This is a genomic window from Pandoraea pneumonica (assembly GCF_902459645.1).
In the GTDB taxonomy this organism is placed as follows: Bacteria; Pseudomonadota; Gammaproteobacteria; order Burkholderiales; family Burkholderiaceae; genus Pandoraea; species Pandoraea pneumonica.
Genome location: NZ_CABPSK010000001.1, coordinates 977,602 through 1,092,944, shown reverse-complemented (window position 1 = coordinate 1,092,944; position 115,343 = coordinate 977,602). Strand labels below are relative to the sequence as shown.

Annotated in this window: 87 protein-coding genes and 1 pseudogene (2 of these 88 only partly in view); 30 read left to right on the top strand and 58 right to left on the bottom strand. The window is 62.7% G+C overall.

The genetic code is table 11. The features are described from left to right. Positions 1–152, top strand: the 3' portion of a protein-coding gene (locus PPN31114_RS04760) for a DUF3309 family protein (RefSeq protein ID WP_150678306.1). 4 nt of this gene lie to the left of the window's left edge; the window shows 152 of its 156 coding nt (coding positions 5–156); its start codon lies beyond the left edge, outside the window; it ends in the stop codon at positions 150–152. A gap of 323 nt (positions 153–475) precedes the next feature. After that, positions 476–1,690 carry an MFS transporter gene (locus PPN31114_RS04755; RefSeq protein WP_150678305.1) on the top strand — a complete coding sequence of 405 codons (1,215 nt, stop codon included), beginning with the start codon at positions 476–478 and terminating at the stop codon, positions 1,688–1,690. On the opposite strand, the gene PPN31114_RS04750 is transcribed toward PPN31114_RS04755, so the two are convergent. The 7 genes from PPN31114_RS04750 to PPN31114_RS04725 form a co-directional block, all read right to left on the bottom strand. Next, positions 1,588–2,943 carry an MATE family efflux transporter gene (locus tag PPN31114_RS04750; RefSeq protein ID WP_150678304.1) on the bottom strand — a complete coding sequence of 452 codons (1,356 nt, stop codon included), beginning with the start codon at positions 2,941–2,943 and terminating at the stop codon, positions 1,588–1,590. The genes PPN31114_RS04755 and PPN31114_RS04750 overlap by 103 nt on opposite strands. A 195-nt stretch (positions 2,944–3,138) precedes the next feature. Continuing rightward, positions 3,139–3,789, bottom strand: coding sequence for a DUF2239 family protein (locus tag PPN31114_RS04745; RefSeq protein ID WP_281350938.1), 651 nt, complete (start codon positions 3,787–3,789; stop codon positions 3,139–3,141). Between the two features lie 98 nt (positions 3,790–3,887). Then, entirely contained in the window at positions 3,888–5,183 is a 1,296-nt protein-coding gene (locus tag PPN31114_RS04740; protein WP_150678303.1) for a type II toxin-antitoxin system HipA family toxin, read from the bottom strand. After that, positions 5,180–5,512, bottom strand: a complete 333-nt coding sequence (locus PPN31114_RS04735) for a helix-turn-helix domain-containing protein (RefSeq protein WP_150678302.1) — start codon at positions 5,510–5,512, stop codon at positions 5,180–5,182. The genes PPN31114_RS04740 and PPN31114_RS04735 overlap by 4 nt, the downstream gene beginning before the upstream one ends. A 128-nt stretch (positions 5,513–5,640) precedes the next feature. After that, a complete protein-coding gene (gene arfB, locus PPN31114_RS04730; protein WP_150678301.1) occupies positions 5,641–6,048 on the bottom strand; it encodes an alternative ribosome rescue aminoacyl-tRNA hydrolase ArfB in 408 nt (135 codons plus the stop codon). Between the two features lie 148 nt (positions 6,049–6,196). After that, on the bottom strand, positions 6,197–6,358 hold the full coding sequence (locus tag PPN31114_RS26140) for a hypothetical protein (protein ID WP_174987675.1): 162 nt from the start codon (positions 6,356–6,358) through the stop codon (positions 6,197–6,199). 560 nt (positions 6,359–6,918) lie between these two features. Then, positions 6,919–7,743, bottom strand: a complete 825-nt coding sequence (locus tag PPN31114_RS04725) for a DUF2092 domain-containing protein (RefSeq protein WP_174987672.1) — start codon at positions 7,741–7,743, stop codon at positions 6,919–6,921. A gap of 589 nt (positions 7,744–8,332) precedes the next feature. Here PPN31114_RS04725 and PPN31114_RS04720 point away from each other — a divergent pair. Further along, positions 8,333–8,950, top strand: coding sequence for a hypothetical protein (locus PPN31114_RS04720; RefSeq protein ID WP_150678299.1), 618 nt, complete (start codon positions 8,333–8,335; stop codon positions 8,948–8,950). 108 nt (positions 8,951–9,058) lie between these two features. Continuing rightward, positions 9,059–9,643: a coiled-coil domain-containing protein gene (locus PPN31114_RS04715; RefSeq protein WP_150678298.1), complete on the top strand. Its 585-nt coding sequence runs from the start codon at positions 9,059–9,061 to the stop codon at positions 9,641–9,643. Here PPN31114_RS04715 and PPN31114_RS04710 read toward each other — a convergent pair. The 5 genes from PPN31114_RS04710 to PPN31114_RS04690 form a co-directional block, all read right to left on the bottom strand. Beyond that, entirely contained in the window at positions 9,605–11,080 is a 1,476-nt protein-coding gene (locus tag PPN31114_RS04710) for a heavy metal sensor histidine kinase (RefSeq protein ID WP_150679156.1), read from the bottom strand. The genes PPN31114_RS04715 and PPN31114_RS04710 overlap by 39 nt on opposite strands. A 30-nt stretch (positions 11,081–11,110) precedes the next feature. Next, positions 11,111–11,785: a heavy metal response regulator transcription factor gene (locus PPN31114_RS04705; RefSeq protein WP_039375692.1), complete on the bottom strand. Its 675-nt coding sequence runs from the start codon at positions 11,783–11,785 to the stop codon at positions 11,111–11,113. Positions 11,786–11,794: 9 nt separating this feature from the next. Then, on the bottom strand, positions 11,795–13,234 hold the full coding sequence (locus PPN31114_RS04700; protein WP_150679155.1) for an efflux transporter outer membrane subunit: 1,440 nt from the start codon (positions 13,232–13,234) through the stop codon (positions 11,795–11,797). 101 nt (positions 13,235–13,335) lie between these two features. Continuing rightward, positions 13,336–14,628: an efflux RND transporter periplasmic adaptor subunit gene (locus PPN31114_RS04695; RefSeq protein WP_150678297.1), complete on the bottom strand. Its 1,293-nt coding sequence runs from the start codon at positions 14,626–14,628 to the stop codon at positions 13,336–13,338. A 13-nt stretch (positions 14,629–14,641) separates the two neighbouring features. After that, positions 14,642–17,797 carry an efflux RND transporter permease subunit gene (locus PPN31114_RS04690; protein ID WP_150678296.1) on the bottom strand — a complete coding sequence of 1,052 codons (3,156 nt, stop codon included), beginning with the start codon at positions 17,795–17,797 and terminating at the stop codon, positions 14,642–14,644. Between the two features lie 386 nt (positions 17,798–18,183). On the opposite strand from PPN31114_RS04690, the gene PPN31114_RS04685 reads away from it, so the two are divergent. Both PPN31114_RS04685 and PPN31114_RS04680 read left to right on the top strand, forming a co-directional pair. Continuing rightward, a complete protein-coding gene (locus PPN31114_RS04685; RefSeq protein WP_150678295.1) occupies positions 18,184–19,305 on the top strand; it encodes a Dyp-type peroxidase in 1,122 nt (373 codons plus the stop codon). Next, the gene (locus PPN31114_RS04680; protein ID WP_150678294.1) at positions 19,302–20,129 is read left to right on the top strand and encodes a family 1 encapsulin nanocompartment shell protein; all 828 of its coding nucleotides are present in this window, start codon (positions 19,302–19,304) and stop codon (positions 20,127–20,129) included. Before PPN31114_RS04685 ends, PPN31114_RS04680 begins: the two co-directional genes overlap by 4 nt. A gap of 72 nt (positions 20,130–20,201) precedes the next feature. On the opposite strand, the gene PPN31114_RS04675 is transcribed toward PPN31114_RS04680, so the two are convergent. The 4 genes from PPN31114_RS04675 to PPN31114_RS04660 all read right to left on the bottom strand — a co-directional run bounded on the left by PPN31114_RS04675 (position 20,202) and on the right by PPN31114_RS04660 (position 24,654). Continuing rightward, complete coding sequence (locus tag PPN31114_RS04675; protein ID WP_150678293.1) at positions 20,202–20,648, bottom strand: hypothetical protein; 447 nt, start codon at positions 20,646–20,648, stop codon at positions 20,202–20,204. A 220-nt stretch (positions 20,649–20,868) separates the two neighbouring features. Next, entirely contained in the window at positions 20,869–22,608 is a 1,740-nt protein-coding gene (locus PPN31114_RS04670) for a glycosyltransferase family 39 protein (protein ID WP_150678292.1), read from the bottom strand. A 28-nt stretch (positions 22,609–22,636) separates the two neighbouring features. Next, positions 22,637–23,998, bottom strand: a complete 1,362-nt coding sequence (locus PPN31114_RS04665; RefSeq protein WP_150678291.1) for a sensor histidine kinase — start codon at positions 23,996–23,998, stop codon at positions 22,637–22,639. After that, on the bottom strand, positions 23,995–24,654 hold the full coding sequence (locus tag PPN31114_RS04660; protein WP_150678290.1) for a response regulator transcription factor: 660 nt from the start codon (positions 24,652–24,654) through the stop codon (positions 23,995–23,997). Before PPN31114_RS04660 ends, PPN31114_RS04665 begins: the two co-directional genes overlap by 4 nt. Before the next feature lie 358 nt (positions 24,655–25,012). Here PPN31114_RS04660 and PPN31114_RS04655 point away from each other — a divergent pair, with 358 nt between their 5' ends. Beyond that, complete coding sequence (locus PPN31114_RS04655; RefSeq protein WP_150678289.1) at positions 25,013–25,870, top strand: hypothetical protein; 858 nt, start codon at positions 25,013–25,015, stop codon at positions 25,868–25,870. Between the two features lie 90 nt (positions 25,871–25,960). On the opposite strand, the gene metE is transcribed toward PPN31114_RS04655, so the two are convergent. Together metE and PPN31114_RS04645 are read right to left on the bottom strand one after the other, a co-directional pair. After that, positions 25,961–28,249, bottom strand: coding sequence for a 5-methyltetrahydropteroyltriglutamate--homocysteine S-methyltransferase (metE, locus tag PPN31114_RS04650; protein WP_150678288.1), 2,289 nt, complete (start codon positions 28,247–28,249; stop codon positions 25,961–25,963). Positions 28,250–28,346: 97 nt separating this feature from the next. After that, a complete protein-coding gene (locus PPN31114_RS04645; protein WP_174987669.1) occupies positions 28,347–29,360 on the bottom strand; it encodes a LysR family transcriptional regulator in 1,014 nt (337 codons plus the stop codon). 157 nt (positions 29,361–29,517) lie between these two features. On the opposite strand from PPN31114_RS04645, the gene PPN31114_RS04640 reads away from it, so the two are divergent. From PPN31114_RS04640 to PPN31114_RS04625, 4 genes are all read left to right on the top strand, one after another. Next, positions 29,518–31,383 carry a sulfatase family protein gene (locus PPN31114_RS04640; protein ID WP_150678286.1) on the top strand — a complete coding sequence of 622 codons (1,866 nt, stop codon included), beginning with the start codon at positions 29,518–29,520 and terminating at the stop codon, positions 31,381–31,383. Between the two features lie 351 nt (positions 31,384–31,734). After that, positions 31,735–36,252, top strand: a complete 4,518-nt coding sequence (locus PPN31114_RS04635) for a dermonecrotic toxin domain-containing protein (protein ID WP_150678285.1) — start codon at positions 31,735–31,737, stop codon at positions 36,250–36,252. Between the two features lie 206 nt (positions 36,253–36,458). Then, complete coding sequence (locus PPN31114_RS04630) at positions 36,459–41,042, top strand: dermonecrotic toxin domain-containing protein (protein ID WP_150678284.1); 4,584 nt, start codon at positions 36,459–36,461, stop codon at positions 41,040–41,042. Between the two features lie 137 nt (positions 41,043–41,179). Then, the gene (locus PPN31114_RS04625; RefSeq protein WP_150678283.1) at positions 41,180–41,695 is read left to right on the top strand and encodes a molybdopterin-dependent oxidoreductase; all 516 of its coding nucleotides are present in this window, start codon (positions 41,180–41,182) and stop codon (positions 41,693–41,695) included. Positions 41,696–41,717: 22 nt separating this feature from the next. On the opposite strand, the gene PPN31114_RS04620 is transcribed toward PPN31114_RS04625, so the two are convergent. The 4 genes from PPN31114_RS04620 to PPN31114_RS04605 all read right to left on the bottom strand — a co-directional run bounded on the left by PPN31114_RS04620 (position 41,718) and on the right by PPN31114_RS04605 (position 48,695). Beyond that, positions 41,718–43,943, bottom strand: coding sequence for an esterase/lipase family protein (locus tag PPN31114_RS04620; RefSeq protein ID WP_246182396.1), 2,226 nt, complete (start codon positions 43,941–43,943; stop codon positions 41,718–41,720). 8 nt (positions 43,944–43,951) lie between these two features. Next, the gene (locus PPN31114_RS04615) at positions 43,952–45,043 is read right to left on the bottom strand and encodes an Lnb N-terminal periplasmic domain-containing protein (RefSeq protein ID WP_150678282.1); all 1,092 of its coding nucleotides are present in this window, start codon (positions 45,041–45,043) and stop codon (positions 43,952–43,954) included. A gap of 19 nt (positions 45,044–45,062) precedes the next feature. Beyond that, positions 45,063–47,801 carry a cation-transporting P-type ATPase gene (locus PPN31114_RS04610; protein WP_150678281.1) on the bottom strand — a complete coding sequence of 913 codons (2,739 nt, stop codon included), beginning with the start codon at positions 47,799–47,801 and terminating at the stop codon, positions 45,063–45,065. A 117-nt stretch (positions 47,802–47,918) separates the two neighbouring features. Beyond that, entirely contained in the window at positions 47,919–48,695 is a 777-nt protein-coding gene (locus tag PPN31114_RS04605) for a class I SAM-dependent methyltransferase (RefSeq protein ID WP_150678280.1), read from the bottom strand. A 122-nt stretch (positions 48,696–48,817) separates the two neighbouring features. Here PPN31114_RS04605 and PPN31114_RS04600 point away from each other — a divergent pair, with 122 nt between their 5' ends. Next, complete coding sequence (locus PPN31114_RS04600) at positions 48,818–49,681, top strand: LysR substrate-binding domain-containing protein (protein WP_150678279.1); 864 nt, start codon at positions 48,818–48,820, stop codon at positions 49,679–49,681. A gap of 1 nt (position 49,682) precedes the next feature. Here PPN31114_RS04600 and PPN31114_RS04595 read toward each other — a convergent pair whose 3' ends face one another. From PPN31114_RS04595 to PPN31114_RS04565, 7 genes are all read right to left on the bottom strand, one after another. Next, positions 49,683–51,161, bottom strand: a complete 1,479-nt coding sequence (locus PPN31114_RS04595) for an efflux transporter outer membrane subunit (protein WP_150679154.1) — start codon at positions 51,159–51,161, stop codon at positions 49,683–49,685. A 50-nt stretch (positions 51,162–51,211) separates the two neighbouring features. Continuing rightward, positions 51,212–54,499 (bottom strand): efflux RND transporter permease subunit, encoded by a 3,288-nt coding sequence (locus PPN31114_RS04590; protein WP_150678278.1) that lies wholly within the window; start codon positions 54,497–54,499, stop codon positions 51,212–51,214. Next, positions 54,496–57,666, bottom strand: a complete 3,171-nt coding sequence (locus PPN31114_RS04585) for an efflux RND transporter permease subunit (protein WP_150678277.1) — start codon at positions 57,664–57,666, stop codon at positions 54,496–54,498. The genes PPN31114_RS04590 and PPN31114_RS04585 overlap by 4 nt, the downstream gene beginning before the upstream one ends. A gap of 45 nt (positions 57,667–57,711) precedes the next feature. Next, entirely contained in the window at positions 57,712–58,989 is a 1,278-nt protein-coding gene (locus PPN31114_RS04580) for an efflux RND transporter periplasmic adaptor subunit (protein ID WP_150678276.1), read from the bottom strand. 328 nt (positions 58,990–59,317) lie between these two features. Then, positions 59,318–60,322: a sterol desaturase family protein gene (locus PPN31114_RS04575; RefSeq protein ID WP_150678275.1), complete on the bottom strand. Its 1,005-nt coding sequence runs from the start codon at positions 60,320–60,322 to the stop codon at positions 59,318–59,320. Positions 60,323–60,334: 12 nt separating this feature from the next. Then, positions 60,335–61,357 carry a YVTN family beta-propeller repeat protein gene (locus PPN31114_RS04570; protein WP_150678274.1) on the bottom strand — a complete coding sequence of 341 codons (1,023 nt, stop codon included), beginning with the start codon at positions 61,355–61,357 and terminating at the stop codon, positions 60,335–60,337. Positions 61,358–61,749: 392 nt separating this feature from the next. After that, positions 61,750–62,295 (bottom strand): PadR family transcriptional regulator, encoded by a 546-nt coding sequence (locus tag PPN31114_RS04565; RefSeq protein ID WP_150678273.1) that lies wholly within the window; start codon positions 62,293–62,295, stop codon positions 61,750–61,752. Between the two features lie 174 nt (positions 62,296–62,469). Between PPN31114_RS04565 and PPN31114_RS04560 the strand changes: the two genes are divergently transcribed. Beyond that, positions 62,470–64,491: an NADPH-dependent 2,4-dienoyl-CoA reductase gene (locus PPN31114_RS04560; protein WP_150678272.1), complete on the top strand. Its 2,022-nt coding sequence runs from the start codon at positions 62,470–62,472 to the stop codon at positions 64,489–64,491. Between the two features lie 223 nt (positions 64,492–64,714). Beyond that, the gene (locus tag PPN31114_RS04555; protein ID WP_150678271.1) at positions 64,715–66,523 is read left to right on the top strand and encodes a GGDEF domain-containing protein; all 1,809 of its coding nucleotides are present in this window, start codon (positions 64,715–64,717) and stop codon (positions 66,521–66,523) included. A gap of 87 nt (positions 66,524–66,610) precedes the next feature. Here PPN31114_RS04555 and PPN31114_RS04550 read toward each other — a convergent pair whose 3' ends face one another. Next, positions 66,611–68,098 carry a CoA transferase gene (locus PPN31114_RS04550; RefSeq protein ID WP_246182395.1) on the bottom strand — a complete coding sequence of 496 codons (1,488 nt, stop codon included), beginning with the start codon at positions 68,096–68,098 and terminating at the stop codon, positions 66,611–66,613. A gap of 174 nt (positions 68,099–68,272) precedes the next feature. Here PPN31114_RS04550 and PPN31114_RS04545 point away from each other — a divergent pair, with 174 nt between their 5' ends. Further along, on the top strand, positions 68,273–69,469 hold the full coding sequence (locus PPN31114_RS04545; protein ID WP_150678270.1) for a citrate synthase family protein: 1,197 nt from the start codon (positions 68,273–68,275) through the stop codon (positions 69,467–69,469). Positions 69,470–69,504: 35 nt separating this feature from the next. Here the strand turns inward: PPN31114_RS04545 and PPN31114_RS04540 are convergent, their stop codons facing one another. Together PPN31114_RS04540 and PPN31114_RS04535 are read right to left on the bottom strand one after the other, a co-directional pair. Beyond that, positions 69,505–71,016 (bottom strand): PepSY-associated TM helix domain-containing protein, encoded by a 1,512-nt coding sequence (locus PPN31114_RS04540; RefSeq protein WP_150678269.1) that lies wholly within the window; start codon positions 71,014–71,016, stop codon positions 69,505–69,507. 127 nt (positions 71,017–71,143) lie between these two features. Next, positions 71,144–71,599: a DUF2946 family protein gene (locus tag PPN31114_RS04535; protein ID WP_150678268.1), complete on the bottom strand. Its 456-nt coding sequence runs from the start codon at positions 71,597–71,599 to the stop codon at positions 71,144–71,146. A gap of 325 nt (positions 71,600–71,924) precedes the next feature. Here PPN31114_RS04535 and PPN31114_RS04530 point away from each other — a divergent pair, with 325 nt between their 5' ends. From PPN31114_RS04530 to PPN31114_RS04510, 5 genes are all read left to right on the top strand, one after another. Next, positions 71,925–72,974, top strand: a complete 1,050-nt coding sequence (locus tag PPN31114_RS04530) for an alpha/beta fold hydrolase (protein WP_150678267.1) — start codon at positions 71,925–71,927, stop codon at positions 72,972–72,974. A 116-nt stretch (positions 72,975–73,090) separates the two neighbouring features. Further along, positions 73,091–74,527, top strand: a complete 1,437-nt coding sequence (locus PPN31114_RS04525; RefSeq protein ID WP_150678266.1) for an MBOAT family O-acyltransferase — start codon at positions 73,091–73,093, stop codon at positions 74,525–74,527. A 171-nt stretch (positions 74,528–74,698) separates the two neighbouring features. Beyond that, positions 74,699–75,706, top strand: a complete 1,008-nt coding sequence (locus PPN31114_RS04520; protein ID WP_246182394.1) for an alginate O-acetyltransferase AlgX-related protein — start codon at positions 74,699–74,701, stop codon at positions 75,704–75,706. A 191-nt stretch (positions 75,707–75,897) separates the two neighbouring features. Continuing rightward, entirely contained in the window at positions 75,898–76,515 is a 618-nt protein-coding gene (locus tag PPN31114_RS04515; RefSeq protein ID WP_150678264.1) for a sigma-70 family RNA polymerase sigma factor, read from the top strand. Continuing rightward, a complete protein-coding gene (locus tag PPN31114_RS04510) occupies positions 76,512–77,255 on the top strand; it encodes an anti-sigma factor (protein ID WP_150678263.1) in 744 nt (247 codons plus the stop codon). The genes PPN31114_RS04515 and PPN31114_RS04510 overlap by 4 nt, the downstream gene beginning before the upstream one ends. A gap of 67 nt (positions 77,256–77,322) precedes the next feature. On the opposite strand, the gene PPN31114_RS04505 is transcribed toward PPN31114_RS04510, so the two are convergent. Genes PPN31114_RS04505 through PPN31114_RS04495 form a run of 3 tightly spaced genes read right to left on the bottom strand, consistent with a single transcriptional unit; the run spans position 77,323 to position 80,371 of the window. After that, entirely contained in the window at positions 77,323–78,360 is a 1,038-nt protein-coding gene (locus tag PPN31114_RS04505; protein WP_150678262.1) for an ABC transporter substrate-binding protein, read from the bottom strand. Next, complete coding sequence (locus PPN31114_RS04500; RefSeq protein WP_150678261.1) at positions 78,360–78,689, bottom strand: 4Fe-4S binding protein; 330 nt, start codon at positions 78,687–78,689, stop codon at positions 78,360–78,362. The genes PPN31114_RS04505 and PPN31114_RS04500 overlap by 1 nt, the downstream gene beginning before the upstream one ends. Next, positions 78,686–80,371: an FAD-dependent oxidoreductase gene (locus tag PPN31114_RS04495; RefSeq protein ID WP_150678260.1), complete on the bottom strand. Its 1,686-nt coding sequence runs from the start codon at positions 80,369–80,371 to the stop codon at positions 78,686–78,688. Before PPN31114_RS04495 ends, PPN31114_RS04500 begins: the two co-directional genes overlap by 4 nt. A 118-nt stretch (positions 80,372–80,489) precedes the next feature. Here PPN31114_RS04495 and PPN31114_RS04490 point away from each other — a divergent pair, with 118 nt between their 5' ends. Beyond that, on the top strand, positions 80,490–81,410 hold the full coding sequence (locus tag PPN31114_RS04490) for a Crp/Fnr family transcriptional regulator (protein WP_150678259.1): 921 nt from the start codon (positions 80,490–80,492) through the stop codon (positions 81,408–81,410). Between the two features lie 89 nt (positions 81,411–81,499). On the opposite strand, the gene PPN31114_RS04485 is transcribed toward PPN31114_RS04490, so the two are convergent. Beyond that, positions 81,500–82,204 (bottom strand): hypothetical protein, encoded by a 705-nt coding sequence (locus PPN31114_RS04485; RefSeq protein ID WP_150678258.1) that lies wholly within the window; start codon positions 82,202–82,204, stop codon positions 81,500–81,502. A gap of 519 nt (positions 82,205–82,723) precedes the next feature. Here PPN31114_RS04485 and epsC point away from each other — a divergent pair. Continuing rightward, positions 82,724–83,659: a serine O-acetyltransferase EpsC gene (gene epsC / locus PPN31114_RS04480; RefSeq protein ID WP_150678257.1), complete on the top strand. Its 936-nt coding sequence runs from the start codon at positions 82,724–82,726 to the stop codon at positions 83,657–83,659. A 97-nt stretch (positions 83,660–83,756) separates the two neighbouring features. Here the strand turns inward: epsC and PPN31114_RS04475 are convergent, their stop codons facing one another. The 5 genes from PPN31114_RS04475 to PPN31114_RS04455 form a co-directional block, all read right to left on the bottom strand. Further along, positions 83,757–84,122, bottom strand: coding sequence for a copper-binding protein (locus PPN31114_RS04475; RefSeq protein ID WP_150678256.1), 366 nt, complete (start codon positions 84,120–84,122; stop codon positions 83,757–83,759). Continuing rightward, positions 84,119–87,343, bottom strand: coding sequence for an efflux RND transporter permease subunit (locus PPN31114_RS04470; protein ID WP_150678255.1), 3,225 nt, complete (start codon positions 87,341–87,343; stop codon positions 84,119–84,121). Before PPN31114_RS04470 ends, PPN31114_RS04475 begins: the two co-directional genes overlap by 4 nt. Next, positions 87,340–88,872, bottom strand: a complete 1,533-nt coding sequence (locus PPN31114_RS04465; RefSeq protein ID WP_150678254.1) for an efflux RND transporter periplasmic adaptor subunit — start codon at positions 88,870–88,872, stop codon at positions 87,340–87,342. Before PPN31114_RS04465 ends, PPN31114_RS04470 begins: the two co-directional genes overlap by 4 nt. 11 nt (positions 88,873–88,883) lie before the next feature. Next, positions 88,884–90,206 (bottom strand): TolC family protein, encoded by a 1,323-nt coding sequence (locus PPN31114_RS04460; RefSeq protein ID WP_370865828.1) that lies wholly within the window; start codon positions 90,204–90,206, stop codon positions 88,884–88,886. 100 nt (positions 90,207–90,306) lie between these two features. Continuing rightward, positions 90,307–90,666, bottom strand: coding sequence for a hypothetical protein (locus PPN31114_RS04455; protein WP_150678253.1), 360 nt, complete (start codon positions 90,664–90,666; stop codon positions 90,307–90,309). Positions 90,667–90,838: 172 nt separating this feature from the next. On the opposite strand from PPN31114_RS04455, the gene PPN31114_RS04450 reads away from it, so the two are divergent. Continuing rightward, positions 90,839–91,675 carry a hypothetical protein gene (locus PPN31114_RS04450; protein ID WP_150678252.1) on the top strand — a complete coding sequence of 279 codons (837 nt, stop codon included), beginning with the start codon at positions 90,839–90,841 and terminating at the stop codon, positions 91,673–91,675. Positions 91,676–91,726: 51 nt separating this feature from the next. On the opposite strand, the gene PPN31114_RS04445 is transcribed toward PPN31114_RS04450, so the two are convergent. After that, complete coding sequence (locus PPN31114_RS04445; protein WP_217426917.1) at positions 91,727–92,950, bottom strand: MFS transporter; 1,224 nt, start codon at positions 92,948–92,950, stop codon at positions 91,727–91,729. Between the two features lie 95 nt (positions 92,951–93,045). Here PPN31114_RS04445 and PPN31114_RS04440 point away from each other — a divergent pair, with 95 nt between their 5' ends. Continuing rightward, entirely contained in the window at positions 93,046–93,978 is a 933-nt protein-coding gene (locus PPN31114_RS04440; RefSeq protein WP_150678251.1) for a LysR family transcriptional regulator, read from the top strand. On the opposite strand, the gene arsH is transcribed toward PPN31114_RS04440, so the two are convergent. The 6 genes from arsH to PPN31114_RS04410 are packed head-to-tail and all read right to left on the bottom strand — an operon-like array spanning position 93,975 to position 98,655. Further along, positions 93,975–94,697 (bottom strand): arsenical resistance protein ArsH, encoded by a 723-nt coding sequence (gene arsH, locus PPN31114_RS04435; RefSeq protein WP_150678250.1) that lies wholly within the window; start codon positions 94,695–94,697, stop codon positions 93,975–93,977. The genes PPN31114_RS04440 and arsH overlap by 4 nt on opposite strands. After that, positions 94,694–95,116, bottom strand: a complete 423-nt coding sequence (gene arsC, locus PPN31114_RS04430) for an arsenate reductase (glutaredoxin) (protein ID WP_150678249.1) — start codon at positions 95,114–95,116, stop codon at positions 94,694–94,696. Before arsC ends, arsH begins: the two co-directional genes overlap by 4 nt. Before the next feature lie 11 nt (positions 95,117–95,127). Further along, positions 95,128–96,189, bottom strand: a complete 1,062-nt coding sequence (gene arsB / locus PPN31114_RS04425) for an ACR3 family arsenite efflux transporter (RefSeq protein WP_150678248.1) — start codon at positions 96,187–96,189, stop codon at positions 95,128–95,130. Next, positions 96,186–96,530, bottom strand: a complete 345-nt coding sequence (locus PPN31114_RS04420; RefSeq protein ID WP_150678247.1) for an ArsR/SmtB family transcription factor — start codon at positions 96,528–96,530, stop codon at positions 96,186–96,188. Before PPN31114_RS04420 ends, arsB begins: the two co-directional genes overlap by 4 nt. Positions 96,531–96,588: 58 nt before the next feature. Next, positions 96,589–98,187 (bottom strand): DHA2 family efflux MFS transporter permease subunit, encoded by a 1,599-nt coding sequence (locus PPN31114_RS04415; RefSeq protein ID WP_150678246.1) that lies wholly within the window; start codon positions 98,185–98,187, stop codon positions 96,589–96,591. Positions 98,188–98,217: 30 nt separating this feature from the next. Next, positions 98,218–98,655, bottom strand: a complete 438-nt coding sequence (locus tag PPN31114_RS04410) for a MarR family winged helix-turn-helix transcriptional regulator (RefSeq protein WP_150678245.1) — start codon at positions 98,653–98,655, stop codon at positions 98,218–98,220. Positions 98,656–98,830: 175 nt separating this feature from the next. On the opposite strand from PPN31114_RS04410, the gene maiA reads away from it, so the two are divergent. After that, positions 98,831–99,484, top strand: a complete 654-nt coding sequence (gene maiA / locus PPN31114_RS04405) for a maleylacetoacetate isomerase (protein WP_174987664.1) — start codon at positions 98,831–98,833, stop codon at positions 99,482–99,484. 39 nt (positions 99,485–99,523) lie between these two features. Here maiA and PPN31114_RS04400 read toward each other — a convergent pair whose 3' ends face one another. Continuing rightward, on the bottom strand, positions 99,524–100,135 hold the full coding sequence (locus PPN31114_RS04400) for a lipocalin family protein (protein WP_150679150.1): 612 nt from the start codon (positions 100,133–100,135) through the stop codon (positions 99,524–99,526). A 211-nt stretch (positions 100,136–100,346) separates the two neighbouring features. On the opposite strand from PPN31114_RS04400, the pseudogene PPN31114_RS04395 reads away from it, so the two are divergent. After that, positions 100,347–101,207 (top strand): annotated as a pseudogene (locus PPN31114_RS04395) (alpha/beta hydrolase); the annotation flags it as partial. 7 nt (positions 101,208–101,214) lie between these two features. Here the strand turns inward: PPN31114_RS04395 and PPN31114_RS04390 are convergent. Further along, positions 101,215–102,060: a class I SAM-dependent methyltransferase gene (locus PPN31114_RS04390; protein ID WP_150678243.1), complete on the bottom strand. Its 846-nt coding sequence runs from the start codon at positions 102,058–102,060 to the stop codon at positions 101,215–101,217. A gap of 340 nt (positions 102,061–102,400) precedes the next feature. On the opposite strand from PPN31114_RS04390, the gene PPN31114_RS04385 reads away from it, so the two are divergent. Continuing rightward, entirely contained in the window at positions 102,401–103,885 is a 1,485-nt protein-coding gene (locus PPN31114_RS04385) for a DUF1254 domain-containing protein (RefSeq protein ID WP_217426916.1), read from the top strand. A 28-nt stretch (positions 103,886–103,913) separates the two neighbouring features. Next, entirely contained in the window at positions 103,914–105,467 is a 1,554-nt protein-coding gene (locus tag PPN31114_RS04380) for a DUF1254 domain-containing protein (protein WP_150678241.1), read from the top strand. A 60-nt stretch (positions 105,468–105,527) separates the two neighbouring features. Here PPN31114_RS04380 and PPN31114_RS04375 read toward each other — a convergent pair whose 3' ends face one another. The 5 genes from PPN31114_RS04375 to PPN31114_RS04355 form a co-directional block, all read right to left on the bottom strand. Next, entirely contained in the window at positions 105,528–106,712 is a 1,185-nt protein-coding gene (locus PPN31114_RS04375) for a porin (protein WP_150678240.1), read from the bottom strand. Continuing rightward, positions 106,709–108,052 (bottom strand): MFS transporter, encoded by a 1,344-nt coding sequence (locus PPN31114_RS04370; protein WP_217426915.1) that lies wholly within the window; start codon positions 108,050–108,052, stop codon positions 106,709–106,711. The genes PPN31114_RS04375 and PPN31114_RS04370 overlap by 4 nt, the downstream gene beginning before the upstream one ends. Before the next feature lie 61 nt (positions 108,053–108,113). Continuing rightward, positions 108,114–109,052, bottom strand: a complete 939-nt coding sequence (locus PPN31114_RS04365; RefSeq protein WP_150678239.1) for a dihydrodipicolinate synthase family protein — start codon at positions 109,050–109,052, stop codon at positions 108,114–108,116. Between the two features lie 9 nt (positions 109,053–109,061). Next, positions 109,062–109,427, bottom strand: coding sequence for a cupin domain-containing protein (locus tag PPN31114_RS04360; protein ID WP_246182392.1), 366 nt, complete (start codon positions 109,425–109,427; stop codon positions 109,062–109,064). Between the two features lie 20 nt (positions 109,428–109,447). Beyond that, positions 109,448–110,233 carry an SDR family oxidoreductase gene (locus tag PPN31114_RS04355; RefSeq protein ID WP_150678238.1) on the bottom strand — a complete coding sequence of 262 codons (786 nt, stop codon included), beginning with the start codon at positions 110,231–110,233 and terminating at the stop codon, positions 109,448–109,450. Between the two features lie 129 nt (positions 110,234–110,362). On the opposite strand from PPN31114_RS04355, the gene PPN31114_RS04350 reads away from it, so the two are divergent. Both PPN31114_RS04350 and PPN31114_RS04345 read left to right on the top strand, forming a co-directional pair. Further along, on the top strand, positions 110,363–111,313 hold the full coding sequence (locus tag PPN31114_RS04350; protein WP_150678237.1) for a LysR family transcriptional regulator: 951 nt from the start codon (positions 110,363–110,365) through the stop codon (positions 111,311–111,313). A 138-nt stretch (positions 111,314–111,451) separates the two neighbouring features. Continuing rightward, complete coding sequence (locus PPN31114_RS04345) at positions 111,452–112,594, top strand: mandelate racemase/muconate lactonizing enzyme family protein (protein WP_150678236.1); 1,143 nt, start codon at positions 111,452–111,454, stop codon at positions 112,592–112,594. Positions 112,595–112,720: 126 nt separating this feature from the next. On the opposite strand, the gene PPN31114_RS04340 is transcribed toward PPN31114_RS04345, so the two are convergent. From PPN31114_RS04340 to mhpT, 3 genes are all read right to left on the bottom strand, one after another. Then, positions 112,721–112,954 (bottom strand): hypothetical protein, encoded by a 234-nt coding sequence (locus PPN31114_RS04340; RefSeq protein ID WP_150678235.1) that lies wholly within the window; start codon positions 112,952–112,954, stop codon positions 112,721–112,723. Between the two features lie 301 nt (positions 112,955–113,255). Beyond that, the gene (locus PPN31114_RS04335) at positions 113,256–114,113 is read right to left on the bottom strand and encodes an alpha/beta fold hydrolase (RefSeq protein WP_150678234.1); all 858 of its coding nucleotides are present in this window, start codon (positions 114,111–114,113) and stop codon (positions 113,256–113,258) included. 99 nt (positions 114,114–114,212) lie between these two features. After that, a protein-coding gene (gene mhpT / locus PPN31114_RS04330) for a 3-(3-hydroxy-phenyl)propionate transporter MhpT (RefSeq protein WP_150678233.1) crosses the window boundary here: on the bottom strand, positions 114,213–115,343 show its 3' portion. Its footprint extends 132 nt past the window's final position; only the last 1,131 of its 1,263 coding nucleotides appear in the window; its start codon lies beyond the right edge, outside the window; it ends in the stop codon at positions 114,213–114,215.

Here is a 115,343-nt window from a genome sequence, read left to right as displayed (position 1 = left end):
TTGGCACCATCTTGTTGATTGTTTTGATTCTGATGTTGATCGGTTCCGTGCCGACCTGGCCGCACAGTCGCGGCTGGGGCTACTACCCGTCCGGCGGTATCGGTCTCGTCGTACTCATCGTGCTGATTCTTGTCCTGATGGGACACATCTGACGGAGGGTACGAGCCAGTTGAATCGTCGGGTCGGTGGCACGCGAAGCCTTCGCACCACCGACCCGGCGCTGTCCCCCAATACGATGGTTCCGGCCCCCGCAGCCAGTGATCCATCGTACTTTTCCGGCCCCATGGGCCGGTCTTTTTTTGTGCCGCCGCCGCGCACGGCACCGAGGGTGGTGCGGACCTCGATGCGTCATTTTGCATTGCAAGGCAAATCGGGGAGTTAATGTCGAAATTGCCCGGTTTGATGAAGTTTTAGGGTTGCTGCATTGCAGCGCACGACCGGCAAGATTAGGCGGATTGACGTAAAATCGGCCGCTATGAGTTCCCCCCAAGTCCTTTCTGTCGATGCGGCCGAAGCGCTGCCCCCGTCGTCCATTCCCGTCTGGCTCTCGTTCGTCGCGCTTGCGATGGGCGGCTTTGCGATCGGGACGGGCGAGTTTGTCATCATGGGCCTGCTGCCTGATGTCGCCCGTGGTCTGAATATCACCATCCCGCAAGCCGGTCATGCGATCAGCACGTATGCGCTGGGCGTAGTGATCGGTGCGCCGCTGCTCGCGGTGCTCGGTGTACGCTTGCCGCGCCGTGCCTTCCTCATTGCCTTGATGGCGATGTTCGCGATCGGCAATTTCGCGAGTGCAATGGCACCGGGCTATCTCTCGCTCATCGGTCTGCGCTTCTTGAGCGGCTTGCCGCACGGCACCTATTTCGGCGTGGCCGCGTTGGTCGGTGCGTCGCTCGTCCCGCCTCACCGGCGTGTGCACGCCGTGGGGCAAGTGATGCTCGGCCTCACGCTCGCAACGCTCTTCGGCGTGCCGCTTGCTGCCGGACTCGGCCAATGGCTGGGCTGGCGTGCCGCCTTCGTGCTCGTGGGCGCGATCGGTACGCTCACTGCGGTCTTGGTTTGGCGCTGGGTGCCCAATGTCCCGGCACCGAAGGGCGCGAGTCCGCTGCGCGAACTGGCGGCGCTGCGCAGTTCGCAGGTCTGGCTCACGCTCGGAATTGGTGCCATCGGCTTTGGCGGCATGTTTGCCGTGTTCAGCTATATCAAACCGACGCTCATGCAAGTGGCGGGTGTGCCCGAAGGCTGGGTGCCGTTCTATCTCGCGCTGTTCGGTATTGGGATGGTCGGCGGCACCATCATCGGACCGCGCCTCGTCGGTGCCACGTCGCTGATGCGCGCCATTGGCGGCACGCTCATCTGGTCGGCACTGCTGCTCGGGGCGTTCACTTTCACTGCGGCTAGCCCGTGGCTCGCCGGTATCAACGTGCTGGCCATCGGTACGATCATCATCATTGGCCCGGCGTTGCAGATTCGTTTGATGGATGTGGCCGGTGAAGCGCAAACGTTGGCGGCGGCGCTCAATCACTCTGCCTTCAATATGGCCAACGCCGCCGGCGCATGGCTCGGCGGCGTGGCGATTACTGCCGGTTACGGTTGGACTTCCACCGGCTGGGTCGGCGCTTTGCTGTCCTGCGCGGGTATGCTCATGTTCTTGTGGGCACGCCACGACGCACGCCGGAAGGCCCGATAACACAGCCCCTGCATCACGAACGTCGCGACAAAGGCGAGCGGGTACGCCCACCAGATGCCGGTCAGTCCGGCAACTCGCTCGAAGATCAGGGCGGCCGGCACTTCAATGCCGAGCAGCCCGATCACGCCTAACGCCATCGGCACCCACACCTTTCCACCCGCCCGCATGGCGCCGGTCATGATGGCAGTCAACCCCATCACCGGCACACTCCACGCGGTGACGTAAAGCAGATGCGTCGCGAGCGCCAGCACCTCGGGGTCGGTCAGAAAGCCGCGCATGATCAGCGGCGCTGCCAGACAGACCAACCCTGTCAACACGCCCGTCATTCCCAAATTACAGAGAAAGCCCGTGCGCACGATGGCACCGATGCGCTCGCCACGGCCTGCGCCAATGGCGTGGGCACAGAGGATCGACGCGGTAATGCCGAACGTCATGATGGGCAACTGCAACCAGCTCATGACCTGCGTGACGGCACCGTAAGCGGCAGTGGCATTCGCACCATGGCGATTCACGATACCGAGTAACGCGATTTCGGCGATGGCCATGGTCAGCATCTGCATCGCAGCTGGCACACCGATGCGCAAGATGCCTCGCGCAAGGTCCGGTCGGAATTGCACGTTGCGCCACAAGCCAGCACCCGGCGCCAATGCGTGCGCTTTGCGGCGCCAGTACAGCACCATCCAAATCAAGGCGATCGAGAACGCGAGCAGCGTCGAGGCGGCGGCGCTTGCCACGCCCAGCTTCGGGAGTGGCCCCCAGCCGAAGATAAAGGCGGGGGTGAGGCAAACGGCCAGCACGGTCGCAATCAGCAACGTGAACAGCGGGGAGACGGCGTCGCCTGTGCCGCGACTCATCGAGGTCGTCAACCAGAGCAAATAGACGATCGGCATGCCGATAAGCATCCATTGCGCATACCGCGTGGCGTCGTCGATCACTTCCAATGGCGTGCCCAGCGCACGCATGAGCGGCGCGGCGAGCCAGCCGCCGAGCACGCTGGTCACGAGGCCCGCAGCGAGCATCATCAAGAGCGCCGTCGCGGCGATGTTTCGCACGCGCACCAGGTCGCGCGCGCCCCAGGCTTGTCCAATCGTCACCGTGGCGCCCGCAGAGAGGCCGATGACGATCGCTAGCAAGAAGAAGAACACCGGGAAGAACGCGGATACGGCGGCGATGGCCTGCGTGCCGATCAGGTGTCCCAGATAAATGCCGTCGACGGTGCCCGCGATCGATTGCAGCGCATTCGTCAGCATCATCGGGACGGCGATTAGAAGCCATGTACGCCATAAAGGGCGTGGAGGCGGTGGAGGAGGTGCTTTGATTTCGTTAGTCATGGTTATCTCAAGGCAGATTTGCCGGGAAATTCCGGGCAAAGGGGGGCCCTCCGGTGCGGCGGTCCGACCGGTGAGCGGGAATCAAAAGGGGGTGGGCGCGCAGGCGCGCCCGGTGGGTTACTCGTTCATGAGTGCGGCGAGATCGTCGGTCGACGACAAGCGCGTCAGATACTCACGCACGTCTTCCGGCCATTCGGCGATGCGGGCATTGAGCGCGTCGAAGTCATTGGCGAACAAGGCGCGCGAGGCTTCTTCGAACTGCGGAAGATCGCCCGCGATGGTCGACATGAAGCGATATGCGCGCTCCTGCGCACGTCGCATCAGATCGCGGTCGGCGAATTTGCGGCGAGCTTCGTCGACCAGTTTGCGCAACGCGACGGACGCGCCACCGGGTTGATCGGCCAACCAGTCCCAGTGACGCGGCAGCAGCGTGACTTCGCGGGCGACCACGCCCAGCTTCGGACGGCCACGGCTCTTGGCGGGCGCTTCGGTGGCTTCAGTGGCTTCGATAGCGTCTATCGCAGCATCCGCGACGGAAGCCGATACGACGACGGGACAATAACGTTCGCGAATATCCGCAGCTGTGCCTCGGACGTCGACGTCACGCGTGTCGCCCGTGAGGTCGTCGAAGATCAGAACGGGCAGGTGGGCATCGACGAGCGACGCCTGCTGATACGCAATGGCAGCGTCGGCGAGCGAGCCGGAGGCAATGCGGCGCATGCCGCGAAAGACGGTGTAGGCGGGGGCAAAAGCGGGTGTGACGGCCACGGGAATATCTCCGGTATCGATTCAGTACCGGCGAATATTACCCGGGTGTTATTTGATTTGCAATATTACCCGGGTAATAAATTTTGAGATCGCGTGGATCAGGCCGTCAGTGCCACGCCACCTGAGAGCCGTTCGAGCACGGTGGCGCGTACCGCGCCGGGTGCATCGTCGAGCAGCTTAGGCCAGGCAGCCTGTGCTTCGGCGACGGTTTCGCGGGCAATCGTCATCATGCGGCCGACGCGCAGTAGCCCGGCACCTTTCAGCAGCGCTTCGAGAGCGGACCAATCGAACGCGCGCAGCGTTTTGTCGATGGCGCGGTTCACGCCGTAATGCGAAGCGGGCACGTCGTGGAAAAACGCGGCGACGCATACCGGGTCGTAGACCGGCGCCAATTGCGGCGTGTGGGCGTCGGGATAGATCAGCGCCCAGTTCTTGAGGTGCGCATCGGTATTGCCCAGCAGGATGAAGGCGATCAGACGGCGCATGAATTCTCTGACGTCTTGCACGGGCTGCGCCGAGAGTTGGTCGAGTACACGCAGCATCGTGCTGTAGTCGATGTCCAGCCCGCGGCCGTATTTGCTGCGCGGCGGGTACTGGAGCACTTGCGCGAACTCTTCCATATGCACGCGCCGTCCGTCGGGCAGCCGGTCGAAGCGGGGCACCGCCAGAATGTGTTCGAACGGCACTTGTTCCGGCAGATCGGCGTCGCGGCGCGAGATGATCTCGGCCTTTGCGCAATCGAGGCCCAGTGCCTCGCACAGTCGGTAGCCCGTGAATTCGTTCTCGACCAAATCGGGGTGACGCGTCGTCGGCAGCTTGAGGATGACCGAACCGGCGCGGCCCTGACGCTTGACGACATAACGCCGGCCGTCGCGCACGGCGGAGAATTTCGTCACCACGCCGGGCAGCGATGCAGCGTCTTCGACCGGCGTGTCGACAAAGCCGGGCTCGATCATTTCGAGACCGAGTGCCGTATGCCAGCGATGCACGACATCGGGCACGCCTTCGCGTGGCGGCACGGGCTCGACTTCGAAGGCGCCCATCAGATCGTGGCCTGCGGCAGCGAGTAGTTCGAACTCATCGTCCGGGCTGCACCGCCGCTCAGCGGCCAGTCGCTCGCGGTTATGGCCTTCGGGCAGCAAATTCTCGAAATACACAGGCCAGCGACCGTCGGTGCGCACCAGACGGGCATCTTGCGCCGACGTGAGAATGTCGCGGGTCGCGTTTTCATTGGCCCCGCGATAGGCGAGCGACAGGGTGGGCCGTCGCGCGTCGGCGATGTAATCGTCGTCGAACGACATGCGCAGAATGTCACCGTATTGCGAGAGATAGCCGACCGGACGGCGACTGCCGTCGGGCATATGCAGATAGGCGCGCAGGTACTTGATGTTCATGAGCGGGAGGGCGGCAGGCGCGAAGGTGCAGCGGCAGAGGCGAGTGTTTCGACGATGGACGGCGGCGCTGACACCCCACTGGGCTGCGCTAGATATTTACCGCCGGAGCGCAGAAAGGCTTCGACCTCCTGACGCAAGTTGGCGGGGACGAGCATCGGTTCGAGGCCGAGCGCGCGCGCCATTTCCAGCACCGTCGACATGCGCGGGTCGAGTGCGCCGGACTCGGCCTTCTGAACGGTCATGCGAGACAGGCCTGCGCGCTCCCCAAGCTCGGACTGCGTGAGTCCTGCGTCTTTGCGAGCGCTAATGAGAGTGTCGATAAAGCTCATCTTGATGTGCTTTTTCTAAGAAATGATGCTTTATCTTAGCAGCTCATCGCAAGTTTTGCCGAAAAAGATAACTATCGTAATCTTAATATGAAAAAAGATAGCAAATATTATCTTTTTGGGCGCATCACTTAGTCGTCGTGGAATTTGCCGCGCGACGCTTTGACGCGCGAGCGGACTTGCTTGGCGTCTCGCCGCCGGAGTTGGCTGCCGAGTGTGGGGCGAGTCGGAATTCGGCGGCGCGGCGGGACGGCAGCGGCATCGACGAGCGCCTGCAAGCGTTCCATTGCATCGGCGCGATTGAGTTCCTGCGAGCGATGTTGCTGGGCCTTGATGACGATCACCCCGTCTTGTGTGATGCGGCTATCGAGGCGGGAGAGCAGGCGCGCTTTGACCTCATCGGGGAGCGACGAGCGCATGACGTCGAAGCGAAGGTGGATGGCACTGGAGACTTTGTTGACGTTCTGGCCACCGGCGCCTTGGGCGCGCATGGCGGTGAGTTCGACGTCTTCGGGGGCGATGAGAATGCGGCGGTTCATGCGGCAAGCATAACGTCCCGGTCGTGCCGCTCACAAGCGTGCCGTTGCACGTCGGGACAGACTTTCGGGATCAGGGGGTGTTCCGACGGCACCGCTTGGCGCGATGCCGTCGGGAACGGGCGAGTGAACGTAGCCTCAATGAGCAACCTCAATGCGGCGGCGCTACGACCACGAACTGCACGGTAGTGCCCGAATACACGGGCTGATACCACGTCGAGCCGCAATGCTGATAGGCCACGTTGCCCACGATGGTGCTCACACAACTCGGCGGAATGCTGTTCACTGTCGAGCCAATGATGGCGGCCGACACACCGATCGTGACCGCCGCCGCGACCGGGTCATACCAGCCGCCGCCCCAACCCCAATAAGGCGGTGGGGGCGGTGGAGGCGGAGGCGGTGGCGGCGGGGGATGCGGTCCCGGCCCCGGCCCAGGCCCCGGCGGTGGTGGCGGAGGGTGCGGCCCAGGTCCAGGTCCAGGTCCAGGCCCGGGTCCAGGTCCAGGTCCAGGCCCAGGCCCAGGCCCAGGCCCAGGTCCGGGTCCGGGTCCAGGGTGCGGGCCGGGCCCGGGTTGTGGTGACGGGTTCGGTCCCGGGCCGGGCCCCGGCGGTTGGCCGCCGCCGTGCTGCGGTCCGCCGCCCGGGCTACCGGTATTGGCGTGCATCGGCGTGTTGCCACCAGGGCCGCCGCCATGTTGCATGCCGCCGCCTGGTGCCGCGCCGCCACCGTGGAAGGCTCCGCTGCCATGCAGGCTGGTGCGCGCACCGCCGTGGAATCCGAAGCCAAAACTTTGGGTGGAGGCGAGCGCAAACGCGGCGGCGACCGCAAGGCACGCCCATGACGTTGCCGATGAAGGCTGGGAAGTCAGTCGTGTCATTGTTTCCCCCCGGCCGCTTGTCCTGCTTGACCTGCCTGGCCCGGCTGGCCAGGGAGTGCGTCTTGCGGCGGCCCGGGCGGGCGCATCTCGATGCGTTGGGCGCCGGCGGGCGCTTGGTAGGCAAACGTGCCCGCCGAGAATTTCGGATTGAGATCCCACCGGTAATTGACCGCATGCGTCGGCCGCGACGGCTGCGACGTATCGGTAATGACAAAGCGGCAAGGCAGCGGCCGCGACCCGGTTCGAATCCACAACTCCCAATCCACGTCGGGTTGCTGATACGCGTAGTGATTGCACCACTCGCCATTCACCCGATCGAGCCCAATGAATAAGGCCGAGCGCAACCCGGAAACGTCGTCGGGATCCATGCCCCAATAAAAGAGATCGGCCAGCGGCAGCCCGATGCCATATTTCGCATCGATATCTTTTACGAGCGCATCGATGGTCGGCGGTGCGGCGACCTGACTGTAAAAGCGCTTGCCCTGCGTCTCGTCATAGAGCGTGAAGGTCTTGCCGTCATAGACAAAGCCGCGATTGCGATCTTGTCCAATGACCACCGCCCGCACTTTATTGGGGCGCTGAACCGACATATCGGTGTGATGCAGAAAGCCGACGTTCTGGCCCGTACTCAGCACCGCATCGGTGACCGTATCCCCCTCCACGCGAAAGCGCTGCAAGGTTCTCAGATAGCGGCTCATTTTCGTCAGCGCATCGACAGCGCCTTGCTGCTTCTCGGGCATGCCTTGCACCGGAAGGGTGCTGTCCGAGGCAGGGGCTTGTGCGAGTACGGCGTGTGATGACAGTGCGATGGCGGCAGCCATGCCGCATGTCAGTGAACGGATGAGGGAGTGTGTAGGCGAACGTCGGGAAGACATAGATGGCACTGTGTGACCTCATTCCAAGCAATGGTTTGAACGGGACAACGACAACGTGCACGAGCGCAGTGAGCCAGCGCGAGAGGAGGAACTAGATTAGTGATTCGGAATGCAAACTGTCAAGACGAAAAACCATCATCCAAATGGATTAAGAATTACTTAACGTGGATGAGTGTATTTGTAACAAGTTGTTTCTGATAGCGTGAATAGTTGGGGGAAATTTGCTGAATCGACGGGAATTAACTATTGATCGGCATCAAAAGAACTCAGTGGAATATGCGTACCTAAATGACCGCTAGATGTCAGCGGGCTGCGGGTTGCGGGGGCGAGAGTAATTTTAATTACTCAACCTTCTTTGGCATTTGGTATGCAAAACAAAAATATCTTGCGTGAGTGAATTATTTTGTTACTATCGCCGGGAAACATTCAGTAATAGGTGCGCACCACCTGACAACTGAAAATTGTTTCGGATACTTAACTATTTGCAGAATTCGCGTGTTGGATTCTCATTTGACGATAACAAAAAGGACACACCATGAAGCTCACGCAAGCGATGATTCTGGCCGGCCTGTTGTCGCTGGGGCAGGCTGCCTATGCGCAAACGCAGACGGCTCCCCCGCCTGCACCGATCGTGCGTGGCGGCGTCGTTGAGTTCCGTACGACGCTGCTCGGCGTCGACGCTAAAAACCGCACGATTCAAGTTGCAGACGATCACGGCAAGCCGGTGACGTTTGTCGTTGGCCCCGAAGTCAGAAACTTCGAACAAATGCGCAAGGGCGACAAGGTCGTGGTGGCCTACGAGCGCGCCATTGCTATTTCAGTTGCGCCGGGTAACGGCATTCGCAGCAGTGTCGTGACCGAGGACGCCAACCGCGCCACGCCGGGCAATCGTCCGGCGGCCGATGCGTCGCGCAACATCAAGGTGGTTGCGACGGTGCAGAAGATCGACCGCTCAGCGAACGTCATCACCCTGCGCGGGCCGAAGCGCGTAGTCGATATCGCGGTGCAAGACCCGTCGCTGCTTAACGGTGTGAAGGTAGGCGATTCGGTCAACGTGGACTACACCGAAGCGGTGGCTGTCGCCGTGACCCAAGATCCGGACGCCAAACGCAAGTGGGCCCCGCCGCCCCCGCCGCCGGCACCTAAGCCGTAAGGCAAGCGGCGGACAGTCGGTTTGAATTTCGCTCACCGGTGCACCACCTCATTCACGCACCGGTGACCGAGCCCCCCAAACGGCAAGCGTCCACGACTGGAGGTCGTCATGGCACGGTCCGCTCTGAAGTTCGACGATGCGACATACGCCGCATTGCTCGCCGCCGCCCGCGATGCGGATACGGCAAACCCCCACAACAACCCCGCGTTCCTCGATGCCTTTCTGCACGACGCCTGGTGCGCCGCGCATCGCATTTACGGTGCGCAAACCTATCTGAAGTTGATGGGGCTGGCAGGTGTCGCGCGCCGCCCGAGCGCCGGTACGGTTCAAAAGGCCATTGTTCGGGCACGCGCCGCCTATGAAATGCCAATGGCATCGCATTCGTTGCCAACGAATGCCCATGCCCTCTGGGCGCAGCAACTGGAGCAGAATCTGGCGCGGGCTATGACGTTGCTCGATGCGTTACCTGACGGGCACTTGCCTACGGGGCACGCGAGCGCCGAAGTGGCCGACGCCATGCGTCGTGTACAGCATCTCGAACGGGAAAATCTGGAGCTACGGGCGCGGCTCGCCCAGATGACCGTGGCGGCTGCCTACGCGCGCGAAGCGTTGGGTGAAACGCTGACGGGGTACACCCCCCAGCCGTTGCCTCATCTACCGCACTCGGGCAACCACGGTCGGCAGGGCATCTGACGATCCGCCCACCGACGGACTTGCCGGGCCGGAACCCAACGGCTCGGCAGGTGCCGCGGGCCCCCGCGACACCGAGAATCCAAACGTATTGAGACCGCCTGCACTGTGTGCCCACACGGTGCCGCCGTGCATTTCGGCGATGGCTTTGACGATCGCCAGCCCCAGTCCGTGATTCTCGCGGCTGTTGGTGCGCGACGGCTCGGCGCGGTAGAAGCGATCGAACAGATGCCGCAAGACGTCGGGCGGAATGGGCTGACCCGGATTGGCGACTTCGATGCGGACCTGATCGGCGTCGTGGGCGGGCTGTGCCGGTTGTGAAATCCGCACGTCGATGGTGGCACCGGGCGTGCAATGCTCGATGGCATTCATCACCAGATTGGCGACCGCGCGGCCAACGAGCGCTTTGTTCACGTGCGCGAACGCGCTGCCATGCAGTCGCGCCGTGACCTGCGCTTCTTCCAGCGGAATTTCGAGAAACTCCAGCGTGTGGGCGGCTTCGCTAGAAATCGACACGCCCATGAGCCCGGTCGCGCGCTCGCCCTGATCGGCCCGCGACAGGAACAACATGTCGTTGATGATCGTGCGCATGCGCCCCAGTTCTTCCAAATTCGATTGCAGCAGCGCGCGCAAATCTTCCACCGGCCGGTCGCGCGTGAGCGCCACTTCGGTCTGGCCGATCAGAATGGTCACCGGCGTGCGCAGTTCGTGGGCGACATCGGCGTTAAACGATTCCAGGCGCTCGTAGGCCCCGTCGAGCCGGGCGAGTGCCCCGTTGAACGAGTGGGCAAGGTCGTCGAGTTCTACCGGCAGCGAGCGCGTGTCGAGTCGCTGCGAGCGATTGTCCGGACTGATCTGCGACGCTTCGCGCGTGAGTCGCGTTAGCGGTGCCAGCCCGAGCCGTGTCACGGAATAGCTGAGCAGCAGCACGCCCAGAGCGCCGAGCGCGGACAGGGCGGCAAGCCCCAGGCCGAACGCGCGCAGCGTGCGCTCGTTGGGCGAATAGCTGGCGGCCACCTGAAGGGTGACGGCTGGGCGAGAGCCGTAGGGCGGCAGAATTTCGCGCGTGGTCAGCATGTCGTCGCCGCCGCCATCGGGCTGCAAGCGCACATAACCGTTCGATAAGCGTTTGACGAACATGCCGCCCACCGGCGTGCCGAACGTGAAGCGCGGGTCGTCGCTCGACACGGCATACGTCGTGGTGCCGTCGCGTGGCGTCATGTCGCTGAGCTTCTCGCGCACGATCTGCCACTTCTCGGGCGTGCCCCCGTGATAGACGATGATGTGGGCGATCTGTGCGCGGTCGTCGAGCGACTCTCGCAGGTGCCGCTCCAACTGCACGCGCAGCATCATATAGAGCGCCGTGCCCACCAGCGCGAACACCGATAGCGCGACCACCGCGAACATCGCGGCGAGGCGGCGGGAAATCGAGTGTTTCATCATGGCGGGGTTCGCGTGAGCGCGCTCGGCTTACGCCTCGCGCACCTCCAGCACATAGCCCATGCCGCGCACCGTGTGCAGCAGCTTGGTGTGGAATGGACCGTCGAGCTTGGCGCGCAAGCGCTTGATGGCCGTTTCCACCACGTTGGTATGACTGTCGAAATTGACGTCCCAGACCAGTTCGGTGATGGCGGTCTTCGACAAGATATCGCCCTGACGGCGCGCGAGCACCGAGAGCAGTTGGAATTCCTTGGCGGTGAGATCGAGGCGTTGGCCGTCGCGGGTGGCGCGTCGGCCGATCAGGTCAACGTAAAGGTCGCCGACCGAAATCAGTGTCGACTCCTGCACGCGGGTGCGGCGTGCGAGAGCATGCAGGCGCTCGACCAGTTCGATGAACGAGAAGGGCTTGGTCAGATAGTCGTCGGCGCCTTCGCGCAGGCCGCGCACGCGGTCGTTCACGTGATCGCGCGCGGTCAGCATGATGACCGGCGTCGACTTGCGCTCACGCAGCGAGCCGAGGACAGCGAAGCCGTCGCGCTTCGGGAGCATGACATCGAGCACGATCACGTCGTAGTCGAACTCCAGCGCCAGATGCGTGCCTTCTTCGCCATCGAGCGCCACGTCGACTACCCAGCCTTGCTCGGTTAGCCCCGAGCGCAGATAGTCCACTACCTTGTGTTCGTCTTCAACGATCAATACTTTCATGTCGTCACCTCACCTTTGCGCATTATACGAGTCAGTGGAGAGATCCGACGGCAGCCATCCGCCGCCCAACGCCTTGACCAACGCGACCGACAACACGAGTTGCTGGCCACGAATCTGTACATCCTGACGCTCGCTCGCGAGCAGGCTCTGCTGCGCGGTAATCACGCTCAGGTAGGCGGTCAGCCCGCCCGAGTAGCGGTCGTTCGCGAGGCTCAGCAGGCGTTGCGCATCGACCACGGCCGCATGCGATTCGCGCGCGGCACCATCGAGCACCGACAGGCCGGTCACGCCGTCCTGCACCTGTTGGAACGCCGTGAGCACGGTCTGACGGTAATTCGCTTCGACCGCGCGATACCCGGCGCTGGCGTAATCCACGCCGGCGCGGCGGCGCCCGCCGTCGAAGATGACTTGCGAGGCCGCCGTGCCCAGCGTCCAGAGCAGGCTGGGCGCGGAGAGCAAATTGGCGAAGTCCGTGGCTTGCCAGCCGATCGACGGGTTGAGCATCAGGCTCGGGAAGAAGGCCGCCTTAGCCACACCGATCTGTGCGTTCGCCGCTGCCATGGCCCGTTCGGCCGAGGCGATGTCGGGGCGTCGTTGCAGCACGTCGCTCGGCACGCCCAGCGGAATGGCGGGCAGGGTATCGGTCAGCGCGCCCGCCGGAATCGAAAATGCCGGGGCGGGAACGCCAACGAGGGCCGCAATCGCATGCTCGTATTGATCGCGCTGCTGATGCAGCAGCTTGGCCTGCACGCGCGTGGTGTCGAGTTCCGACTGTTGTTGCAGAACGTCCAGGCCGGACACCGCCCCCAGATCGTGCTGGGCGCTCACGTAGTCGAGCGCTTTCTGCTGCAACGTGACCGACTCGTCGAGCACCTTGATTTCGGCGTCGAGCGCGCGCAACTGGAAATATGCCGTCGCGAGTTGGGTGGTCAGCACCAGCCGGGCATTCGCGAGGTCGTCGCCTGCCTGTTCGGCTGAAGCCTGCGCGCCTTCGACTTGACGGCGAATACGCCCGAACAGGTCGGTGTCGTAGTTCACCCCAAGGCCGAGCTGCACGTTGTTCTGCACCGTCGACATCATCGACGACGAATAGCTCGTGAGCGGCCGGTTGGCGGAAATGCGCTGGCGTGCCAATCCAAACGACGCATCGACTTCGGGGATGCGCTGCGCGGACGTACCGGCCAGCGTGGCCTGTGCCTGTTCGTAATGCGCGACGGCGGCGGCCAGCGTCTGGCTCTGCGCCAGCGCCTGCTTTTCTAAATCGTCGAGGGCGGGTTCGTGGAAGGACGTCCACCAGTCGGGCTGCAACGGCGCGTGTGACGGCTGAGCCAGCCGCCAATAGCTATCCGTCTTCCAATCGGGCGGCGTCGAAACTTCAGGCCGTTGGTAGTCCGGCCCGACCGCGCAGGCACTCAGCAGCGACGCGACGCCCACGACGACGGCACCCAGCCGGAGGCCGCGGCCATTCGCGCCGTTCGATACACGGCGAAGGGCGCCAACTGCCGCAACGGCAGACGACCCAGCGGTCGAACCAGCGCGTACGCTCCCGCTCACGATTGCGCTCCTTGCGCGCGGCCGTTGTTGGCGTCGTCTTCCTGCTTTGTATCAGGCTTCGCACTGGGCTTAGCCCCCGGAGCGGCTTTGGTCACCAGCGCCTTGGCCTGCACGTGATCGCCGTCGTCGATCGAGTCGCTTGGGTTGATGATGACGTGGTCGGTCGGTGAGACGCCATCGGCCAGTTCCAGCGACTGCCCCAGATCCTGTGCGATCACGATCTTATGCAGATGCACCACGCCTTGATCGTCGACCACGGCCACACGCGGGCCTTCGGCACGGAACAGCAGCGCATTGGACGGCACGCTCAAATGCGCGCGAGCCGCACTCGGCAGCGCCAATTGCACGTAAGCACCAGGGCGCAGCTTGCCATCCGGGTTGGGCAGCGAGGCTTCGATTTGGAGCGAGCGCGTTGCGACGTCGATCGCCCCAGACACATGCGTGATCTTGCCTTGGAAGTGTTCACCGGGCAGTTCGGCCTGCGTCACCACCACGGGCTGCCCCACGGCGACGCCTTGCGCATACGCCTGCGGCACTTGCACGTAGACGCGCAGCGGGTCGGTCTGGGCGAGGGAGAACAGGGCGCGGCTGGTGCCGCTGCCGGCGTCGATCAGGTCACCCACGTCGACATTGCGCTGCGTAATCACGCCATCGAACGGCGCGACGATGCGCTTGAACGATTCGAGTTGTTGCAGGCGCTTCACGTTGGCGTCGGCGGCGGCCAAGTTGGCAATGCCTTGCGTGTAAGTGCTTTGACGCTCGTCGAGTTCCTGCTGCGAGACGGCGTCGCGTTGGCGCAGTTGCTGCCAGCGATCGAGCGACGACTTCGCCAGCCCGAGGCTTGCATTGATTTGATTGCGCTGGGCGATGGCCTGCGCGAGTTCCTGATCGATTTCCGGCGTATCGAGATCGGCCAGCAACTGGCCTTGCTTCACACGCGCGCCGATATCGACATAACGGCGCAGCAGATAACCGGTGGCGCGCGCATAGATCGGCGACTCGACGGCACCGCGCAACGTGGCGGGCAGCAGGGTTTCGCTGGCCGACGTCGTCTCGGGCGTGACGAAGCTCACATACTGTTTGGCGTTCTCCACCGTCACGTTGGCGACGTCGCGACGTTGCAGGGCGTTCGATACGGTGGTGCGGGCGGCACCGGCAATGAGCAGCACGGCCACGACGATCAGCGCGATCTTGGCGCGGCGGAATTCGCCTTTGCGCGGCGGCAACTGCCGTCCGTCGGCCGGGTCGTGCTCGGGAAGGGCCAGTTCGGCGTGATGTTTCTCGGTCATGTCAGTCAACCCATCAAGAAGCAGTTTTTTTGCGGCGCGCGAGCCGGGAGTGCACCCCAGCGAACACGAGCGGCACGAAGAAGAGTGTCGAAACCGTGGCGAACATCAGGCCACCGATCACGGCGCGGCCCAGCGGCGCGTTCTGTTCCGCGCCTTCGCCTAGGCCCAGTGCCATCGGCACCATCCCGATAATCATCGCGAGCGCCGTCATCAGCACCGGGCGGATACGGCCAGCACCGGCTTCCAGTGCCGCCTTGAGCGGGGCCATCCCCGACTCCATGCGTTGCCGCGCGAAGGCGACCACGAGAATACTGTTCGCGGTGGCCACCCCCATGGTCATGATGGCGCCGGTGAGGGCTGGCACCGACAGTCGCGTGCCGGTCAGGAACAGCATCCAGACAATGCCGGCGAGCGCGGCGGGCAGGGCGCTCACGATGATGAGCGGGTCGACCCACGACTGGAAGTTCACCACGATGAGCAGATAGACCAGCACGATCGCCATCGCCACGCCGACGCCCAGCCCCAGATACGAGCTTTGCATCGTGCTGACCTGACCGCGCACCACAATCTGGCTGCCGCGCGGCAAGTCTTTGCGGGCTTTCTCGACGAGCTTGTTGATATCGCCCGCCACGCTGCCCAGATCGCGGCCTTCCACGCTCACGTACAGGTCGATGACCGGACGGATGTTGTAGTGGCTAACGACCGCGAATTGCTCCTTGGGCACCACTTTCACGAAGTTGGCGAGCAATTGCGGCTGGCCGTTGTTGGCCGTGCCAGCGACCGGCGTGCGCAGCAGATCGTCAATCGAACTCACGCGATATTGCGGGGCCTGCACCGACAGGCTGTATTCCACGCCGTTCTGACTGTTGAACCAGAAGCCCGGCGACGTTTGCGAGCTGCCCGAGAGCGAGATCAGCACGTTTTGCGCGACGGCGTTGGCATTCAGGTTCAGTTGCTGAAGACGTGTGCGGTCCATGTCCAGATGCAGCGTCGGGGCGTTCACGCGTTGCTGGATATGGGTGTCCACCGTGCCCGGCACTTGCCGCACCTGCTTGAGCAACTTCGTCGCAATGTCGAAATTGGCGAGTTGCTGATTGCCGCTGATCTGAATATCGATGGCGGCGGGCAGGCCAAAGTTAAGAATCTGCGTGACGATGTCGGCGGGTTGAAAGAAGAACTCCACGCCGGGGAAGCGTTGCGGCAAGATCGCGCGCAGCTTGTCGATATAACCAGCCGTCGGGTGATGGTCTTGGCTCAACGCGATCTGAATCTCGCCATCGAGCGTGCCGATGGTGCCCGCATTGCTGTACGACAGGTTGATACCGCTATACGGCAGCCCGAGGTTGTCGAGAATCGTCTCCAACTCGTTGGCGGGGACGACTTCGCGCACCACCTTTTCCACTTCGTCGGCCAGCCGGGCGGTCTCTTCGATCCGGGTGCCGGTGGGCGCGCGCATGTGCATGCGGATGTCGCCTGCATCGACCGTCGGGAAAAAGTCCGCACCGAGCGCAAACACCAGCCCCATCGACAGCACGCAGAACGCCAGGAAGCTCAGCGCAAAGACGCGGCGACGCACCAGCAGGTTGGAGAGCACCACGATGTAAGCACCGCGCATGCGCTCGAAACCGGCATCGAACCGAAGGTAGATACGGCGGAACACGCCGGGCTTTGCATTCGGGTCCGGGTGATGCGCGTGGCCCATGAGCAGCATGGCGAGCGTGGGCACAAGCGTACGCGACAAGATGTACGACGCCAGCATCGCGAACACCACCGCTTCAGCCAGCGGCACGAACAGGTAGCGCGCCACGCCGGTCAGGAAGAACATCGGCACGAACACGATACAGATACACAGCGTCGAGACCAGTGCGGGCACGGCAATTTCGCCCGCGCCTTCGAGAATGGCCTCGTGTAGCGGTGTGCCCATGTGCAAGTGCCGCTCGATGTTCTCGATGGTCACTGTCGCGTCGTCCACGAGAATACCGACGGCCAGCGCCAGCCCGCCCAGCGTCATGATGTTGATCGTCTGGCCGAGCGCGTGCAGCGCCAGCAGCGACGACAAGATCGACAGCGGAATCGAGATCGCGATGATGCAGGTACTGCGCCAGTTGCCGAGAAACAGCAGAATCATCGCGGCCGTGAGGGCTGCGGCGATCAGCGCTTCATGCACCACGCCTTGCACAGCGGCCTTCACGAAGACCGACTGATCGAACAGTGCCGAGATTTTCAAATCGGCGGGCAGGGCGGCGCGGGCTTCCGGCAGGATGGCCTTGAGCGAATCGACGACCGAGAGCGTCGAGGCGTCGCCGGTCTTCATGATCGACATCAGCACGCCGCGCTGGCCGTTCTGACGCACGATATTCGTTTGCGGCGAGAAGCCCGTGCGCACGTGGGCGACTTCGCGCAGGTAGGTCGTGGCCCCACCGACGGTGCGCACCGGAATATTGTTCAGGCCCTCGACGGTCGGTGGGGACCCGTTCATATCCACGTTGTATTCACGCGGACCGATCTTGGCCGTGCCGGTCGGCAGAATCAGGTTCTGCGCGTTGACCGCGGCCACCACGTCTTGCGCCGTCAGCCCTTTGGCGAGCAGTGCGCGCGAGTCGATGTCGACGGAGATCAGGCGCGTCTTACCCCCGTACGGATAGGGCACCGCAGCGCCGGGGATCGTCACCAGTTGCGGGCGCAGGAAGTTCAGCGCCGTATCGTTGAGGGCCGGTTCCGACAGGCTCGGGCTAGAGAGGCCCAACTGCATCACGGGAATCGACGAGGCCGAGTAGCTGATGACCAGCGGCGGCGTGGCCCCGGGCGGCATCTGCTTGACCTGCGCTTGTTCCACGGCCACGACCTGCGCGATGGCGGTCTGCACGTTGGCGGTGGGTTGCAGGAAGATTTTGATGATGCCGATGCCCGGCAGCGACTGCGACTCGATGTGCTCGATATTGTTGACGGTGGTCGTCAGGCCGCGTTCGTTGCCGGAGATCATCCGGTCGGCGATGTCTTGGGCAGACAAGCCGGTGTACGTCCAGATCACGCTGATGACCGGGATGTTGATTTCCGGCAGCACGTCCACGGGCGTGCGCATGAGCGTGAGCGGCGTGGCGAGCAGAATCATGATGGCCATCACGATGAACGTGTAGGGCCGTTTGAGCGCAACGTTAACAATCCACATGGTTCAGACGCGCTCGGGCGCAGTCGCAGCTAGACGTACAGACAAGGGCCGGTCGACGGCCGTGGCCCGTAGGCCGGTGGCGTCGGTCCGGGCTAGGGTCTGCCGATGTGTCGGTGCGCATGACAACGCACCCGCGGCATGGGCCCCGGAACGCCGCCATAGTAGTGGCGCACTGCCAACGCCAAAATGACGCCAAAATGGCGGAATTGCCATATAGCGGAGCGCACCCCGCAGAAGCCCGTCGGATAAGGCTTTGCGCGGGGCGATTGCAAAGGGAGTGGCATATTACGGTGTGTTGCGTTATATATTAGGCACACCAAAAGTCGCCGCCCGATAGCGTACGGCGTGCGACGCAGTCGAGAACCCCAGCCCCACGCAGGAAAGCAATGACTGAACGTCCGACGTCTCCTCCCCCCGAACCTCAACCGGTGTCCGGCACCGTCACCCGCAGCGCGATCTTTATCGTGGCGACCGTTCGCGACGATGCCGCCGCGCATGCGACGGTACGTGGCTGGTGCGCCGATGCCGCCGCGTACGTGCGCTCAGTGGGCAAGCGCGTGCCGTCCGGCAACCTCTCGTGCGTTGTCGGCTTCAGCGACAACGCGTGGGACCGCCTCTTCGGCGACCCGGCCCCGGCAGAACTGCATCCGTTCCGTGAATTCGGCGCGGGTAAGCGGCATGCCCCGGCCACGCCCGGCGATTTGCTGCTGCACATTCGCGCCGATCAGATGGATCTTTGCTTCGATCTGGCGACGCTCATGCTGAACAAGCTGGGTGATGCCGTGACTGTGGTCGATGAAGTGCACGGTTTCCGCTATTTCGATATGCGCAGCATGGTCGGCTTTGTCGACGGCACCGAGAACCCAGTGGGTCAGGAAGCCGTCGACTTCACCGTCATGGGCGACGAAGACCCCGAGTTTGCCGGTGGCAGTTACGTGCTGGTGCAGAAGTATTTGCACGACATGACTGGCTGGAATGCGCTGCCGGTGGAAGTGCAGGAGCGCATCATCGGGCGCACCAAGCTCTCGGACGTCGAGCTCGACGAAGCCGTGAAGCCGAGCAATTCGCATAGCTCGCTGACCACGCTTGAAGAAAACGGCAAGGAAATCAAGATTCTGCGCGACAACATGCCGTTCGGCCGTCCCGGATCCGGCGAGTTCGGCACGTTTTTCATCGGCTATGCGCGTTCGCCCGCGCCGATCGAGCAGATGCTGGAAAACATGTTTGTCGGCAAGCCGCCGGGTAATTACGACCGGTTGCTCGACTTCAGTACGGCGGTGACGGGCGGGTTGTTCTTCGTGCCGTCGGCGTCGTTGCTGGAAGAATTGGCGGATCGCGAGCCGGTGGCGGCTGCGACTGAGTCGCCGGTGATCAAGACATTGATCGATGCGCAGCCGATTAATACGGCGGTGCTCGACGCTACTGCTTCCTCCCCTAGTAATGCGAGCGCTGCCCCGGTGGCAGGCTCGTTGAATATCGGATCGCTCAAAGGAGTTTCTCAGGCATGAATAACCTGCATCGCGAACTGGCCCCCATTTCGAACGCCGCATGGGAGCAGATCGAAGAAGAAGTCGCGCGTACGTTCAAGCGCACGGTGGCTGCGCGCCGCGTGGTCGACGTGAAAGGGCCGGGCGGTCTCGCGCTGGCTGGCGTGGGCACCGGTCATCAGAAGTCGATTGCGTCGCCGTTGAAGGGCGTGGATGCGCGTCAACGTCAGGTGCTGCCGCTGGTGGTGCTGCGCGTGCCGTTCGAGTTGTCGCGTGAAGCAATCGACGACGTTGAGCGCGGCGCGAACGATTCCGACTGGCAACCGGCGAAGGACGCCGCGATCAAGCTGGCTTATGCCGAAGACCGCGCGATTTTCGACGGTTATAAGGCTGCGCAGATCATCGGCGTGCGTGAAGGCACGTCGAACCCGGTGCTGCCGCTGCCGAAAGACATCGCGGATTATCCGACGGTGATTGCCAAGGCATTGGAGCAACTGCGCTTGGAGGGTGTCGACGGTCCGTACAGCGTGCTGCTGGGCGCTGACGCGTACACGGCTGTGGCCGAAGCCAACGATCAGGGCTACCCGATTCTCGAACACATCGGCCACATCGTGAGCGGCGAGATCATCTGGGCACCGGCCATCGACGGTGGCGCGATTGTGTCGACGCGCGGCGGTGACTACGAAATGCACATCGGTCAAGACCTGTCGATCGGCTATCTGGATCACAACGCTGAAACGGTGCGGCTGTATCTGGAAGAGACGTTTACGTTCCTGATGCTGACGGCTGAAGCTAGTGTGTCGGTGGCGCCGGGTGTGGCGGCTAAGACGGCTAAGGCGAAGTAAGGCGGTTTAGTCGCTGGAGTGGAAAGAGAAGGGCTGAGGACCGTTTGTGCGGTGTCCTCAGCCCTTTTCTATTCACGTCTGCACGATAAAGTGGTCCACTTCCGTCAATGTGCCGCCGTCGGTGATCACGACAGACCTAATGTCTGCCGTATCTCGCGCGTAGTCGACCCACCGATCTGGCTCGTTGTTTTTTGGCGGGCGAGCTGTGTGCAGCAGTCTTCCATCGAAATCGAAGTAGTTGATCTCGCACGACGAGTCACCGGCAGCACATCCGAAACGCACGCTACGCACCGAAAAATCAAACTGGAACTTGGCCTTCGAGTTCGGCGAAAGCGCGAGTATGTTTCCCCGGGTAGGTAGCTCCATTCTCCACCTGGACGCACGACTGAACCCGATCGTGCCCGAAAGGACCGTGATGTCCATAAATGCGAGAAACACAGGGTCTTTGATGAAGCGGTCGAGGAGGCGGTGAACGTAATCCGACGTGAAGTCCTCGGTGAATTTCTCCGGCGTGTCCATGATTCACTCCCAAAAAGTACGAGAAAGGCATGTGGTGACGTCGAGTGCGTAACGATGGCACGGCAGGGTGGGTACGTCGCTTTCAATCTCCCACGGCGAGTGAAGGCCCGACAACTGTCAACGTTGACAGGTGAGCGCGACCCTCGGCGTATCGGTAAGCGAAAAAAATGGCCCCGTATAAACAGGGCCATCTTCAACAAACCACCAACTGCGCGAAAGCTTACTTTTCGGCCGCCGGTGCAGCAGGTGCCGCAGGCGGGGCATCCCCGACCATCGGCTTCTCGATCATCACGCGACGGTTATCGCGCGCAATCACCTTCATTGGCAAGCCGAGCGTTTCCAGCACCGTGAATTTCTCCGGGTCGACAAGCGCGAGCGCTTTAGGCGCTGCCATCCAGACATCGGCAAACTTGTTGAGCGTCGGAATCCAGCTATCCGGGGCTTGCGAGATGCCGAACTCCAACTCATCCTGCACCGCGACCATGGTCATCGGTTGTTGCAGGTAATACGGCATCGTGTGGTCGAGCGTGCCCACCGAATAGAACGGCGTATCCGGGCCCAGACGCTGCATCTCAGCACGCACCGCAGGCACCAGATCGATCCCCGAACTGCCGCGACCGAACGCCTCATGCCCCGAGCCGCCGATCATCGTGAAGGCCAGCCACGTGCCTGCAAAGGCAATCAACGCCTGCTTCGTGCTGCGTTTGGCCAGCCAGTAGGTAATGCCAATCCCGATCAGCCCAGCAAAGCTCGCCGCATACAAGTAGTACGAAAACTCGCGATACGCCTCGACCGGGTTACGGCTGTCCGAGTGGTGCGACAGGAACACCAGACACGTCACGATCGTCGCGACGAACAGCACTACCGAAATCACCAGATGCTTACGCAGCGTCTCACGAGTCAGGCTAGCCAACCCGAGACCGATGAGCATGGCGAGCGCCGGTGCAATCGGCAGCACATACGAAATCAGCTTCGAGTGCGAGACCGAGAAGAAGCAGAAGATCAGGATCGCCCAGACCCACAGCATCGTCACCGGACGGAAGCCGTTCGCCTGACGCGGCGCAGCACGCGACGCCGAAATCGTACGCGGCAGCATCGACAGCCACGGCAGGAATCCCACGATGATCACCGGCACGAAGTAATACAGCGGGCCATTACGATGGTGATCCGGCTTCAGGAAGCGATTGAAGTGCTCGTTCACGAAGAAGAAATCGAAGAACGACGGGTTGCGCGCCATCACCGCAGCGAACCACGGCACCGTCACCGCCAGCAACACGATCAGCCCGCTCGCAATATACAGACGCTTCCACAGCGCCCAGTCGCGCGCGATCAGCGTGTAGACCACCAGCACCGCGCCCGGCAGCACAATCCCGATCAAGCCCTTGCTCAGAATCGACAGCCCCATGGCGGCCCAGCACAGCCACATCCAGTTGCGCGTCTGCGTGTCCGTCAGCCCCGGGCGTTGCGCCAGCAACAGCGCACACAGCACGATGGCCATCATGAACGACAGGCCCATGTCCAGCACGTTGAAGTGACCGAGCAAGGCCCACAGCGGAGCGCTCGCCAGCGCGATGGCGGCGAACAGACCCGCGCGCGCGCCAAACACCCGACGCCCGGTGTAGCCCACCAGCAGCACGCCGCCGAAGCCGGTGAGCGCCGTCCACAGGCGCGCTTGCCAGTCACCCAGACCGAACACCATGAACGTGAGTGCGTTCATCCACGTTTGCAGCGGCGGTTTCTCGAAGTAGAGATAGCCGTTGTAGCGCGGCGTGACCCAATCGCCAGTGACGAGCATTTCGCGAGCCATTTCCGCATAGCGGCCTTCGTCGCTAGGGATCAGGTGCCGCCAGTTGAGCAGGCCGAACCAGACCAGCGCGAAGACGGCCAGCAGCCAGAGGAGGGCGGCGGGAGAGATCGGCCAGGGTTCTAATCCGGCGTCACGTTGAGGGCGTGTGGACATGAATGCGAAACTTTCCGGTCTTGTTGAATTAATGGAACGGGGGTTGCGAAACATCGGGGTTCGGCAGCGTCACGCGCACATGCAACCCGCGCGGCGCCACCTGACTGGCGTCCTTCAAATGCACTTGACCGCCCAGGCGGTCGACGATGGCGCGCACGATGGCGAGGCCTAAGCCCGTGCCTTCCGTGCCCACGCCACCCACCTGCGGCTCACGAACTTCATTGGCGCGATAAAACGCGTCGAATACGCGCTCGCGCTTGTCGGCGTCGATACCCGGGCCTGAGTCGATCACATCGAGGGCCGCCTCGGCCCCCGTGGCCGATAGCCGCACGGATACCGTGCCGCCCGCTGGGGTATAACGCACGGCATTGCCGACAAGATTACTTAGCAGCGTGACAATCTCGCGTTTGGTCCCCGCCACCCGCAGGCCGGGGGCCGCATCGACCAGATCGAGCACGATGTTTTTGCGGTCGGCCAGCACGAATACGTCTTCCAACGCCTCGTGCACTGCGGGCAGCAGCGCCAGCGGCGCGGCCTCGGCGGTGCGGGCGCTCTGGGCGCGCGCCAGCGTGAGTAGCTGTTCGAGCAAGCCGCGTGTGCGTTGCAAACCGCTCTTGAGCTTGGTCAGCCGCGCACGCGTCTCGGTGTCGAGTGCGACCGGCGCGAGGGCACGGTCAAGATTTTCCGATTGAATCACCAAGGCGGTGACCGGCGAGCGCATCTCGTGGGCGGCGTCGGCGACGAAGCGGCGTTGTTCATCGAGCGCTTTCGCCAAGCGTGCCAGCAGTCGGTTGATCGAGACGAGGAACGGTTCGATTTCCTTGGGGGCACCCGCCGTATCGAGGGCACGCAGATCCGTGTCGCGCCGGGCATCTACGCCCTCGGCCAGTTGTTGTAGGGGCCGGAAGGCACGGCGCACGGTCAGCAAAATTGCGCCGATGAGCAGCGGTACGAAAACGATGAAGGGCAGTGCAGTGCGCAGGCCGCTGTTACGGGCGATCTCATTGCGGCCCTCGGTCGGCTGGGCGACCACGATGCGCAAATCCGGCGAGATGGTGCGCACGTAAGCGCGCCACGTATGGTCGCCGCGTGTGGTTGGGTCCACCGTATGAAAGCCGTCGGTCAGCGTGACGGGAAACGTACGACCCAGCGCCTGCACCGTCAGCCGGTAATCGTGGTCCTGAATCGGCAAGGCATGAAAGGCCTCGTCGGCACCGGCGAGGTTGTTGGTATCGACGAGTGCCGCCAGTTGCAGTAGCTGATCGTCCTGAAAGCGATACGCCTCGCGAAAGGCGGCCGCATAGGAAACCAGCCCCGCGACGATGCCCAGCGCCACCGCACAAGCGGAGAGCGTGACCACCAGACGCGACTGCAACGAGCGCATCGTCATGCCTTGGGCACCAGCCAACCGGCGCCGCGAATATTGCGGATGACGTCCGCGCCGAGTTTCTTGCGGATGGCATGAATCAGGAAGTCGATCATGTTGCTCTCGATTTCCTCCCCCCAGCCGTATAGACGGTGCTCCAGCGCGTCGCGCGAAAGAATGGTGCCGGGGCGCAGCATCAGCGCGTGCAGCAGAGCGTACTCACGCGCCGAGAGCACGCACTTGTTGTCGCCGTACGTGGCTTCGTGCGTGGCCGGGTCGAGCGAGAGCGCGCCATTGGTGAGCACCGGCACGGCCACACCGGCTTGTCGGCGGATGACGGCGCGCATGCGGGCGAGCAGTTCACCCACTTCGAAAGGCTTGACGACGAAATCGTCCGCGCCGAGATCCAGCCCTTGAATGATGTCTTCCGCGCCATCGCGTGCGGTCACCACGATGATCGGGGTGCGGCCGCCCGAGCCACGGTGGGCCCGCAACACGTCCCAGCCGTCGCGCCCGGGCAGGCCCAGGTCGAGCAGCATGAGGTCGTAGGTGTGGGCGGCCAGCGCCGCGAGCGCTGCCTCGCCGTCGCGACACCAATCGGCGGCATACGAGGCGTCTTTGAGCGCCTGCATCATGGCCTCACCGATCATGTCGTCGTCTTCTACGAGCAATATCCGCATGTTTTTCCGAAATTCCAGCAGCGCAACGCTGGGCGTGCGCCAGATCACGGTGGTCCCCATTGAACCACTGAGGCGCACGATAGCGCGCGAAACTTAGGAGAAACTTAGTGAAGGTCGACGCGTGCCGGCGCGACTATGCCATGAATTGACGCAATTAAACAAACACTTAGAGGGTTTATTTGAAGTTGCCTACGATCTGCCGTTGTTTTGCGGGGCGAAACCTGGAAGTCGCCTAAATGCCGCGCGGGGAAGATTGACGCGGCAAGTCACCGCAATTCAACGCAATTCAAAGATCAAGGAGGACGAAATGATTAGTGGCTCGTATGGACTAAGCCCAGCGGCATCACAGTGGCAAGTCATGGAGCAGTCGCAGGAGGCCCAACAGGGTGCTGGATCGTCGGCACGAGCAACGGGGGTTCAACCCCAAACCACACGAACGGGAATCCCGATTCGATACAAGCAAACGGTGAGCGACATTTGTTCTCACATCGTGGGGGCGATCAACCGCGTCGACACCCTAGATGCCGAGACGGCGAATGCGATGGTCGTGCCCGCCTATATGGACGACGCGGAGCGAGCAGACCTGATGCGCGTGGTCGAAGCCTCCCTAAGCCTCGAACTGCCCCACGCCAGGTTTCCGATTGGAGAGCGATTGACGGCCAGAGCGTTGCTGAGCCTCAGGCAAGAGCGGGTGCGCGCGAGATTGCATCCCGAAGTGATGTGGCTGGCGGACGCACTTGCGGAAATTGGGGAGCGCAAATTGGCAGCGCTGCGGGCTGCTACCGATGCTGCCGCGCTTGAAGACGAGGGATGGGTGAATTACGAGAGGGACTTATTCGGTCCAGAGGTTGAAGACGCCTTCAGTGCCCCGGAGTTGGATGTCTTGGATCTCCCGGACCGCAGGTCGTTAGGCGAAATATTGCCCATGTGGCTCGCCGATCTCGGCTTCGTTGTGGTCAGCGCGCTTCAGCGCTTCCGCTGGGCAGGCTCCGGTGTGGATCCGAGTCGAGGCATCCGAGGCATCGATCCCGAGCGCGCCGGACGAATCGACCAGTCTCAACACGCACCGTCAGGACCGTCGGGCGTACCGCCGATCTCGCTGCTCGCTGGCTCGTCCGTGCCGCTTCATCACGCGTTAAGCGTTGCGGGACCGACTGCCATCGCTACTGCGCCAAGCACGCTCTGGCTGAATACCTGCTACCCCAGCCCCACGTAACTCGACGCCAATAGCGTCAGCGCCCCGTCAACGTCGAATGTCCATGACGTTGACGGGGCGCCCCCGACGACCGAAAGCGCGATGACTGGCTCAAAGCGCCCGCAGCGTCTGCGCCGCCGCCACCATGTTTTGCAGCGCCGGGATGACTTCGGCCCACTGACGCGTCTTCAGTCCACAGTCCGGGTTGACCCACAGGCGCTGTGCAGGAATCCGCTCGGCGGCCTTTTGCATCAGCATCACGATGTGCTCTTGCGTCGGAATGTTCGGCGAGTGGATGTCGTACACGCCCGGGCCGATCTCGTTCGGGTACTGGAACGAATCGAACGCGTCGAGCAGTTCCATATCCGAGCGCGAGGTCTCGATGGTGATTACGTCGGCGTCCATGTCGGCAATGGCCGCAATGATGTCGTTGAACTCCGAGTAGCACATGTGCGTGTGAATCTGCGTGTCGTCCTGTACGCCGTTCGCCGTGATACGGAACGATGCCACCGCCCAATCCAGATACGTCTGCCATTGCGCCCGGCGCAGCGGCAGGCCCTCGCGCAGAGCAGCTTCGTCGATCTGAATCACGCGCACACCGGCGCGCTCCAGATCCAGCACTTCTTCACGCATGGCCAGCGCCAATTGGAAGCACGATACCGAGCGCGGTTGATCGTCGCGCACGAACGACCAGTTCAGGATCGTGACCGGGCCGGTCAGCATGCCCTTCATTGGCTTGCTGGTCAGCGATTGGGCGTACTTGATCCACTCGACCGTCATCGCCTTCGGACGGCTGATGTCGCCGAACATGATGGGCGGCTTCACGCAGCGTGAGCCGTACGACTGCACCCAGCCGAACTGGCTGAATGCGTAGCCTTCGAGTTGCTCACCAAAGTATTCGACCATGTCGTTGCGTTCGGCTTCGCCGTGTACCAGCACGTCCAGCCCCAGCGCCTCTTGCTCGCGCACACTGCGCTCGATCTCGGTGCGCATCGCCGCCACATAGCCCGCCTGATCGAGCTCCCCGGCCTTGAACTGGCTGCGGGCCGCGCGTATCTCTGCTGTTTGCGGGAACGATCCGATCGTGGTCGTCGGGAATAGCGGCAGGTGCAGCTTGGCGGCCTGCTTGGGCGCGCGCTCGATGTATGGACGCTGCCGACGGCCCAGCGACGCTTCGATCTTCGCTACGGCGGCTTTGACGGCTGGGTTGTGCACGCGGGGCGATGCGCGGCGGCTGGCGATGGCGGCAGCGTTCGCCGCCAACTCGGACGCCACGGCGTCGCGTCCTTCGTTGATGGCCCGTGCGAGGACGTCGACTTCCGCCAACTTCTGCTTGGCGAAGGCGAGCCACGACCGAATTTCACCGTCGAGCTTCTGTTCACTTTCCAAATCGACCGGCACGTGCAGCAGCGAGCACGATGGCGCGATCCACAGACGGTCGCCGAGTGATTTGGCAATTGGCTCAAGCCATTCGAGCACGGCGGCGAGATCCGACTTCCAGATGTTGCGTCCGTTGATCACGCCTAGCGAAACGACTTTGTCGGCGGGCAGCGCCGCGATGACTTTGGCGACTTCTGCCTTGGCGTTCACGGCATCCAGATGCAGTCCGTCGACTGGCAGACGGCAGGCCAGCGGTAGGTTCTCGATCAATTCGCCGAAGTACGTCGCGAGCAGGCGCTTGACTGGCGCAGTGCTGAGTGCGGCGTAGGCCGTCTCGAAGGCCTTTTGCCAGTCGGCACCGAGTTCCGTGACGAGAATCGGCTCATCGATCTGCACCCACTCCACGCCTTGTGCGGCGAGGGTTTCGAGCAGCTTCACGTAGACGGGGAGCAGGCGTGGCAACAGCGCAAGCTTGTCGCTGTCGTCTTTGGCCTTGCCGAGCCACAGGTAGGTGACCGGGCCGACGATGACCGGCTTGGCTTTCACGCCAGCGGCGCGGGCTTCAGCCAGTTGTTCAATCAGTCGAGAGGCGTCGAGCGAAAAGGTCGTGGCCGCCGAGAATTCCGGGACGATGTAGTGATAGTTCGTATCGAACCACTTCGTCATTTCACCGGCGGCGACACCGCCGCAGCAGTCGGCATGTGCTTCGGCACTTTGCGCCGAACGGCCACGCGCGACGCGGAAGTAGTTGTCGAGTGCGTTGCCATGGAAGTCCCGTACGCGGTCGGGCAGGTTACCCAACGTGAAGCTCATGTCGAGCACTTGATCGTAGAAGGCGAAGTCGCCGACCGGTACGAGGTCCAGGCCCGCCTGATCTTGCCAGTGACGCCGACGCAGCGAGGCACCCAGCGACGTTAGCGCGTCACGCGACGACTGTCCCTTCCAATACGCTTCCAGACCGAACTTCAGTTCGCGTTTCGCGCCGATGCGCGGAAATCCGAGATTGTGTGTTTTCGCCATGAGTCTCTAGTGACGTCGCCGCCCGATGAGTGGAATGGTGACAACGATCATAGGGACATCCAGTCATGAATAAAAATGGTGTTATTTCACGGTGATATTAATTTTGTTCATCTGAAGGGCGGGCGGCTGACGACGGCGGCGCCAGCGATCGCGACACGTCGCGCAACACCTCGATAAGCGCCAACGCTGCGGCGTTTGGTGCTTGCGCGTAAAGCACGCCGACGGTGGGGGCCACATGGTTGAAGCGCAAGCCGAAGTCATGCAGGCTGCCACCCAGCGGCGAGCGGGCGACACCGAGTGTCGAGGCGAGGAAGAGACACGGCATGGCCTGCGCGGTACTGGCGTTGGTCATGAGCGTGGTCGATTCCATGATGACGCGAGGCGCGGGTAGCCCTTGGTGCGCGAACTCAGTGTCGATGGCGCGCCGCATTGGCGTGCCCGGTGGCGGCACGATCCATGGATAACGAGCGGCGTCTGCCCATGTCGGCAGCGCGATCTGCGTCATCGGATGGTTGTGCGCGCCAAAGACTCGCACATCATCGTCGTACAGAGGCACCACGCCTAAGCCAGCATTCATTGCGGACGCATCGAGACGGCAAACCAGCAGATCGATTTCGTGCCAGTGAGCCCTTGGCAGCAACCGGTCCAGCGTTTCTTCGAACAAGTTGATACGTAATGCGGGACCGGTTCGTTCGAGCAGGGCAAGGGCCTGCGGCATCAGCACACTGGCCATGCCCGGCAAGATGCCGACGTTCACCGGTTGCCCGAGTCCGTCACGCAAGGCTTGCAGCGCGGGCGCGACCCCCGCCAAATCGGTCAGCATGCGCTCAGCCCGTTCGAGCAGCGCCTCGCCGTACGGCGTCGGACTCACGCGCCGCGTCGTGCGCTCGAACAGCGACACGCCCAACGCCTCCTCGATCTCCTTCAGCCATTTCGACAACGCCGGTTGCGTGATCGCTGCCGCTTCGGCGGTGCGCGCAAAACTTCGCGTGCGGCCGAGCCAGCGCAGCGTTTCCAAATCGCGGATACGCAACTTACGAAGCACGGCGGGAATTTGGCGAGACAGCCGAACCGGGTCGTCGACTTGTCCGTTATGTCCTGCGTTTTGCATGGGGGTATCAGGGGCTGTCGGCATGTCTCGAACAGATAGCGTGCGTCAACGCACTATTGATGTCTTTAGGGTTATGAATATAGCGTCACTTTTCATCGATGGGTGCTGAATCTTGTCAAATAATGGGATTCCGTTACCGCCCGATGCGTGACATCAAATGACAATCGACAAGAACGATGAATTGAATGCCGGGACTCCCGCCAGCACTGCAAAACCTTCTCGCCGCCACTTTCTGAAGCAAGCCGGCGCGGCTGTCGCGTCCGCCGGACTGGCCTCGTCGGCCGTGGCGGCGTCCGCCGCCGCACCGCGCGGCACGGCGTCGCCGGACGACGGCTACGTGATGCCCGCCGAGGCACCGCCAGCACCGCCCAAGGGTTACAACATCCTCTTTATCCTCACGGATCAGGAGCGGCACTTCGACAAGTGGCCGTTCCCCGTACCGGGGCGCGAACGCCTGCGCCGCGAAGGCGTGACGTTCGTCAATCACCAGATTGCCTCGTGTGTCTGCTCGCCGTCGCGCTCGACGGTCTACACGGGGCAGCACATTCAGCACACTCGCGTGTTCGATAACTGCGGCATTCCGTGGCAGCCCGATATGTCGCCCGACATCCGCACCATCGGCGACATGATGCGAGACGCGGGCTATTACGCGGCCTATCTGGGCAAGTGGCACTTGAGCGGCAAGCTGCACCACAATCACACGCCTTACGACACGCCGACGCAGGAGTACAACGAACTCATCAAGTCGTACGGGTTCGACGATTACTTCGGCGTGGGCGATCTGATTGGCCGGGTGCGCGGCGGCTACACGTACGATGGCCTCACGACCTCGTCGGCTGTCTCGTGGCTGCGGGGGCGGGGGGCGCAACTTGGCAGCGAGAACAAGCCTTGGTTCATGGCGGTGAATCTCGTCAATCCGCATGACGCGATGTTCCTGAACACTGACCCGGTCGGTGTGAACCAGCAAAACGCCAAGCCGCCCACCCTCGGCAACGCGCGCCCGCCGCGCGACGCGCTGTACGACGCCCATTGGGACGTGCCGCTCGCCGCCACGCGCAAACAGGCCTACGACGCGCCGGGACGCCCCGCCGCACATGGCGTGTACAACGCGGCAGAAGGCGTGCTGGTGGGCGACTATCCAATCGACGACGCCCGGCTGCGCGTCTATCAAGACTATTACTTCAACTGCATCCGCGATTGCGACACGCACGTGGTGACGTTGCTCGATACGCTGCGCGAACTGGGCATCGACAAGAACACCATCGTGGTGATGAGTGCCGATCACGGCGATCACGTCGGTGCGCACAAGCTTGTTGGCAAAGGGCCGACGACCTATCGCGAGCAAAACAATGTGCCGTTGGTGATTCGCCATCCGGCGTATCCCGGCGGCAAGCAGTGTGCCGCGTTGAGCTCGCACGTCGATATCACGCCCACGCTGCTCGGTCTGACGGGGTTGGACGCGGCTGGCATCGCACGCATCGCGGGCGAGGCGGCGCACGGTCACAACCTGACGCCGTTGCTGCGGGCACCGGAGAAGCAGGGGGTGGATGCCGTGCGCTCGGCAGCCTTGTTCAACTACGCGATGCTGCTGTTCTACGACAGCGAATGGCTCGCGCAGGAGTACGCCACGTTGCGCGAGAAGGGCGTCCCGATCGAGGAGATTCATCGGCGGGTGATGGCGCGGCAGCCGGACTTCCGACACCGCGGCATGATTCGCAGCGTGTTCGATGGGCGCTACCGGTTCTCGCGCTACTTCTCGCCGACGCAGTTCAACCGGCCGACGTCGCTCGAAGCGCTGTTCGCGAACAACGATGTCGAGCTGTACGACCTGCACGCCGACCCGACCGAGTCGCGCAATCTCGCGCTCGATGCCCGTGGCAATGGCGAGTTGCTGATGGCAATGAATGCGCGTCTCAACGAACGGCTCGACGCCGAAGTCGGCGAAGACCGGCCCGATATCCTGCCGATTCGTGACGGGCGTGTGCAGTTCACGTTCCAAAAGGCGGCATCGCCAGCGAAATAAACCGTCAGTACGTGACCGGGCCGACGATGACCGGCCCGGTCTTCACGCATGGCCACGCAAGCCGGAGTTCGGGAAATGGCGTTGTGTCTTTGGGCGCTTGTCATAGCGCGCGACTAGGCCGAGCCGGAAAAGCCGAGGGCTCTCGTGGCGAGCCACGCGTGTCGGCGAATCGTGAAAGTTGCGTAGTGGTGGGGTGCGGAGGATCGGCGTGTTGCCGGGAGTCCGACGCGGGAAAGCCCATGGTTTGAATGACCTTTCGTCACTTCGGGGGACTTCGGCGGCAACGTTGCCTATTCAAGTCTTCAGGAGGTTGGCATGTTGGGTCATGTGCAAGGTGCGGGGCACGGCGGTGTGTGGACGCAAGCCACAGCGACAGAATCCGCGAACGTAAGTGAAGCGCAGGCGGCAGCCGACGATGCGGGGCTGCCGGGCTATTACGAAGCGGCGATGGGCGAGTTGTTCTCCCAGATCATCGGGACAGCATTGCGCATGGATGAGATTTTTCTGCCCGAGAGGCGCGAGCGGCTGACGACGGCTGCACAAGCGCCGGCGAATGATTGCGCGTCGCTTGAGCGCATTGTCGAGAACGCCGTCAATACGCTTATCGAGCAGTACGGTGTTCCGGAGCAGACGATGCTCTACCTGTTGAAGACGTTGCGCGACGACGACGTGCAGTCGCGAATTTCTCCGGAAATACGGTGGGTGGCAGACGGTTTTGCGGCAGTGGGTGAGCGTCGTTGGGCGGCGGCAATAGCGCGCGAAGGGTGGCGACGGCCTGAGAGTCGCGCATGGTCGGACTATGGCGGAGATGTATTCGGCCCCAACATCGAGGAGGCATTCGCGGGTGAGGCCGACGAGGAACCGGGTTTCAGCGTGCGGCCTGCCTTGATGGGCCTGAGCGCGCTACTTACCGGCGCTTGGCTCGTGCTTTATGACAAGTTGCAGCAGTTCCGCTGGGCGGGCTCCGGCGTGGATTACCGGCGTGGCGTTGATTACGAAAAGCATGCGAGGGCGGCAAGCGAATCGAAGGCCAACCAGTTTTGTGCGAAAACGCCAGCGCAGCGGGCGTTGCTCGCACTGTGCGCTTCGTCAACGCTGACACAAGCTGGGCCACCCGCGCTGCTTGGGTTAGCTGCGCAAACCACGGCAGCACAGCCGTCCGCGCCACCAGGCCAGGAGATACCGTCAGGCGGCTATCTTTCGCAATTGACGGAATTTCTTGCAAGCTGGCAGCCGAGCGATCCGCTCCGGTTTCCGTCGGCGGGCGCTGCGTCAATCAAGTCGAGATTTCCCAATGCTTTCGATGCAAGCCGATTTGCCTACCCATCCGCCGCTCCAGATCACGCCGCACCTCTGTCGGCAAGCGCCGATGCGTCAGAGAAATTCCATCAGAAGCTAGATGCCGCTGTCGCGAAGCAACTCGCGCCGGAGCTCGACGAAAGCTTGCTGGGCCCCGACTTCGGCAATATCAAGACGTACAACCAGTCCATCCACGATTCCCTGGAACTTCAGCGTCCAACAGTACTGACGCAGCTCGGTCTGCCGCCGAGTGTGCTGCTGAGCGACATCGTCTTGCTGGCACGGTCGCCGTCCGGCGATCTGTCTGGCCCGTTGGATGACATGGTCTTGCGCCATATCAAAGGGCATCCGGTCTTCGACGACTACAAGCTCAATCTCACCTATCACCTGAAGCACGAAGCCCCCACGTCATCCAAGACGTTGGAGCACCGCCTTACCGATGACCCGGATCGCGCCGCTTTCAGCTTAGGGAATCTCGCTGCCGACACCATGGCCGGGCCGCACAACGCCATGCTGGCGGAATCTCAATGCAGACTCAGGCTCCTCGATTCCGACGTGAGTCTGATGGCGACCTATGGGCGGTTGTACGCTCAGGCTGCGCTGCAACGCGTCGACAACGAATACGCTGCCGGGCGGCTGAGCGAGGCGGGGGCGCTGACATTGAAGGCCGTGTGCCAAGTCCCGATAGGAACGGAACGTCTCAACGGCGACGATGTGATGCGCGGCTCGCACGCGTATCTCGTTCATGCCCTGGTGACCACAGCGAGAAAGGACGGCGGGCCGCCGCGCTCGCGTCAACGGACCATACCCGGCCTGATGGTGGCCTCGCGTGCCACGACTGCCGATGCACGAAAGGGCGACGCAGGCGCAGTGATCTTTGTCGTTGGCGCCCCTGAGCCATTTAGCGAGCACCGTCTCGAGGACATCGAAACCACGCTCTCCTCGTATCGGCACTCTGCCGGTGCCGAAACCGACTTCTTGCAGGGAAGCGACATTGCACGTGCGATGCGTATCCGCTTGGAGCAAACATTTGCGGGCGTGGACTTCGGCAAAGAAGGCGTGACCCTTTCGCTGACGTTGGTGAGGAACGAGGCGCACATCTTCGAGGAAATGATCCGCGCTGCGGCGAACATGCGGTCTCCCACGCACTGGCTCTCCATCAAGGCTAAAAAATTCGAGACCGAGGGCATGGCGCCATTGGCGCGCAAGACATGGCTGAGTGGACAGACGCTCGAGGAAGATGGTCAGGTCGCAAGGTACCCGCGGCCGAGCCTGTCGATGCTCGACCCCGCCGGGGCGATGGATGGTGCCGCGTCGCTTCGCTGGCCGTCGACGAGCATCGGCCATAGCGGTGCCCAGCGGTTGCGCGAGTTGACCAACATGCAGACCACGTCGGCGCTGGTGGGCCATGTGCCGAAAGGAATCGGCAAGTGGTCGATATACGAGCAACGGGAACGCCTCTTTGAGTGGGAGCGCCATCGACAGACGTTGATTAAGTCGCTCAAGGGGGGATTCGTCATCTCGGCGCATGAAGCCTCACGCACGGGAGCCCTCGGGCTGGCCGCCAAGAATATGGTGCTGTTGTCCGTGGGTGGCGAGACGGCCGCGGATTACATCGAGCTTTCCGGCTTGGACGCGGATGAATGGCCTTCAGACGGGGTCGACGTCGACTGGTTGGACGTCGGAGTCTTCCAATCGACGATCATGATCATCCACCGGCCCGATCATGCCGATTGGTTTGCCGTTACCTACGATGCGCTGGACCCTGTCACGCAGTTTCGCGAATTCAGCGATGAAGCCGCATTGAGCGCTTGGTACCAAGGGGTGTACGACGACGAGAGTAAGCGCGATGCCTTGACGCAACGGTTTTACAGCGATGAGGCGGAGCTTGATTACGGCATCCCGAATCCCTCGAAGGTCGGCAGCCGGGCGCTGGGGGAGTTCATCGGCCCCTACACTCGGGCTTCCGCTCGCGGTGCAGGCCCACGCGGTTCTGGCCCGTTTGCCGAGTTGTGGGACCGTGCGAAATTGCTCTTGCTCACCGAATTCGGCGATTGGCCCTTTGAGGCTTGGGAGAAGAACCCCGAGGCAACACTGCTGACGTTCTTCCGCGACCCTGCTGAAATGGCAAGCAATGTCGCGTCGCGTCTCGGTGAAATGGCGTCGGTGCAATCGTCGTTGTTCGACAGGCCGGAGTTGAATTCCCGACGCTACATGGAAGCCGCTTACGGCCCTCGGATGGCACACGTGTTGCTCGCACGCGCTGAGCCGAGCGTGAGCAGCCTTGATAGCGGCAATCCGGTGATGCCGCGCGCTTTCGATCGCCACAACAGTATGCGTATTCCGCTCACGTGGGATATCGCGGTGAATTATCCCGGTCCGGTGATGGGGCGGCAGACGTTGTTGGCGCAGGCAGACGGCATCGATGCAGACGCGTACGGCATGGTGCCGCAGTTCAACATCATGCCCGGCTTGCATTTTTCGGAGGGAAAACTGCTTGCCGAAGGGCATGACGAGTCTTACCTGCAAGTCGTGTACGACGATGACATGCGCGGGTGGCGCCTGTGCATGGACGGGGATGCGAGCCATGACGGTCCGCGTGTTGTACAACGCCCAAACTCGACCATCTGGGAAGTGATTCCGTTTGCCGAGGGCGAAGCAGATTGGCCTGATGTCGATGATCGGGCCAATTTTCATTTGGCGCGGGCCTGCGATAGGGCGGCGAGGCAACTGCGGTTCAATGCTGATGCAAGCGTAGCCGACGCGTTTTCGCACGGCGATCGATACGATGGCGCGCGCCCGCTGCCGCGCAATTCGACACTGACGTCCTATCGTCTCGCCTTCTTGAAACGGTCTATCGAGGGCGCCAGGCCCAAGGAGCTGGGCGATCTGTGGGAGGGCATTCAAACCTTAGAAGCCCGCGAGCCCTTCGAAAAGTTCATCCGTCTGACGCAACGTCTGCAAAGTCAGCCTGGGCTCGACCTCTTTCGTGCCGTGTCGATGAATAGCCGAAGGGAGATGGACAAGCTAGAGGGCCGAGGGCCTACCACGATGTGCTTGTGTGCCGCGCGCGCGTTGGTCGAGGGGAAGTTGCCCGATGCCTTCTTCGTGAAGCAAGGCGTCGTGCCCGGAAGTTTTGACGCCGTCGCGCAAGACAATCAAGTCGCTGGTGCGGGGTACAAAGCCGTGAGGGCGGATGTAAAGCGGCTTCACGACAACATCGACAGCATCATCGATAGCCGCCCCGAGATGATCGGCGTCGGGGAAATCATCGATCAGCTAAGGCCGTCTCGCGGGGGAAAACGCTTCATCGTGGCGCAGACGGCCAATCACGCCATCCTGTTCGGTGCGATACGGCTCGGTCCGAGGGCGCAATTTTTCGTGTTCTACGATCCCGAAGTCGGCGTGATGAGAGCACGCAACCGGCTCGCCTTCGAGCGGATTGTGACTTCGCATCTTCTCGATAGCGGGCTAGCCGTGCACGCCTACGGCGCCCATACCCGTCGGGACGCAGACGTGGTGTTCCAGGTCGCCGACGTCAATGTGGCGGCACTGATGCGTCGGGACTAGCCACGTCAGGTGGCGCTTAGCCATTTCGGGAGATGGCGCTTGGCCTTTGGGACCGTGCCATTCAATGTGAATGGGCCGGACCGGAAAAACCGGGTGTCGTTGCGGCGAAGGTCGTGAGTTGGCGAATCGTGTAAGTGGCAAGTCGGCGGCACGCGCAGGATCGGCGTGTTGTCGAGAGTCCACAGGTGGAGGAGAGCGAACACGGGTTGGACGCCATCAAGGCGATTCTCCGGGACTTTGGCGGCAACGTTAATTTTCCAAGTCTCAAGGAGATCGACATGATCGGGCAGATTCATAGTGCGGGGCCGTCGTCTGTCAACAATCTGTTGGCGGCACAACAGACCGTGAATGCACCTAACACTGAAGCGTCGACGCACGCAGACGGTGCACAAGCGGGCAACCCGGCGTCGACGGATTCCGTGCGGGCGATTCACACCGAGGAAGGCAGTAAATCCGCCGACCTGCCGCGCAGATACATCGAGACGATGCATGAGCTGATGAGGCAGATCGTCATCACGGCATCAACGATGGAACATCGATTTACGCCAGCCCATCACGACCAGGCTGTTACGCAGGCGGTGCTGTGCGAGCACGAGCTCAAGCGTTTTGAGGGCATGGTGGAGAACGCCGTGCTTGAACTCGCCCAGCGCAAAGGGGTCTCGCAGCGCACGGTGCGCTTCATGCTGGCGACATTGCGACGTGATGACGTGCAGTCGGAAATCGATCCGGAGATACAGTGGCTAGCGGCGCTATTTGCCGACATAGGCGAGCATTGCTGGGCGGAGGATTTCGATAGTCACGCCGAGGATGAGGGATGGACTAACTATCACGGTGTATTCGGCCCCAGCATCGAAGAAGCGTTCCACGACGAGGAAACGAACGGCTGGGTGCGGCCGGTGGTGACGGGGTTGGGGGCACTGCTGACCGGCGCCTGGCTCACGCTGAATGACAAATTGCAGCAGTTCCGCTGGGCGGGCTCCGGCGTGGATTACCGGCATGGCGTCGATTACGAAAAGCACGCGCGGGCGGCGGCAGAATCAAAGGCCAGCCAGTCGTGTGCGGAAACACCGATGCAACGGATGCTGCTCGCGCTCTACGCCAGCTCGGGACTGACGCAATCCGGGCCACCCGCGTCACTTGGGTTCGACGCGCAAGCCACGGCAGCGCAGTCGATCACTCCGGCAGGCGTGGAAATTCCGTCAGACGGCTATCTTTCGCAATTGACGGATTATCTTGCAAGCTGGCAGCCGAACGATCCGCTTCGGTTTCCGTCAGCGGGGGCCGCGCAAATCGCGCCAGATCACCCCGCACGTCTGTCGGCAAGCGCCGAAGCGTCAAAGACATTTCACGAGAAGCTAGATGCCGCTGTCGCGAAACAACTCGCGCCGGAAATCGATGAGAGCCTGCTTGGCACCCACTTCGCCAATATCAAAACGCACGACCAGGTTGTATTTGATTTCCTTGAGCGTACGCGCCCAACGATTCTCGAGCAGCTCGGTCTGAATACGAATGTCCGGCTGAGCGACATCATCGTATTGGCACGGTCGCCGTCGGGTGACCTGTCAGGCGCGCTGGACGAGATGATATTGCGTCGTCTCAAAGGGGATCAGGTGTTTGACGACGAGAAGCTCGATCTCACCTACCACCTGAAGCACGAACGTTCCGCGTCATCGAAGCCTTTGGAAAGCCGCCTTGAGAATGGCGCCTATTTCAGCTTCGGCAATCTCGCCGGTGACTGCGTCGCCGAACTCTATCGGCACATCGCAGAGAAGGGAGAAATAAGTTGCCAACAAGAACTCCTCAATACCGACGGCCGTCAGATGGCGACCTATGGGCGGTTGTATGCACAGGCCGCCTTGCAACGCGTCGACAGCGAATATGCCGCCGGGCGGCTGAGCGAGGCGGGGGCGCTGACATTGAAGGCGGTTTGCCGAGTTCCGACAGGCGCGGCGCGTCTCAAAGGCGACGATGTGATGCGCGGCTCGCGCGCGTATCTCGTTCGTGCTCTGGTTACCGTACCGGGGAAAGAGGGGGACGTGAGCTCGCGCGAGCGCATGATGCCCGGCCTAATGGTGGCCTCGCGTGCAACACCCGAATCTCCGCCAGAGGACGATGAAGGCGCTGTGATGTATGCCGTTGGCGCGCCTGAGCCATTTAGCGAATACCGTCTTGAAGACATCGAAGGGGCGCTCTACGCGTATCGGCACTCTGCCGGTACCGAAACCGACTTCTTGCAGGGTAACGACATTGCGCGTGCGATGCGTATCCGCTTGGCGCAAGCGTTTCCGGACATTGATCTTGGCCGGGAAGGCGTCACCATTTCGCTGGCGTTGGCGCCAAGCGAGGGGCACATCTTCCAGGACATGACCCGTGCTGCGGCGACGATCATGGTGCCCACGCACCGGTACCAAATGACGCGCAGCAAATTCGAAGCCGAGGGTATTGCGCCATCGGCGCGGCGGGCATGGCTTAGCGGACAGACGCTTGAGGAAGGCGGCCGGGTGGCAAGGTACGCGCCGCCGCCCCTCTCGACGATCAGCCCAACGGTGGGTCTGCCGCCCGGATCGTCAGAAATTCGCATCGGTCGCAGCGGTGCCCGGAAGCTGCGCGAGCTGGCCGACATGCGGACCGAGTCGGCGTTGGCGGGCCACGCGCCGCAAGGAAAAGACCAATGGTCGATAGGCGATCGACGGGAGCGCATCTTAGATTGGGGGCAACATGAACTGACTTCGATTCGCGCGCTCAAGGGCGGATTCGTTGTCTCGGCGTATGAAGCCGCAAACTCGGGGGACCTCAGCCTTCTCGCCAAAAATATGGTGCTGTTGTCCGTCGGTGGCGAGACGTCCTCAGACGGCATCGAGCTTTCCGGTATGGACGTGGATGCGTGGCCTTCCAACGGGGCCGAAGTTGGTTGGCTGGACACCGGCACTTTCCAATCGACGATCATGACCATCCGCCGTGCCGATGATGCCAACGCGCTTATCGTGACCTACGATGCGCTGGACCCCGTCACGAAGTTTCGCGAATTCAGAGACGAAGCCGCATTGAGGGCTTGGTACCAAGAGGCATCCGGCGATGTGAACAAAAGGGACGCGTTGACACAACGGTTCTACAGCGCTGAGTCAGAGCGTTTTGACGGCGTGCCGATGGCCTCCATGGCTCGTGGCCGACCGCTGGGAGAGTTCAGCATTAACACGCGAGCATTCGCGCGCGGCGCCGGACCATTTACTGAGCTATGGGACCGTGCACAAGCGCTCTTGCTCACCCGATTCGACGATTGGCCCTATAAGGAGTGGGAACAAGACCGTGATGCCACCATCATGAAGTACTTCTACTACCCCGCAGAAATGGCAAAAAATGTCGCGTCGCGTCTCGGAGAAATGGCGGCGGTGCAAACCGCGTTGTTCGACCGAGCGGCATTGAATTCCCGATCCTCTATGGATGCGGCTTATGGCCCAAGGATCGCGGAGGCGTTGTTTGCACGCGCGGAGCCGATCGTGCGCAGCCTTGACAGCGGTCTGCCGATTGCCCCGGGCGCTTTCGATCGTCACAACAGCATGCGTATACCGCTCTCATCGGATGTGGCGTTGAGTTACCCCGGCCCGGTCTTGGGACTACCGACGTTGGCGGACCAGATGGACGGCGTCGAGCCGTTTATGGGCATGGTGCCGAAGAACACCGTCATGCCCGGCCTATATCTTTCGCAAGGGCGATGGCTCGCTGAAGGGCAGGACGGGCACTACCTGCAAGTCATGTTCGACGATGAAATGCAGGGTTGGCGCCTGTGTATGGACAAAGAGGTGAGCCGTGACGGCCCGCGCGTTGCACAACGGCCGAACTCGACCGCTTGGGAGGTGATTCCCTTTGCCGACGCCGAAGCGATTTTGCCTAACGTCGACGATCGCACCAATTTCCACTTGGCGCGTGCCTGCGACAGATTGGCAAGGCAACTGCGGTTCAACGCCGACGACAGCGTGGCCGAGGCTTTTTCGTTCGGTAATCGATACGATGCTTCGCGCCCGCTGCCGCGCAATGCGACGTTGACGTCCTATCGTCTCGCCTTCTTGAAAGGGTTTAACGAGGGCGTGTCGCCCGATGAACTGGGCGATTTGTGGGAAGGCGTTCAAGCCTTAGAAGCCCGCGAGCCTTTGGAGAAATTCATCCGTCTGTCGCAACGACTGCAAAGTCAGCCCGGACTCGACTCGTTTCGTGCCGTTTCCTGGAATAGTCGTAGAGAGATGAGCAAGCTAGCGGGCAGAGGGCCAACCACGTTGTGCTTGGTTGCCGCGCGCGCGTTGGTCGATGGAAAGCTGCCCGACGCCTTCTTTGTGAAGGAGAACGTCGAGCCTGGCAGTTTCGAGGCTATCGCGCGCGACAGGCAAATCGCTGGTGAGGGGCACAAAGCGGTGAGGGCGGATTTGAAGCAGCTTCGCGACAGCATCGACGCCGTCATCTCGGTCCGGCCCGATTTGCTCAGCGTTGGGGAAATCATCGACCAGCTCAGGCCGTCTCGCAGGGAAGACGCCTTCCTCGTCGCGCAGACGGTCAATCACGCCGTCCTGTTTGGCGCGAGACAGTCCTCGCCGGGGACGACGACTTTCATGCTTTACGATCCCGAGGTCGGTGTGATGACCGCACACAACCGACTTGCCTTCGAGCGGATCGTGAGTTCGTATCTTCTCAATGGCGGGCAAGCCGTGCACGCCTACGGTGCCCAGACCCGTCGCGACGGAAAAGTGGCGTTCCAAGTGGCCGACGTCGATGTCACGGAACTGATGCGTCTGGACTAGCGTGAAGTTGCACGGGGTCGCATGACTTTGCGTGCTAACCTCGTGCGACTCCATCAAGAGGGGGAGCGGGCGGACGTCTCCGGTTTGCCTTGCGCCCCCTCGGTTTATCGCCTGCTCATCTTTCGTCACGACCTCGTATGAAGAAACGTGAATTCCTGACCAGCGCCGTTGCGCTTGGCGTCTCGGCCCCAGTGCTGGCAGCACCCCAGGTATCCGCCCCGGCATCCGGCACCACGCCGCTTATTACCGTGAGTGGTTCTATCGCGCGCTACAACCGTGGCCCGGTCGATCCGGCGCTCGATCAGCTTTTTCATAAGCAGTTGGTGCAGTTCGAGGCGGCGTACACATTTGATTTCGGCACGCTCGCGCGCATGCCTGCGCAAACCGTCATGCCGTCGAACCCCGCCACACAGATTTTGTTGCGCGCACTCGACGGCTACGTCATCGCCACGACACTCGGGCAACTGCGCGACTATCAATTCCTGCTCGCCACGCATATGGACGACAAGCCGCTCGCGCTGGGCGGCCTCGGGCCGTTGTGGGCGGTCTACGATCCGGCCGCCATTCCTGCATTGGCTGGCAAGCCGCTCAAGGAACAATTCACGCTGTGCCCGTGGGGCGTGTATCACATTCAGGTGAACGCGGTGTCCTGAGCGGCACCGTGCTGACATGCGGTCACTGCGCTGGGGCAGTGGCTGCGCCCGGCGCGACGGCCTTGGCCGGGGCACCGGGGAGCGCCGGCGCAAGCAGCGGCGGCGGGTTGATGGTTTGAAACGCCCGCACTCCCTTGAGCGATTTCACCGGATCGAGTTCGTCGACATCCTCGTGCAGGATGCGCCGAATTTCCAGAATCGCCTGCGGCGTCTCCTGCACGCTATGGCCCGAGACGATCACGCGCTCGGAGGCGGCCCCATCCAGATGCGCACTCGAATACGGCACCACGCCGTCGCTCGACTCGTTGAGCGGCCCTTTGGCGTCGCGTCGCGCAATGATCGAATGGTATTGCACTTGCGGTGAAATCTTGAGTCCAGCGGCTGCCACCACATACGGGTCGTTGTCGCGCAACTGGTCGATGCTGTTGGGCACGTAGCGCGTCTTGCCCTCGGACGGGTTGTCTTCCGAACCCGTCGCATAGTGCAGCACGTCGTCGATGCCCGAGAGCAGCGTGACGGGCAGCTTGATGAGGTTGGATATCCAGCGCCCAATCCGGTTACGCGCGAACGGCGTGCCGCGATGCGGGGCGGCAATGAAGATCGCCCGCTCGAACTGCGGCACCGGCCCGAAGTGAAACAGCGGATCGAGCCGGTTGCGGGCGCGCTCCAACTGGTCGCCATCGAGGTGGTAGTCGTCCTGAAACGCGTTCCACAGTTCATCGTTGGCGCTCGACACCATCAACCGGGCGATCACGCCGCCCATGCTGTGCCCGATCACGACGGCATCGTGCGAAGCGGCCGATAGGCCATCCGGATCGAAGTGCTTGAGCGTCGCATCGAACGCGTTGCGAATCGCCATCGCGTTCACGAGCAGCGGCGCGTTGGTGGGGTAGTACACCTGCCAGATCTGGAAGCGCTCGCGCAGCGTCGCATCGCCCTGAATTTCATTGGCCAGATTCACCCACGCTTCCGGACTGCTGGCCAGCCCGTGCAGCATCAAGATGACCCGGCGGCTCGGGTCGAACGGCTGCATCAAATAGATATGTGGCCGGTCGATGCCGCGATCGCGGCCGAACAGCGTGCGCAGCGATTGTTCGGCGAAGCCTGAGCGCGCGAGCCACAAGCCGTAGCCCGCCGTGAAATTGCCCGCCAGCGGCACGGTTTGGCCATGCAATTCGACCGATGCCTGACGGTAAGGGTCGTACACGACGAGCGTGGCGACGTGCGTGGACAGAATCTCATCGAGCGTGATGCCGTCGAAACGCAGCAACAGCGTCAGCGACGGCGAAGACATTTCGCTGAACTGCGGGCCGGTGTTCGGATCGGTCGCACGATGGAAGTCTCGCGAGGCTTGACTCTCACGGTTCGTGCGCACGCGGCTGCCGGATGTCCGGTCGTCACTGGGGTTGGGCGAATAAACACCGTCGTTGTCGGGGCCGGTCGAGGCGTCGCCACGCGGTGCCGGGGTGCGGCGAGCGGCAACGACGGCGTCTGCCGCCGACTTTTCGTCGAGCACGGCCACCAGTTCCGCGCCGAAGCCGTCGCGACGGTACGGACTGCGCAGGCCCGCGAAGCGCAGCGTCGATGCGGGCAGCACTTCGCGGGGCTGGGTGCGGTTATCGGCAAAGCGTACGCTGCTGGCGTCGACCGGCAGCGTCCAGCCCGCGATCTTGTCGCTGCCGGTGCGTTGCACACGCCGGAAAAGCGCCACCGAGAACATCTGCACCGCGTAGTTGTAGTAGTCGCGCACCTGCGTCTGACGGTCTTCGAAGGCGCGCTCGCTGGACGGCCGGTCGCCATAAAACAGGTAGGCATAGGCGTAGCGCGCCGTGCGCAGCCACAAATCGAACTGTGAGTCGTTCCAGAGCGTGTCGCCCGTGGGGGTTTGCGCGATCGCCAACTGCATCGACATCTCGGCCATGGCCGCTAGACGCCGGTCGATATCGATTTCCTTGGCCCGTCCGAGCGCATCGATGCAATCGAGCGACGGCTTGGCGCAAATCGTCTCATCCAGACCGGCCACACGAATCGTCTCGTCCGTCGACGCGCTGAGCTTGCCGGTCGACAAAATGTCACCGCGCTTCATCGCGATGTACTGATCTGGGCCGAGCGAGCGCACTTCCACCATGGCGCAGCCGCTGAGCCACACGGCACTCGCCACCAATGTGGCTAGCGGCAGCAGGCGTTGCCAAAGGGTTCGGGCGGCGGCAGCCGGTGCCGGTGTCGCGGAAATAGACGGGGAATGCACAGCAACGATCACGGTGTCACCTTAGGATCGTCGCCGGGTACGCCCTGGCGGATCAGTGTCGAGAAGTCGGGCGAATCGCCCGCGGCCAGTGCTCGTTTGACGAAATCGCCGCGCGTTTGCAACTGTTCGTAAGTAAATCCGGGCGTGAGGCCGCCCTGGTCGTAAGCGTATTCGGCGAAGTAGCCGGAGAGTAGCAAGCGATAGTCGAGCGGCAGTCCGGGCGCGATGATGCGCGCCAGTTCGAACACGATGGTCGTGCAGTTACTGGTGAGCGTGTTGTACCACTCGGGGGTGCGTTGCAGGTCGCGGGCGCGTTCCAGATAACCGATGAACACCTTGCGCAGTTGCTCGGCGGGGATGTTTAGCCGATACAGATGCACATCCTCGCCCCGCACGTTGCTGCGCACGCGAAGGATATCGCGCTCGTCGGCGGCCACCAGCGTGGCTTCGAAATCCTTGAAGAAGCCACCGACGGCCGAGAAAGACTGTCCGCGCTTTTTGCGAATCTCGATGGAAAACACGACGCGCTGGCCGTCCGAGAACCCGAACGACACCAGCGTATGGGCGATGGCGGGGCCCATCCAATACGACAGCGCGAGATCGGCGCTCACGAGTTTGTCGAGATCGTAATGGCGCGTCTCCCAGCGCGGCGTGAAGTCGGTTTCGGTGCGCCATTCGAAATCGCGCACGTTGCCAAGCGTCACCTGCGAGCCATTCCAATGCGGATCGAGCAACTGGGCGACATCGGGGGCCCAATCGCGGTCGTTGGACGGCCGTAGCGTTTGCCACCAAGCGATGAGCAGTACGGCGGCAATCAAGAACGCGAGCGGCCAACCGCGTAATGTCGCACCGGGCGCACCGAGTGCACCGGCGCGCACGCGTAACAGCGCGACGATCGCCGCGACGCCAAGCACGACCCACAGGGCGATGACGGCGTAGCGCACGACGGCCGGGCCGGGGCATTGATAGGCCAGTGCCATGGCGCCCCAGGCGCAGGCGCCCAGCACGATCAGGGCGAGGAGGGTGCGCAGCACGTAGACGTACCACGCAATGTGATGGCCGGCGAGCGCGTCGCCGGCGTGGGATTGCAGTTGCACCATGTTTTGCTGATCGGAAACCTTACTGTCTTGCTAGCCGCTCGGCCCAGCCGGCGCGGCGTACGACCCATTTCTCAAGTTCGGCCCCGAAGAATACCAGCAGTCCGGCCCCGATGACTTCCAGCCATTCGCGCCCGTTAAGCGGTGCAGAGCCGAACGTATTCTGCATGAACGGCGTGTAAGTGAAGATCATCTGCAAAGCGATGCACGCGGCGATGGTAATTAGCGCAACACGATTGCCGAACAGTCCCGTCGCGGTGAGCGCACTGCGGAAAATCGAACGGCTGTTGAGGAGGTAGAACATTTCGGCGACCACCAGGGCATTGACGGCCATGGTCCGGGCCGACTCGATGCTCGCGCCGTTGCGCCACTCTATATAGAACAGGCCGAAGGTGCCGATCATCATGAGCACCGAGACGAGCGTGACGCGCCAGATGAAGAACCACGACAGCAGCGACGTGCCGGGTGGTCGTGGCGCGCGCTCCATAATGCCCGGCTCGGCTCGCTCGAAGGCCAATGCGATACCGAGCGTGCTGGACGTCACCATATTGATCCACAAGACCTGTGCCGGGGTGAGCGGCACCACGCCAAGCGATAGCATGACCCCGGCAATGACCACGAGCGCTTCGCCGCCGTTGGTCGGCAGCATGAACAAGATGAATTTCTTGAGGTTGTCGTAGACACCACGCCCTTGCCGCACGGCCTTGGCGATGCTCGCGAAGTTGTCGTCGGTGAGCACGATGTCCGCTGCTTCCTTGGCGGCTTCGGTGCCTTTGAAGCCCATGGCCACGCCCACGTCGGCCCGCTTGAGCGCGGGCGCATCGTTCACGCCGTCGCCGGTCATGGCGACCACCTGACCGTCGTCCTGCAAGGCTTGCACCAGGCGGAGTTTGTGTTCGGGGCTGGCGCGAGCAAAAACATCGATCTCCAACGCCACGCGGCGCAGTTCTGCGTCGTCCATGAGCGCCACTTCGGCGCCGGTCACCGCGGGCTTGCCCACGCCGATGTCGAGTTGCGCGCCGATGGCCTTGGCGGTTTCGGCATGATCGCCCGTAATCATCTTCACGCGGATGCCGGCGCGATGGCATTCGGCGACAGCGGCAATGGCTTCAGGGCGCGGCGGATCGATGATGCCCACCAGCGCCAGCAAGGTGAAACCGCTCTCGGCATCGCTAAATTCGATGCGATCCCCAGCAGGCGCCGCGCGTTTGTACGCGATGCCCAGTACGCGCAAGCCTTGCGCCGCCGTGTCGGTCACCATGCGCCGCCAGTAATCGAGATCGACCGGCCCGACGGGTTCGCTGCCCGGTGTGCGGATTTGGTCGCGGCACATGTCGAAGATGCGCTCCGGCGCGCCTTTGACGAAGATCCACGGGCTGCCGTCCCGGTCGGTGTGATACGTCGCCATGAAGCGATGCTGCGACTCGAACGGAAGGGTGTCGCGGCGCGGCCATTCGGTTTGCAGCGTCTCGCGAGAGAGCCCGGCCTTACTGCCCAGCACCAACAGCGCGCCTTCGGTGGGGTCGCCTTCGACGCGCCAGTGGCCTTCATCGTCTTGCAGCAGGCGGGCATCGTTGCAAAGCTCACCGGCACGGGCCGTCAGCAGCAGTTCGGGGTGTTGCGCGAAATCGACCGCCGTCCCGTTCAGCCGGAATTCGCCCGTCGGCACGTAGCCCGCACCGCTCACGTCGTAGACGAGGCCTGCCGTCACCACGCGTTGCACGGTCATTTCGTTGCGCGTGAGCGTGCCGGTCTTGTCCGAGCAGATGACGGTGACCGAACCCAGCGTTTCGACCGCGGGCAAACGCCGCACGATCGCTTTCTCGCGGGCCATGCGTTGCACACCGCGCGCGAGGATGACCGTCATGATGGCGGGCAGCCCTTCGGGAATGGCCGAGGCCACCAGCGCCACCACCACCATGAACATTTCGCCCGCCGGTTCCCCGCGCCAAAGCCAGCCGAGCAAGAAGGTGAGCACGGCGACGACGGCAATGGCGGCGGCAAGCCCGTGGCCGAACCGGTCGATCTGGCGTAATAGCGGCGTAGTGCTGCTGTCGACATCGGTGAGCAGGTGGTTGATGCGACCAAGCTCGGTGTGCGCGCCGGTAGCGACGACGATGCCGGTCGCTTGGCCGTAGACCACAACCGTTCCCGCGAAGGCCAGACACCAGCGGTCGCCGAGGGCGGCGTCTTCCGCGACCGTGCCGAGTTCCTTCTGCACTGGCTCCGATTCACCGGTCAAGGCCGCTTCGTCGACACGCAGTTCGCGCGAGGCGATCAGTCGCAGGTCGGCGGGCACGCGGTCGCCCGAGGCCAGCACGACGATGTCGCCGGGCACGAGCGTGGTGGCGTCGATCTCGCTGCGTTGGCCGCCACGCATGACGGTGGCGTGCGGTGCGAGCATGCCGCGAATGGCGGCGAGCGCCGATTCCGCTTTGCCTTCCTGCACGAAGCCGATGAGGGCGTTGACGATCACGGCGGCCAACAGAACGGCCGTATCGAGCCAATGGCCGAGTATCGCCGTGATGACGGCGGCGCCCATCATGGCGTAGAGCAGGATGTTGTGGAACTGGTGGAGCAGCCGCATGAGCGGCCCGCGCCGGGCGGGTTCTGTCAGCCGGTTCGGGCCGTAGCGTTCAAGACGTGATTGGGCTTCGGTGTTGGCCAGCCCGTCGGGGCCGGTCTGAAGTTCGAGTTGCGTTTGTTCGACCGAAAGCGTGTGCCAGGGATGCTGCGGGGGGGCGTTGTCGTCGCGTTGCATCAGGAGACCTCGGTACGGCGGCTGCCGTGACCGGGTCACGACATACCGCAGGGATCGGCGAGACGAGGGTGACTCCCGCGAAGCATAAGCGAAGTTCGGTCTACTAGGAAAGGGTAATTACGGATGGCCGACGATCAAGCGCAGTGAGCCGTCGAAGAATGGCTGTGTGCGCAGCGCCCCGTACTTCTTGTCCCACAGGCCGTTCTCGATATCGCGCCTCAGGCGTTCGACGAACTTCGCTTCCACGCCGGGTTCGACAAAACTCCACGCTGAATTGGCGCGGCGCGCACCCGGTTCGAGCAGCCGCTCCGGGCGTCCGTAATACGCTTCGCTGAAGCCGTCCGTACACATTAGTGGAATTTCCACGGGCTGCACGTCCACGCGCCCACCCAATCCTTCCTCGATGGCGGCGATGGTGGGATAACGGCGGGCTTCGACGGCGATCATGTCCGGCGCATAGTCGGCCAGCCACGAAAGATGCAGGCGAGTGGGGGCGCAGGTCAGAATCAGCACCGGGCCGCGCGTCACGCGTCGCATTTCGCGCAATCCGGCAGCGAGATCGGGCCATTGATGCACGGTGAACGTCGCCATGCTGGCGTCGAAGGTCGCGTCGGCAAATGGCAGGCGCTGCGCCACGCCATCGATGGCGACGGGCAAGTGCGCCGGGCGTTGCGCGCGCATCGACTCGGATGGCTCCACGGCGACGACTTCACGGTCGACAGGCTCGTACGAGCCAGCCCCCGCGCCAACGTTCAGCACGGTCCGCGCGTCGCCCAAGGCCTGCCGGATAAACGCCTCGATATGCGGCTCGGGTTGCCGGTAGTTGGTGTAACCCATGCCGATCGTGCCGTAGTTGGCATCGCCAGCACTTCCATCGTTAAATCGCTTATCCATTCACGCTACCCCTTCCGGTGTTGTTAAACAGTACATGACGAGAAAGGATAGGGCGTGAGATACACTTCGAAAATCGAGTTTTTTCGTCATATCCGTTAGTTTATTTAACGAAGGAAGTTGTCATGCGGGATCTACCCCCGTTATCGCTGCTTCGCGCGTTCGAGGCCACGGCCCGGCACCAGTCGGTCACCAAGGCCGCAGAGGAGTTGTTCCGAACGCACGGGGCGATCAGCCGTCAACTCAAGCTGCTTCAGGAGCACGTCGGTGCCCCCTTGTTCGATAAGGACGGCACTGGCTTGAAGCTCAACGCCCATGGGCATGGTCTCTACGCGCTCGTCACCTCGGTTTTCGACCAGTTGGAACAGGGCTACACCCGGATTCGCACGCAGGTGCAGCGCGCCGGATTGCACGTGGCTTGCAGCGCAACGTTCGCGATGCGCTGGCTGGTGCCGAATCTGGCCGATTTTTATCGTCAGTACCCCGACATCGGCATTCGCTTGTCCATGACCTCCGCGCGCGGCATTCGCAGCGAAGGGGCCGACTTGGTGATCGCCTGGGATCTCACGTCGTACCCCGAAGCCGATCGCCAGCGCGCGATCCGGCTGGCGCCTGTGGCCTTCGGGCCGGTGTGCGCGCCCGGCTATGCGAGCCGTGCGGCGTCCGGCACCCGCATTACGCACGACTTCACGTCGAGTGCGTGGACGTATTGGGATGGTCAGTCGAAAGAGAGGATTGGCACGGGTGGGGAGATCGCGTTTCCGCATACGCATCTTTGCATCGAGGCCGCGCTCTCGGGGCTGGGTGTCGCGCTCGTCGAGCAACGTCTGGTGCGAAAAGAACTCAGCGAAGGGCAGTTGATCGCCCCATGGGGGTTCTTGGAACTGCCGTTCGGCTTGATGGCACTGCCCGGCGATGGCGTACCGCCGCCGGACTTCGACAATTTCCTGCGCTGGTTGCGTGAGCGCTTGGCGCGCGAGGCCGTATAGCCTACTTCTTCGGCGCGTCGTTGTCCGAGAGCTGGGTGTCCGACCAGCCGCCGCCAAGATCGCCGATGAGCGCCGTCGCCGCCAGCAGGCGAGATTCGTGCACGTTTAGCGCACTCTGCTGCGTGTTGAGTTGCGTAGTCGTCGCCGTCACCACGGTGGTGTAGTCGACCGTACCCGCCTGATATTCGTTGAGCGCGATACGGGCGCCATCGGCGGCGTCCTTCACCGCCGAGTCGAGCACTTGCGACTGCTGCTCCAGAATGCGCAGCGACGCCAGATCGTTCTCCACACCCTGCAATGCGCTCAATACCGTGCCGCGATAGTTGGCCACGGCAGCGTCGTAGCCCGCTTTCGCCGCATCCACCTTGGCGCTGCGCTGGCCGGCGTCGAAGATCGTCTCGCTAGCACTGGCCCCCAACGACCACACATAGTTCGCAATCTTGAACAGCCCGGCCACCGGCGCGGCGGAGAAGCCGTCGGACAGCGACAACGTGATGTTCGGGTAGTAGGCCGCCACGGCAATGCCGATGGCCGCGTTCTGGGCCGCCATCTGCCGCTCGGCGACGGCAATGTCCGGCCGGCGCTGTAACAGCGTGGACGGCAAGCCGATAGGGACGTCGGGCAGTGTCGGCAGGGCGTTGTTGGGGGCAATGGTCAGCGATTCCGGATTGCGCCCGACCAGCACGGCAATGGCATGCGCGTACTGCGCGCGCGATACGCCGAGCGCAATCAGGCTCGAGCGGGCATTCTCCAACTGCGTGCGCGCCGTGATGACGTCGGATGGCGGAACGGTTCCGGCGCGGTCTTGATCCGCCACCACGCGCAGAGACTCGGTATAGGCGTCGACCGTCTGCTTGAGCAGCGCGATGTTCGCGTCGGTGATACGCAAGTCGATGACCGCATTCGCCAGGGCAATCTGCTCCGAGAGCGTCGCGTTGGCGAGCGTGGCAGCACTGGCTTGCGCGGTGGTGCTGCTTTGTTCGATGGTGCGGCGCACTTGGCCCCAGATGTCTGGCGCCCAACTGACCGTGCCTTCGGCGGAGGCCGCATTGACGATCGTCGCGCCGCGCGAAGCCAACGCCGCGTTGGTGCTGGCACCGCTACCGCTGCCGCGCGAGCGTGTTGCCGAGCCGTCGATGCCGACCGACGGGAACAGCCCCGCACGCGCGACGCGCACTTCCGCCAGCGCTTGCTGATAGTTGGCGTAGCTCTGTCGAACGGTCTGGTTCGAGACCTCCACTTGCGGCATCAACTCGTCGAGCAGCGGATCGTGAAACCCTTTCCACCATTCGCCCTTGGGGCCTTCGGCATCCGGCTTGGCTTGCGTCCAGCCCTCCAGCTCGGTGAACTGCGTCGGCATGGCGACGGCCGGGCGTTGATAGTCCGGGCCGACCGCGCAAGCGCTGAGCAACACCAGACTGGCCAGGCAAGCGAACGTCAGGCGCGGCAAGTTGCGTGAAAAACGGCGCGGGGAGGGCATGGCTGCCCCGGGAGGCGATGCGTTAGCGGGTGGTGTCATCGGTTTCATGGTCAAGCCTCCGTGCTCTGGCGACGGTTCCAGGGCAGGTGTTTCGACCAGCGCGCGACGCGCTCGCGCAGCCGGTCGAGATACAGATAAATAACGGGCGTCGTGTACAGCGTGAAGATCTGGCTGAGCAGCAACCCGCCCATGACCGTCACCCCCAGCGGCTGACGCAACGACGCCCCTTGCCCCAGCGCAATCGCTAGCGGCACCGCGCCCAGCACGGCTGCGGCTGTGGTCATCATGATCGGGCGCAGCCGCACGACGGCCGCTTCGTGGATGGCGCGCTTGGCGTCCATGCCCTGATTGCGCTGCAACTGAATCGCCACGTCGACCATCATGATCCCGTTCTTCTTGACGATCCCGATGAGCAGAATCATCCCGATCATGGCGATCACCGAAAACGGCGTGCCGAAGATCAGCAACGCAAGCGTCGCGCCGATACCTGCGGACGGGAGCGTCGAGAGGATGGTCAGCGGGTGGATGGTGTTCTCGTACAACACGCCGAGCACGATATACACCACGCCCAGCGCCGCGAGAATCAACAACGGCACGGTGCCCATCGACTGCGAGAACGCTTGTGCGGCGCCCGCGAACGCCCCGTGGATCGACGCGGGCATGCCGATGGCACGTGCGGCGTCGTCGATCGCGACTTGCGCCTGACTCAACGAGCCGCCCGCAGGCAGGTTGAACGAGACCGTCGCCGCGACCATGCCGCCCTGGTGGTTAACCTGCGTGGCCGTGTGCCGTGGGTAGAAGGTGGCGAGCGCCGAGAGCGGCACCATGGTTTCGGCAGCCGTACTGTCGGCGCTGCCGCTGGAATTGCCACCCCGGCTGTTGGCGATGGCGTTGTTCTGCTGGTTGGCAACCGCGTTGGCGTTGAGCGGGTTGGTGCCCGAGGCCGTCGTCTTCGTCGTGACGCCGCTCACGGTTTTGCCGGACATCTGCGTTTGCGCCGTGCCGCTCGCGTTGCCTGCGGCGGTACTCAAGTAAATCTGGTTGAGCGAATTCGGGTATTGCCAATACTGCGGCGCGACTTCCATCACGACGAAATACTGATTGATGGGGTTGTAGATGGTCGAGACGGTGCGCTGCCCGAACGCGTCGTAAAGCACGTTATCGATCTGATTCGGTTGCAGATTGAAGCGGGCTGCCGTCGCCCGGTGCATCTCGACATACATCTGCAAGCCGTTTTGTTGCAGGTCGGTGTTGACGTCGAGCATCGTCGCGCGGTGCTTATTCAGTTCGGCAACGAGTTTGGGCACCCATTTGTACAGGGCGTCGGCGTCGTCGCTCGTGAGCGTGTATTGGTATTCGGCCGCTGACTGACGCCCGCCGACGCGCAAGTCCTGCTGCGCTTGCAGGAACAGGCGCGCGCCAGAGACGGCGTTGAGCTTCGGGCGCAGCCGGTTCACGACCGCATCGGCCGAGAGATGACGCTCGGCCAGCGGCTTGAGTTGCACGAACACCGTGGCGGAATTGAGCGAGCGCCCGCCGGTGAAGCCCGCCACCGATGCCACCGCCGGGTCGGTCTGCACGATGGTTTGTAGCTGTTCAAGCTTCTTGCGCATGGCCGGGAACGAGATGCTCTGGTCGGCCATGATCTGACCGATCAGAATGCCGGTGTCCTGTTCGGGGAAGAACGTCGCGGGCAATAGCCGGAACAGAAACACATTGCCGACCAGCAGCGCGATCATCACCAGCCCGACGAGCCCGGCATGATCGAGCACGGCGGAGAGCGAGCGCGCGTAAGCGTCGCGGAACCGGTCGAACTGACGGCCGACCCACACGGACCAACGCGCTTCCGATGTGGCCGATTCCCGCGTCAGCACGTAGGCGCACAACGTCGGCGTGACCGTGAGCGAGATCACCAGCGAGAGCAGGATGGCGATCGAGAGCGTGACAGCAAACTCGTGGAACAGCAGACCGACGATGCCCGGCATCAGCAAGATGGGCAGAAACACGGCGATCAGCGACAGGCTCATCGACAGCACGGTAAAGCCGACTTCCGCCGAGCCTTGCAACGCGGCTTCCTTCGGCGGCACGCCCAACTCTAGATGGCGCACGATGTTTTCCATCACGACCACCGCGTCGTCCACCACGAAGCCGGTGCCGATGGTCAGCGCCATGAGCGATAGGTTGTCGAGGCTGTACCCGAGCAGATACATCGGGCCGAAGGTGCCGATGATCGACAGCGGCAGCACTACGGCAGGAATCAGCGTCGAGCGCGGCGAGCGCAGAAACACGAACACCACGCCGATCACCAGCAGCACCGCGAGCATCAGCGTGCGCTCGGTGTCCTTGAGCGAAGCTTCCACCGAAACCGAGCGGTCGAGGGCGACGTTGACTTTGATGTCGCTCGGCAGCGTGGCTTCGACCAGCGGCAGAATCTGGCGAATTTGTCCGACCGTCTTGACCACGTTGCTGCCCGGCGACGGGTAGACGATCACGAGCACCGACGGCTTGTTGTTGAACAGCCCGGCGTTGCGAATGTTTTCGTTGCTGTCGCGCACGAGCGCCACGTCGTGCAGCATGACGGGCGCGCCGTTGCGGTAGGCCACCACGAGGTTTTGATAGCCCGCCGCTTTGCTGATCTGGTCGTTGGACGTGACTTCGAAGCGCTGATCGCCCTGATCCAGATGGCCTTTGGCGCTATTGGCATTGGCCGCCGAGATGGCTGCGCGCACGTCTTCCAGCCCGATACCGTAGCTATTGAGCTTGCCCGGTTCCAGTTCCACACGCACCGACGGCAGGGCACCCCCGCCGACCGTGATCTGGCCGACGCCATCCACCTGCGAGAGTTGTTGCAGGATGATCGAGTCGGCCGAATCGTAGAGTTGCGCCGTGGTCAGTGTGGCTGAGGTGAGCGCAATCACCATGACCGGCGTGTCGGCCGGGTTGAACTTGCGATAGCTCGGGTTGCTGCGCAGGGTGGTCGGCAGGTCGGCTCGGGCGGCCTGAATGGCCGCTTCGACGTCGCGCGCGGCCCCCTCGATGTCACGGTTCAGGCCGAACACCACCGGAATCGACACCGAGCCGACGGTACTGGTCGAGGTTAATTCGGTCACGTCGGCAATGGTGCCGAGCCGCCGTTCAAGCGGCTCGGCCACGGTCGAGGCCATGATCTCCGGGCTGGCGCCAGCCATGCTTGCCTGCACGGCGATCACCGGGAACGACACGTTAGGCAGGGGTGCCACCGGCATGCGCAGGTACGCCAAAATGCCAGACAGCAGCACCGCGATCGCCAGCAACGTGGTGGCGACCGGGCGCTTGATGAAGAGCGCCGACATGTTCACGGCGCATCTCCCGTCGGCGGCTCATCCGGCGCCTTCGGTGTTTGCGGACCCTGCGGTGGCGTACCGCCGCGTTTCAGCCGACGGGCTTCCCGGCGCTCGCGCACGCGGGCCGCCATGCGGTCGAAGTAGAGATAGATGACCGGCGTGGTGAACAGCGTGAGCAATTGGCTGAGCATCAACCCGCCAATGATCGCCAGACCCAGCGGGCGTCGCAGTTCCGAGCCGGTGCCCGTGCCGAGCAGCATGGGCAGCGCGCCCAGCATGGCCGCGAGCGTGGTCATCAGAATCGGCCGGAACCGCAGCAGCGACGCCTCGAAGATGGCCTCGCGCGGCGGCTTGTGCTGATTGCGCTCGGCGTCGAGCGCGAAGTCCACCATCATGATGGCGTTCTTCTTGACGATACCGATGAGCAGCACGATCCCGATAATGCCGATCACATCGAGATCGCTGCCGGTGATCATCAGCGCGAGCAGCGCGCCAATGCCCGCCGAAGGCAGCGTCGAGAGGATGGTGACCGGATGGATGAAGCTCTCGTACAGCACGCCCAGCACGATATACACCGCCACGAGTGCGGCGATCAGCAGATAGACCTCACTCGAGAGCGAGTCTTCGAACGCCTGCGCCGCGCCTTGGAACGACGAGGCAATGGACGGCGGCAGATTCACGGCCTGTTGTGCCGCGCGAATTTCCTTCACCGCACTGGAGAGCGAGGCGTCGCGGGCCAGATTGAACGACACCGTCACCGCTGGAAACTGCTGCAAGTGGCTGATCGCAAGCGGCGTGCTGATGACCTTCAGATTCGCAATGGCCGAGAGCGGCACCTGACCGCTGGCGCTCGTCTGGCTCGGTAGATAGATGGTGCCTAGCGAGTTGATGGTCGTCAGGCTTTCGGGCTTGGCCACCAGAATCACGCGGTACTGGGCCGACTGCTGGAAGATCGTCGAGACAATGCGCTGACCGAGTGCGTCGTAAAGCGCGTTGTCGATGGTCGCGGGCGTAATACCGTAGCGTGCGGCCAGTTGCCGGTTCACTTCGACTTGGATCGACAGGCCACTGGTGTCCAGATCGCTCGCCACATCGGTGATCGACGTGATCTTCTTCATGCGGGCGATGAGCGGCGGCACGTACTTGGCGAGCGTGGCCTGATCGGGCCCGCGCAGCACGAACTTGTACTGGTTGGGCGACACGGTCGTATCGAGCGTCAGATCCTGCGCGGGTTGCACATACAACTTGATACCCGGCACACCCGCCGTCGCTTGTTGCAGGCGGCGGCCAATCTCGGCGGCGGTCTCCGAGCGGTCGTCGCGGGCTTTCAGGTTGATGAGGAAGCGCCCGTTGTTGAGCGTGGTGTTGATGCCATCGATGCCCACGTACGACGTGATCGAGGTGACGTCCGGGTCTTTCAGCACCTCGTTGGCCAGCGCCGCCTGACGCTTGACCATCGCCGAGTACGAGACGGAGTTATCGGCGACCGTAATGCCTTGCAGCACGCCCACGTCCTGCACGGGGAATAACCCCTTCGGGATCACGACGTAGAGCACCACCGTGAGGGCGACCGTAATGAGCGCCACGATCAGCGTGAGCAACTGGTGATCGAGCACCCAGCGCAGGCCGCGCTCGTAGGCGGCGAGCGTTTTGTCGAACAGCCGCTCGCTCACGCGTTCGAAGCGGCTCGGATGGCGGTCTTCCTGCGCGCGCAGGATACGCGCGCAGAGCATCGGCACCACGGTGAGCGACACGATGGCCGATATCACGATCGTGACGGCCAGCGTGACGGCAAATTCACCGAATAACCGACCGATCACGCCCCCCATGAAGAGCAACGGGATGAGCACGGCGATGAGCGAAATCGTCAACGACATGATCGTGAAGCCGATCTGCCCGGCGCCTGCTAGCGCCGCCTCAAGTGGCGGCATGCCTTGTTCTAGATAGCGCACGACGTTCTCGATCATGACGATGGAGTCGTCCACCACGAACCCTGTGGCGATGATCAACGCCATGAGCGAGAGGTTGTCGATCGAGTAGCCGAGCTCGTACATCACGGCGAGCGTGGCGATCAGCGAGACCGGCACCGAGATGCTCGGGATGATCGTCGCGGGCACGTTGCGCAGAAACACGAAGATCACCGCGACCACGAGCACGACGGCGAGCACGAGTTCGAAGGCGGCGTCGCTCACCGACGAGCGGATCACGCCCGTGCTGTCGGACACCACGCTCACTTCCATCCCAGCAGGCAGCGTCGCTTCGAGTTGCGGTAGCGCGCGTTTGATCTGATCGACCGTCGCGATGACGTTGGCACCCGGCTGGCGTTGCACGTTGAGCACGATGGCCGGGGTTTTGTTGAACCATGCGCCGCGCTCTACGTCTTGAGCCGCCTTGGCGACGTGGGCGACGTCGCGCAGATACACCGGCGAGCCGTTCTGATAGGCGATGACGGTGTCGAGATAGTCTTGCGGATCGGAGATCTGGTCGTTGGCATCGAGCGTGTAATCGAGCTCGGGACCGTCGAAGTTGCCCTTCGGCTGACTAACGTTCACGTTGGCGAGCAGCGTGCGCAGATCGTCGAGGTTCAGGCCGTAGGCGGCAAGCTTCTGCGGATCGGCTTCCACGCGCACGGCGGGCACGTTGCCCCCGGCGAGCGTGACCACGCCAACCCCGGCCACCTGCGAAATCTTCGCGGCAAGGCGGTTGTTGGCGGCGTCTTGCAACTGCGTGAGCGAGAGCGTTTTCGACGTGACGGCCAGCGTCATGATCGGCTGGTCGGCCGGGTTCACCTTGGCGTACGTCGGCGGCGCGGGCAGGCCGCTGGGCAGCAGGCTATTCGCGGCGTTGATCGCCTGTTGGACGTTTTGCTGCGCAACGTCGAGGTTGAGCGCGAGATCGAATTGCAGCGTGATGACCGATGAGCCCTCGGCGCTGTACGAAATCATTTGCTGCAAGCCGGGAATCTGGCCGAGCTGCACTTCGAGCGGCGCGGTGACGGTCGTTGCCATCACCGAGGGGCTGGCCCCCGGGTAGAACGTCTGCACCTGAATGGTCGGATAGTCGACGCTAGGCAGCGATGAGACGGGCAGCACGCGTACGGCCACCAGACCGACGAGTACGAGCGCGATCATCAGCAGCCAGGTCGCGACCGGGCGCAGGATGAAGATGCGGGAGAAATTCATGAGCGGGCGCCGGGGATGCGGGGTCTCGTGCGGGCAGGCATGGCGTTATTGAGTACCTGCCGCAGACGCCGGGGCGGTCGCCTCGGGGGCCGAAGCCCCAGCGCCGCGATGGCCGCCACGATGTCCAGCGCTCGAAGCCGGGCTGCCGTCGGTGGCCGCTGCCGCGCCGCTGGCCGGGGTCGGCAGCGAGATATGCGCGCCGTCGCTCAGGCGGTCCATCCCGTCGGTCACGACCGTTTCTCCGGCGTTGAGACCGGCGGTGATGACTGTGTGCTTGCCGTCGCTCGGCCCGATCGTGACTTTGCGCAGCGACGCCGTGTTCTTCGCCGTGGCCACGTAGACAAATTCCCCCGGCGCGCCGCTTTGCACGGCGGGTGTGGGCACAAGCACGACATGGTCCAACGTGTTGACGAGCAGCGTCACATTGACGAATTCCTGCGGAAACAGCACCTCATCGTCGTTGGCGAACCGTGCGCGCAGCGTAACCGTGCCCGTCGAGGTGGCCATCTGGTTACTCACGGCGTACAGCGTGCCGGTGGCCAGTTGCTCTTTGTTATCGCTGGAGAAGGCCGTCACCGTGAGGGGCTTGCCGGTGCGGAACTGTTTCATCACGGCGGGCAAGGCGTTTTGCGCCACGGTGAATTCGACGGTCGTCGGTTTGATGCTGGTGATGACGGCAATGCCGGTCGTGCTGGTCGCCGTCACGTAGTTGCCCGCGTCGACGAGACGCAGACCGACGCGGCCCGCCACCGGCGCGGTGATACGGCAGTAGGTCAGGTCGAGTTCGTATTGCGCGATGCTCGCCAAGTCGGCTTTGACGGCGGCTTCGTCCTGCGCCACGAGGAACTGCTGATCGGCGAACGTTTGCTCGGCAATCGACTTTTGCTGATGAAGCTGCGTGTAGCGTGCGAGGTCGGCCTTGGCTTGGGCGAGCGCGGCTCGGTCTTTGGCGAGTTGGGCTTGCGCCTGCTCTTTGCTGATTTCGTACTGACGCGGGTCGATCTGCGCGAGGAACTGGCCTTTGGTGACTTCCTGACCTTCCTGATAGCCGACTTGCGTGAGGTAGCCGCTCAACTGCGGCAGGACCGTGACCGTCGCCTCGGGGGTGACCGTGCCCAGCGAGGTGAGTGTCACCGGCATTTCGCCGTAAGCCGCTTGCGCGACCGAAACGATTTGCGGCTGTGCGCCGCGCTTGGTGTTGGGCCGATGCGCGAGGTGCCAGCCCACCCATGCCACGAGCACGAGTACGACGAGGGCAATCCATAAGGCCGTGCGACGCCGCTTCTTGGGCGGCTGCGATTCGGTATCGGGTGCTGCTTCCATATCTGCCTCCAGCGCGACGCTCGAGCGCCGCCCATGCCCCCGGGAAGAGCCCGGGTTGCCACGTTTAGCAGTCTAGCGACGGGGGTGCCCGTTTTGGCGGGCCGAACAGGCGCTGGAAGTTACGGCATCTTACCTGTGTACACGGTCTGACGCCTGACGCGGGCATGCGTAAACGCCTGTAACGACAGGGGAATTCGTGCGGAAATCAGGGGGTGGGGAGGGGGCGGATGAGCAGGGGGCCAGTGACAGGCCCCCTGTTACATCGTGTTACTGCGCAATGCGCAATGTCATCCGGCGTAAGACGCCGGATCTGCGCCCGGATGCAGCGTTAGGCCGTCGTGCGGCCAGCGGCGCGGCGCGGTGCCAGACGGCGGGCGATGCGACCGAAGGCACGCACTTGCTGCGCGATCACGCCCATGCCGTAGCGGCGCGACCGGCCTTCCGGGGCGGGCAATTGGTCGCGAATGCCGGTCGGCTCGACGGCACGTTCCCACGACGCGGTGCGAAACACCATGTCCCACCACGGAAACAGCACGCCGAAGTTGCAGCCGTAACGCGTGCCTTCGTGACCGTAGCCAATGGCGTGATGGCGGCGGTGGAACGTCGGGCTCACGATCAGGCGTTCCAGCACCCGGCCATACGGCAGGCGGGCATTCACGTGCTGCACGCTTTGCAGGAAGTTGCTCACCGCGACCAGCACCACGTACTGCGCCGGTTGCACACCGATGAAGAGCGCGATGCCCGCGAAGAACGCGGCTTGCAGCACGTCGTCGAGGAAGTGGTTACGGTCGTCCGACCACAGTGACATCTGTTGCTGGCTGTGGTGCACGGCGTGCAGTTCCCACCAGACGCCGAAGCGGTGCTGCCAGCGGTGATACCAGTAACCCGCGAAGTCGAGCACGACCAAATAGATCAGGAACGAGGCGAGCGGCAGGTCGGTCACGCCGGGGTATAGGCCGTCGAGGTCGATACTCGGCAGACCGTGGATCACCATCTGACTCTGCAATTCGTTGAAGACCGGCTGAAGCACCACGAAGAACAGCAGATTCAGAATGCCGAGCTTGGCGATCCACGTGTAGATCACGTCGGCGCGCACTTGGCGGCGGTCTTGCCACTTCTCCACGGGGCGCAGCGCTTCGAGCGGGCGCAGCAACGCATACGACACGCCGATTTGCAGCACGCCGATGAGGACGAAATAAAGCGCGTCGTAAATATCGTCGTCATAGCCCATGAAGTTGAAGTGAAACAGCAGGGGCTGAATCACATCGACATAGATGAGCGTCTGCACGGCCGAGATGCCGCTGTCGACGAAATTGATGGCTTCCTGAATCATCGGGTGGCCTCGTCAGTCCGGATTCGGCGAGAGAACAGGGGCTCGATCGGCAAAGAAAATACCGTGCGGCGAACGGTTCACGGCAATGCGGTCGACCAGTTTGCGCGTGGTCAGATCGATCACGCCGACGTGGCGGGCAAAGCGGAACGTAACCCAAAGATAGCGTTTGTCGGCCGAAAGTTCCATGTCGTCGGGACCCGGCATCAGGCCGGTAATGTCCGCGACTTTGGTCAGCGATTCGTAATCGAGAATGCTGATCGTGCTCTCGACGCGATTACTCACGGCGATGTGGCGGCCATCGGAGAGCGAGCGGAAGTTGTGCGCGCCGCGTCCGGTCTGAATGCGCTTGACGACTTTCTGCGTGCGCCAGTCGACGACGGCCACATCGTCTTCGCCGGTCATGCCGACGAGCAGGTATTTATCGCCCGGCGTCATCCACAGGCCGGCAGGCGTCTTGCCGACCGGCATGCGCCACTTGACCGTCTGCGTGGGCAGGTCGATCGCGACGAGTTCGCCCGAGTCTTGCAGCGTGACGAAGACCGTCTTGCTGTCGGACGAGAAGGTCATGTGGCTGGGCGTCTTGGCCAGCGGAATACGCTTGGCGACGGTGACGTTTTCGCCGTCGTAGTGATAGAGGTCCACCCGGTCCAGACGCAGCGCGGCGGTGACGAACCATTTACGGTCCGGCGAGAAGCCGAGCTGGTACGGGTCGTCGATATCGGCGACCTGACGCTGGAGCTTGCCGCTCGTCGGGTCGAGGAACATGAGGCTGTTCGAGACCGAGTTGGCGACGATGAGCGAGCGTTTATCGGGTGTGATCATCAGGTGGTGCGGCTCTTTGCCCGTAGGCATGGTGCCGATGACCTTATGCGTGGCCTGATCGATCAAGGAGAGTTGGGCGGCGCCGGAGTCGAGCACGATGACCGTGCTGGCCAGGGCTGGCGAGAGGTGGAAACCACCTACAACCAGTGCCGAAATGGACGCCAGGGCGCGTACGCCGCGGAAAAACTTGGAAGGCTTGGAAGAAAACACCATGAATGCCGTAGGGTGAGGCGAATACAAAGCCGACAACGGTGACGCTCCGCCGGTAAGCGGGACGCCGACTTGAGACGTAAACGCGCCAGCGCGCCGGGCCGTTGACAAGAAAATGGGACGAAAGGGAGAGGACACGGCGTGGGGATCCTCTGAGTCTTTTCACGGCGTTGCCGGTCGGTGAGGTCTACGGTGTCGCGATCTCGTGGCGATATAAACGCCCACAACAGCGCGATTAAGCTTAATAAAGCGCCATATGTGAGCGATTAGTAATAAATGGCGGGAGATTGCCGTGTCTCCGATCGTTGGTATGGAGGCGTTGGATTTAACCGCCTTTGCACCGGCGTTCGAGAATTCGCAAATGCGTGCCGCCGTCAATCTGGTGGGGTAGGTCGTTAGACCCCATCCCACTTTTCCAGCAACCCCAACGCCTCGCGCGTCCAGTCCAGCCAGCCTTGTTCGTATTTCACCCCGAGCATCAGGATGTGCCGTTGCAACGCGCGCTCGCGCGAAAGCGCAACACCGGCAGGGAAATCGCGGGCTTCGATGGCCCGGTAAGCCGCGAGTTTGTCCGCATGGAGTTGCGCGCGGCGCCGTAACTCCGGCTGCAAGCCCAGCGGCCCCATGGCCGCGTCGGTGCGCAGGCGCACCATCAGGTCGTCGCGCAAATCCGACGGCTCGGTGGGCGTGGCCGCCCAGGCGAGCAATTCATCGCGCCCGCCATCCACCACCCGATACACCCGCTTGCGCGTGCGCCCGCCATCCGGTGCAGCACTCGACACAATCCAGCCGGCCGCCTCCATCCGGGCGAGCTCCCGGTAAATCTGCTGATGCGTGGCGTGCCAGAAGAAGCCGATCGATTTGTCGAAACGGCGGGCGAGGTCGTATCCCGAAGAAGATTTCTCCAGTAACGAGGTCATCAAGGCGTGGGCGAGCGGCATGCCCGGCAGTGTAGGTACTCTATTCCAGCTATGCAACCCGTTGCATAGTGCTCGCTGCCGCCTTAGAATCGCCGTCAAACTATGCAACTGGTTGCATAACTGAAACACGCACCGACGTGTCCTATGCTTCCCGGATGCACCCCCAAAACCTGCCGAAAAGCGAGAGAGACAGCGATGAGCGGCTATCCCCACCTGTTGCAACCCCTTGATTTGGGCTTCACCACCTTGCGCAACCGCGTGCTCATGGGTTCCATGCACGTCGGGCTGGAAGAAGCGCGCAACGGCTTCGCCCGGATGGCCGAGTTCTATGCCGAACGCGCCCGCGGCGGCGTGGCGCTCATGGTCACCGGGGGAATCGCACCGAACGACGCAGGCCGTCCGTATGCGGGCGGCGCCAAACTCAGCACGGAAGACGAGTCTGACAAGCACCGCGTGGTCACCGAAGCTGTGCACGCTGCGGGCGGCAAAATCGCTTTGCAAATCCTGCACTTCGGCCGCTACGCCTATCACCCCGATCTCGTCGCGCCGAGTGCGTTGCAGGCCCCCATCACCCCCGCCAAGCCGCGCGAACTCTCGAGTGCCGACGTCGAGGCGACCATCGACGACTTCGTCAACTGCGCCGCGCTTGCGCAACGCGCAGGCTACGACGGCGTCGAAATCATGGGCTCGGAAGGGTATCTGATCAACGAGTTCATCGCCGCACGCACCAACCATCGCACCGACGAGTGGGGCGGCAGCTACGAGAACCGTATCCGTTTCCCCGTGGAAATCGTGCGCCGCGTGCGCGAGCACGTGGGGCGTGAGTTCATCATCATCTACCGGCTCTCGATGCTCGATCTGGTCGAGGGCGGGTCCACCTTCGACGAAGTGGCGCGACTCGCCAAAGCGGTCGAAACCGCGGGCGCGACGCTCATCAACACTGGCATCGGCTGGCACGAAGCCCGCATTCCGACCATTGCCACGAGCGTGCCGCGTGCGGCGTTCGCTTGGGTGACCGGCAAGCTCAAAGGCCACGTCGGCATTCCGCTCATCACGACCAACCGCATCAACATGCCCGACGTGGCGGAGCGCATTCTTGCGGACGGCGAGGCCGACATGGTGTCGATGGCCCGACCGCTGCTCGCCGATCCGGAATTCGTCAATAAAGCCGCCGCCGGCCAGGCCGACGCCATCAACACCTGTATCGGCTGTAATCAGGCGTGTCTCGACCACACGTTCAGCGGCAAGATCACCTCGTGTCTGGTCAATCCGCGCGCCTGCCACGAAACGGAATTGCGCATCGAGCCGACTGGCCGGGTGCGTCGCGTCGCCGTGGTCGGCGCCGGTCCTGCCGGGCTCGCCGCCGCGACCGTGGCGGCTCGCCGAGGGCACGACGTCACGCTCATCGAAGCCGATAGCGAGATCGGCGGCCAATTCAATATGGCCAAACGCATTCCCGGCAAAGAAGAGTTCTACGAGACGCTGCGTTATTTCCGTCACGAACTGCAAGCTACCGGCGTCAAGGTGCAACTGAACACCCGGGCGAGCGTCGAGTCGTTGGCCGCAGGCGGTTTTGACGACATCGTGCTGGCGACGGGCGTCGTGCCGCGTACTCCCGAGATCGACGGCGTCGACCATCCGAAAGTCCTCAGCTATATCGACGTGCTGCGAGGCGGCGCCTCGGTCGGCAAGACCGTGGCCGTGCTGGGCGCAGGCGGCATCGGCTTCGACGTCGCCGAGTTCCTGACGCAAGCGGGCGAGAGCGCCACGCTGGTGCCGGAGAAGTTCTACGCGGAGTGGGGCATCGATCCGACCTACGCCCACGCGGGCGGCCTGCGCGCGCCTGAACTCGACGCGTCGCCGCGCAAGGTCTATCTCATGCAGCGCAAGACCTCGAAAGTTGGCGACGGTCTAGGCAAAACCACCGGCTGGATTCACCGCACGTCGCTCAAACACCGTGGCGTCGAAATGATTCCGGGCGTGACGTACCAGCGCATTGACGACGACGGTCTGCACGTCATGCTGGACGGCCAGCCCCATGTGCTGCCGGTCGACAACGTCGTGCTGTGTACCGGACAAGAGCCGTTGCGCGCACTCGAAGCGGGCCTGAAAGCCGCCGGCGCTCGTGTGCACGTGATTGGCGGGGCGGATGTCGCCGCCGAGCTCGACGCCAAGCGCGCCATCAAGCAGGGAACCGAGCTTGCCGTGGACCTGTAATACCCGTTGATTTGGGATGTGTCCTCGATGGCGAAACGCACTATGAGACAATGCGCCGTCTCGCTGAATGCCCCGTTCCGGGGCGTTCGCGGCGTCAACGCTTGAACGCCAAGTGCCGGGCGTGCGTTGTCGCCGTCAGCCGTTGTTTGCTGCTGTTTCAGGCTTGCCGCCGGTGACAGTTCCAAGGGGAATACGTGCCGTTTGGCCGACGGCGTGATCCTGAATGAAGCGCTATTTACTGTCTGCCTCGCCGCTTACGGGCCGTCTGCGTTTGCAGAATTTGGCCATTGTGTTTGTCGTTATCGTGCTTTGCGCCGGATTGCTGACATTGGCCTGGCGCTCGTATCAACGTGCCAGCGATGCCGATCAGGCGTTCGATGCCTTGCGAGCCACGTTGCTGGCTATGGAAAAAGCGTCCGCAGAGCGCGGACCTGCCAATGCGGTGCTCGGTGCCGATCTGCCGTTGCCGCAGGAGGCCGTCAGTTCGCTCAGAGCGGCGCGAGAAGCCACGAACGCACAACTTGATCGACTCCTTTACGTCCTTTCGTCCGACCACTGCGAGAGCTGCGGCACCAGTCTGCGTGCGGTGGAAAAGGCGCGACTGGATTTGGCCGCCGCCAGCGCCAACGTCGATTTGCTGGTGCAGCGCCCGCGCGAGCTGCGTAGCGACGCCGCAGTGCGAGACGCCGTGAGCCGCATGATCCGCGTGATTGCCGACTTCTCGCCGGTGGCCTCCACCCGGATCGACGTCGTCGCACGCGGCGCACCCGAAGCGCTGCACTACATCATTCTTGCCCGTCTGGCGGCCGACCTGCGTGAATATGCGGGGCAACTCGGCTCGCAATTCACCGCATCGCTCACCACCGGCCAAACGCTGACCGAAGCGGATCAACGCGCCATCGAACGGATTCTCGGACGCATCGAACAGTTGCGCGAGATGATCACGTCGCGCCTATCCGACCCGTCGGCATTGCGCCCCGGCATTGTGGCGGCTCTCAACACGCAGTACTTCGGCGCAGGCCTGCACTATGTAGCGACGGTGCGAACGCTGGCCAGCCAGCCCAAACCCGCTCCGTTTTCGACCGCGACGTTTGCCCGCCAATACGTGCCGACGATGCGCTCGATCACCGACTTTCGCGACGAGATGCTGAACTTGGCGCAAGCGGAAGTCGAGGCGCGGCGAACGTATGCGCTGCGGCTGCTCATTGCGACTGCGGTGATCGAGATCACCGTCGTTCTGCTGATTTATCTGGTCATGCGCAACTTCCGGCGCAACGTGGTGTATCCGCTGGAAACGGCCGCCGGCGTGATCGATGCGCTCGCTAAGGGCGACCCGCATATGGCACCGATCAGCGAAGCGCCGTCGATGCATCGCCCGGAAGTGCGCACGATGTTCAAGGCGCTGCGCATCTTGCAGTTGAGCGGCATCGAGCTGATGCAACTGCGCCGCGAGCGGGCACGGTTGGTGGGGGAACTCGAGATGCTCTCCGACACCGATCCGCTGACGCGCCTCTTGAACTGGCGCGCTTTCGAGCGTCACGCGCGGGCGTTGTGCGCGATGCCCGCCCCGGGACGCGTCGCGTTGATCAAGTTCGATATCGACAACTTCACCCAAATCAACGCCACGTGGGGCCATCACATCGGTGACGATCTCTTGCGCCGGGTGAGCGCGGTGTGCCTGAACACTTGCCAGCCGGGGGACGTCGTTGGTCGTCTGGGCGCGGACGCCTTCGTGGTACTCGCTCGCGTGCTCGATGAGTCTCGCGCACAACAATTTGCCGAACTGCTACGCGGGCGCATCGAAGCGAGCACGTTGCCGTTGGGTGACGGCGCGGTGCTTACGATCACGGCAAGTTTCGGCATCGCCATGGCCAAACCGGCGACCGTCGACAGCGCCCCGGCCCACGAGGCAGACGCGGCCGACGGGGCATCGTCGGCCGTGCCGGACATCTCAGCGCTGCTCAGTCAGGCCGAACGCGAACTGCGCGCGGCCCGGCAGGCGGGGGCGGCGGGGCATCACAGCATCGACTAACGCAAAGGGGCGTCGCCGCCCCCGGGCCGACTTTGATGTCGACGCGTCTGACAACACATCGAACACCAGCGTTTTCGGCCCTCGTAGTCAGGGCCACACCGGTGCCGCAGTACCCAGCGCCATCGCGGGCAAAGCCCAATCGACGGGAACTCCGGCAATCGTCATCGGTGTCGCCACGCGCCGTGCTGCTCCCCAAGACGTGTCTTCGATGCGCGGCGACAGGTCGTTGGCGGTTTCCGCAGCCAAGGGCGGCGGGGGTGGGGCCTGCGTGCGATGGGTGACCAGCAAACGCGCGGTTCGGGCAAGCGAAGCGCGAATCGTCGCGCCAAGCCCCTGCGTCTGACGCCGTGCCAGCGCGCGCACGGCCGCCGCCGCCATCAGATATCCCGTTGCGTAATCGATGCCTTGCCCGGGCAACGGCACTGGCCGTGCCGCGTTGGCGGCGCGCATGCCCGCATCGGCAATTCCGGCGCTCATCTGCAACAGGCTGTCGTAACCTCGCCGGGCGTGCCAAGGACCTTGCCAGCCGTAGGCATCTAACGACACATCGATCAGTGCCGGATTGAGCTCACGGCGGCGCGCGGCACCAAAGCCAAGGTGTTCCAATGCATCCGGCCGATAGCCATGAACGACGATGTCGGCGTCGCGCAGCAGTGCTTCGAGCGTGGCGAGATCGGCCTCGCGCTTCAAATCCAGACGTGCGCAGCGTTTGCCCAACACCACTTCCGGCACAGTGCCGGGCTCGTCCCAGCCGAACGGGTCGATGCGCAGCACTTGTGCGCCAAATCCCGCGAGAAAGCGCGTCGCCGTCGGCCCGGCAAGAATGCGCGTGAGATCCAGCACACGAATGCCCGAAAGCGGGCGGCCCGGCAACGGACGCCACGCTGCGGTGTCGCGCGCGGCGTCTGCGCCCGCATCGAACGTGTGCCAGTGCAGCAACGGCTCAGCGGCGACGGCCAAGCCTTGCGGATGCGCGTCCCATTGCGCGAGGGTTCGCATGGCGGCAGCGCAACCACCCTGAGACACGACGGCTGTTTCCAGCGCATCCGCTTGCCACGTTGCCACGGCGCGCGTCACCGCGTCGCGTTCGCCCGGCACGCCAAGGACGGCGAGTGCGGCAGCGCGGTGATGCGGGGCATTAGTGTGCAGACGAATCCAGCCGTCGGAAGTCTGGTAATCGCCAGCAATCGGGTCCCACAACGGCGACGACGTCCAGCCCTGCGCGCGAAACGTGGTCTGAAACCAGAACGACGCCAATCGCCGGTCCACATTCACGGCGGGGAGTTTTATGCCGCCGGTAAGGCCATAGCCACCGGCTTCCCCGGTGGCAAGCGCGGCGATCGCGAGGCTTGCCGTGGCAATCGAGGCGGTGGCGAAATCGGTGAACGGGAACGCGCAGGGCAACGCGGCGTGTCCGCTGAGCGTGACGGCGGCGGTATCCAGTGCGGGCACTCCAGCGTTGCCCGTAACGCCGTGGTCGATGGCTTGAAGCATCTCGCGCAAATAGTCGGCAGCGAAAGTGCTGTCGTCGGCGAGCGGTACCGCGTCGAGTTCGCGGGGGTCAGTAACACGCATGAGGAAGTCCTCAATGAATCGGTGGAAACATCGCAATCAGTCGCGATGCGAAACTGCCGGCGCATTGAAGCTTATGCCGATGGATTTTATTGTCAATATTGATTAACTTAGTCAATCTGTTGTCGTTTTGTTCTCGGGCAATACCTTCGAAAACACAGATAACTCATTGATAAGATGACGAACTATTTCACTGCGACACAAGCTGCCGAACGTTTGGGCGTCTCGTTGCAGACGTTATATGCCTACGTGAGCCGGGGGCTGTTGCATGCCGAACCGGGCAAGACGCATCGCGAGCGGCGCTACCGCGTGGCCGAAGTCGAGCGCTTGGCAGCGCAACGCACGCGGGGCCGTAAGCCGAAGGAAGTGGTGAAGGCCGCGCTCGATTGGGGGACGCCGGTGCTCGAATCGGCGATCACGTTGATCGATGACGGCCGGTGTTACTACCGGGGGCGCGACGCGTTGACGATGGCGCGCACCGAGTCCGTCGAAGCGATCGCCGCATGGTTATGGCAGTGCGACGAGTGCACCGCGTTTGGCGATGTCGGGTTACCGAAGGCATCGGACTGGCCGGTGCTCACGTTGGAGCGCTACCGGGGGCAGCGGGCAGAGGCCGCGCTGCTGCCGTGTTTCACCGTGGCGAGCGAGGATGCATCGACGGCCATCTGGCAACGCGACCCGGTGCGCGTCGCCCAAGGCAGCGGCGCGTTGCTGCGGGTGATGACGGCGTGTCTGCTGGGCACGCCGCCAAGCACCGCGCCCATTCACGAACAGTGCGCACGTGCATGGGGAATCGACGATGCCGATGGCGCAGATTTGATCCGCATGACGCTGGTCCTGTGTGCTGACCACGAACTGAATGCGTCGAGCTTTACAGCGCGATGTGTCGCGTCGACCGGCGCGAGCCTGCGTGCGTCGGTAATTGCCGGGCTGGCGGCCCTCACCGGCACCCGCCACGGCGGCACGACCGCGCGCAATGAGGCGATGTGGGACGAAGTTGGCGAAATCGACGTTGCGGCGCGCATGAGCGAGCGGCTGGCGCGTGGCGAGAAGCTGCCCGGTTTCGGACACCATTTGTATCCCGCAGGCGACGTGCGGGCGAGCGCAATGCTGGCGCGCGTGCTGCCGATGCATCCCGCGTGGCAAACGATGATCGACGCGGCCGACACGTTGATCGGCCGGCGCCCGTCACTCGATTTCGCCCTGGTGGCGGTACGACGTCATTTGCAACTGCCGCTGGGCGCAGCCTTCGGCCTGTTCGCGTTGGGCCGCACGATCGGGTGGATTGCTCACGCCCAAGAGCAACGCGAAAGCACCCGCCTGATCCGGCCGCGCGCGGCTTACGTGGGTGTGCCGCCATCGCAAGACACCTGAGCCTCGGCGCTCGACATCCTGCTCGACGGCAACGATTACGACGATTGCGCGCTCGGCGGCGTAGCCGCACGTCGGCGCCTGACGATCACGCGGTCGACCGCCCAGACCAGCAGCATCGTCGTACCCATCAACGGAAAGACGACGCCCAGCACGACCATGCTGACGATCCAGCCGCGCATGGGCGGGCGCGTCAGGCTGCGCGTGGGCGCGCCCAGCGTGCGAGCAGGGCGGCGAATCCACCACATCGCGGCCCCCGTTGCTGCGATCGCGAACAGCCCCATCGAAATCAGCGCGCACAGCCACTGGTTGGCCGCGCCGAAAAAGCGCCCCATGTGCAGTGATGTGCCGTACGAGATCGCTTGGGCGACGCCGCCGTAAGCGTCGTAGTCGATGTCGTTCAGCACCTTTCCGCTGTATTGATCGATGTGCAGCGTGCGCTCGACGCGCGGGTCGGCAGGGAAATACGACACCGTGTAGACGCCGTCCGGGCGCGACGGGACGACAAGGCTGTAGCCGCTGGTCACGCCATTGCTGGCGGCGATATCGATGACGCGATCGATCGGCAGTGCCCCTTCGGCACGTAACTGCGTCGGCGACATGCCCATCGCGCTCATGCCTTCGTGTCCGGCATGGCCTTCATGGCCTGAATGATTTGCGTGATCTTCGTGCGTGGAATGTCCCGCGTGAGCTGACGTCGGCACGTTCGTATCGCCTACGGCCCATGGCATTTGGGCGAGCGGCAGGTCGTCCATCTTCATCGGCTTGGCGGGCAGTTGCGAGCGCACCGGCGCTTCGCCCCATGCCCCGGGGGGCGAACCCATGCCAGCTTGCGTGGCCAACGCCTTGAACTGTTTGCCCCACGATCCCGACCACGGCAGTCCCGTGAGTACGAACGCCAGCCCGCCCGCCGCCAGCCACAAACCCGCCACGCCGTGCAAATTCCGCAGCAAAGGCCGCCCGCGCAACTGCAAACGGGGACGCAACGCATTGGCCCACGAGGTGCCCGCGCGGGGCCACCAGAGGGCGACGCCGGTCGCCAGCATCACGAGCGTCCAGCAACCCGCCAGCTCCATCAGCAACTCACCGGGTTTGCCCAGCATCAGCGAGCGATGCAGTTGGCGTACCTGTGCCATCAGCCGGTTTTGTACGCTCAGCGTGCCGAGCACGGTGCCGGTATACGGGTTGACGTAGACGCTTTCACGCTCGCCGCCCGGCAGGCGAAAGATGAACTCGGCGCTGCGCGACGGGTCGCGGTTGACCTCCACCGAACTGATTTGCGCGCCCGTCGGCAATGCCGCCGCCGCGCGTTCCATGAGTGTCTGTTCAGCCAAGCGCGGCGTGTTTTGGGCCGTGACGATCAGGCGATCGTGGTACAGCCACGACTCGATTTGCGGCTGGAAGACATACAGCGTGCCGGTAATGGCCAGCACCATGAGCCACGGCATGACGAACAGGCCAGCGTAGAAATGCCAGCGCCAGAGCGTGCGGTATTGACCGGCCGTGCCGGTGGATTGGGCTTCGCGAGCCGGGGTATAGGAGACTTGCATGAGCAGACGATTCCATGACATTGCCGAGATGACACGCTGGGCCGCCGCCAAACGCAGCGCGGCCGGGCGCACTCAAGGAACGGCGCGCCGTCACCGAAGCCGGTGAAGGGCCGTTCATGACGCGATATCAGGAAAGGACGGGGGGCGCGCGCGCAGGTGGCGCGACGGCAATGCGGGAGGTGAGGGGGGCGACACCGACCGACGGACCGGCGCGAGCAATCCACGCGAACGACACGGCGCCGGACAGCGCGGGCAGCGTGAGCGGCGGATGGTTCGCGAGCAGCGAGCAATAGCCGCAAACATCGCCCTGATCCGCGTGCGCGGCGTGGGCGGCCTGATCGTGCTGCGCGGAAGCGCCGACGGCGTCATGCGTATGTGATGACGCATTCGACGACACATTCGACGACGTCAGCACAACGGTCTGCGTCTTGCCGTCGACCGTACAGAACGCCACATCGATGGGCCGGTCGGCGGCGGCACGATGGGCCGCGAGCACCTGACTGATCGCAGGCATGCAGACGGCCAGCCACATGGCGGCGAGGCCGAGCCATGCGTATAAGCGTCTGCGTGAAGTGCTAATCATCAGGCGTGGATCAGGCGAGGTCAGGGCGTACGTGCCGGAGCGTGACGCACGTCACCAACGCGTCACTCGTTACCAAAGGGACGGTGCCCAAAGTGGGTGCCATCGAAAGCGGGCATGCTACCACGGCGGGCTTTTTTGAATTCGTGTGTGTCGCTGGCGGCGGCAGATACATTCGGACATAAATGCCCGGGCTCGGCCGGATATAACTCTGTCCAAGCGTTCCAACCGCATGACGGCACGCCTCGACGGCCCTCGTGGAAGTCGATGACAGCCGTACGCGATACGCGGAACGCTTCCAACACCCCAATCAGAGAGGACATCAGTCATGTCGAATCCGGTGAACCTTCGCCGCCGTCGCATTCTCGGCACCACCCTTGCAGGCGTCACGCTTGCCGATCTCGGTTTTAGCCAACTGGCTCGTGCGCAGACCGCGCAAACGTCGTCGTCAATCGCGGGCCTTCCGGCCGGTGGCCACACCTCGTTCGAGGCCATTCGCCAGATCGAGGCGGGCGACCTCAACGTCGGCTATGCCGAAGCGGGCCCGAAGGACGGCAAGGTAGTCATCCTGTTGCATGGCTGGCCGTACGACATCTATAGCTACGTCGATGTGGCGCCGTTGCTGGCAGCGGCTGGTTATCGCGTGATCGTGCCGTATCTGCGGGGTTACGGTTCCACGCGTCTGTTGTCGGCGGCGACCCCGCGAAACGGCCAGCAAGCCGTCGTTGCCGTCGATGTCATCGCGCTCATGGACGCCCTGAAGATCGATCAGGCGATTCTCGGCGGCTACGACTGGGGCGCGCGCACGGCGAACATCGTGGCTGCGTTGTGGCCGGAGCGGGTGACGGCGCTGGTGTCGGTCAGCGGCTACCTGATCGGCAGTCAGGAAGCCAACCGCCAACCGTTGCCGCCGCAGGCCGAACTGCAATGGTGGTACCAGTTCTACTTCGCCACCGAGCGCGGCGCGCAGGGCTATGCCGCCAACACCGACGCCTTCAATAAGCTGATCTGGCAAACGGCGTCGCCGCAGTGGCATTTCGACGACGCGACCTACGCGCGCTCGGCGGCATCGTTTCGTAATCCCGATCACGTGGCGATCGTGATTCACAACTACCGGTGGCGGCTGGGGCTGGCCAAGGGCGAGGCCCGGTTCGACGCGCTCGAACAGCGATTGGCCGGTGCGCCGGTCATTACCGTGCCGACCATCACGCTCGAAGGCGAGGCGAACGGCGCGCCGCATCCGCCGCCTGCCGCCTACGCCAAGAAATTCACCGGCAAGTATCGACACCGCGATATCGGCAATGGCGTCGGCCACAATCTTCCGCAGGAAGCGCCGAAGGCATTTGCCGAGGCCATTCTGGAGGTCGCGACGCTCTGACGGCAGGGGCCTGACAGGTCGTTTTTTGCTGAATCTACGCGGCGGTATCCGCAGGCTTTGGGGTACCATTTCGCGTTTGTCCGGCAATAGCAACTTTCTCAGGCAGAGGGTCGACGGTGGTATTTAGCAGCATTGCCTTTCTCGGGCTCTTTCTCCCACTCACATTGCTGGCGTACTTCCTCAGTCCGCGCGCGTGGCGCAACTTCACGCTCGCGCTCGCCAGCATTGTGTTTTACGCATGGGGCGAGCCTCGGTTTCTGCTGCTGATGCTGGTGTCGATCGGCATCAATTACCGCATGGCTATTGCCATCGGGCGCGCGAAAAACCGCGCCCGGGTGGTGGGCATCGGTGTCGCCATCAATCTGTTTTTGCTCGGCGTATTCAAGTACAGCGGCTTTGCTGCCGACAACCTCAATGCGCTGCTCGTGCCTGCGGGCCTTGATCCCCTCGTAATCCGGCCGCTGCCGCTGCCGATTGGCATTTCGTTCTACACGTTCCATGCCATCTCGTATCTGGTCGACATTTATCGTAAGAATGCCGAACCGAACCGCAACATCGTCGATTACACGCTCTACATCACGCTGTTCCCGCAGCTAGTTGCCGGTCCGATCATTCGCTACAAGGATATACAGGCGCAGTTGCGCGCACGCGTCGCGTCGCTCGACGATGTGACGGCAGGGGTCTTGCGCTTCACGATGGGGCTGGCGAAGAAGGTGTTGATCGCCAATCAGCTTGGGCTCGTTGCCGATGCCGGTTTCAGCGTGCCCGCCGGGCACCTTGGAGCGTCGGTCGCTTGGCTGGCGTTGCTTTGCTATACGTTGCAAATCTATTTCGACTTTTCCGGCTATTCGGACATGGCGATCGGGCTGGCGCGCATGTTCGGCTTTCGTTTTCCGGAGAACTTCAACTATCCGTATACGGCCAAGTCGATGCAGGACTTCTGGCGCCGTTGGCATATCTCGCTGTCGACCTGGTTTCGCGATTACGTCTACATTCCGCTCGGCGGCAATCGTCAGGGGCCCAGCCGCACGCTAGTGAATCTTTGGATCGTCTTTCTGCTGACCGGCTTCTGGCACGGCGCAACGTGGAACTTCGTGATCTGGGGGGCGGCGCACGGGGCGCTGCTGACGTTCGAGCGTTTGTTCGATAGCGCACGTATCCGTTCGCGCGCCGTCGTGGCCCTCGTAGCAGTCAAGCATGCCTACGTATTGCTCGCGGTCATGCTGACATGGGTGCTATTCCGCACCGACACCGTGGCGCACGCGGGCGATTTCTACGCGGCTTTGTTCGGCGTGGGCGGCACGGCACCGGCAGACGTCACGTTCTCCGCGTTGTTCACGCCCCATTTGGCTTGGCTGTTGGGGCTTGCCGTCATTCTGGCGTTGGGGGCGTTTCCGATGGCGAAATCGGCGTTTCGAAACGTCTGGGCGGCATTGCAGGCCCGAAATCTGGACGGCTTTGTGGCGGCAGCCTTCGTGGCGCCTGCGCTGACGCTCTCGGCGATGTCGATCGCGCTGGGCCAGTACAACCCGTTCATCTATTTCCGTTTCTGAGTCTCGGGGATGCTCCAGAATTCGACCTTTACGACCAGCGAGACAAAGTCGCTCGCGGCCAGACTCAACCGCTATGCGGTCGTTGCGGTATTTCTCGCCCTGATCGCCTTGCCGGCCGTATGGTTCGGCCGCACGAGTTTTGCGCCAGCGCCGTTGCACGAGAATCGGAAAATGTCCCCGGCGCCGGCGCTCTCCATTCATCTGTTTCAAGAAACGGACCGGTGGTTCAGCGACCGGTTCGGGATGCGCGATGCGCTGGTCTACTACGGCTCGCGTTTGCAAATGGCGCGTACGGGCACGCCATCGAATCAAGATGTGGTGATCGGCCCGTCGAAGTGGCTCTTCTACGATCAGTACTACGTGCCGGGGCGTCCGCACTTTGCCGACACGCTGGGGAAAGACCCGCTATCCGCCTCGCAACTGCGGCTCGCCACCGATAACGTGATTCAGGCCGATCGGGCGCTCGCCGCCTGCGGCATTCCGTTCTATTTCGTGGTCGCGCCCGATAAGCAAGCCATCTACCCGGAAAAACTCGGCATCCATATACCCGCCGATGCCAAGTCGAACGCCGATCAGCTCATCGAGTCGCTTCGCACGGCGGCACCGGCGCTGAAGATCATCGATTTGCGCGGCGTCGTGCAGAACGCCAAGGCGCAGGCACCGTACGACCTGTACATGCGTACCGACACGCACTGGAATTCGCTCGGCGCGTTTTACGGCTATCAAGCGATCATGCAGCGCCTGGCCGCCGATCGCGTGGCGTCGCCTAGCCGATGGACGCAACTGTCGAACTGGACGGTGACGCAAGCTAAGTTCGATAAGGGCGATATCGCCGTCAACTTGTTGTCGCTGCCCGGGTATTTCGAGGACTACGCCCCGCGTTTCAAGCGGCAGCCTGAGCGGCAAGCGGTATGGCAGGGCGATGAGCTTGCCGGTTCGTCGACCAACGCGGCAGGCAAGGGGCACTTGGTGATGTACCGGGATTCGTTTGCGGCAGAGTTGCTGCCGTTTCTGGGCGAGGACTTTGCGACGACCTGGTCGGCGCTGGGGCGTGAGCTCGACGGCGACGCCATCGCGCAGCAGCATCCCAACGTGGTCATGTTGGAAATCGTGGCGCGCAACATCCGCATGCTTAAGGAGCCGCCGGTGAACATGGACCGGCTTTGCAGGAAAACCTGACGCATCGATCCGGTTGCATCCGAACGGACATCTGGCACGTAGATATGGCATTGCCACGATGCCCGACGACCATGCCCGATCTTCTGCCACCCAGTCCGCTAGCGAGCCGCACCCGGCGTCGGCAGTCCGGTGCGAAGGTGCTATATTTCCGGAAACCCACACGTCACGGCGACTTGCATCGCCTTCACGACATGACTGACATACCAGATTCCACTGGACGGCCAGGCGATGTCGAGACACCCCGCCCCGGGGTGTCTGACCCAACGGAGGCGCGGCGCGAGCATCTGAACCAGACGCTATTGCGCGTCGGGCAAGGGAGTCAGGAGGCTTTTGGCGACCTTTACCGGCTGACGTCCTCGCACTTGTTCGGCGTGATCCTGCGCATGGTCCGCGATCGGGCCGAAGCCGAAGACATGCTGCAAGACGTGTTCGTGAGCGTTTGGCGCCGCGCCGACGGTTTCGACGCCGCCCGCGGCAATGCGATGACGTGGCTGATTGCGCTGGCACGCAACCGGACCATCGATCGCCTTCGTCAGCACCGCGAATCGGCGCTCGACGACGAGCAGTCTCTCGATATTCCCGACGACAACCCCACGCCCGCAGCGCTTGCCGAAGCCAGCGAAGACCGCCAGCGGCTCGAAGCGTGTATGGAAAAGCTCGAGGTCAAACAGCGCGCTGCCGTGCGCGAGGCCTTTTTCAGTGGTGCGACCTATAGCGAACTGGCGGCGCACCTAAGCGTACCGCTGGGCACGCTGAAAAGCTGGATTCGCCGCAGTCTGATGCAGTTGAAGGTGTGCCTCGAACAATGAATACGCCCCTCAACCGCGATGAGGAAGTGCGCTGCGCAGAATACGTGCTGGGCGTACTCGACCTTGAAGAGCGCCGTGCGCTGGAACAGGCGGCGAGCACCGATCCGCAGTTGCAAGCGGCCCTGGAACGTTGGCAGCAATACTTTGCCCCGTTGATCGAAGACGTGTCACCGCAGGAGGTGCCGCCGCGCGTCTGGCTGCGCATTCGCAGCGATTTGGGCTTCCGGGTCGACCGGGCCGCCGAGTCGCCCGCCAACCGTCCGACCTATGAAAGCTGGTGGAACAACTTGGCGCTGTGGCGCTGGATTGGCGTCGGGGCGAGTGTCGCCACGCTGGCATTGCTCGCGGTCAATCTCACGACGCGGTTTGCCCCGCAGCCGCCGGTGGCCACGGTCGCCAGCACCTATCTGGTCTCGACGCTCGCACGTGCCGATGGCGTGGCCCATTGGACGGCGACGGTCGATGTGCGCAATGCCCGTATGGTGGTGGTGCCGGCCGACAAGCCCGCGATTGCTGCCGACCGCGCGACCGAACTTTGGTTGATTCCGCCGAATGCGAAGCCGATTCCGCTGGGGGTATTCGCGTCCGACCAGCCCGCGTCGATGACACTGGCCCCGGCCATCCTGGCGCAGATCGATGCGCAGGCCGTGTTTGCGGTGTCGATCGAACCGCCGGGCGGGTCGCCGACGGGCCAGCCGACCGGACCGGTCGTCGCGACCGGCGCGATCCATCCGGCTTGATACGGCTTGGGGCGGCAAGTATGGCATCGTGTGGATGCCATGCCTGCCGCCCCGGTCGTTCCAACGTTTAGGCTTGCCACTGCGGCAACGCGAAGTCGTTTCGGATGAGTTTGCCGTTCAGCAGGAAGCGCTTTACGCCGTCGAGTATCTGAATACCCGACGCGGGCAGCGGGTCGGCCGGATAGTTCGAGATGGGATGCGAGATCCGGATGGCGTCTTCGGCGATACCGGTCGTTTGCTTGTGGAAGTTGAAATACGCCTGCGGGTCGCGGTCGATATCCGCGAGCGCGGCCCGACGGGCACGGTTCCACGCAGCGGGCAACTGTGGTGCGCGCGCCAGCACCTCCGACGACGCCACGATGACAGACGATCCCAACAACTCGGGGTGGTCGGTCGCCCGATCGATCACCGGATAGCCTTGCGCCGCGAGCGTCGGTCCGAGATCAGATTGCGCCGCGTAGGCCCCGAGCGAGCCGTGCTCCAATGCCGCACCCGCGTCGCGCCCCAGCATGTGCACTACCCGCGTGCGTCCGGTAAGCCCAGCACCATCGAGCACACCGAGCAAATAGCGGTGAATGTACGAGCCCAGCGGCACCCCGACCGATTTCCCCTCCAGTTCCTTGATGCTGCGTACGCCACCGCGCGGCGTCAGCAGCCAGCTTGCCAACCCAATTTCTTCGAAGCCGATCAGCCGCCCTTTGAGTCCTTGCGACCGAGCGACGACGGCGGGCGTGTCGCCGTAAATGCCCACATCGAGCGTGCCGGAGAAGAACGCTTCGTTCAGATCGGGCCCATTCTGGAACATGTCGAACCGAACGTCGGTAAAGCCCAGCGGGGCCAGTTCGCGCAGCAAGTAGCCGCGCGAGAGCGCATACCCGGTCGGTGCGGCAGGCGCCCGGGCCGGGCCGATCACGCCAAAGCGCAGCGTTTTGCCGTTATTTGTGGCCGCGCGTGCTGCGCCGCCAGCGAGCAGCAGACCACCGGCGAGGGCGCCTTTCAATAAGGTGCGGCGGGTCGTAAAGACCGTGCCGTCGGTGTCGCCGTCGTCAGTCGTCGCGTTCGCCACATTCGCCGAAGCGAGCGGAAGTAATTTGTTTTGCGTCATCAATGTGCCTTCGTCAACAGAACATAACTTGCGTCGAGCGCTGCGGTAGAGCGCCGCCCGGGCCCCCAGCCCACGGCATCGCGATAACTTCCCCACAACGATTCCTTGAGCACGCGCGCCTCGTCGGCGGTGGCGCGGCTGTCTGCATGGGCCGCGACGAACAGGGCGTCTTCCGGGCAATAGAGCTCGCACATGAAGCAGGTCTGGCAGTCGTCGGGCCGGGCAATTTTCGGAATGCCGTCTTTCACGGCATCGAAGACATTGGTCGGGCAGGCGTGCACACAGATGTTGCAGCCCGTGCAGCGCGCTTCGTTCACGATTTCGATCATGCGAGAGCTCCTTCTTTTGCCGGGGTGAGCGCGTCGTACTTTGCGTCGTGCTTCGCGCGATGCCGACGCACCCAGACGTCGTCGAGGCCGCCGCTGATCAGCCGGTGATGCTGTGCGTCGTCGGTGCCGGTAAAGTCGACGCGGCGATGCATGCCACGCGTCTCGGTGCGTTGCTCTGCCGATCGATACATCCACCGTGCCGTCGCGACCATCGCCGCCGCCTCGCGCGCACGCACGGCATACGCCGCCGTGGGTGCAGGCGCGCTGGCGCGCAGTTGCGTCCACAGGGCGTCGAGCCGCCCGAGCGAGTCTGCCAAGCCATCGGCGCTGCGCCACCAGTTGCGCTCGTACGGAAACACTTCGTCCTGCACGGCTTTGACGATTTGTTCGCTGTCGATCGGCGTGATCGGTGTATGCGACGTCGACGTACCCAGTGCCACCGTGCCCGCGCGGTACACCTTACGCGCGGCGGGTGTCGTGGCGCGGTGTGCCCGCGCGTGGGCCGCCGCGCCTGCACCGGCCCAGAAACCCGACGACATCGCCCAAGCGGCGTTGTGACTGCCGCCGCCGGTGAAGCCACCGCAGATCAACTCACGCGTGGCGGCGTCGCCCGCGGCATAGAGGCCAGCCACCGACGTGGCGCAGTCGTCGCCCGTCACGTTCAGTCCGCCCGTGCCCCGCACGGTCCCTTCTAGCCGAAGGGTCACGGGGAAGTGCTGCGTGAAAGGATCGATACCCAGCCTGTCGAACGGCAGGAAGAAGTTGGGCTGGGCGGTGCGCATCCACGCCCGAATTTGGTCGTCGGCTTGGTCGAGGCAGCCGAACACCTTGCGCGACTGAAGCTCGCGGGCGATGACGCCGCGCCCGCGTGCGGACCCCGCGCCGTCGATCTTCACGCCGTCTTCGTCATAGAACGTGGCCCACTTGTAGAACATCGACTTGGTGACCGACGCAAAGGCGGGACCCAGCCCGTAGGCGTTCGAAAATTCCATGCCCGAGAGCTCCGCCCCCACTTCGGCGGCCATCAATTGACCGTCGCCGGTGAGGACATTGCAGCCAAGCGCACGGCTCAGGAACGCGCAGCCGCCCGTGGCGATAACCACCGCACCGGCGCGCACCAGCCACGTCTCGCCCGTCTGGCGATTGACGCCGGATGCACCCGCCACCGCGCCATCGTCGTTCACGAGCAGTTCAAGCGCTGGGCTGTGATCGAGAATGCGGGCACCGGCTTCTTTGACCCGCTTGCGCATCAGGCGCATGTATTCCGGCCCCTGCACCGAGGTGCGCTGCTCGTCGCCGAACTCGTCGACGGGGAACGGATAACCCCACTGCGCGAGTTGCTGGACGTTGCTCCATGTTTGTTCGAGCACGCGGTCCATCCAGGCGTGTTCGGCCAACTGACCGCCCATGTCGAACCGGCTAGCCTTGGCCCGTTCGCGGGCATCGCCCGATGGCGGCACGTACCAAACCGCAGTGCCCGACGGGGCCGTGGCACCGGACGTGCCGCAATAGCCCTTATCGGCCAGCACGACCTTCGCGCCTTTCGCTGCGGCACTCACGGCCGCCCATGTCCCCGCCGGGCCGCCGCCGATCACCAACACATCGGCTTCGAGACGTTTGCCCACAAACGCGTCGGTGACGACGTTCGCCGGTTTTCTCACTTGTGCATTGCCTTCACTCATTTGCACGACCTCCTCATGGGTGCTGTCTGAAGTGGGCGAGGGCGACATATCGCTACCCCGTTGCCACGAATTTCCATATGCCGATTCGTCACTTGGCGCGCAGGCCAAACGCGGTAAGGTGGGCGATTCGCTCGTGCCGCTTTTGCAGCTTTCGCAGCTTTCACCGTTCTCACCGCTTTCGCCGTTCTTCACCGCCATGCCCGCTCCCAACGATCACGCCAACCCCGGCCAGCAGATCTCGCATCGGGCGGCCAGCCTGCTCCCGTTGCAGTCGAGCGGGCGCGACCTGACAGCACAGCAGCGCGACATCGTCTGGACCGCGTTTCGCAACAACGCGGGGTTGCGCGACTGGCCCGATGGCGTGCTCGCCGCCCTCGTGGGGGCGGGCCATCTGCGTACGTATCCCGACGGCACGCTGATCTATGCGGCTGGCGAGGCATGTGCGGACATTCACGTCATCCTTTCCGGCGTGCTCGAATGGGAGTGGTCGAGCCCCGAGGGCGGACGCGCCGTCGAAGACTTCATCCCGCCCGGCGAAGTCGCCAATTTCATTGCCGTGTTGACCGGCGAGACCGCCGTACACAATCAGCGCGCACGCGGTCTCACGCGGTTGTTCCATATCCCTGCCCATGCGTTGAATGCCCAACTCGTGCGTGATCCGACACTCAATGCCTCGCTGTTGCGGTTGATCGCGGGCCGTGCCCGTGGCCTTCACGACCGGCTGGGCCGTCATAGCCTCACGTCGTTTCGCGCCCGTCTGGCGTATCAACTGCTGGCGCTCGCGAAGCGCTACGGGGTACCCGAAGCTGCCGAGGCGGATGGCACGGCCGCCGGTATCACGCTCAGCCTGCGGTTGTCGCAAGAGGACCTTGCCGCGCTGCTCATGGCCTCACGCCAGTACCTCAACCGTGAATTCCGCTGGTTTCTCGATCATCAACTCGTGCGCATTCGCTACGGGCGCATCACGCTGCTCGATTTGGAGATGCTCAGAGAGATCAGTGAGGGCGTCCGGCATGCAGAGATGACGAAGCCATTGTGAAAGCGGGGGGCGGTGACGATCTGTCACCAAGGGGACAGTGCTATGCGTAGTTTCTGCTACGCATAGCACCGATATGACTTTGGACGGGGTTACGCCTGCGGGGGCGGTACGGAAGACATCGACACGGACGCCAGCGATCCGGACGCCAGCGTCATGACCGACCCGGCCCCCCACGCGATCGAGGAGCCGAGTGCATACCAAGCGGCATAGTCGGACTCGTCGTTGTCGGCGGCGCGCACGGACATGCCAGACAGCACGGAAGCGCTAAGGTTGAGGGCGCCGCTCGCCACTTGAAAGCCGCGGCTCCAAGGGTTGCGGGCGGAGTCGGCCACGGCCTGTGCCGTATTGGCGATCGCCCCCATGCCCCAGAGGGCCGACGAGGCATAGCCTGCATACGACGCCGTGTTGCCTGACGTGCGAGTCGCCGTGAAGCCAGCAGCTCCGGCACTGAACGAGAGCCAATTGGTCACGCCTGCCAGCTTGTCGTAGCCCGACGCAGCCCAGTTACCGGCTTCTGCAAGCAGCGCGCCAGTGCTCCAGAGGACAGTGCTCGAACCGGCGGTCATCGTGGCGGCAGCGGGTGACGTCAACTGCGACGACACGGCTGACAACGTGGCGGCAATACCGTCGACGACGCCGCTTGCACCGGCAAGCCCGATCACGCAGCGGGCGCGCGGGTTTTCGTCGACAACGTTGGGTGTCTCCGGAATGGCGATGCTGACTTCCTGGGGCAGCGGATGCGCGTTGCGCAGCGCGTGCGCTCGTAGACGATCGTGCAGATGGATCTCCGGCATTCCATCGCACTCGCTATCGCTCCCGCCGTCTGTCGACGACTGTGCGTCGCTTGCGTCGTCAGACGGAAAATTGGCGGCTTCTTCAAGCAGGGCCAACGCTACGTGTCGCGTCGCCGTTTCGCCTGTGAGATGCGGCTCCGCGAAGGGCCCGTCAGTCCATGTGTCGAGGGAAGCTGTCGACGTACTCGGGGAAGTGACTGGCGACGACGCCAAAGAGGCCGGGCCTGGAGAGCCAGCGCGGGAGACGAGCATAGGCGATAAGAATGAGCGCGAGAAGGTGGGGGCGAAAGCGGGGGCTTTGTGGGGCATGCCGTGCGCTTGTCAAGACGCAGACGCTGAAAAGTCGCCGGGAAAGTCATCAAAAAGATGGTTGCAGCTTAGGGGCGTCGCCCTCTACGGTCTGCCAGGAATCGATCATCTCGCGGCCGTTGCCGCGGGACGAGTGCCCAGGGGGCGGCCGACGCGTTATTCGTTTTTTCATTACTATGGACGGCAATTCCATCAGCAGGAGCTTCACTCGTGGCAGCGTTTGACATTGACGACGTCGTGACCTCATTGCACGCCGCGCGCGTTCGCTGGCGTGACCGGCAGCGGCGTTTTCTCGAGCCCGGCGGGCGCGATCTCCCCTCGCGCGAGCGACTCGCCGATGTGGTCGGGTTGCTCAAAGGCGTGCTGTTCCCCATGCGCCTCGGCCCGCTCGAACTCCATCAGCAGGGCGAGAACTATTACGTGGGCCATGCGCTCGCCACTGCGCTAAACGGTTTGGCCGAGCAGGCCCGGTTGGAATGGCGCTACAAAGACCGGCACGACGCCGACGTCAATGCAGCGCTTGTCGCCGAGCGTGTCCATGCGGCGGTTCAGCAATTCGCTGAACGCTTGCCGCAGATCCGTGAACTGCTCGACTGCGACGTGCTCGCCGCCTATCAGGGCGACCCGGCGGCAGGCAGCGTCGACGAGGTGCTGCTGTGCTATCCGGGCATTCTGGCGATGATTCACCATCGGCTGGCGCATGAGCTCTATCGGCTCGAATTGCCGCTGCTCGCGCGCATCATCGCCGAGCAAGCGCACTCGGAAACGGGGATCGATATTCACCCCGGCGCGCAAATCGGCGCAGGGTTCTTCATCGATCACGGTACGGGCGTGGTGATTGGCGAGACGGCCATTCTGGGTCAGCGCGTGCGGGTGTATCAGGCCGTAACGCTTGGGGCCAAACGCTTCCCGGCGGACGACGACGGCAACCCGCGCAAGGGTCTGGCTCGCCATCCGATCGTGGAAGACAACGTGGTCATCTATGCGGGTGCGACCATTCTCGGCCGCGTGACCATCGGTCAGGGCTCGGTCATTGGCGGGAATGTCTGGCTGACGCAGGACGTGCCGCCTAACAGCAACATCACGCAGGCCAAGTCGCGCAGCGAAGCCGGATCATCGCCGAAAGACGAGTGCGACCGGATCTGATCGCGGCTTAATCGTTCCTGAGACCGGCAGCGACGCCCCTTTGCGGGACGCCGCTGCCGATTCATTCGATCGCTATCAATCGACCGCAGTCAATCGATCACTGCTGCTTTTCCAGTCTGACGATGGTCATGGTGCCGTTCACGTTTTCCACGCGCACCTTGACCTTGTCGCCCTCGTGCACCTGCGCGGCCATCGCTGCGTCTCGGGTCTTGAAGGCCATCGTCATCGCGGGCATGCCCACGTTTTCCAGCGGCCCGTGCTTGATCGTCACCATGCCGGTGGCCGGGTCGACTTTCCTCACCACCGCGTCCGTGAGTTGTGCGCCCGCTGCGGGCTTCGCATGTTGCGCAGGGGGCGACATCGCCATGCCGGGCATGTTTGCCATGTCGCTCGCTGCGAGTGCCAACGTGGCATGGGTGCCGAGCGCGGCCAGTGCGAGTAACGTCATCGACTTCATCTTCATTGCATTTCTCCAGAGGGAATGGAAGGCACTTGCGTGCCGGAAGTAACCACAGGGGTTGGGGTTTCAGGGGTGCCGGGCTCTGCCCGTTCAAGGTGATGAAAGCGTCGGCGCTGTAGCAAGAACCACGCGGCCGGAATGACGAACATCGACAGGAGGGGCGCCGTGACCATGCCGCCGACCATCGGCGCGGCAATGCGTTGCATGACCTCCGACCCCGTGCCGTGACCGATCATGATGGGCACCAAACCGGCAAGCACGACGGCCACGGTCATCGCTTTCGGGCGCACCCGCAGGACCGCGCCTTCGCGAATGGCGTTTCTGAGCATGGCTTCACTCATGGGCTCGCCCAACGCGAGTCGCCGGTCGAGTGCGCCTTTGAGATACAGCAACATGACGACGCCGAATTCCGCCGCCACGCCCGCCAGCGCGATGAAGCCGACCGATGTGGCGACCGAGACCGCGTGACCCAGCATCCAGATAAGCCAGAACCCGCCGACCAGCGCGAACGGCACCGTCAGCATGAGCAATGCCGCGTCCGCTGCCGACTGGAAGGTTAGGAACAACAAGATAAAAATGACCGCGAGCGTCACCGGAATCACTGTGCGCAACGTGGCCGCGGCGCGCGCCAGATACTCGAACTGCCCGGACCACGTGATCGAATAGCCCGGTGGCAACACCACCTGCCCAGCGACCGCGTGCTGCATGGCCGTCACCGCCGTTTGAAGATCGGTGTCGCGAATATCCACATACACATAGCCGGACAGGCGGGCGTTCTCGCTGCGAATCATCGGCGGGCCGTCTGCGAGCGTAATGTCGGCCACGTCGGCTAGCCGGATCTGTGCCCCTCGGTCAGTCACCACTGGCAGTTGGCGCAGCGACTCGAGCGAATCGCGAATCTCCCGTGGATACCGAACGTTGATCGGAAAGCGTTCCCGGCCCGCGATCACTTCCCCAACGTTCTCCCCGCCAATCGCCGACGACACGACCGACTGGACATCGGCCACCGAGAGGTTGTAGCGGGCCGCCGCTTGCCGGTTGACGTTCACGTCGATGTATCGGCCACCGTTCAATCGCTCGGCCAGTGCCGATGTCACGCCCGGCACAGGTTTCACGGCCGCTTCCACCTGCGTGGCGATCTTGTCGATCTGCGTGAGGTCTGGCCCGGAAATCTTCACGCCGACGGGAGTCTTGATACCGGTCGAAAGCATGTCGAGCCGGTTGCGGATCGGCGGCACCCAGACGTTCGACAGCCCCGGTACTTTGACCGTACGGTCGAGTTCATCGACGAGCTTCTCCGGCGTCATGCCCGGGCGCCACTCGCTGCGAGGCTTGAACTGGATGGTGGTCTCGAACATTTCCAGCGGCGCGGGGTCGGTGGCCGTGTCGGCGCGCCCCGACTTGCCGAACACCGTGGCGACTTCCGGGACGGTTTTGATCAAACGGTCGGTTTGCTGGAGCAGTTGCGCTGCTTTGGCCGCCGAAATTCCCGGTAACGCCGTGGGCATATAGAGCAGATCGCCCTCGTCGAGCGGTGGCAGAAACTCGCCGCCCAGCCGCGAAATCGGGATCGCGGTGAGCAGCAGCGCGACGACGGCGATGCCGATGGTGACCCACGGGCGCCGTAAGGTGTGCTCCAGCAGTGGCCGGTAAAGCCGAATCAACACGCGGTTGATCGGGTTCGACGCCTCGTGGGGAATGCGCCCGCGAATCAGGTAGCCCATCAGCACCGGCACCAGCGTTACCGACAGTCCGGCCGCCGCCGCAATCGTGTACGTCTTGGTGAAGGCGAGCGGCGAGAAGAGCTTGCCCTCCTGACCTTCGAGCGAGAACACCGGAATAAACGACAGCGTGATGATGAGCAGCGAGAAGAACAACGCCGGTCCGACCTCGGCGGCAGACTCGGCAATCAACTGCCATCGTTTAGACCCCACGAGCGGTACGCCCGGATGCGCGTGCTCGAAGGCTTCGAGATGCTTGTGCGCGTTCTCGATCATGACGATGGCGGCGTCGATCATCGCGCCGATGGCGATAGCGATGCCGCCTAACGACATCAAGTTCGCATTCACCCCCTGATATCGCATGACGATGAACGCGGCCAACACGCCGAGCGGCAACGACAGAATGGCGACGAAGGCGCTGCGCAAATGGAACAGAAACACCGCGCAGACGAGCCCGACGATGATGAACTCTTCGAGCAGCTTGTCCTTGAGGTTGTCCACGGCGCGCTCGATCAACTGCGAGCGGTCGTAGGTCGTGACGACTTCGACGCCGGGCGGCAGCGACTTCTTCAAGTCCGCCAGCCTGGCTTTGACGGCTTCGATGGTGGTCAACGCGTTCTTGCCCGAGCGCATCACGATGACACCGCCCGCCACTTCGCCTTCGCCATTGAGTTCCGCAATACCGCGCCGCATTTCCGGGCCGACCTGGATGCGTGCCACGTCGCCGAGCATCACGGGCGTGCCGGTCTCGTCGCTGCGCAACGGAATGTGGCGGAAGTCGTCGAGCGTTTGCAGATAACCGGTCGAACGAACCATGTACTCCGATTCCGCCATTTCCACGACAGAGCCGCCTGACGCCTGATTGGCCTTCGATAGGGCGTCGATCACGGTGCTGTGGGGAATGCCGTAGGCGCGCAGCTTGTCCGGATCGAGCACGACCTGATATTGGCGAACCATGCCGCCAAGCGACGCCACCTCAGCGACATCGGGCACCGATTTCAGCTCGAACTTGATGAACCAGTCGTTGAGGGTGCGTAACTGACCCAAGTCGTGTTTGCCGGTGCGATCCACGAGGGCGTATTCGTAGACCCAGCCGACGCCGGTCGCGTCCGGCCCCAGCGCGACCGTCGCCCCCTGTGGCAAACGGCTCTGTACCTGATTGAGATACTCCAGCACGCGCGAGCGCGCCCAGTACTGGTCCGTTTTGTCGTCGAACAGCACATAGATAAAGGCGTCGCCGAACGACGAGTACGCCCGGATCGTCTTCGCCCCCGGTACGCCGAGCAACGTCGTCGTCAGCGGATAGGTCACCTGATCTTCGATGACCTGCGGGGCTTTGCCGGGATACGACGCCTTGATGATGACCTGCGTGTCCGACAGGTCGGGCAGGGCGTCGAGCGGCGTGCGGGCGAGCGAATACACGCCCCAAGCCGCCACGAGTACGGTCGCCAACAACACCAGAAAGCGATTCCGAATCGACCAGCGAATGATGCGGGCGATCATGGCTGGCCTCCGCTCATGCGCTCGACCTTCGTCAACTGGAACCCGTCATCGGTCTGCCGGAAGGCGAAGTGCGCGGTCTGACCGGGTTTCACGTCTGCGAAAGCCTCAGGCGATGGCTTACCGAACGACATCGTCATCCCGGGCCACCCGAGGGCGGGCACCGGTTGATGCGAGAACGTGATGCCGTCGGCAGTGACCGACTCGACTTTGCCAGTCGTCTCGTAAATCTGCGCCGCTACGGCAGGCGCGGATGCCGACGCCGCGCTGGCAGGTTTGTCCGGCGTCGTGACTGGCGTGGTGTCGGCAGCGGGCAGCACCGATTTCAAACTGGCCTCTGAATCGACAAGGAACTGCCCCGATGCCACAACGCGTTGCCCCTCGTTGAGTCCGCTGACAATTTCCGTGTCGCCGCCGAAGTCTTCCCCGATCGTGACATTGACCGGCGCCAAGCGGCCGTCGCCGTTCTGCACGATGACGACCGTGCGCTTGCCGGTCGCAATTACCGCTTCCGACGGTACTAGCAGGCGAGATACCGGGGCTTGTCCGCTGACCCGGACCCGAAGCCACATACCGGGGGTGAGTTTGCCGCTGGCGTTATCGATTTCCAGACGGGCGGATAGCGTGCGGCTGCTCGGGTTGATGCCGGGCAGCACTTCGCGAATGCGGCCGGTCAGATGCTGTGACGCGTCGCTGGCTAAGGTGGCGTCGACGGTCATGCCCGGCTGGACGCGCGCGGCCAAGGCCTCGGGAATGTCCACGACGACCCAGAGCGTCGAGAGCCCGGCGACCTTCGCGAGTGTCTGGCCCGGCGCGACCATCGCGCCGTTACGAACGTTCAATTCCGTGAGAACACCAGCGCGAGGCGATGGCAGGACGATATGTGTCTGTACCGTGCCGGTTCGATCCAACGCCGAAATCACCGCGTCGGGGATGGACAGCGCCCGCATGCGGGCACGGGCCGCCGACAACAGGGTGTCGTCCATATGGCTGCGTTTGAGTGCGAGGTATTCCTCCTGCGGCGCCAACCAGTCGGGGACATATATCGAAGCAATCGACGCGCCTTGCTTGACGCGCTGCATGGGGGCACTGGCATACAGGTGGTCGATGTATCCGGTGACGCGCGACTGGACGACGTCCGCTTGCGACTCATCGAACTGGGTGCTGCCCACTGCCTCGAAGCTTTCGCTCACCGGTTTGCGCTGGACAGTGGCGTACCGAATGCCGAGATTCTGCTGGAGATCGGCATTGATCTTGATGCCGGTTGCCGCCGCTTCATCGGCATAGACGGGCACCAACTGCATGTCCATGAAAGGCGATTTACCGGGCTTGTCGAAGTGCTGGTTCGGCTGCATCGGGTCGTGCCAATACAGGACTTTGCGCTGCACGGCACCGTTCGCCGTGGTAACCGACGGTGCGGTGTTCGCCAGCATTGGCGCGGGTTCGCGCTTGCCCGCGAGGTAGCCTGCGCCGAGTAGTGCCGATGCGGCAAAGAGACCGCCGATTGCCATGACTAGACGTTGTTTTCTCATCTTCGTTTGCCTCATTGGTCAGCCGCCATGCTGGGCGGAACCACCTGATATTCGAGTTGTGCCCATGCCAGTGAGACATCGCGTTGCACATCCAATTGCTGCAACTGCGCGTCCAGCTGCGCACGCTTGGCCGCGAAAATGTCGATCAGTGCGCCGGTGCCTGCCCGGTAGGCCGCAGTGGCCAACAGCACCCGTTGGTCGGCGGCGGGGAGCAGCGTGCCGTTGAGGTTGACCAGACGTTCGCGGCCGTTCTCGATGCGCGTAGCAAGGTCGCGGATGTCGGCTTGCACTTGCCGCTGCGTGTCCTCGAACACGAGGCGGGCGCGCGTGCCTAACTCAGCTTTTTCGGCCACGTCGCGGTCTTGCCGGCTGCCGCGATGGATCGGCAGCGGGATGCTCACGCCGACCGACACCATGTTCGAGTACTGGCCGCCGCGTTGTTGGTACGCGACTTCCCAACTCCAATTGGGCGTGCGCTCGCTGCGTGCCACCGAGGTGTCGGCGTCAGCCGCGGCGATGTCCGCTTCGGCTGAAATGAGCGCGGGTTGGACGCGATCCAGCTGATCGGTGGGGAGCGATGGCACGGCCGAGTCGGCCGCGGGCGGGTCGCCAAGCACGTCGGCGACGGGGGCTGCCGTCCATCGAGACAAGGCGAAGAGGGTGGATTGGAGTGTTTGCTGCGCTTTGAGACGCTGATCTTCTGCCTGCGCGAGCATGGCTTGCGCTTGTGCCACATCGGCGGCGGACGCCTTGGCACCGCGATACGACGCTTTGGTCGCACCGAGCTCGTGCGTCATGTGCATCACCAGCGCTTGCTGCAATACAACGGCTCGCTTGGCGTAAGCGGCGTTCAGCCACGCGGTGGCGGTCTGCTGCCGGACGTTGGCGACTTGCGTCAGATACGCCGCGCGCTCGCGATCGACCATGCGATTGCCAAGGGCAGTGCGCAGTTGGCGCTTCTCGGATGAAACCCATTCTTGCTCGATGCCGATACGGCGCATCGTCATGAAGTCTTGCCCGACGGTGAATCGCTGGTCGCCGTTGATGGGCAGGTTATCGATACCGGCTTTGAGGGTTGGGTCGGGCAGTTGCCCGGCCTTCACGGCAGCTTCCGAGCTTGAGCGCACAGACGCTTGCGCGGCCTGCATGCTCGCCGAGCGGGTTAGCGCAGACTGAAGCGCGGCCTCGAGCGTGAACGGGGCGGCGGATGGGGTGCGGGTCTCCTGCGCGAATGCTTGGGATGCACTCGCGCCGATCAGAGACAGCGCAATGAAGAGGACGCACATAGGCGTCCGGGTGCGCCATGGCATAGGCGCACCGGGTGTCGGATGCATGGTAAAACCCCGAATCGACGAACCCCATAGGGATTCGCGCTCCGTATGGAGCAACCTCGCCGGCTAAGCGCGGCGAGCCTTGATTAACAACTGGCTGGGGTCAGAGCGAAGTGGGTGGGCGCCACGGGCCGTCGGGTGCGCGAACGCTGAGCGAGTCTGCGTAGGCGAACGTGACGGACGTCATGGGGCCGAAGGGCCGGTTGGCCGAGGGAAGATCGACGGGGTGGTAGAGGCTGCCCAGTTGGCACTGGACGGTTGCCTTGCAGAACGGCGCCTTGAGTTTTGCGCCGTCGGGGGCCTTCATGGAATCGCAGCCGGCCATGTCCATGGCCATTGCACCGTCGTCTGCCGACGGCGACATCTGCATCGGACAAGCGCCAGTCAAGCCGCTGGCCGCCAGCCCACTAATGGGCAGCACGGCACAAAGCAGAAAGAGGCAGCAAATCCGCAGGAATTTCATCGTGCGGAGTATAGCAGTCCGTTATGTGCGTAGGTCAACCCCATCCCCCGGAAAGCGAGCATTGCGCGTGCGCCTGCGATTTCGTAGTGTGATGAACCAACGGCGGACGACAACACGCCGGTAGCCGGGCCGAAATTCGTAAGTTCGCAGGTCAATCCACAGGGAGTGTGAGATGCCAGTACAACGATGCGATGTGGCACGAAAGGTGGTGGGGGCGTTTGCGGCGGGCTTGTTATTCGCAAGCGCTGGTGCGCAGGCCGAACCATTGCAGTTGCCCACGGTGAAAGATGCCGCGCAAATGCAGTTGCTGCGCGAGGCCGATGCTCAGTACCAACGCTATGCGGATGCGCAGGAGGTGTTCTTCTACGTCGACCCGGCGAAATCGACCGAATGGCCTTGTCCGGTGTCGGCTGCGCAGTTGACGTCGCTGACCGGTGCTACCGATTACGCGGCGGGCGATGGCCCGGCAGGCTATGGGCATCGCTACAGCAACGTGAGTGTTCATCCGGTGATGGCCACGTGCAAACAGGGCAAGCTCGATGGACAGGTCGAAGTGGTCTACGAGGCGCTACGCGAGGCATGGGGCCCGGGCTATCGCGGGCGTTCTCAGCAGACAGGGCGCGTGGTCGCGCAGATGACCGACGGGAAACTGACGCACCGTCTGGAACTGCGCAAGTCGGTCGATGTGCCAGCGGACGGCGCGCCGATGCCGGTGCCAACGAAGGCGATCACCAGCAGCGCCGAAACCCCGGTTGGCAGCTTTATCAATAGCGCTACGATTCTCGTCGCCGCCGACGGCGCAAAAATCTTCTTGAAGAAGCCCGTGAAGACGGCGCACGGCATGCGCCTCGAGAAGGCGTTCTACATCGGCTCGACGTTGATTTCCGTCGATCAGGCCGACGCCAACGGCAAGCCGGACGGCCTCTCGGTCAGTTACAAAGGCGGCACCGAAACGAAAGGCTGCTTTGTCGATGGCAAGCCGGCGGATATGAAAAGTTGCGCTAAATAGTCGCGCCGCGAATGCGGCGCAGGCACGTTCAAGGTGGCTCGCATCGATACGCTATGAGCACGCCGCAACGTCTCTGGCCGCACGTCGCTCGCGTGCCGCGAACCAAAGCAGCATCAACACGGCGGCGAACAACCAAGGCAGCAGCATGCCATTGAGCGTTTGCCAGCCGAACCGTTGCAGCAGCGGACCTGCGCCGAACGAACATGCGATGCCAACAGCGAAGATGGTCATGTCGTTGGTGGCCTGTGCGCGACTTCGCTCGCCCGGCGTGTAGGTGGTGGTCAGGAGCGACGTGCCGCCGATGAACAAGAAATTCCATCCGACACCGAGCAAGACCAGCGCTAGCGCGAACGAGTTGAATCCCGTGCCGGTCCATGTCGTGAACACATGCGCTGTGAGCAGGAGCAGGCCAGTGAGCATGATGCGCAGCGTACCAAAGCGTGCGATCAACGACCCAGTGAAGAAGGACGGCAGGAACATGCCGAGCACGTGAAACTGGATCACCGTGGACGCGGTGGACAGTTCGTGGTGATGGTGCATCATCGCGATTGGCGTAGCGGTCATTGCCAGAATCATGACGCCGTACCCGGTGACTGCACCGAACAAGGCAACCAGATAGGCCGGTTGCGTCACGATTTCGGCCCACGGGCGTCCATTGGCGACATCGGGCTGGAGCGCATGCTTTTCATTGCCACGAATGGCAAGCAGTACGCCGGCCGCCGCTAGCGAAAGCAGTGCAAGGATCAGAAACGAACCGGCGTAGCGTGTCTCGAGCAGCGGGCCACCGAAGCGGGCCAACGTCGGGCCGAGCAGTGCCGCGACAATGCCGCCGCCAAGCACGAGGGAGATGGCGCGCGGGCGAAAAGCGTCGCTCGCAACCTCACTGGCAGCAAAACGGTAGAACTGTGCGAACGCCTGATAAGCACCCACCAGAAACGTCCCGAGCGAGAGCAGCGGCAACGAAGCCACATAGATGCCCGCTGCACCGACCACGCCTCCGATAGTGCCGAGTAACGCGCCGGTGACAAATCCGGCGCGGCGGCCAAACTTTGCCATCGCCGCAGACGCCGGGAACATCAGGACAGCGGTGCCGAGAAACATGGCGGCGATCGGCACGGTCGCCAGCGCCGGGTCACCGGAGATGTTTGCCGCGGCTAATGCCCCGATGGTCATTACGAGTACGGATGCCGTCTGGAAGAGCGCCTGCGCGATGGCAAGCAGTAGCACTTGCCGCTTCATCTCTCGAAGCGACGTGATGTCAGTGGTGGGCTTCATACCGTTAGGGGTTCAGTTTCAACGCCGTTGCAGTATGCGAGCGCCACGACTATTATTCAAATCAATTGTTCGCTTGGTTAATCTCAAATTTATTAATGGACAGAATTCCGATCGACGTGCGCCATCTACAGACGCTCATTGCACTGCGCGACAGCGGTAGTGTTTCGCGGGCGGCGACTTGGATGCGGCTGACACAAGGGGCGCTTTCTCACCACATCAAGGCATTGGAAGATTTCTACGGCCTGCCGTTGTTCGTGCGAAAGTCGGCGCCGGTGGTATTCACGCCAGCGGGCAGGCGGCTGTTGGAGGTCGCGGACGTGGTCGTGCCGTTGCTGAATCAGACGACCCGCGATTTGGTGCGGATGAAAGAGGGGACGACCGGCAGTCTTCGTATTGCCATCGAGTGCCACACCTGTTTTGACTGGTTGATTCCCGCGGTGGACGCGTTCCGGGCCCGGTGGCCCGAAGTGGAGATCGATCTCGTCTCGGGATACCAGTCCGATCCCGTTGGATTGCTCCACCAAGGCAAGGCGGATCTGGCACTGGTCTCATGTTCCGAGCCGGAAACGGGCATCGTGATTCAACCGCTGTTCCGGTTCAAACTCGTCGCGCTCGTTGCCAACGATCATCCGTTTGCACAGAAGGCCTACCTTGGCGCGGACGACTTCCGCGATCAGACCCTCATTACGTATCCGGTCGAAGACGACGCACTCGATATTGTTCAGTTGCTACTCAAGCCTGCGGGCATCTCGCCGCCCCGGCGCACCACCGAGTTGACTGTGGCAATTCTGATGCTCGTATCCACACTTCGCGGCATCGCGGTCCTGCCTCGGTGGGCGGTGCAGTCCTATCTGCAAAGGCAATACGTAACGGCACTGCCGATCACTTCGACGGGATTGTCCGCACAGATTTGTGCGGCGACTCGGGGCGATCAGAGTCGCACGCCCTACATTGCTGAGTTCATCTCGCTGATCAAGGAAACCAGCTCACGAACGCTGCCCGACATCGAGCTTTGCGACCCCGTTTAGTTCGTGGCCATCGCTGCCGCCGCGAGTGCTGTCGCTTGTGCCGGCAAGGCATCCTTGCGTTCGCTATACCGGTCGGTCAAATAGTCGCTGCGATCCCGTACGAGCAGCGTGAACTTGAACAGTTCTTCCATCACGTCGACCACTCGGTCGTAGTACGGCGAGGGTTTCATCCGGCCGTTCTCGTCGAATTCCAGGTACGCCTTCGCCACCGACGATTGGTTCGGAATCGTCACCATGCGCATCCACCGCCCGAGCACCCGCAGGGCATTGACCGAGTTGAACGATTGCGAGCCGCCGCAAACCTGCATCACGGCAAGCGTGCGTCCCTGTGTCGGACGAATGCCGCCCATTTCCAACGGCAGCCAGTCGATCTGATTCTTGAAGACGGCGCTTAGCGTGCCGTGCCGCTCGGGGCTGCACCACACCTGTCCCTCTGACCATTCGGAGAGCTTCCGCAACTCGACCACCTTCGGATGATCTGCCGGGACGCTGTCCGCCATCGGCAGACCATGCGGGTCGAAGACGCGGGTTTCCGCGCCGAAGTGCTGAAGAATGCGCTGCGCTTCGAGCACCAGCTTCCGGCTGTAAGACGCCTCGCGCAACGAACCATAGAGCAGAAGAATACGCGGCGCATGCGTACTGACGGTGGCGGGTTCGAGCTTGCGAAGGTCCGGCACGTCGAGTGCCGAACCGCTGACATTGGGCATTTCGGTTTTCATCGGATTCTGTTGCCTTGCGAGTCGACGATGGCTTCACCGTCTTCTTTGGTGAACGCCCCTTGCTGCGGTGACGGCAGGATGTCGAGCACGAGTTCGGAAGGGCGGCAAAGCCGCACACCCAACGGCGTGACGACGAACGGGCGGTTGATCAGGATGGGATGCGCGAGCATGGCGTCGAGCAACCGGTCGTCGCTCAGCGACGTATCGTCGAGGCCCAGTTCCGCGTATGGCGTGCCTTTTTCGCGAATGGCCTCGCGCACGGTAAGCCCGGCATCGCGAATCATTTGCTGCAAAGTGATCCGGTCGGGCGGCGTGACGAGATATTCGACGATCGTGGGTTCGATACCCGCGTTGCGAATCATGGCCAGCGTGTTACGCGACGTGCCGCAGGCTGGGTTGTGATAGATCGTGACGGTCATGGTGATTTTTACTAACTTCCGTACCAACGTTGCGAGCGATTGACGACGGCGACCACGAGGAGCATGACGGGCACCTCGATCAACACACCCACCACCGTGGCGAGTGCGGCGCCTGACTGAAAGCCGAAGAGGCTGATCGCAGTGGCGACGGCCAATTCGAAGAAATTGCTTGCACCAATCAGCGCGGACGGGCCCGCGACGCAATGGGCAACGCCCAGCCTGCGGTTGAGCCAATAAGCCAGCCCGGAATTGAGCAGCACCTGAATAAGGATCGGGACCGCCAGCAGCGCAATGATCAGCGGCTGCTCGACGATGGCGTTGCCTTGGAAGCCGAAGAGCAGGACGAGCGTGGCCAGCAACGCCATGATCGAGTACGGCCCCATTGCGCCGACGACACGCTGATACGTCGCCTCGCCGCGCGCGAGCAACGCCCTGCGAATGATCTGCGCCAGCGCCACCGGGATGACGATATAGAGACCGACCGAGGTCATCAGCGTGTCCCAGGGCACCGTAATCGACGACAGCCCGAGCAGCAGCGCAACCACCGGCGCGAAGGCCACGATCATGATGGCGTCGTTGAGGGCGACCTGCGACAGCGTGAAGTACGGATCGCCTTTACACAGTTGCGACCAGACAAAAACCATCGCGGTGCAGGGCGCAGCCGCCAGCAGAATGAGACCTGCGACGTAGCTGTCGAGCTGATCAGCGGGCAGCCACTGTGCGAACCAATGCCGCACGAAGAGCCACCCGAGCAGCGCCATCGAGAACGGCTTCACGAACCAGTTCACGAACAGCGTGACGCCGATGCCGCGCCAATGCCGAGTGACTTGTCCCATCGCGCCGAAGTCGATCTTGATGAGCATGGGAATGATCATCACCCAGATCAGCCCGCCCACCGGCAGATTGACCTGTGCCACTTCCATCGTGCCGATGGCGTGAAACATGCCGGGGAGCCACTGGCCCAACAAGATGCCCGCCACGATACACAGGGCGACCCACACGGTTAGATAGCGTTCGAAGACACCGATGGCCGCTGGCTGGGCGGCCGGTGCAGATGAAGGCAGTGTGCTCATGGCTTCGGTTGCTTCGGCAGTGTCGGCGGTTTGCAGGCGAAATCGGGCGAGCAGGCCACACCGCTGCAACAGTTTTCCGTCAGATAACCGAGCAGGCCGTTCATGGTCTCGAACTGCGCCATGTAGATGATGGAGCGACCGTCTTGGCGGCTGGCGAGCAATTCGGCGCGGTGCAATTCCTTGAGATGGAACGACAGCGACGAGGCGGGCATGTCGAGCGACTCGGCAATGCGGCCAGCGGGCAAGCCGTCGGGGCCCGCCTGCACAAGCAAGCGGAAGACCGACAGGCGAATGGGATGCGCGAGCGCAGCAAGCGCTTCAAGGGCGTTATTTGTTTCCATGTTTCGAATATAGTCGAAACATGGAAATTTGCCAACTAGGGCGCAGCGATGGGGGATTTCAGTGTGCCGCCACAGGACCACTCGCGGCATTCCGGTCAGGCTTGGTAAGCCAGATCAAGGGAATGATGAGGATAAAGATCACGCCGGAAATCCAGAAGATGTCGTCCAGCCCGAGCATGACGGCTTGCAAGTTCAGGCTGTTTTCGAGGAATGCCAGCGCCTGCGCGGGGCTAAAACCTTTGGCGGTTTGCAATGTGTCGAGGGTCGCTTGCACCGAGGGATTGCCCACGACAATCTGCTCGGTCAGACGTGCATGGTGAAGGATGGTCCGGTCGCTCCATGCGGTCGCGGTAAGCGATGTGCTGACGGCACCGCAGAACGTGCGGACAAAGTTCGACAAGCCTGCCGCCGCAGGAATTTTCTCGGGCGGCAGGCCGGAGAGCAGAATCGCCGTCAACGGCACGAAGAAGAGCGCAGTCGGAATACCCTGCAACAACGTGGGCAACACCAGCGAACGCATATCGACGCCCGTCGTGAACTGCGCCCGCATGAAAAACACACCGGCGAAGCCCAGAAAGGCCAACGTCGCGAGAATTCGCAGGTCGCTCTTCGGGATGAGGCGTCCGAGCACGGGCGTGAGCAGCACGGCGAACACGCCGAGCGGCGCGGTGGCGAGGCCAGCTTGCAGCGCAGGGTAGGCAAGGTACTGCTGCATCCATTGCGGCAACACCACAAGATTCGCGAAGAAGATGCCGTAAGCCACTGATATTGCAACGGTACCGGCAAGGAAGTTGCGGCCCTTGAACAGTCGCAAATCCACGATCGGATGGGCGTCGGTGAATTCCCAGATCAGGAAGAACGCGAAGCCGATCACGGCGACCAGACCCAGCACCACGACCACCGGCGAGTGGAACCAGTCGAGGTCCTTGCCCTTGTCGAGCATGATCTGCAACGCCGCGACCCAAGTCACCAGTAACGACAGGCCCACCACGTCGATCGGCAGCTTGCGGCGCTCGGACTCGCGGTCACGGTAGATAAACCACGTCGCCGCAGCGGCGAAAAGGCCCACTGGAATGTTGATGTAGAAGATCCACGACCACGAGTAGTTGTCGGTGATCCATCCCCCGAGCGCCGGGCCTGCGATCGGCCCGACGGTGGCCGTCATGGCCCACAGGGCGAGCGCCGTCGAGCTTTTCTGTTTGGGGTACGAGCCGAGCAGGATGGCTTGCGAGAGCGGCGTCATCGGACCAGCCACGGCTCCTTGCAGCACGCGCGCGGCGAGCAGCGTCGGCAAGTTCGGCGCAATGCCGCATAGCCACGACGAGAAGACGAACAACAGAATCGAGATCACGAAGAGGCGCACTTGCCCGACCCGTTGCGTCAGCCAGCCGGTCAGGGGAATCGACACCGCGTTAGCCGCCGCGAAGAGCGTGATGACCCAAGTACCTTCGTCGACTGAGACCCCCAAGTTGCCCGAGATTGTCGGAATGGCGACGTTGGCGATGGAGGAGTCCAGCACGTTCATGAACGTTGCCAATGCCACGGCGAAGCTGGCCAACGCCAATTTGCCGCCCTTGAGCGGGGGAAGCTCTGCGGCTGGGCGTGCTACAGGTGTCCGCCCGGGTGATGGGGTGATTGCCTTATCAATGTCTGACATGTCAGATAAATTCCGAAAAAAACTCGCGGATCAGTCGCCCGTGAATTTTTTGAGCAAGTTGAGAAACTGCTTGAACTCTTCGGCGGAGAAGCCCGCCAGACGGTGATTCAGAACGCCCGGCGCAATGTCCGGAACCTGCTCGGTGACCGCCTTGCCTGCCGGGGTCAGCGCCAGATTCACGACGCGGCGGTCGTCGGTACTGCGATGCCGGGAGATGAGGCCTTTGGTCTCCAGCTTATCGAGCATGCGGGTGGTCGAGCCGGAATCCATGGCGAGCATCTTGCTCAGTTCGAGCGGTGTTGAGATCTGCCCGAGCCCCAGCGTCAGCAAAATGCCCATCTGTGGCCCGGTAATGTCGAGCGGCTTGAGCGCCTGATCCAACTCGGCGGCCAATAGGTTGCGCGCCTTGGAAAGGTAAAACCCGACACTTTGCGTCAGATGGAAATTGTTGCGGTCGTAATGCGTCACGTGAGACCCAGTCGCCAATATTTAATTGCCTGAACAGTATTTGATAAGTCAATTAATGTCAAGAACTCGTTCGTCGAGGGCGTGGAGCCTGTCAATTCGAGTGAGTTGCAATTGCAATTGTGCGATGGCATGATGCGCTCGATTGCAAATGCAATCGTTAAAAAGGACCGATCCGATGACAATTCAGCTCTATGGTTTTTGGCGATCGAATGCGGCGTTTCGCGTTCGTGTCGCGCTTGCGCTCAAGCAACTGCCGTTCGAGGAAATTGAGGTCGATATTTTGTCGGGGCGACAGTTTGACGCGGCGTACGCACAGGTCAACACGGAGCACGTGGTGCCGACGTTGGTCGACCATGGCCATCGTATTTTTCAGTCGATGGCGATCATGGAATATCTCGACGAGACGTACCCCGAGCCGCGCTTATTGCCGTTGGATGCGAAAGACCGTGCTTATGCGCGGGCACTGGCGTTCGTGTCGATCGCCGATGCACACCCGCTGACCGTGCCGCGCGTTCGGAAGCACCTCGCGCAGGCGTTTGACGCCGACAGCGCGGCCATCGAAGCGTGGTGCCGCCATTGGGTGAGGGAAGGACTGGCGACGTATGAACGATTGCTGACCCAGCGTCCCGCAGCGCCGTTCGCGTTGGGTGACGTACCTACCGTCGCGGATATCGGTATCGCCGGACAGATTGCGCTGGCCCATGTGTACGACATGGATCTCGTCGCGTATCCGCTGGTCGCCGCGCTAGGCAAGCAGTGTTTCAAGCTGCCCGAGTTTGCGCAGGCGCATCCATTCGAACAACCGGGTTACCAGCGCGTCGGTATTTGATTTGTCGTCAGAAGCGCCCAAAGCACACGAAAAAGCACTCTAGTGCTGGCCGGGACTGGCGAAGCCCGGACGACCGATTTGATTCGGCATCTGCGGGACACGCCGGAAACGCGACGTGTCATAGCCCATCGCGCCGAAGCGCGCGAGTAGCGCTTGGTATGTCGCGTCATCCATGACGGGGTCGCGCGAAAAGATCCAACCCAGTGATTTGTCGGGATAGCCGAGAAGGGTGTAGCGGTAATCCGGGTCGACGTACAGCGTGAGCTGGGAGACGTAGATCGGCCAGAAGAGCCGCACTCGCCAGTGCCCGCCGCCGCTACCCGGCACTACCGTATCGATAAACTCGTAATGGCGCTCGTCCTGATCGAAGCCGCCCTTGCGACCGTAGAAATGGTCGTCGATGCGACCGTCTTCGCGCAGTACCCATTCGGCACGGCTGCCGACGTAGTCGCGTTCGGCAAAGTACGGAATATTGGCGATGACGTACCAGCGCCCCATATAGCGAGGCAGGTCGACCGGGACGGTCTGAAGCGGCACATCGGCACGCGGATTTTGGTTGGAGGGTGCCCCAGAGCAAGCTGCCAATTGCAGCGTTGCGATAAGGGAAACGGCCGCAACGACCGCTTTGGCTGAGAACAACGGGCGGGACATTGTGGTGGGTTTGGCCAACATACGGGCTCCGTCGACGGATCAGGGGCGCAATGTCCTCTATACGAAAAACGGGGCGCATTGGATGCAGCGCCCGACCAAAATTCGCGTTCGCCTTGCATCCAATCGCCATCGGCAGCCGTACGTTCACCGGTGCAGGGCATGAGATGCCTTCGGCACATCCCTCAATCCGAATGGCGAAGGGAGAGGCCATATGCCGGGTGCTTTGTTCAGCAGGGCGATTCTGGTGAGCACGCTGGGTGCGGCGCTTGGCGCATGCAGTCCTGCGCACCTCGTGAACGCGTGGACACCGCGTTCCACCTATCAGGTGACGACGGGCGTTAAGTATGGAGACGTTGCCCGGCAACAGCTCGACGTCTACGTCCCGACAAAACCGGCCATCGGCCACGCGAGTCGTCCCGTGGTGGTGTTTTTCTACGGCGGAAGCTGGCAGAGCGGCGAGCGCGATGACTATCGCTTTGTGGGTGAGGCGCTTGCTTCACGCGGATATCTCGTCGTGGTGCCGGATTACCGGACGTATCCCGAAGTGGTGTTTCCAACATTCATGGACGATGCAGCGCTCGCTGTGCATTGGGCGCGTGACCATGCCCAAGCGTTTGGCGGCGATCCGAGCCGTTTGATTCTGATGGGACATTCGGCTGGCGCGCAGATCGTGGCGTTACTGGCCACAGACCCTCGATATCTGTGTGCCGTTGCAGTTGATCCGGGCGAGATTGCCGGTGTGATCGGGCTTGCCGGGCCGTACGACTTTCTGCCGCTGCAAAGTGATGTATTGCGACGAATATTCCCGCAGGCCGTGCGCGACGAGAGTCAACCGATCCGGTTTGTGTCCGGACACGAGCCGCCAATGTGGTTAGGCGTTGGGACGCGTGACACTTTGGTCGATCCCGGCAATACCTTTCGCTTTGCAGACCGGATACGCGACATGGGCGGCAACGTGCAGGTGCGCCGATATGGCGTCGGGCACCTGCTGTTGCTTGGGGCGCTCGGCTTGCCGCTCAGGAAGTTCACGACCGTGTTGGACGATATCGCCGCGTTCGTGAGTGCTATCCCCCCGAGTGTTAGGCGCTCACAGCCACCGGCTCGGTGGAGAAACGCTCACGCAGTTCGTCCAGTCCGAGCGATGCCAGCACTTCTTCCAGACGCTCGGCGGGACGGCGACGGGGCAAGTTCTTGTATTGCGCGATGATCAACTCGTTTTTCATCGAATGTTCCCAGCCCACCAACTCGGTGACGGTCACGTGATAGCCGTGCGCCTCCAGTTGCAGGCAGCGCAGCACATTGGTGATCTGGCTGCCGAACTCGCGCGTATGCAGCGGGTGACGCCAGATTTCGGTCAGCGCGTTGCCCGCCAATTGCTTGCCTTTGTGCTTGCGCAGGACACCCGCCACTTCGGCCTGGCAGCACGGGACCAGCACGATATGGCGGGCTTGCTTGGCGAGGGCAAAGCGGATGGCATCGTCCGTGGCGGTATTACACGCGTGCAGTGCGGTCACGACGTCGATGGTCGACGGCAGCGCGGGCGAAGTGATCGAATCCGCCACCGACAAATTGAGGAACGACATGCCCGAGAAGCCCAGCCGAGCGGCCAATGCTTGTGAGGTCTTGACCAGTTCCTCGCGGGTTTCGATGCCGTAGATGTGCGAATCGTCCGCCAGCGCTTTGAAGAACAAGTCGTAGAGGATGAAGCCGAGATACGACTTACCCGCACCGTGGTCGGCCAGCGTCACGCGGCCCTTTTCGGTTTTGACTTCTTGGAGCAATGGCTCGATGAACTGGAACAGGTGATACACCTGCTTGAGCTTGCGCCGGCTGTCTTGATTCATCTTGCCGTCGCGCGTCAGGATATGCAGTTCCTTGAGCAGCTCGATCGACTGGCCGGGGCGGATTTCGTGGGTATTCGACATGGGCGGGCGGTATAAGCGGCGGGACGTCTGGCGTCCCGCAAACCGCTAGTTTACCGAAAATAGCGCTCGGGCCTGCGAGCGCACCAAATTCGACCGATATGGCGGTTGATAAACCGGCCAGTCTGAGCGCTCGATTTGTGACCACAAACGATCAGGTCACGGTATTGCCCGACAGGGCAACGGCATTGCCCCAACCCCTAGTAGTCAGTTGCGCTGAAGTATCCGAATCTTTCATGGCTGCGTGACGAGCGCGGAGCGCGGCATTCCCGACGCATGACGGACTAACGGCTTTAAGGGCAAAACGATGACAATTTCACGCAGAGACTTTCATCGAGCGAGCATGGCAATGGTCGCTGGCATTGCGACCGCAGGTAGTGTCTCCGACGCCACGGCCGAGAACGCCGACGCGGGATCAACGCCACTGACGATCGGGGCGGGCAGTGCGATGCAGCCCCTTGGCGGTCAGCCGCCCGCGGGCGCGTCCGCATCGATCAAAGACTTCGACTACCAGATCAAGTACCAGCGCGCGTTTGAAGCGGTGCTCTGGAACATGCCCGCGATCGCCATCTACAGCTTCCGGCGGGCAGCCTTCGATAATCTGGGCGTCAAAGACAACGACATCATTTCGTACTCCGCGCCCGCCACGCCGAAGCTCGAAGCCATTACGGCGAATAGCACCACGCCCTACATCACGGCCTTTACCGATCTGAGAAAGGGGCCTGTCGTGTTGGAGGTGCCTGCCGCCGGGGCCGAGGGGAGCGTTTACGGTCAAGTGGTCGACGCTTGGCAATTCACGATTGCAGACGTCGGGCCGTCGGGGCTGGACAAAGGCAAAGGGGCGAAATTTCTCTTCACGGCTCCCGGCTACAAGGGCACCGTTCCCAAGGGCTATCTCCACGTTGCCTCGCCCAATTTCAGAATCGCATTAGCGTTCCGCTCAGTGCCAGCGCCGGGCAAGAGCGCAACTGACGCCTATCGCTACGCACAGCGGCTGCGCATGTATTACTTGTCGGAAGCCGCCAACCCGCCGAAGCAGCGCTTCATCAATCCTATTGCCGAGCGCTACCCGACGTTACCGTTCTTCGACGAACGCCACTTCGACGACATGCACGCCATCATGAGCGTCGAGCCCGTCAACGCGCACGACAAGGTCATGATGGGCATGCTGACCTCGCTCGGCATTCAGAAGGGCAAGCCGTTTGCGCCGGACGACGTCACGAAGAAGGCCATGCGGCAAGCGGCAATCGACGCGTGGTTCTATCTGCAATATTGGTTCGACCACTTTCCGAAGGAGAAGCTGTTTTGGCCCGACCGGCACTACGCCTCACTGCTCCTGGCCGATGACAACAAGCGGTTCACCTTCGTTTATGACGACCGGATCGATCTGATCAATCGCGCCGCCGAATATTTCTGGTGCACCTACATGCCGCAAGTGCTGGGCCCCGACCCTGCCACGCAGTATCTGATGGCGCTGGCGGACAGCAACGGCAAACTCCTCGAGGCGGGAAAAACGTACAAGCTCGACGTGCCCGCGCAAATGCCTGTAAAGCAGTTCTGGGCGCTCACCGTCTATGACCGGGCAACCAACGCGTTCATCTACAGCGAGTCCAACCGGACGACGCTCTCGTCCTACGATCTCCCCAAGATGACGAAAAATGCCGACGGCGGCGTGACGATATATGTCGGCCCCAAGGCGCCGTCCGGGCTGGAGTCGAACTGGATTCCGACATCGGGCAGACGCCCGATGCCGGCGATGCGACTTTATGGGCCGACCGAGGCGCTGAACACGAAGGCGTTCAAGCTCAACGATTTTCAACTGGTGTAAAGCGTTTCGACTTCGACGAGGTGAACAAATGAATCCGAATAAGCTCCGAATGTCGCATCTGTGGGGCTGCGTCATGTCTGCGTTTGTGGCGAGCGCGGCGACCTACGGTGGTAGCGCTTTGGCACAGAGCCAGCTCTCGCAGACGTTGGAATCGAGCCGTGACGCGCTGGCGAGCGCCCCGTTTGCGGGCGACTTCCCCACGGCTGAATCGGCGAAGGCACTTAGCGAAGAGTTGTTTTATCAGCGCGCGGTGCAGGTCTACCTATGGTCGCTGCCTGCCGTGAACTTGTATGCCATGAAGGAGGGGTCGGAGAAGACATACGGCGCCGGATACAACGTGCTGCCGGTGTGGAAGCAGCGGCTCAACGCCAAGACGAAGGTGACCACGCCGAATTCCGATTGCCTCTATGCGATGGGGTACGTGAACGTGGCGAAGGACGGCCCGATTGTCGTGGAGGTTCCGCCCAAGACGCAGGGCATTCTTGACGACTTTTTCCAGCGTCCGCTGACCGGCCCGACCATCGCTGGCAAAGCGTACAGCGGCGATTTCGGTTTCGTCGGACCTGATGGCGGCAAGGGCGGCAAATATCTCATCGTGCCGTGGGACTACAAGGGACCGACGCCGAAGGGTTACTACCTCTATCGGACGCGCACAGACAACGTGCTCGTCTTCTTCCGAGTTTTCTTCTCCGACCCGAAGGACTTGAAGCCAGCCAACGACCTGGTTGCCGCCGCGCGCATTTACCCGTATGGCAAACGGGAGACCGCCACGGCGATGAAATTCCCCAACGGCTCGACCGACCCGGCCGACATGTTGTTCGCGCATGACGGTGCGTACTTCGACATGCTGGCGCGCTTTGTCGAGCAGGAGCGTGTCGACCCGGCAGACATGGATTGGCGCGGCATGATGGCGGCGATCGGCATTCAGAAGGGCAAGCCGTTCCAGCCGACGGCGCGGCAACGGGAACTGCTGGACAAGGCGGCCCGCACGGCGTTCAAGATGAGTAAGACGGAGATTTGGGATGGTCTGAGCACGCAGCCGGGCGGGCGCTACTATCCGGACCGACAGTGGGAGAACGTGTTTGCGGGCCAGAATCCGAACTTTCAGGCGAGCGGCACGTTCACGAACCTGATTCAGCGCAATGCCTACTTCACGACGGCTTATGCGGCCAGCCCGGGCATGGTGGTGGACATGGTCGAGAAGGGCGCCAAGTATCCGTCGACGTGGCGTGACTCGGACGGCAATTACTTGCAAGGCGGCGCGACGTATCAACTGCACTTGCCGCCCAACGTGCCCGCCGCCAACTTCTGGTCGGTGACGGTCTATGACCCGATTACGGCGTCCGGACTGGACAACGGGCATCCATTGCCGTCCCTCAATTCGATGGATAAGCCCGCGCCGAATGCCGACGGCTCATACGACATCTTCTTTGGCCCCAAGGCACCCGCCGGGAAGGAAGCCAACTGGGTGCCGACCGTGCCCGACAAGGGCTACTTCATCATCCTGCGACTGTATAGCCCGAAGCAGGCGTTCTTCGATAAAACGTGGAAGCCTGACGACGTCAAGCGCATCTCGCAATAGTGAGGAGCGTCTCAACGCCCAGCGGGCATTGAGACGCTTAGCCGAGTCAAACGGAACCCATCAGAACCGATGCCGGATGCCCAGACGCACCAACGTCTGGCTTCCGGTCGTCGATGGCGACGACTGGTTGTTGATCGACGCCACGGCGGGAAAATTGCGTGAATCCGTGCCGGACGCCTGTTGATAGATGCCGATGACATACACATCGGTGCGGGTCGACAGCAGGTAATCGGCTCCGGCCTGGACTTGCCGATAGATCGCCCCGTTGTTGGTGCCCGTGGCGCTCGCGACGCGACTTCCCGACGTATAGGTGTAGGCCAGCCCGAACGACAGGGCAGGTGTCAGCACATAGCGCAGATTTGCCTCTACAAGATTGAAATAGGCGCTGCCGCTATATTTGGCCGGGTTCGGTCCGTTGACCGCACTGCCCAAGCCGTCGAAGCCGACGTTGGCATAGACGAGGCCGAAGGTGGCAGGTCCGAACGTATAGCGTCCACCGGCGGAAAAGACCTGATACGAATTCGCCGACAGGTAGCCGCTATAGATCGGGTAACTGCTATTCGCAACCGTCGCCGATGGCGTGCCGGTGGTGGCATTGCCGAAGAACGCCACGTTCGGATTGCGCACATTCAAATAGCCGACGGCCAACGCCACTGGGCCACCGTCGTACCCTGCGCCGAGTGACCACACCTGATTGCGCGCAAGGCTGCCCGGCACGCCCCCGAAGCTGTACATTGCACCGAACGATGCGCCGTTGAACGAGCGGCTGCGGAACTTGACCGCGTTGTTCGTGCGCACCGTGTTGTTCAGGTTATCTAAATCGCCCGGATGGGCGCCGATATTGCCCGCCCACTGATTCCCTGACTCGAGCGGGCCGACGAAATCTGCGCCGCTGTCGTTTTGTCGGCCGATGGTCAGCGTGCCGAAGCTGTTCTGCAAGCCCACGTAAGCCTGCCGTCCGAACAGCAACCCGCCTTGACTCGCCTTGCCCGACGAGAGATCGAAGCCGTTCTCCAGCATGAAGACGGCGCTCAGGCCGCCACCGAGGTCTTCCGAGCCGCGCATGCCCCAGCGGCTGCCTTGCATCACACCGCTTTGCACCGCCACCGAGCGGGCGCCACCGGCATTGCTGTTGTAATTCACCCCCTCGTCGAGGATGCCGTAAAGGGTAACGTTCGACTGTGCACGAGCATTGGACGCGAGCGCGAGCGTTGCCGCGAGCGTCAGCATGACGGTTTTTTTCATGATTGTTGTTGTGGGTGTGCCGGGGCGTTCGACGCGTTCACCGAAGTGGCCAATGCTCCCTTGCGGGTCATGTAGAGCATGCAGGTGACGGCGGTAATTGCCAGAAACAGCAGCGGCGTCATCGCGGTGGAATAGCTGCCCGTGTGCTGTTTGATCTGCGCGACGGCGTTCACCATCAGCCCGCCGCCAACCAGATTGGCCGTGGCGTTGATACCGGCCAGCCCTGCGGCCATGGTGCCCGGCGACAAGATTTGCGCAGACATCGCCCAGAACGGCCCTTTGAACGAATAGGCGCCAACCAAACAGCACGTCAGGCAAACCAGCACCAGTGCCAGCGACGACGGGCCGAAGCTGATCACGGCAAAACCGGCGGCCGTCAGGAGCAATGGCACAGCGGTATGCATTCGGCGCTCGCCGGTCTTGTCCGAGTGGCGCGACCACAGCACCATTGCCACGATCGTGATGGCGTAAGGCACCGAGTTGATGAAGCCCGTTTCTGCATTGGTCAGGCCGAACGACTTCAGAAACTGGGGTTGCCATACGGCGAGCACGCTGCTGGTGGCGGAGGCTACGGAGGCCAGCAGCGCCATCATCATGAAGTACCGGTTGCGCAGTAGCGCCCAGAACCCGATGTGACCCACGGCGCTGGTCTGCGCACGCTCGCGGGCCAGCGTGGTTTCCAGCCACTCGCGCTCTTCGGTCGTGAGGAAACGAGCCTTCGATGGGCGATCCACCAACACATACAACGCGGCAATACCGAGCAGAATGGCCGGAATACCCTCGATCAAGAACAGCCATTGCCAGCCGCGCAGGTCCCCGATGCCGTGCATCTTGAGCAGCGCCACCGATAACGGGCCGCTGATCAGGCTGGCCATCGCGTTCGCCGTCGTGAGAATGCCGAGCACGCGGGCACGGTAGACCTTCGGCATCCAATACGTCAGATAAAGGATGGCGCCGGGGAAGAAGCCCGCTTCGGCCAAGCCCAGCAAGAACCGCATCGAATACAGGGAATACGGCCCCGTGACGAATGCCATCAGCGACGAGATGATGCCCCACGTGATCATGATGCGGGCGATCCAGCGCCGAGCGCCGACGCGCTCAAGCGCCAAATTGCTCGGCACTTCGGCAATGAAATACGCGAAGAAATACAGGCTCGCGGCAAAACCGAACATGGCGTGCGACAAGCCCAGATCGGCATTCATCTGCAAGGCGGCGAAACCGATGTTCACGCGGTCGAGCAGCGCCATGAAATACGACAGCATCAAAAACGGCACTAGGCGCCAAATCACCTTGCGCATCGTCGTCCGCTCGATAGCGGCGACTTGAGAGTTCGCTTGCATTGTCTCCTCCAACTTGTTGTTTTCGCGGCCGACGCGTCAAGGCGTCGTCTCGCGGACAGCCTTAAACTTCGACGCGTAACGCGCGCGGATCTTTCTGCGCAAGGCGCGACAGCAGGCCCTCGACTTCGGCCATCGCGGCCGGTGTCAATTGGCTCGCGGGACGCCGTTGCGTGGCGTGCGAGAGCAGGCCGCGACGGGCAAGCACGTATTTGCGCACCGCCAATCCGACACCTGGCTGTTGCTCGTAGCGCAGCAGCGGCAGGTGCGCGTCGAACAGGTCGTGCATCTCGTCGCGGCGACCCTCGGTATGCAGGCGGACGGTGTCGCACAACATGTCGGGAAATGCGTAACCGGTGTTCGCGCCGTCGGCCCCGCGTTCGAGTTCGTGATTGAGAAAGAGGCCGCCGTTTCCGCAAAGGATCGCAATATGGCGCATCTCACCGGTGGCGACAAGGCGGCGCAGGGCGCTGATCTTCTCCAGCCCCGGCCAATCTTCGTGCTTGAGCATCACGCACGACGGCAGCGTGGTCACGATGCGGCGAATGACGTCTACCGACATCTGCACGGAAAACGTCAGCGGATAGTCTTGCAGGATGAATGGGACATCGTCGCCGATGGCTTCGACGGCTTGCCGGTAATACGTGACGATCTGGTCGTCGGTGCGCAGCGTGTTCGGTGGAGCGATCATCACGCCGGCCGCGCCGAGTGCCATAACGTCGTGGGTCAGGGCGCGCATGGCGGCGAAGCCCGGCGCAGACACCCCGACCACGACAGGCATGCCATGGCTGCGGGCCACCGCACGTGAAGCGACTTGCAGTGCTTCGGCGGCGTCGAGCTTGGCGGCCTCACCGAGCTGGCCAAGTACGGTTACGCCGGTGCAGCCCGACGCGTGATAGAAGTCCATCAACCGATCCAGCGACGCGTAGTCGATGGCACCGTCCTCGAAGAACGGCGTAGGCGCGATGGGAAAGACGCCCTTGGCGTCGGCATTCAACAACATGGCGTCTCCTTAATAGCGCAGGGCGGAACCGGCGACCCAGCCCGGCAATTGGTCGATGCGCGCGGGCGCGGACAATTCGTAATAGCGGGCACCTTGCGGGCCGACGCCGACGACCGCGTGGCGGCTCATCGGGCGGAAGTAGACCAACTGTCCCGGCTCGGCATGGACCACGTCGTCTTCGATTTGGACCGACACCGTTCCATCGATCACCAGCAACATTTGCTCGTGCGGGTGGTGATGTAGGCGGCCATCGAAGACAGTGGCTGGCGAGGTCTCGACCCACATGGCCGACATTTGCTCGCCGCAGACGGTTTTGCGCGACATGCCGGGGCGCGGCGCGCTGCCTTGCGGCAGGTCATCCCATTGAATCAACATAATTTGGAGGTCTCCCGCGCTCAGATGCTGGCGATCAAGCCGCCATCGACACGAAGCGTCGTGCCCGTGATGTAGGCAGCGCGTTGACTGGCGAGAAACAGCACGGCGTCGGCGTATTCCTCCGGCAAGCCGTAGCGGCCTACCGGAATCGCTCCCGTGCTTTCGGTGCGTACGCTTTCGATTGGGCGGTTTTCCCGAGCGGCTTTTTGTTCGTCGAGGAACTGGATGCGGTCGGTTGCCACGCGTCCCGGCAGCACGATATTGGCCGTCACGCCGTCGACGCCGACTTCTCGGGCAAGCGTCTTCGACCAGCCGACCAGCGAGAGGCGCAACGTATTGGAGATGCCCAAGTTCGGGATTGGTGCAATGACACCGGACGACGTGCTGGTGACGATGCGGCCCCATCGGCGCGAGCGCATGCCGGGCAACACGGCGTCGGTGATGCCGATGACCGACAGCACCATCGATTGAAAATATTGCTGCCACGCCTCGCGCGACTGACCGTGTGCAGGGGTGGGCGGCGGCCCGCCGGTGTTGTTGATCAGAATGTCGACGGGGCCAAGTCGTGCGGCGATCGTCTCCAACCGCGCCGTCGTGATCGACGGGTCGGACAAGTCCCATTGCAACGGCAGTGCGGTGCCGCCGCCGGACACAATCGACGCTGCGGTGCGATCGGCCGCTGCCGGGTCGAGATCTGCCACCGCCACGCGAACGCCTTCACTGGCGAGTGCCCGAGCGACGGCAGAACCGAGTCCGCCGCCGCCCCCTAGCACCAATGCCGTTTTGCCTTGAATTCCCAAATCCATACGCTGTTGTCCCTCTGTGTTGATGCGCATTGCTTGCGCTTAGAGCGAACATTAGCGACACTTCCGACATCCGTAAAACGCATTTATCGACGTAATTCTTCTGTTTTTCAGATTAATAGGAAAGCCGCCGTGACCAAACTAACCAAGCTGACCCAGCCGTTGCCGGGGGCGATTACCGAAATCAACTTGCGGCTGCTCCAGACTTTCATGCTGGTGGGTAACACCCTGAGCTTTCGTGAGGCGGCGGAGCAGACGCATCGTTCGCAATCCGCGGTGAGCACGCAGATCAAGCAACTGGAAGCACAACTGGGTATTGCGCTGCTGCACCGGACAACGCGCAGCGTCGAGTTGACGGAGGAGGGCGTGGAGTTGCTCGCGGGGACGCGACTTGCCATGCACGAGGTCAATCAGCGTTTGCGCAAGATTCGGGAGTCGGCGGACATTCGGCGTGGCCGGGTTTCGCTGGCGTGCTCGCCGTCGGTGGCTGCGACGCAGATGCCGCACATCCTGTCGGCGTTTCAGACCATGCACCCGCAGGTCAGCATCGCTTTGCTCGAGCTGCATTCAGACGAAATCTTCAAGGCGGTGCGTGAAGGGAACGCCGATTTCGGCATTGGGCCGCGCGTGGCCACGGCCGGTGACGACATTCGATTTGAGGCGATTCATGAAGACAGAATCGTCGCGCTCGTGCCCCGGGCTTTGCTTCCCAACTTCCGTAAAACGATTTCATTGGCCGAGTTGTCGGCGATGCCGCTGGTGATGCATGCGGGCGGCACGGCCATGCGCCAGATGATCGAGGCGGCAGCCAGTGCGCGCGGGTTGATCATCGAAAGCGCTTATCAGTGCATGCAGATGCAAACGCTCGTGTCGATGGCGGCTGCCGGGCTGGGGGCGGCCATTTTGCCAGCGTCGGTGATCGTGGATGGCCCGCCGGCGGGGACGCAGTTGCTGCGATTGGTCGAACCGGCGTTGAGCCGCGACATCTGCGTGAGCACGGTGCGTGGCCGGCCGTTGTCGCCGACGGCGGAGCAATTGCTGGCGCTGGTGCGCGAGCGGGTAGGGCGTGCGGACGCGCTCTGATCGCGGCATTGCGTGATCTGAAAAAATGAATAATCGGTGGAAATTTTGCGATTATCAGATCAATAGAATTGCGTCACGCTAGGGTCCTGCGTGCTGCCTGACAGGTTGGCGCACGAACAACACCAAAGGACCCGTTTCATGAAAATCGTACGTTTTGAAGCTCACCACTTAGCCAATATTCCGATTCAGCCACCGCCGTTCCGCAAGCTGCCGAACGTTGAGCACGCGCTGATTTTGGAAATCGAAACTTCGGATGGTCATATTGGGTATGCGATGGGCGGCTATACCCATCCGGTCATCGTCGACTTCCTGAACAACCACGCGGCGGCCCTGATGGTCGGTCAGGACGCGAGTTGTATCAATCGCGTGACGGCCCGCTTCGATCGCCACTCCGTTGTGCGTTTCATGGGGCGCGCCTATCTGTCGGCACTTGGGCTGGTCGACGTTGCCCTCTGGGATTTGCGCGGCAAGGCGCTCGGTGTGCCGGTTCACAAGTTGCTGGGCGGCTCGCGCGACAAGGTCGAGGTCTACATCACACACGGTGCTGCCTATGGTGGCGCGCCGGTGTACGACATCGAGGAGCTGGCAGCGGAAGCCAAGCATTTGGCCGAGTTGGGCAATCTGCACTTGAAGAACACGGTGGGCCGTCAGCAGGTGCCGGACCCGGCGGACGACTATCGGCGCATGCGGGCCATGCGCGAGGCCGTTGGCCCGAACGTGAAATTGGCGATGGACGGCAATGCGCGCATGACGGTGTCTGAAGCGACGCGGTTGTGTCAGATGACGGAAGAACTGGGCATCTCGTTCATCGAGGAGCCGATCATCGACAACGATCCGGTGCAGTTGCGCGAGTTGCGCGAGAAGACGTCCATTCCCGTGGCGGCTGCCGAGAATCACAAGTATTCGGCGCGCGATTTGCTCGTGAACAACGCCGTGGATGTGCTCCAGCCGAACGTGACGAACGACGGCGGTTATACCGCGGGCTTGCGGATCGGCATGCTGGCGCAGGCGTTTGGACGCGGCATTAGTCACGGCAACGGGAGCGGGCCGCACAACATCGCGTTGCAGGCAGGGCTGGCCAATGGGGGGCTGGTCGAATACCACTTCCATAAATGGATGGCCTACAACGCGATCTTCGAGAACGTGCCGCAGCCTGAGAACGGCTATCTGCACGTTTCGCAAGCGCCGGGGCTTGGATTGAATCCGAAGCCGGGTCTGATCAAGGAGTTCAAGCAAGTCGATCGCACGTCGTTGCTGTTCACGCAACCGGGTGCGATGTAATCGATGAACTTGGCGGCGGGCGCAGCGCCCGCTGTACGGCGCGTTGTTATGGGCGAGGAGGGTGGTTGGCCCTCAGCGGTATTCGGCGTCAGGCGGATGCGGCACTCGCTCATTTTTTTCTTATTATCAGCTCTTTGCAGTTGCCATTAGATTCATTAGTTCATCCAAACTAAATTCAAACTCCCTCCCCATATCCATCGCCCCCAACTCTTCAAGCCAGCGATCCACATCAGCGTCGATATCACGCACGTTATTCAACTTAGTTGCATATGCCCAATTTGCAATTTTCGGATAATCCAGAACTTCTTCGGAAAGGAAAACCTCAAGCTCCTGACCAAACATCATTTTTGTGTAACTCATCGCCCCAGCTCCCTTCAAGTAGGCGGGTAATGCAGCGAATCAACAGGCAAGCCATCAATCATTTTCGGATGTACACCGATAGGATTACCTTGATGGTCATACGACTCATAGTACGGGCGCAAACGTCCTGAAACATTATCATTTTTGTACGTCCGCTCAGGCAATTCCACTCAGCTGACATTCGCATAATGTACATTATGTTAAATCGTGTATTTGAACAAAAGGCGGGATCGCGATCGGCGTGACCCCGCCCTTTGTGAATCGAAAAAACCGCTAGCCGCCTACGCTGACGCGCCGAAATTCAATGCGCCAGGAAATCGAGGACCATGCGATTGAACGCGTCGGCGTGTTCCCACTGCACCCAGTGACCGCAGCGATTGAACACGTGCAGTTGGGCGTTGGGCAACCCTGCCAGTAGGCGCAGACCGACGTCCATCGGCACGAAACGGTCTTCCCGGCCCCAGACGATCAACGTCGGCGCGGCGATTTCGCCAAGACGTGCGCCGTAGTCCGTGAACTGCTTCGGGTTCGCAGCGAGACTCTTCACGAAGTTCTCGAGATGCTCGCGAGACGCGAGCATGTTGTCGAGCCGCGCCTGCATCAGGTCGTCGGTGATCGAACTTGCATCGAAGACGAACACGTTCATCATCCGCTTCAGATTCTCGATGGTCGGCTCCTTGTACAAGCCGTTGAGCAGCTTGATGCCTTCGGTCGGCATCGCCACGAACTGGCTCGGCCCACCGGTGCCCCCGCCCATCAGAATCAGCTTGCCGACGCGCGTCGGGTTCGCCAACGCGAATGCCACCGTGCTGTGACCGCCCATCGAGTTGCCGATGATGTGCACGCGCTCGATGTCCAGCCCGTCGAGTACCGCCTTCAGCACACGGGCGTTGAGCTCCGAGCGAGATCCTGTGTTGACGACGGGATCGCTCTTGCCCCAACCCGGGCAATCGACGAGCAGCACGCGATAACCCGCGTCGACGAGCGGCTCGACATTGCGGTTGAAATTGGCCCAGCCCGTCGCGCCAGGCCCCGAGCCGTGCAGCATCACGACCGTCTCCTTGCCGCTGCCGGTGTCGTTGTAATGAATGCGAAATACGGTGTCTGCATCGCGAACCGTGATGAAGCGGCTCGTCGACGCTTCAGTGATTGCCGTCATGATGACTTTCCCTTATCAAAATCTGAGACCCGAAGCATCGGAAACTCGGAAACACAAGAACTCAAAACCTGCAAACCGCAAACATCAGGCAAGGCTCGATCAGCGTCCCGGCTGGACGACGCCCGCCACGATGCGCGGTGCGAACGTGCTCACGACGGTCAGCGCGGCAATCGCGGCGATCACGATGAGCGGAATGCTCGACGACACGAGCATCGAAGCGCTCTGCCCCAATGCAAACAATTGCCCTGCGACCAGCGGTCCGAGAATCGATCCGAGCCGACCGATCGCCACCGCTGCGCCAACGCCCGTGCCGCGCACTTCCGTCGGATACGCCTGACCCGCCATCGAATACAGCACCGACTGCCCACCCACGAGAAACAGACCGCAGAAGAACGCGCCGCAGGCCATCGTCAACGCACCGATGGCGCTCGACAGCCCAGCCAGCGACAACGCAATGCCGAGATACATGCCGATCACCGTCAGGCGAGGCGAAAAGCGGTCCATCACGTTCGAAATGCCAATGGCACCGAGGCCCCCACCGATGTTGAACATCATGATTGCCACGCCCGCCTGCTCCCGCGACAAGCCATTGGCGACGACCATCGACGGCAGCCAGTTCATCAGGAAATACAGCACGATCAGCGTGCCGAGATAGCTGACCCAGAGCGCGAGGGTTGTGCGCATGCGCCCTTCCCTCCACAGCGCGTGGGTCACACCGGGTGTTGCGTCCGAAAGTGCAGCGTTCGATGTCCGCGCAAGCCGCGTCTCGACGAACTGCGCCGACTCGCGCAGGCACAGCCCAAGCAGCGGCACCATCAACAACGGACCGAAACCGCCGACGTAGAACACGTGACGCCAGCCCTCCTCGCTTGGGCTGACGATGCCGATCACGGCCGCGAGCGCCGCGCCGAACGGCATACCGCAATACATGGCGCCCACGGCGCTGTTGCGATGCCCCTGCGGCGCAGCTTCCGCACACAGCGCAATGAGATTGGGCATGGCGGCGCCCAGACCAAGACCGGTGAGAAAGCGCGCCGTCAATAGCGACTCGAAGTTCCACACGTGCGCCGTGATCAGCGAGAAGATGCCGAACAACGCGACAGACAACATCAGGACACGTTTGCGTCCCCAGCGATCGGCGAGGCGTCCGCCCAGCGCTGCGCCAGGCAACAGCCCGATGGCGCCGGCGCTGAACGCCCACCCCATTTGCGCCACGCTCAGCGCGAATTC

Excerpts from the sequence above, each read along its gene's own strand:
- PPN31114_RS04755 (WP_150678305.1), top strand. The coding sequence starts at position 476 with ATGAGTTCCCCCCAAGTCCTTTCTGTCGATGCGGCCGAAGCGCTGCCC.
- PPN31114_RS04750 (WP_150678304.1), bottom strand. The coding sequence starts at position 2,943 with ATGATGCTGACGAATGCGCTGCAATCGATCGCGGGCACCGTCGACGGC.
- PPN31114_RS04740 (WP_150678303.1), bottom strand. The coding sequence starts at position 5,183 with ATGAACATCAAGTACCTGCGCGCCTATCTGCATATGCCCGACGGCAGT.
- PPN31114_RS04735 (WP_150678302.1), bottom strand. The coding sequence starts at position 5,512 with ATGAGCTTTATCGACACTCTCATTAGCGCTCGCAAAGACGCAGGACTC.
- arfB (WP_150678301.1), bottom strand. The coding sequence starts at position 6,048 with ATGAACCGCCGCATTCTCATCGCCCCCGAAGACGTCGAACTCACCGCC.
- PPN31114_RS04725 (WP_174987672.1), bottom strand. The coding sequence starts at position 7,743 with ATGGCTGCCGCCATCGCACTGTCATCACACGCCGTACTCGCACAAGCC.
- PPN31114_RS04720 (WP_150678299.1), top strand. The coding sequence starts at position 8,333 with ATGAAGCTCACGCAAGCGATGATTCTGGCCGGCCTGTTGTCGCTGGGG.
- PPN31114_RS04715 (WP_150678298.1), top strand. The coding sequence starts at position 9,059 with ATGGCACGGTCCGCTCTGAAGTTCGACGATGCGACATACGCCGCATTG.
- PPN31114_RS04710 (WP_150679156.1), bottom strand. The coding sequence starts at position 11,080 with ATGAAACACTCGATTTCCCGCCGCCTCGCCGCGATGTTCGCGGTGGTC.
- PPN31114_RS04705 (WP_039375692.1), bottom strand. The coding sequence starts at position 11,785 with ATGAAAGTATTGATCGTTGAAGACGAACACAAGGTAGTGGACTATCTG.
- PPN31114_RS04695 (WP_150678297.1), bottom strand. The coding sequence starts at position 14,628 with ATGACCGAGAAACATCACGCCGAACTGGCCCTTCCCGAGCACGACCCG.
- PPN31114_RS04690 (WP_150678296.1), bottom strand. The coding sequence starts at position 17,797 with ATGTGGATTGTTAACGTTGCGCTCAAACGGCCCTACACGTTCATCGTG.
- PPN31114_RS04685 (WP_150678295.1), top strand. The coding sequence starts at position 18,184 with ATGACTGAACGTCCGACGTCTCCTCCCCCCGAACCTCAACCGGTGTCC.
- PPN31114_RS04680 (WP_150678294.1), top strand. The coding sequence starts at position 19,302 with ATGAATAACCTGCATCGCGAACTGGCCCCCATTTCGAACGCCGCATGG.
- PPN31114_RS04675 (WP_150678293.1), bottom strand. The coding sequence starts at position 20,648 with ATGGACACGCCGGAGAAATTCACCGAGGACTTCACGTCGGATTACGTT.
- PPN31114_RS04670 (WP_150678292.1), bottom strand. The coding sequence starts at position 22,608 with ATGTCCACACGCCCTCAACGTGACGCCGGATTAGAACCCTGGCCGATC.
- PPN31114_RS04665 (WP_150678291.1), bottom strand. The coding sequence starts at position 23,998 with ATGACGATGCGCTCGTTGCAGTCGCGTCTGGTGGTCACGCTCTCCGCT.
- PPN31114_RS04660 (WP_150678290.1), bottom strand. The coding sequence starts at position 24,654 with ATGCGGATATTGCTCGTAGAAGACGACGACATGATCGGTGAGGCCATG.
- PPN31114_RS04655 (WP_150678289.1), top strand. The coding sequence starts at position 25,013 with ATGGAGCAGTCGCAGGAGGCCCAACAGGGTGCTGGATCGTCGGCACGA.
- metE (WP_150678288.1), bottom strand. The coding sequence starts at position 28,249 with ATGGCGAAAACACACAATCTCGGATTTCCGCGCATCGGCGCGAAACGC.
- PPN31114_RS04645 (WP_174987669.1), bottom strand. The coding sequence starts at position 29,360 with ATGCAAAACGCAGGACATAACGGACAAGTCGACGACCCGGTTCGGCTG.
- PPN31114_RS04640 (WP_150678286.1), top strand. The coding sequence starts at position 29,518 with ATGACAATCGACAAGAACGATGAATTGAATGCCGGGACTCCCGCCAGC.
- PPN31114_RS04625 (WP_150678283.1), top strand. The coding sequence starts at position 41,180 with ATGAAGAAACGTGAATTCCTGACCAGCGCCGTTGCGCTTGGCGTCTCG.
- PPN31114_RS04615 (WP_150678282.1), bottom strand. The coding sequence starts at position 45,043 with ATGGTGCAACTGCAATCCCACGCCGGCGACGCGCTCGCCGGCCATCAC.
- PPN31114_RS04610 (WP_150678281.1), bottom strand. The coding sequence starts at position 47,801 with ATGCAACGCGACGACAACGCCCCCCCGCAGCATCCCTGGCACACGCTT.
- PPN31114_RS04605 (WP_150678280.1), bottom strand. The coding sequence starts at position 48,695 with ATGGATAAGCGATTTAACGATGGAAGTGCTGGCGATGCCAACTACGGC.
- PPN31114_RS04600 (WP_150678279.1), top strand. The coding sequence starts at position 48,818 with ATGCGGGATCTACCCCCGTTATCGCTGCTTCGCGCGTTCGAGGCCACG.
- PPN31114_RS04595 (WP_150679154.1), bottom strand. The coding sequence starts at position 51,161 with ATGCCCTCCCCGCGCCGTTTTTCACGCAACTTGCCGCGCCTGACGTTC.
- PPN31114_RS04585 (WP_150678277.1), bottom strand. The coding sequence starts at position 57,666 with ATGAATTTCTCCCGCATCTTCATCCTGCGCCCGGTCGCGACCTGGCTG.
- PPN31114_RS04580 (WP_150678276.1), bottom strand. The coding sequence starts at position 58,989 with ATGGAAGCAGCACCCGATACCGAATCGCAGCCGCCCAAGAAGCGGCGT.
- PPN31114_RS04575 (WP_150678275.1), bottom strand. The coding sequence starts at position 60,322 with ATGATTCAGGAAGCCATCAATTTCGTCGACAGCGGCATCTCGGCCGTG.
- PPN31114_RS04570 (WP_150678274.1), bottom strand. The coding sequence starts at position 61,357 with ATGGTGTTTTCTTCCAAGCCTTCCAAGTTTTTCCGCGGCGTACGCGCC.
- PPN31114_RS04565 (WP_150678273.1), bottom strand. The coding sequence starts at position 62,295 with ATGCCGCTCGCCCACGCCTTGATGACCTCGTTACTGGAGAAATCTTCT.
- PPN31114_RS04560 (WP_150678272.1), top strand. The coding sequence starts at position 62,470 with ATGAGCGGCTATCCCCACCTGTTGCAACCCCTTGATTTGGGCTTCACC.
- PPN31114_RS04555 (WP_150678271.1), top strand. The coding sequence starts at position 64,715 with ATGAAGCGCTATTTACTGTCTGCCTCGCCGCTTACGGGCCGTCTGCGT.
- PPN31114_RS04550 (WP_246182395.1), bottom strand. The coding sequence starts at position 68,098 with ATGCGTGTTACTGACCCCCGCGAACTCGACGCGGTACCGCTCGCCGAC.
- PPN31114_RS04545 (WP_150678270.1), top strand. The coding sequence starts at position 68,273 with ATGACGAACTATTTCACTGCGACACAAGCTGCCGAACGTTTGGGCGTC.
- PPN31114_RS04540 (WP_150678269.1), bottom strand. The coding sequence starts at position 71,016 with ATGCAAGTCTCCTATACCCCGGCTCGCGAAGCCCAATCCACCGGCACG.
- PPN31114_RS04535 (WP_150678268.1), bottom strand. The coding sequence starts at position 71,599 with ATGATTAGCACTTCACGCAGACGCTTATACGCATGGCTCGGCCTCGCC.
- PPN31114_RS04530 (WP_150678267.1), top strand. The coding sequence starts at position 71,925 with ATGTCGAATCCGGTGAACCTTCGCCGCCGTCGCATTCTCGGCACCACC.
- PPN31114_RS04520 (WP_246182394.1), top strand. The coding sequence starts at position 74,699 with ATGTCCCCGGCGCCGGCGCTCTCCATTCATCTGTTTCAAGAAACGGAC.
- PPN31114_RS04515 (WP_150678264.1), top strand. The coding sequence starts at position 75,898 with ATGACTGACATACCAGATTCCACTGGACGGCCAGGCGATGTCGAGACA.
- PPN31114_RS04510 (WP_150678263.1), top strand. The coding sequence starts at position 76,512 with ATGAATACGCCCCTCAACCGCGATGAGGAAGTGCGCTGCGCAGAATAC.
- PPN31114_RS04505 (WP_150678262.1), bottom strand. The coding sequence starts at position 78,360 with ATGACGCAAAACAAATTACTTCCGCTCGCTTCGGCGAATGTGGCGAAC.
- PPN31114_RS04500 (WP_150678261.1), bottom strand. The coding sequence starts at position 78,689 with ATGATCGAAATCGTGAACGAAGCGCGCTGCACGGGCTGCAACATCTGT.
- PPN31114_RS04495 (WP_150678260.1), bottom strand. The coding sequence starts at position 80,371 with ATGAGTGAAGGCAATGCACAAGTGAGAAAACCGGCGAACGTCGTCACC.
- PPN31114_RS04485 (WP_150678258.1), bottom strand. The coding sequence starts at position 82,204 with ATGCCGGAGATCCATCTGCACGATCGTCTACGAGCGCACGCGCTGCGC.
- PPN31114_RS04475 (WP_150678256.1), bottom strand. The coding sequence starts at position 84,122 with ATGAAGATGAAGTCGATGACGTTACTCGCACTGGCCGCGCTCGGCACC.
- PPN31114_RS04470 (WP_150678255.1), bottom strand. The coding sequence starts at position 87,343 with ATGATCGCCCGCATCATTCGCTGGTCGATTCGGAATCGCTTTCTGGTG.
- PPN31114_RS04465 (WP_150678254.1), bottom strand. The coding sequence starts at position 88,872 with ATGAGAAAACAACGTCTAGTCATGGCAATCGGCGGTCTCTTTGCCGCA.
- PPN31114_RS04460 (WP_370865828.1), bottom strand. The coding sequence starts at position 90,206 with ATGCATCCGACACCCGGTGCGCCTATGCCATGGCGCACCCGGACGCCT.
- PPN31114_RS04455 (WP_150678253.1), bottom strand. The coding sequence starts at position 90,666 with ATGAAATTCCTGCGGATTTGCTGCCTCTTTCTGCTTTGTGCCGTGCTG.
- PPN31114_RS04450 (WP_150678252.1), top strand. The coding sequence starts at position 90,839 with ATGCCAGTACAACGATGCGATGTGGCACGAAAGGTGGTGGGGGCGTTT.
- PPN31114_RS04445 (WP_217426917.1), bottom strand. The coding sequence starts at position 92,950 with ATGAAGCCCACCACTGACATCACGTCGCTTCGAGAGATGAAGCGGCAA.
- PPN31114_RS04440 (WP_150678251.1), top strand. The coding sequence starts at position 93,046 with ATGGACAGAATTCCGATCGACGTGCGCCATCTACAGACGCTCATTGCA.
- arsH (WP_150678250.1), bottom strand. The coding sequence starts at position 94,697 with ATGAAAACCGAAATGCCCAATGTCAGCGGTTCGGCACTCGACGTGCCG.
- arsC (WP_150678249.1), bottom strand. The coding sequence starts at position 95,116 with ATGACCGTCACGATCTATCACAACCCAGCCTGCGGCACGTCGCGTAAC.
- arsB (WP_150678248.1), bottom strand. The coding sequence starts at position 96,189 with ATGAGCACACTGCCTTCATCTGCACCGGCCGCCCAGCCAGCGGCCATC.
- PPN31114_RS04420 (WP_150678247.1), bottom strand. The coding sequence starts at position 96,530 with ATGGAAACAAATAACGCCCTTGAAGCGCTTGCTGCGCTCGCGCATCCC.
- PPN31114_RS04415 (WP_150678246.1), bottom strand. The coding sequence starts at position 98,187 with ATGTCAGACATTGATAAGGCAATCACCCCATCACCCGGGCGGACACCT.
- maiA (WP_174987664.1), top strand. The coding sequence starts at position 98,831 with ATGACAATTCAGCTCTATGGTTTTTGGCGATCGAATGCGGCGTTTCGC.
- PPN31114_RS04400 (WP_150679150.1), bottom strand. The coding sequence starts at position 100,135 with ATGTCCCGCCCGTTGTTCTCAGCCAAAGCGGTCGTTGCGGCCGTTTCC.
- PPN31114_RS04390 (WP_150678243.1), bottom strand. The coding sequence starts at position 102,060 with ATGTCGAATACCCACGAAATCCGCCCCGGCCAGTCGATCGAGCTGCTC.
- PPN31114_RS04385 (WP_217426916.1), top strand. The coding sequence starts at position 102,401 with ATGGCAATGGTCGCTGGCATTGCGACCGCAGGTAGTGTCTCCGACGCC.
- PPN31114_RS04380 (WP_150678241.1), top strand. The coding sequence starts at position 103,914 with ATGAATCCGAATAAGCTCCGAATGTCGCATCTGTGGGGCTGCGTCATG.
- PPN31114_RS04375 (WP_150678240.1), bottom strand. The coding sequence starts at position 106,712 with ATGAAAAAAACCGTCATGCTGACGCTCGCGGCAACGCTCGCGCTCGCG.
- PPN31114_RS04370 (WP_217426915.1), bottom strand. The coding sequence starts at position 108,052 with ATGCAAGCGAACTCTCAAGTCGCCGCTATCGAGCGGACGACGATGCGC.
- PPN31114_RS04365 (WP_150678239.1), bottom strand. The coding sequence starts at position 109,052 with ATGTTGTTGAATGCCGACGCCAAGGGCGTCTTTCCCATCGCGCCTACG.
- PPN31114_RS04360 (WP_246182392.1), bottom strand. The coding sequence starts at position 109,427 with ATGTTGATTCAATGGGATGACCTGCCGCAAGGCAGCGCGCCGCGCCCC.
- PPN31114_RS04355 (WP_150678238.1), bottom strand. The coding sequence starts at position 110,233 with ATGGATTTGGGAATTCAAGGCAAAACGGCATTGGTGCTAGGGGGCGGC.
- PPN31114_RS04345 (WP_150678236.1), top strand. The coding sequence starts at position 111,452 with ATGAAAATCGTACGTTTTGAAGCTCACCACTTAGCCAATATTCCGATT.
- PPN31114_RS04340 (WP_150678235.1), bottom strand. The coding sequence starts at position 112,954 with ATGAGTTACACAAAAATGATGTTTGGTCAGGAGCTTGAGGTTTTCCTT.
- PPN31114_RS04335 (WP_150678234.1), bottom strand. The coding sequence starts at position 114,113 with ATGACGGCAATCACTGAAGCGTCGACGAGCCGCTTCATCACGGTTCGC.